Annotated in this window: 67 protein-coding genes, 3 tRNA genes and 2 pseudogenes (1 of these 72 running past the window's edge); 40 read left to right on the forward strand and 32 right to left on the reverse strand. The window is 41.2% G+C overall.

The window, feature by feature from the left end:
• Positions 1-1,527: the 5' portion of a TonB-dependent receptor gene (locus tag HMPREF9455_RS11250; protein WP_148401886.1), read on the reverse strand. Its footprint begins 693 nt before the window's first position; 1,527 of the gene's 2,220 nt are visible here — the first part of the coding sequence; its start codon is at positions 1,525-1,527; the stop codon falls past the left edge of the window.
• Positions 1,528-1,546: 19 nt separating this feature from the next.
• Entirely contained in the window at positions 1,547-3,874 is a 2,328-nt protein-coding gene (locus HMPREF9455_RS11255) for a glycoside hydrolase family 3 protein (RefSeq protein WP_006799820.1), read from the reverse strand.
• A 226-nt stretch (positions 3,875-4,100) separates the two neighbouring features.
• Here HMPREF9455_RS11255 and HMPREF9455_RS11260 point away from each other — a divergent pair, with 226 nt between their 5' ends.
• On the forward strand, positions 4,101-4,868 hold the full coding sequence (locus HMPREF9455_RS11260; RefSeq protein ID WP_006799821.1) for an NUDIX hydrolase: 768 nt from the start codon (positions 4,101-4,103) through the stop codon (positions 4,866-4,868).
• Positions 4,869-4,995: 127 nt separating this feature from the next.
• Here the strand turns inward: HMPREF9455_RS11260 and HMPREF9455_RS11265 are convergent.
• Both HMPREF9455_RS11265 and HMPREF9455_RS11270 read right to left on the reverse strand, forming a co-directional pair.
• A tRNA-Asn gene (locus HMPREF9455_RS11265) sits at positions 4,996-5,069 on the reverse strand.
• 35 nt (positions 5,070-5,104) lie between these two features.
• A tRNA-Asn gene (locus HMPREF9455_RS11270) sits at positions 5,105-5,178 on the reverse strand.
• Positions 5,179-5,259: 81 nt separating this feature from the next.
• On the opposite strand from HMPREF9455_RS11270, the gene HMPREF9455_RS11275 reads away from it, so the two are divergent.
• The gene (locus HMPREF9455_RS11275) at positions 5,260-6,237 is read left to right on the forward strand and encodes an adenosine kinase (protein ID WP_006799822.1); all 978 of its coding nucleotides are present in this window, start codon (positions 5,260-5,262) and stop codon (positions 6,235-6,237) included.
• A 12-nt stretch (positions 6,238-6,249) separates the two neighbouring features.
• The gene (locus HMPREF9455_RS11280) at positions 6,250-7,008 is read left to right on the forward strand and encodes an SDR family NAD(P)-dependent oxidoreductase (protein WP_006799823.1); all 759 of its coding nucleotides are present in this window, start codon (positions 6,250-6,252) and stop codon (positions 7,006-7,008) included.
• A 24-nt stretch (positions 7,009-7,032) separates the two neighbouring features.
• On the opposite strand, the gene HMPREF9455_RS11285 is transcribed toward HMPREF9455_RS11280, so the two are convergent.
• Positions 7,033-7,593 (reverse strand): MATE family efflux transporter, encoded by a 561-nt coding sequence (locus HMPREF9455_RS11285; RefSeq protein WP_006799824.1) that lies wholly within the window; start codon positions 7,591-7,593, stop codon positions 7,033-7,035.
• 356 nt (positions 7,594-7,949) lie between these two features.
• On the opposite strand from HMPREF9455_RS11285, the gene HMPREF9455_RS11290 reads away from it, so the two are divergent.
• The 4 genes from HMPREF9455_RS11290 to HMPREF9455_RS11305 all read left to right on the forward strand — a co-directional run bounded on the left by HMPREF9455_RS11290 (position 7,950) and on the right by HMPREF9455_RS11305 (position 12,427).
• Positions 7,950-8,675 (forward strand): helix-turn-helix domain-containing protein, encoded by a 726-nt coding sequence (locus tag HMPREF9455_RS11290; RefSeq protein ID WP_006799825.1) that lies wholly within the window; start codon positions 7,950-7,952, stop codon positions 8,673-8,675.
• Between the two features lie 505 nt (positions 8,676-9,180).
• Positions 9,181-10,398 (forward strand): carcinine hydrolase/isopenicillin-N N-acyltransferase family protein, encoded by a 1,218-nt coding sequence (locus tag HMPREF9455_RS11295; RefSeq protein ID WP_006799826.1) that lies wholly within the window; start codon positions 9,181-9,183, stop codon positions 10,396-10,398.
• A 42-nt stretch (positions 10,399-10,440) separates the two neighbouring features.
• Positions 10,441-11,793, forward strand: coding sequence for a dihydrolipoyl dehydrogenase (gene lpdA / locus HMPREF9455_RS11300; protein WP_006799827.1), 1,353 nt, complete (start codon positions 10,441-10,443; stop codon positions 11,791-11,793).
• Positions 11,794-11,890: 97 nt separating this feature from the next.
• Positions 11,891-12,427: a DUF4251 domain-containing protein gene (locus HMPREF9455_RS11305; protein WP_006799828.1), complete on the forward strand. Its 537-nt coding sequence runs from the start codon at positions 11,891-11,893 to the stop codon at positions 12,425-12,427.
• A gap of 248 nt (positions 12,428-12,675) precedes the next feature.
• On the opposite strand, the gene HMPREF9455_RS11310 is transcribed toward HMPREF9455_RS11305, so the two are convergent.
• Positions 12,676-13,545, reverse strand: coding sequence for an NAD kinase (locus tag HMPREF9455_RS11310; protein WP_006799829.1), 870 nt, complete (start codon positions 13,543-13,545; stop codon positions 12,676-12,678).
• A gap of 376 nt (positions 13,546-13,921) precedes the next feature.
• Between HMPREF9455_RS11310 and HMPREF9455_RS11315 the strand changes: the two genes are divergently transcribed.
• From HMPREF9455_RS11315 to HMPREF9455_RS11410, 20 genes and pseudogenes are all read left to right on the forward strand, one after another.
• Positions 13,922-14,656 carry a pyridoxine 5'-phosphate synthase gene (locus HMPREF9455_RS11315; protein WP_044216017.1) on the forward strand — a complete coding sequence of 245 codons (735 nt, stop codon included), beginning with the start codon at positions 13,922-13,924 and terminating at the stop codon, positions 14,654-14,656.
• A 3-nt stretch (positions 14,657-14,659) separates the two neighbouring features.
• Entirely contained in the window at positions 14,660-15,523 is an 864-nt protein-coding gene (locus HMPREF9455_RS11320) for an energy transducer TonB family protein (RefSeq protein ID WP_006799831.1), read from the forward strand.
• Between the two features lie 6 nt (positions 15,524-15,529).
• Complete coding sequence (locus tag HMPREF9455_RS11325; protein WP_006799832.1) at positions 15,530-16,072, forward strand: DJ-1 family glyoxalase III; 543 nt, start codon at positions 15,530-15,532, stop codon at positions 16,070-16,072.
• Positions 16,073-16,139: 67 nt separating this feature from the next.
• A complete protein-coding gene (locus HMPREF9455_RS11330; RefSeq protein WP_006799833.1) occupies positions 16,140-16,820 on the forward strand; it encodes a DedA family protein in 681 nt (226 codons plus the stop codon).
• 105 nt (positions 16,821-16,925) lie between these two features.
• Complete coding sequence (locus HMPREF9455_RS11335; protein ID WP_006799834.1) at positions 16,926-18,227, forward strand: NAD(P)/FAD-dependent oxidoreductase; 1,302 nt, start codon at positions 16,926-16,928, stop codon at positions 18,225-18,227.
• 306 nt (positions 18,228-18,533) lie between these two features.
• The gene (locus tag HMPREF9455_RS11340) at positions 18,534-19,379 is read left to right on the forward strand and encodes a hypothetical protein (protein ID WP_006799835.1); all 846 of its coding nucleotides are present in this window, start codon (positions 18,534-18,536) and stop codon (positions 19,377-19,379) included.
• Between the two features lie 387 nt (positions 19,380-19,766).
• The gene (locus HMPREF9455_RS11345; protein ID WP_006799836.1) at positions 19,767-23,108 is read left to right on the forward strand and encodes a SusC/RagA family TonB-linked outer membrane protein; all 3,342 of its coding nucleotides are present in this window, start codon (positions 19,767-19,769) and stop codon (positions 23,106-23,108) included.
• Between the two features lie 113 nt (positions 23,109-23,221).
• Entirely contained in the window at positions 23,222-25,096 is a 1,875-nt protein-coding gene (locus HMPREF9455_RS11350; protein ID WP_044216020.1) for a RagB/SusD family nutrient uptake outer membrane protein, read from the forward strand.
• A gap of 638 nt (positions 25,097-25,734) precedes the next feature.
• The gene (locus tag HMPREF9455_RS11355) at positions 25,735-28,971 is read left to right on the forward strand and encodes a SusC/RagA family TonB-linked outer membrane protein (protein WP_006799838.1); all 3,237 of its coding nucleotides are present in this window, start codon (positions 25,735-25,737) and stop codon (positions 28,969-28,971) included.
• Positions 28,972-29,017: 46 nt separating this feature from the next.
• Positions 29,018-30,841, forward strand: a complete 1,824-nt coding sequence (locus HMPREF9455_RS11360; RefSeq protein ID WP_006799839.1) for a SusD/RagB family nutrient-binding outer membrane lipoprotein — start codon at positions 29,018-29,020, stop codon at positions 30,839-30,841.
• Positions 30,842-30,978: 137 nt separating this feature from the next.
• Positions 30,979-32,145, forward strand: coding sequence for an exo-beta-N-acetylmuramidase NamZ family protein (locus HMPREF9455_RS11365; protein WP_006799840.1), 1,167 nt, complete (start codon positions 30,979-30,981; stop codon positions 32,143-32,145).
• Positions 32,146-32,190: 45 nt separating this feature from the next.
• On the forward strand, positions 32,191-33,663 hold the full coding sequence (locus HMPREF9455_RS11370; protein WP_006799841.1) for a sodium:solute symporter: 1,473 nt from the start codon (positions 32,191-32,193) through the stop codon (positions 33,661-33,663).
• A 28-nt stretch (positions 33,664-33,691) separates the two neighbouring features.
• Positions 33,692-34,555: a hypothetical protein gene (locus tag HMPREF9455_RS11375; protein WP_006799842.1), complete on the forward strand. Its 864-nt coding sequence runs from the start codon at positions 33,692-33,694 to the stop codon at positions 34,553-34,555.
• Between the two features lie 20 nt (positions 34,556-34,575).
• Positions 34,576-35,397, forward strand: a complete 822-nt coding sequence (gene murQ, locus HMPREF9455_RS11380) for an N-acetylmuramic acid 6-phosphate etherase (protein WP_006799843.1) — start codon at positions 34,576-34,578, stop codon at positions 35,395-35,397.
• Between the two features lie 99 nt (positions 35,398-35,496).
• Positions 35,497-36,681 (forward strand): annotated as a pseudogene (locus HMPREF9455_RS11385) (serine hydrolase domain-containing protein); the annotation flags it as partial.
• A 15-nt stretch (positions 36,682-36,696) separates the two neighbouring features.
• Positions 36,697-38,568: an outer membrane protein assembly factor BamB family protein gene (locus HMPREF9455_RS11390; protein WP_006799845.1), complete on the forward strand. Its 1,872-nt coding sequence runs from the start codon at positions 36,697-36,699 to the stop codon at positions 38,566-38,568.
• Positions 38,569-38,590: 22 nt separating this feature from the next.
• On the forward strand, positions 38,591-41,596 hold the full coding sequence (locus tag HMPREF9455_RS11395; RefSeq protein WP_006799846.1) for a golvesin C-terminal-like domain-containing protein: 3,006 nt from the start codon (positions 38,591-38,593) through the stop codon (positions 41,594-41,596).
• Positions 41,597-41,716: 120 nt separating this feature from the next.
• On the forward strand, positions 41,717-42,922 hold the full coding sequence (locus HMPREF9455_RS11400) for a C40 family peptidase (protein ID WP_006799847.1): 1,206 nt from the start codon (positions 41,717-41,719) through the stop codon (positions 42,920-42,922).
• 86 nt (positions 42,923-43,008) lie between these two features.
• A complete protein-coding gene (locus HMPREF9455_RS11405; RefSeq protein WP_006799848.1) occupies positions 43,009-44,154 on the forward strand; it encodes a dipeptide epimerase in 1,146 nt (381 codons plus the stop codon).
• Between the two features lie 800 nt (positions 44,155-44,954).
• On the forward strand, positions 44,955-46,397 hold the full coding sequence (locus tag HMPREF9455_RS11410; protein WP_006799850.1) for a transglutaminase-like domain-containing protein: 1,443 nt from the start codon (positions 44,955-44,957) through the stop codon (positions 46,395-46,397).
• Positions 46,398-46,639: 242 nt separating this feature from the next.
• Here the strand turns inward: HMPREF9455_RS11410 and HMPREF9455_RS11415 are convergent, their stop codons facing one another.
• From HMPREF9455_RS11415 to HMPREF9455_RS11450, 8 genes are all read right to left on the reverse strand, one after another.
• Positions 46,640-47,137 (reverse strand): hypothetical protein, encoded by a 498-nt coding sequence (locus tag HMPREF9455_RS11415; protein WP_006799851.1) that lies wholly within the window; start codon positions 47,135-47,137, stop codon positions 46,640-46,642.
• Between the two features lie 29 nt (positions 47,138-47,166).
• On the reverse strand, positions 47,167-48,618 hold the full coding sequence (locus HMPREF9455_RS11420) for a SusD/RagB family nutrient-binding outer membrane lipoprotein (RefSeq protein WP_006799852.1): 1,452 nt from the start codon (positions 48,616-48,618) through the stop codon (positions 47,167-47,169).
• An 18-nt stretch (positions 48,619-48,636) separates the two neighbouring features.
• Complete coding sequence (locus tag HMPREF9455_RS11425) at positions 48,637-51,834, reverse strand: SusC/RagA family TonB-linked outer membrane protein (protein ID WP_006799853.1); 3,198 nt, start codon at positions 51,832-51,834, stop codon at positions 48,637-48,639.
• Between the two features lie 173 nt (positions 51,835-52,007).
• Complete coding sequence (locus HMPREF9455_RS11430; RefSeq protein ID WP_006799854.1) at positions 52,008-53,495, reverse strand: UxaA family hydrolase; 1,488 nt, start codon at positions 53,493-53,495, stop codon at positions 52,008-52,010.
• Between the two features lie 237 nt (positions 53,496-53,732).
• Positions 53,733-54,152 (reverse strand): HIT family protein, encoded by a 420-nt coding sequence (locus tag HMPREF9455_RS11435; RefSeq protein WP_006799855.1) that lies wholly within the window; start codon positions 54,150-54,152, stop codon positions 53,733-53,735.
• A 62-nt stretch (positions 54,153-54,214) separates the two neighbouring features.
• Positions 54,215-55,657, reverse strand: coding sequence for a tagaturonate reductase (locus tag HMPREF9455_RS11440; protein WP_006799856.1), 1,443 nt, complete (start codon positions 55,655-55,657; stop codon positions 54,215-54,217).
• A gap of 26 nt (positions 55,658-55,683) precedes the next feature.
• Entirely contained in the window at positions 55,684-56,811 is a 1,128-nt protein-coding gene (locus HMPREF9455_RS11445; RefSeq protein WP_157256597.1) for a DUF4861 family protein, read from the reverse strand.
• A gap of 238 nt (positions 56,812-57,049) precedes the next feature.
• Positions 57,050-61,471, reverse strand: a complete 4,422-nt coding sequence (locus HMPREF9455_RS11450) for a hybrid sensor histidine kinase/response regulator transcription factor (RefSeq protein WP_006799858.1) — start codon at positions 61,469-61,471, stop codon at positions 57,050-57,052.
• 389 nt (positions 61,472-61,860) lie between these two features.
• On the opposite strand from HMPREF9455_RS11450, the gene HMPREF9455_RS11455 reads away from it, so the two are divergent.
• The 10 genes from HMPREF9455_RS11455 to HMPREF9455_RS11500 all read left to right on the forward strand — a co-directional run bounded on the left by HMPREF9455_RS11455 (position 61,861) and on the right by HMPREF9455_RS11500 (position 77,706).
• Positions 61,861-65,109, forward strand: coding sequence for a SusC/RagA family TonB-linked outer membrane protein (locus tag HMPREF9455_RS11455; RefSeq protein WP_006799859.1), 3,249 nt, complete (start codon positions 61,861-61,863; stop codon positions 65,107-65,109).
• Between the two features lie 22 nt (positions 65,110-65,131).
• Complete coding sequence (locus HMPREF9455_RS11460) at positions 65,132-67,060, forward strand: RagB/SusD family nutrient uptake outer membrane protein (RefSeq protein WP_006799860.1); 1,929 nt, start codon at positions 65,132-65,134, stop codon at positions 67,058-67,060.
• Positions 67,061-67,088: 28 nt separating this feature from the next.
• Positions 67,089-68,699, forward strand: coding sequence for a DUF5123 domain-containing protein (locus HMPREF9455_RS11465; protein WP_044216095.1), 1,611 nt, complete (start codon positions 67,089-67,091; stop codon positions 68,697-68,699).
• A 66-nt stretch (positions 68,700-68,765) separates the two neighbouring features.
• Positions 68,766-70,403, forward strand: coding sequence for a glycoside hydrolase family 28 protein (locus HMPREF9455_RS11470; RefSeq protein ID WP_006799862.1), 1,638 nt, complete (start codon positions 68,766-68,768; stop codon positions 70,401-70,403).
• Between the two features lie 9 nt (positions 70,404-70,412).
• Complete coding sequence (locus tag HMPREF9455_RS11475; RefSeq protein ID WP_006799863.1) at positions 70,413-71,579, forward strand: glycoside hydrolase family 88/105 protein; 1,167 nt, start codon at positions 70,413-70,415, stop codon at positions 71,577-71,579.
• Between the two features lie 7 nt (positions 71,580-71,586).
• Positions 71,587-72,960: a pectate lyase family protein gene (locus HMPREF9455_RS11480; protein ID WP_006799864.1), complete on the forward strand. Its 1,374-nt coding sequence runs from the start codon at positions 71,587-71,589 to the stop codon at positions 72,958-72,960.
• Between the two features lie 9 nt (positions 72,961-72,969).
• Positions 72,970-73,929 (forward strand): pectinesterase family protein, encoded by a 960-nt coding sequence (locus HMPREF9455_RS11485; protein ID WP_006799865.1) that lies wholly within the window; start codon positions 72,970-72,972, stop codon positions 73,927-73,929.
• A 274-nt stretch (positions 73,930-74,203) separates the two neighbouring features.
• Positions 74,204-74,983, forward strand: a complete 780-nt coding sequence (locus HMPREF9455_RS11490) for a rhamnogalacturonan acetylesterase (RefSeq protein WP_006799866.1) — start codon at positions 74,204-74,206, stop codon at positions 74,981-74,983.
• Positions 74,983-76,614, forward strand: a complete 1,632-nt coding sequence (locus tag HMPREF9455_RS11495) for a glycoside hydrolase family 43 protein (protein ID WP_006799867.1) — start codon at positions 74,983-74,985, stop codon at positions 76,612-76,614. Before HMPREF9455_RS11490 ends, HMPREF9455_RS11495 begins: the two co-directional genes overlap by 1 nt.
• A 90-nt stretch (positions 76,615-76,704) precedes the next feature.
• Positions 76,705-77,706 (forward strand): alpha/beta hydrolase, encoded by a 1,002-nt coding sequence (locus tag HMPREF9455_RS11500; protein ID WP_006799868.1) that lies wholly within the window; start codon positions 76,705-76,707, stop codon positions 77,704-77,706.
• Here the strand turns inward: HMPREF9455_RS11500 and HMPREF9455_RS11505 are convergent.
• The 12 genes and pseudogenes from HMPREF9455_RS11505 to HMPREF9455_RS11555 form a co-directional block, all read right to left on the reverse strand.
• A complete protein-coding gene (locus HMPREF9455_RS11505) occupies positions 77,703-79,184 on the reverse strand; it encodes a rhamnogalacturonidase (RefSeq protein ID WP_044216097.1) in 1,482 nt (493 codons plus the stop codon). The genes HMPREF9455_RS11500 and HMPREF9455_RS11505 overlap by 4 nt on opposite strands.
• Before the next feature lie 5 nt (positions 79,185-79,189).
• Entirely contained in the window at positions 79,190-80,014 is an 825-nt protein-coding gene (locus HMPREF9455_RS11510) for a hypothetical protein (protein WP_006799870.1), read from the reverse strand.
• Position 80,015: 1 nt separating this feature from the next.
• Entirely contained in the window at positions 80,016-82,115 is a 2,100-nt protein-coding gene (locus HMPREF9455_RS11515) for a DUF4450 domain-containing protein (RefSeq protein WP_221408048.1), read from the reverse strand.
• 491 nt (positions 82,116-82,606) lie between these two features.
• On the reverse strand, positions 82,607-83,854 hold the full coding sequence (locus HMPREF9455_RS11520) for a glycoside hydrolase family 88/105 protein (protein ID WP_006799872.1): 1,248 nt from the start codon (positions 83,852-83,854) through the stop codon (positions 82,607-82,609).
• A gap of 61 nt (positions 83,855-83,915) precedes the next feature.
• Positions 83,916-85,184: a rhamnogalacturonan acetylesterase gene (locus HMPREF9455_RS11525; RefSeq protein ID WP_006799873.1), complete on the reverse strand. Its 1,269-nt coding sequence runs from the start codon at positions 85,182-85,184 to the stop codon at positions 83,916-83,918.
• A 12-nt stretch (positions 85,185-85,196) separates the two neighbouring features.
• Positions 85,197-85,511: an L-rhamnose mutarotase gene (gene rhaM, locus HMPREF9455_RS11530; protein WP_006799874.1), complete on the reverse strand. Its 315-nt coding sequence runs from the start codon at positions 85,509-85,511 to the stop codon at positions 85,197-85,199.
• A 9-nt stretch (positions 85,512-85,520) separates the two neighbouring features.
• Positions 85,521-86,216, reverse strand: a complete 696-nt coding sequence (locus tag HMPREF9455_RS21800) for a rhamnogalacturonan acetylesterase (RefSeq protein ID WP_395858105.1) — start codon at positions 86,214-86,216, stop codon at positions 85,521-85,523.
• 57 nt (positions 86,217-86,273) lie between these two features.
• Positions 86,274-87,671 (reverse strand): annotated as a pseudogene (locus tag HMPREF9455_RS21805) (glycoside hydrolase family 88/105 protein); the annotation flags it as partial.
• Between the two features lie 88 nt (positions 87,672-87,759).
• Positions 87,760-88,992 (reverse strand): oligogalacturonate lyase family protein, encoded by a 1,233-nt coding sequence (locus HMPREF9455_RS11540; protein ID WP_245532184.1) that lies wholly within the window; start codon positions 88,990-88,992, stop codon positions 87,760-87,762.
• Positions 88,989-91,019, reverse strand: a complete 2,031-nt coding sequence (locus HMPREF9455_RS11545) for a rhamnogalacturonan lyase (protein ID WP_006799877.1) — start codon at positions 91,017-91,019, stop codon at positions 88,989-88,991. Before HMPREF9455_RS11545 ends, HMPREF9455_RS11540 begins: the two co-directional genes overlap by 4 nt.
• 91 nt (positions 91,020-91,110) lie before the next feature.
• On the reverse strand, positions 91,111-93,177 hold the full coding sequence (locus tag HMPREF9455_RS11550) for a RagB/SusD family nutrient uptake outer membrane protein (RefSeq protein WP_006799878.1): 2,067 nt from the start codon (positions 93,175-93,177) through the stop codon (positions 91,111-91,113).
• Positions 93,178-93,195: 18 nt separating this feature from the next.
• Positions 93,196-96,360, reverse strand: a complete 3,165-nt coding sequence (locus HMPREF9455_RS11555) for a SusC/RagA family TonB-linked outer membrane protein (RefSeq protein WP_395858106.1) — start codon at positions 96,358-96,360, stop codon at positions 93,196-93,198.
• A gap of 326 nt (positions 96,361-96,686) precedes the next feature.
• Between HMPREF9455_RS11555 and HMPREF9455_RS11560 the strand changes: the two genes are divergently transcribed.
• Positions 96,687-101,015 carry a hybrid sensor histidine kinase/response regulator transcription factor gene (locus HMPREF9455_RS11560; protein WP_006799880.1) on the forward strand — a complete coding sequence of 1,443 codons (4,329 nt, stop codon included), beginning with the start codon at positions 96,687-96,689 and terminating at the stop codon, positions 101,013-101,015.
• Between the two features lie 443 nt (positions 101,016-101,458).
• Here the strand turns inward: HMPREF9455_RS11560 and HMPREF9455_RS11565 are convergent, their stop codons facing one another.
• From HMPREF9455_RS11565 to HMPREF9455_RS11585, 5 genes are all read right to left on the reverse strand, one after another.
• Positions 101,459-102,409 (reverse strand): glycoside hydrolase family 43 protein, encoded by a 951-nt coding sequence (locus tag HMPREF9455_RS11565; protein ID WP_006799881.1) that lies wholly within the window; start codon positions 102,407-102,409, stop codon positions 101,459-101,461.
• A gap of 457 nt (positions 102,410-102,866) precedes the next feature.
• Positions 102,867-103,619 carry a rhamnogalacturonan acetylesterase gene (locus HMPREF9455_RS11570; protein WP_006799882.1) on the reverse strand — a complete coding sequence of 251 codons (753 nt, stop codon included), beginning with the start codon at positions 103,617-103,619 and terminating at the stop codon, positions 102,867-102,869.
• Positions 103,620-103,652: 33 nt separating this feature from the next.
• Positions 103,653-105,725: a beta-galactosidase gene (locus tag HMPREF9455_RS11575; RefSeq protein WP_006799883.1), complete on the reverse strand. Its 2,073-nt coding sequence runs from the start codon at positions 105,723-105,725 to the stop codon at positions 103,653-103,655.
• On the reverse strand, positions 105,722-108,508 hold the full coding sequence (locus tag HMPREF9455_RS11580; RefSeq protein WP_006799884.1) for an alpha-L-rhamnosidase: 2,787 nt from the start codon (positions 108,506-108,508) through the stop codon (positions 105,722-105,724). Before HMPREF9455_RS11580 ends, HMPREF9455_RS11575 begins: the two co-directional genes overlap by 4 nt.
• Before the next feature lie 4 nt (positions 108,509-108,512).
• On the reverse strand, positions 108,513-111,383 hold the full coding sequence (locus tag HMPREF9455_RS11585; RefSeq protein WP_006799885.1) for an exo-beta-1,4-galactosidase: 2,871 nt from the start codon (positions 111,381-111,383) through the stop codon (positions 108,513-108,515).
• 208 nt (positions 111,384-111,591) lie between these two features.
• Between HMPREF9455_RS11585 and HMPREF9455_RS11590 the strand changes: the two genes are divergently transcribed.
• Positions 111,592-111,664, forward strand: a tRNA-Lys gene (locus HMPREF9455_RS11590).
• Here the strand turns inward: HMPREF9455_RS11590 and HMPREF9455_RS21075 are convergent.
• Positions 111,630-112,649 (reverse strand): recombinase family protein, encoded by a 1,020-nt coding sequence (locus HMPREF9455_RS21075; RefSeq protein ID WP_083820964.1) that lies wholly within the window; start codon positions 112,647-112,649, stop codon positions 111,630-111,632. The two genes, HMPREF9455_RS11590 and HMPREF9455_RS21075, sit on opposite strands and share 35 nt — an antisense overlap.
• Positions 112,650-112,864: 215 nt before the next feature.
• Here HMPREF9455_RS21075 and HMPREF9455_RS11595 point away from each other — a divergent pair, with 215 nt between their 5' ends.
• The gene (locus tag HMPREF9455_RS11595) at positions 112,865-113,233 is read left to right on the forward strand and encodes a helix-turn-helix domain-containing protein (protein ID WP_006799887.1); all 369 of its coding nucleotides are present in this window, start codon (positions 112,865-112,867) and stop codon (positions 113,231-113,233) included.
• Positions 113,234-113,251: the final 18 nt, after the last annotated feature.

Here is a 113,251-nt window from a genome sequence, read left to right on the forward strand (position 1 = left end):
CCCTGCCGAGTAGTTCTCGAGGTGGCCGGCTTGTTCGTTGTAAGTAGCTTCACCCAGTAACCCGAAGTTCCGTGTCATTTTATATACAGCATTCAGCATAAAAGCCTTATTGAACCAGTCCTTATCGATATCGGTTTTTTTGTTTGACAGATAAGGTATGTCTGCTACCACATCGTTGTTGTCGATAAAATCCCCTCTCAGATTCTGGTACTCGAAGCGGGCACCCAGATTCAGCGTCAGCACATTTGCTATATCCCACTTATCGGTAAGGAAAAGAGCTGTCTTGTTTTCAGTACCATTGTGATATTCGGCAATGCCATATATGTTGTCGCCTACACGTTGGGGATTAGCCTCTACTGTCTGGTTATAAATAACACCTTCGGTGGTAAATTTATCTATGTCGTACATCCATTGATTTACACCGATTTTCCAATCGTGATTTCCTGATTTCTTCCCAATTTCGAAGAGGCTGGTAAGAGATTTGACAGGTGTCTTTCTCGATGCTAAAGCCATTACTCCTTGCAGGTTGCCGGTCTTCTGGTTACCGGTTGCATCGGTATATGTTTGTTCCGATATACCCGTCATAATAGGGAGATACATCCCCGACCTGGCAGTATGGTATCTGACGATAAAGTTCAGGTTCAGTCCGTTATCCAGCTTGTTTTTGCCAATCAGATCGAAGGTATGGCTTTCCGTGCCGTAATCGTTCAGGGCATCGCGTTCTGCGATACTACCTGTTTCGGCATCTTTGACTTTAAACTTCTGTCCGGACAGATAGTTATCACTACCGATCTTGAAACCGTCTATTTCATCTACCGACCCATCCAGATTGTACCTGTACGGAGCATATTGCTGCATAGTCATCGATTTGGAATTAGAATATTTATAGAAAGCGGAAATAGATCCCTCCCCACCCTGAAATTTATAATCCTGAGTCAATGCTGCTTTATATAACTGGGTTTGATCATTATAGTAACGGTCTATATCAGTCTTATTCACCTTATATGTTCCGGGATCGTAATTTACGAATGCTCCCAATGAAAACTTAAGACCTTTTTTTGTCAATGGCCCGCTAAAGTTGACCGTACCGTTAAGTAAGCCAAAGTGATTGGAGTTCAAGCCTACGTTTCCACCAAACCTGTCCGTACCCATATTGTTGTACGTGCCTACGGAGAACCCCACATCACCGATATTGATGGCAGTCTGTCCCAAGTCCAGAAGACTGACTCCGTTTGTCATGGCATCCATACGCCACGACTTAAATGGCATTTCAGGCCAGAAGAAATATACTACCGGCAGGTCATTTTCGAGAACCGTTGTTCCTCCCACACTGGCCGGAAGCCCGATATTTACATTGCGGGGGCCTGAATTTGCCGATGCTGCGTTCAACATGACATTACGATCGCTCTTTTGTTCGGCAGTCGTTACTTTAAGCGAATCTTTTCCGGCAGGTTCCTGAGCACCGGCATTACCTGTATACGCTGCAAGTGCGACTAACATACTTATATTTATAATTATCCTTTTCATAATTCTTAGATAAGATTGGTTATTTTATTCCGTATTTAGCAGTGCGTGCATCATTGATTACACCTTTCCAGTTTAGCCCGTAAGCAAAGTCATATACATTTCCTTCAGTATCTTTGTGACATTCCATATCGAAAGGTACATCTTCATGTTGTTTTTCTACTGTCGACATATTTGCAGGCATCTGCATAGGAAGCAATCCCGACGGTTCGTATTTTCCGGAAATTATATCCAGAACAGGTTGTTCTCCCACCGAGAAACGTGCAAGGATTCCATCCACCTTATTTTCAAATTCATTGAATACCATTCCGCGTGAAAGGTTTACTACTACAATTACCGGCTTGTCACACATTATTTCTTTGGTGGTTAGCACTGTCCTCAGATCCATTGTGTTAGATGCGGTCACAGTTTTTCCCTTATATGAACGGTTGGCGATAGTAGGATCTATTACAGGGTCTCCGGCTGCAATACTATGTTCGCGGGCATCACTGGCTGTGTATGTTCCGTACTGGAGGGTAATAGGTACATATCCGTTTCCTCCTTCTTTACGGTCATTCTTGTCATATCCGCCACCATCATTGTTTGAGTACGGGCCTGAGATAAATACGATGGCAAAGTCTGCTTTAGCCGGATCATTTGTCACATCATAGTATTTCTTCACCATCTCGATATCGGCAGGGACCTGAAGTGATGGTTTAGACCAGTTACCCCACCAGTCTTTTACCGACGGCGTGTAGATTTCAGGAATGTAAACAGTCTTTCTTTCCCTTATAGGTAATATATTGTTCTTGTTTTTCAGCATGACAATTGATTTCAACTGAGTATTATAGCCTTCTTGCATAAAATCGGGATTACCTACTATCTTAGCGCTCTCCTGAGCATCCAGATATGGATTTTCGAATAAACCAAGGTGGAATATATTTCTCAACAAACGGACGGCCGATTGCTCGAAACGGTTTCTCATAAAGTTTTTACCATGTTCTTTCACCCCCATATTGTATGCTTCGATTACAGGCCCCATTTCATTATTACCACCAAATTGATCCATTCCTGCCATCAGGGCTATATAGTGTCTTTCGGCAATAGTTTTGGCTTCTACACCCCAAGGTTTGCCGGCAAAATCACCGGGAGTCTGACCTTCATCAGCGGTAATTAGCCAGTCGGTGCATACAACACCATCGTAGTTGTATTTTTCTCTCAACAGGTCTTTGATTATATATTTGCTGAACCCGTTGGCCAGATTAGTTCCGTCTTTTGCCTGATTGTAAGAGATCGTATAGTATGGCATAACAGCTGAAGCCATAGATGTTTTACCATCCAATTTAAAAGCACCGTCTGTAAATGGTTTCAGATGTGTTTCAAAATTATTACCCGGATAAACCGCGAATTTACCGAATGCCCAGTGGCCATCACGTCCGGCTTCTTCCGGTCCTCCGCTAGGCCAGTGTTTAGCCATGGCGTTTACACTTTTATATCCCCATCCGTCAGCTATTTCGTCTTTTCCGGTTGATGTCTGGAATCCGTCTATATAGGCACGGGCCATATCTGTAGACAAAGCCGGACTCTCACCGAAGGTCATACTGGCACGGTACCAACGGGGTTCGCTGGCAAGGTCTATCTGTGGAGATAATGCGGTTCCGATACCTAAAGCACGGTATTCCTGAGCAGCAATATGCCCGAATTTTTTTACCAGTTCAGGCTCAAAAGTCGCCGCCATACCTAAACCGTCAGGCCAAACAGATATTTCACCTCCCGCTCCCGCATTAAATTCGGCTACGGTAGAGCCTGCTACCTGCCCCGAATGACGAGGATCGGAACTGTTATTTGCAGGAATCCCCAAACCAATACCTTCTACATAAGCCTGCATCTCATTGCTCCACTTTGCTGCAACTTCAGGACTTTGCACACCTACTAAGAGAACATGACGAAGATTGTCATCTTTCAAAAATTTCCTTTGAGCATCCGACAGCTCCCACGGATTGGCTCCACTCTGCGAAAAAGGCTTGCCATTATACGTTCCGGCACCGAAACCAAAATCGGCTGAAGGAATTGACTGGTGTCCGCTGTAAAGCATTAGTCCTGCAATCTGTTCTACGCTCATTTTCTTAGCCAGGTCTTTGGCTCTTTCATCTATGGGTAGACGCCAGTCTTCGTATTTGTCTAATTTTCCATTTCTATTCAGGTCTTTAAAATTAAGGCCGTCTACAGTAAGTATTTTTACACCCGACTGTGGTGAATATCCCAATCTGGGGCCATTATTGTTCTCCACAAACCGATAGTTATCCGAAGTTTGTGAATAACTACTCATTGTCAGAAAAGCTAATCCAATGGATAGAAATAATTTTTTCATGGTTTCATATTTTGATTAATACCTGCGTTCTTATGACGCAAATCTAAGTCAACTTTTCAATTAATCAACATATTTCTGCGTTAAAAATACGCACTTGTGTTTTAAAACATAAATATGCGTTAAATAAACGCAGAAATTAAGGCTATTATTGGTGTTTTATTATCTTTGTTGTCACTTGTCAGGTAAGGAGTTAGGAAAATGATATATTTGTAATTGAATGAATGCTATGAGTAAAAGAAGTTTATTTTATCCATATACAATTGAGAATGTCCATCCGGGCTTCTCAATCGATTGTGTAATTTTGGGTTTTCACAAAAAGAAACTGTGGGTCTTGTTAAATAAGTTTGACATCAGTAAATACTGGCAGCTGCCCGGAGGATTTATGTTTAAGAATGAGAGTTCCGACGAGGCTGTGAAAAGAATTTTAGAACAGCGTACAGGATTGAAAGATATTTACCTGAAGCAATTTCATTTGTTTACCGACCCGGCGAGAACAGTTATGGAGCAAAATATCGAATATGTAAAAGGCAATGCTGATAGAAGCACTCCTTCAAGTGCAGAGGAACAATGGTTTTTACAACGATTTATAAGTTTGGGCTATTACGCTTTCGTTAAATATGATGATATACATTTGTCTAAAGTAGAAGAGGATATGACTAAATGGTTCGATATCGATCACCTTCCTTCGCTCTATTCCGACCATGAGAATATTATAAAAACATCACTGGAAACCATACGATCTTTGCTCCCGGTTATTCCGGTAGGATATGAACTTCTGCCCGAAAAATTCGCAATGAGTGAGTTGAGGAGGATATATGAGATTATCCTGAATAAAACTTTAGACCGGCGTAATTTCCAGCGCAAAGTGCTTTCTACCGGTGTAATCATTCAGTTGGATGAAATAAAGAGTACCAGCGCTTACAATCCGTCGATACTATATACTTTTGACAAGGATAAGAAGGATACAATAGATCATACTCTTTTTTTAATGTAACTTTATTGATACCCACAACCGGATTATATATTTGTGAGAATATACTGAGGATGAAGTTAAATGGTAATTTTGCAGGGCAATAAATAAAAAAGCAGTTAGCCTAATTGGTAACTGCTTGATTTTCTTGCTCTTCCTCTTGGACTTGAACCAAGGACCCTCTGATTAACAGTCAGATGCTCTAACCGACTGAGCTAAGGAAGAATATACTTTTGAGAGAAGAAATCCTTTCAGATTTGCTCTTCCTCTTGGACTTGAACCAAGGACCCTCTGATTAACAGTCAGATGCTCTAACCGACTGAGCTAAGGAAGAGTGTTTTTCTCTCAAAAGTGACGCAAAAATAGGCCTTATTTCTGAATTATGCAATATCTTTACACAAAAAATTAAAGAAGAATGACAAAAGTATTAGGAATGGGCAACGCCCTTGTAGATGTTCTTGCAGTAATAGAAAACGATAAGATACTGGAACTCCTCCAATTACCAAAAGGGAGTATGCAACTTATCGACGAAACGAAGCTGGAAATAATTTCTGAAGAAATTAATAAACTTAACAAAAGTATTGTTTCCGGCGGGTCTGCTTCCAATACAATCGTAGGGCTTGCCAACCTGGATGTTGAAACGGGTTTTCTCGGCCGCATAGGTACAGACTTCTATGGCACATACTATAAAGAAGACCTGAAGAAGCATCGTGTAGCTTCACATCTGACCGAAGTGAATGAAGCATCGGGCGTGGCATCTACATTCATCTCCAAAGACGGGGAACGTACTTTCGGCACATATCTGGGAGCGGCGGCATTACTCCATGCAGATGAATTGGACGCAAATGATTTCAAAGGATATGATTATTTCTACATCGAAGGGTATCTGGTACAAAGCCACGACCTGATAAAAAAAGCCATTGTACTGGCAAAAGAAGCCGGAGCAAAAATCATTCTGGATATGGCCAGTTATAATGTTGTGGAAGCCAATCGTGATTTCCTGCTCGAAATTATCCCTCTATATGTAGACATCGTTTTTGCAAACGAAGAAGAGGCCAAAGCCCTGTTCGATCTGGAACCTGAAGAAGCTGTCTCTGAAATAGCGAAGCAGGTAGGTATAGCAATCGTGAAAACAGGAGAGAAAGGCTCATGGATTCAGCGGGGAAATGAAAAAGTATTCGTTCCTGCGCTTAAAGTAAATTGTGTGGACACAACAGGGGCAGGCGACCTGTATGCGGCAGGTTTTATCTACGGCCTGATAAACAACTGCCCGCTTTCCGCTTGCGGACGGATAGGGACACTACTCGCCGGAAATGTAATAGAAGCTATCGGAGCTAAGATAGAAGAAAATAAATGGAGCCAATTACATCAGGAAATTAAGAAATTAATATAAAATAACAGCATTATGAAGGATACACTGGAAAACAAAGTCACCTTCGTTACCGGAGGCGCACTGGGAATCGGCAAGGCTATAGTAACCGCTTTCTGTAAGGCCGGCGCAGATGTATTCTTTTGCGATATAAACGAAAAAGAGGGGAAACAACTCTGCGAAGATTTGAATGACTATAAATGTACATTTGCGAAAGCCGACATATCGGATAAAGGGGCTTTAGCAAATGTCATAACCTCGATCCTCAGTCAAAAGGGTGACATAGATATCATCATTAACAATGCGGGCGTAAGCCAGTTCGGCTCCATTCTGGATATGTCGGTCAATGGGTTCGACAAAGTTTTGAAGACAAACCTACGGCCAGTATTCATTACCGCTAAATTATTAGCCAAACAACGGTCAAAAAGCAGATCGAAAAATAATTACGGACGCATCATCAATATGGCGTCTACCCGCTACCTGATGAGTGAACCCGATTCGGAGGCATACGCGGCATCGAAAGGCGGCATCGTATCCCTCACCCACGCGTTAGCCATTTCCCTGAGTAAATATAATATAACGGTGAACTGTATCAGTCCGGGATGGATAGACACGGGGCACTATGGAGAATTGCGCCCGATAGACCACGAACAGCATCCATCCAACAGGGTGGGCACCCCTGAAGATATTGCACGTATGTGCATCTACCTCTGCCAGCCTGAAAATAATTTTATCAACGGGCAAAATATTATTATAGACGGAGGTATGACTAAGAAGATGATTTATGAAGAATAAAATTGTTTGCTCAGATAATTTACATCAATAACTAGTATAGTCCTGACCGCTATCTTTGCCTTTAAAATATTTCTCTCCTACAGGGCCGCTACCTGTTTGTTTCAGTTCCTCTTTTTTTCCATTACCCGTACTTGCATAGTGTTTGGTTTCGGGTTCATCTTCCCCCAGACCAATACCGAAGAATCTGCCAACTAATGCAAATATAAAGAACAGGACTATAAGAGCAACTATTACATAAAGTACAATTTTCAGAAATATACCTGCGCCAATAAGAAAAGAACCTAATGTGTACATAAAATAAAGTGCCTTGCCTTTTGAAGTCAAAATCGTCTTACTTGACCGATATACCTTATAGACAATTAATACTAATGCAGTCAACAAGGTTACTCTGAATAAAATTGATGATTTTTCATATGATATACCAAACATTCCCGTCACAAAGGACATAGCGATTATAGAGAATCCTAGAATCAAAATCACTTTTACCACATAGGCGGTCACGGGTATATGATCGGCGGTTGTATATTTTTGGAATAAATAATTTTCAAAACGATTTAAGAAATTCTGAGATTCTTTAGGTTCCATATTTTATTAGATTAGAAGATTATAGTTAATACAAATATAATATTTATTTTAGACACGAGGCTAAAAATCAACAAAACATCTATATTACAAATACTTGAACAGCCACTAATATCTTCTATCAAAAGCTATAAGATTTATTTCATGAGTAATACACTGACTGCAAGTCTGCGCGAGCTTTAGCGGCATATATCTTACCCGCTGGCGCGGACTTCCAGTCCGTGTCTTGTTTGATAAATCAAAAATGTTTACTACGCAACACACAGACGAAACATCTGCGCGATCCTCAATTTTATCAAAACCAAATATCTTTATCTATATAAGAAACTAATTATTAAACATTAATATTTAAGTATCTTATGAAGTATAAAGAAAAAACAGCCTCGGAGATTATCCGGATGACAGAACAGGACTTGTGCAGCATCTCCGAAATATGCAAATCATTTAAAATCAGCCGTAAGACTTTTTATGAATGGAAGAAAATGAAGCCGGAGTTTAAAGAAGCGGTGGAAGAAGCCATCGACCACCGGGAAGATGTGATGATAGCTTCGGCACGCATAGGGTTGAAGCAATTGTTGGAGGGTTATGTGCAGAAAAAAGAGAAGATCACTTATGTTCCCGACAAAAACGACCCGGTGAACGATGTGGAGAAATGCCGTGTAGTGGAAAAGAAATTCTGCCCGCCAAGTATCCGTGCTATAAAGTATGTCCTCGACCGTGAGGAAAGGAAAAAAGACAAAGACCGCTTACTGGCATCGGAGCGCCGTCCGCTGGTTATCGAAGTACAGGATGAGGAAACTAAGCGTCAACTGATGATCTTACAGGAGAACGGCTTCCGTTCGGGTGGTTCGCTCAATCCAGAGGTAGTGGCGGCCGTGGATAGGAAACTGGAAGAAGAACGAACCAACGGTCACAGGAGCGAAGCGTATGTAAAAGTGAAAAGTGAAGAACTAAAAGTGGAAAATGGGCAAGAGCAAACTGAACAAGGGCAAGTTATGGAACAGACGCCTGTTGCTCCGGTAGAGAAGCCTAAGGTGAATCTTTATCCGTTTCTGCCTCCGGGATATACATCGAGAACGGATTGAGGAAGGGGAAAGTAGTAAGTAATGAGTAAAGAGATGCGAGTAGACGAGATACAAGTTATTAACTGCTTATTGTTTGCTGATACATGTGTTACCTTTGTTACTTTTTGGGAAAACTGTAGGGGCGGAATATCTTCCGCCCGAAATAGAAAAAGGTCTGCGGGCGGAAAATATTCCGCCCCTACAAAAGAATACAAGAACTGTTACCTTTGTTACCTTTTCAATCAGTTGAAAGTTGACAATGGACAGTTGACAGTGGTCGATAAAATAAAGAGTTTCTAATTATTAATTCTTCATTCTTAATTGTTTTCTGTGTTACCTTTGTTACCTTTTCAAAGTCGTAAGTATTGAGTAATAAGTATAAAGGAGTTCTAATTGTTGACTGTTTACTGCTAACTGTTTACTGCTAACTGTTTACTGATACATGTGTTACCTTTGTTACTTTTTAACAATACATAATTAATAAGCATAAAATAAAGCCTATCTTTAAAGGATAAAATTTGAAACTATGAAGCGGACTCTGTTTATATTCCTCTTATCCTTGATCGTATCTTTACCTGTACTGGCCTGTACCACTGCTATTATTTCGGGTAAATACACTGCCGATGGCCGACCGTTACTCTATAAGCACAGGGATACAGGCAGCCTGCAAAACAAACTGATGTACTTTACCGATGGCAAGTACAGCTACACAGGCATTGTAAACAGTTCGGACAAGGCAGGCAAAGAAGTATGGGGAGGCTATAACTCCACCGGATTCGCCATAATGAATTCGGCTTCTTACAACCTCAACCCCGATGCAGCCGGTAAAGACGAACTCGAAGGCATGGTTATGAAACTGGCATTGCAACGCTGTGCTACCCTGGCCGACTTTGAACGCCTGCTCGATTCATTGCCGAAGCCGATGTATGTGAGCGCCAATTTCGGAGTGATAGACGCGCAGGGTGGCGCAGCTTATTATGAAACAGGAGATTATACTTATAAAAAGTTCGACGCCAACGATACCAATACCGCCCCCCTTGGATATATTGTCCGCACAAACTACTCTTTTTCCGGCGATAGGGAACGCGATAAAGGCATAAGCCGCTATCAGGCTGCCGAACCGCTGTTTTACAAGGCGTCATTATCAAATTCTCTCTCTTACAGATTCCTCCTGCAAGATGTATCCCGCCATCTTACACACGGATTGACAGGAGTAAACCTATATGACCAAATACCGGAGAATACTAGCAAACAGATATTCGTACCCTTCAGGGATTTTATCCCCCGCTATAGTACATCATCTGTCATGGTTGTACAGGGTGTAAAGGAAAAAGAATCGCCCGCCCTTACTACAATGTGGACAATACTGGGTTCACCGCTTACAGCCGTTGCAGTACCGGTATGGCTAAATAAAGAGAATATCTATCCGTCCGTACTTCTGGCTGACGAAACAGGCAATGCAAAACTTTGCAACTGGTCGCTCCAACTGAAAAAACAGCTTTTCCCGATCACACGCGGAGAGGGTACGGATTATATAAATCTTGCAGCACTAATTTCTGCTGATGGGAATGGCATTATGCAAAAAGTTCAATCTCATGAAAACAGAATACTGAATGATGCCGATGCGCTACTTAGCAAATGGAGAACTAATGGATATGACCCGAAAGATTTGAAATATTTCTGCCATCAAACAGATATATATGTTTCAGACCTGTACTTTATGACATTCGCCATCCGTAAATAAAAGAAACATAATAAAAATAAACCTTTAACTCCCTGAATCACTATGCTGTACGACATTGCCATTATCGGTGGAGGCCCTGCCGGATATACTGCCGCTGAAAGAGCCGCCGCAAACGGTTTAAAAACTATTCTATTTGAGAAAAATGCATTAGGCGGTGTTTGCCTGAATGAAGGATGTATCCCGACCAAAACCCTGCTGTATTCAGCTAAGACATTAGACAATGTAAAAAATTCGGCAAAGTATGGTGTGTCGGTCGAAGGGCAGCCGGGTTTTGATTTAAGCAAAATAATCGCCCGCAAACAAAAGACCGTTCGCAAACTGGTAGCAGGTATTAAACAGAAAATGACTGCCCACGAAGTGGAAATTATCAATGCGGAAGTACATCTTATAGAAGAAGACAACAGTGGGAATATACTGTTGGGCAATGATGACGAAACATACACAGCTAAATATATTCTGCTCTGCACAGGTTCCGAAACAATAGTGCCGCCCATCAAAGGACTGGACACCAGTGGCTACTGGACATCGAAAGAAGCGCTGGACAACAAAGAAGTACCCCAATCGCTGGCAATCATAGGCGGAGGTGTTATCGGCGTGGAATTTGCCTCATTCTTTAACAGCCTCGGTGTAAAGGTCAGCGTCATAGAAATGTTGCCCGAAATACTCGGTGCTATGGATAAGGAATTGTCCGCCATGCTCCGTACCGAGTACGCAAAAAAAGGCATCGACTTCTATCTCGGTACAAAAGTAGTGGAGGTAAAAGATGGTCAGGTGATTATAGAAAAAGACGGAGAGCAATCATCAGTCGAAGCAGCACAAATACTGTTAAGCACGGGCAGACGTCCGGTTACAGCAAACTTGAATCCGGAAAACCTGAATATTGAGATGTATCGCAACGGAGTAAAAGTCGACGAATTTATGAGGACATCGCATCCCCGCATATATGCCTGCGGAGACATTACAGGTTACTCACTGCTTGCACACACCGCTGTGCGCGAGGGGGAAGTAGCCGCAAACCATATTCTCGGCAAAGCGGACAAAATGAGTTATAAAGCTATTCCCGGCGTAGTATACACCAATCCGGAAATAGCCGGAGTAGGACAAACCGAAGAAGAACTTACAGCAAAAGGTATAAAACATACCGTACTGAAACTTCCTATGGCATATTCAGGCCGTTTTGTGGCAGAGAACGAATTAGTCAATGGAATGTGCAAATTAATAATCGGTGAAGATGAAAAGATCATAGGTTGCCATATGCTGGGCAATCCGGCTTCGGAGCTGATTGTTATCGCAGGCATAGCCATAGAGAAAGAGTTTACGGTTGAAGAGTTCCGTAAAATTGTATTTCCTCATCCTACCGTGGGAGAAATCATTCACGAAACTTTATTTGTATAAACTGGGTATCAACACTTTACATAAATAGTTAAAATTTCGTTAAATAAACAAACTATTCTCCTGTAGGCTTTGTTATATTCTAAAAATAGGAAAGATTATGAAAGCAATTGTATTTTTATTAACATCAATTATGCTAATCTTTGCAGGATGCAAAACTCAGCAGGATCCGCTCAAAGCCGCAGCCGAAGAAGCGGAACAGAGAATGTGGTATGAAAAGGCAGTTCAGGCGCTCGATGACAGGGAATTTGTATTGGAAGCAGAGCGTATCGATTTCAAAAACGGACGTTTTGCTTATGTTACGGCCAATACGAATTTCATCTCTATGCATGGGGATAAGGCAACGATCCAGATGGCTTTCAATTCCCCTTATGCCGGCCCTAATGGAATAGGCGGTATAACAGTAGACGGCAGAGCATCGAACGTAAAAATGCAAACAGATAAGAACGGAAATGTAATCTTTAGCATGACAGTACAGGGAGCCGCTGTATCAGCCACTGTTACCTTGCGTCTCACCAATGGCACCAATCAATGCAATGCTACAATAAACCCCAACTTTAACAGTAATACAATAAATTTCAGGGGAGAATTGTATCAGGAAGCCGATTCGAATGTATATAAGGGAAGATCGTTATAAGGATAACAGGTGGAATTTATTCAGATAGTGTTTATAAAAAAGAAGGGATATAGAATATCCCTTCTTTTTTATCACATAAAATGTCATTATTATCAAATAGGTTTATCTATATAGAAAAGCTACCGGTCAATAGCTTTATGCAATTAAATCGTTTATAAAAAATGACAAATAAAAACACGAACAAGTGTTATTTTATTTACTTTATATATAGTTCTTTGACAATCTGAATATCGAATAAATGAGAAATCCTAACTTTGTCGCGGATCAACACCCCACATCAGCTTATTACGTAATGTGTTATAAAAAGTATTCTCTTTGCGCTTTATAACCCTCAATGTAAAGTCAGCTTTCTTTATAATCAACTTAGTCCCCGTAGTAAATATGTTGGAACGCCCATCCAGTGATATCAGGAAGTTCTTGTTGCGGCTTTCGACTTCCAGCGTAAGAACACAATCGTCTGTCACCACCAATGGTCTGTTACTAAGACTGTGGGGAGCAACGGCAGCAATCACAATATTAGCTGCTGTCGGAGTCATCACCGGACCACCTACACTCAATGAATAAGCTGTGGAGCCGGTCGGTGTCGCGACAATCAACCCATCCGCTTCGTATGAAGTCAGGTACTCGTCGTTGATATAAGCATGTACTGTGATCATCGATGCCGTATCCTGCTTCAATATCGCGATTTCATTCAAAGCATAATTGAAGCCAAGATAATCCCTGTGCTCGGTAGATAGTTGCAACTGGCTGCGGTGTTCTATCCTGTAATTCCCTGAGAAAACATCGGTAAAAGTAGCTTCCAGATCTTTTTCTCCCACATCGGCAAGGAAACCAAGCCGTCCTGCATTAATACCTAATATCGGAATATTTTTCTTTCCAATAATGGAGGCTGTACGGAGAAATGTACCGTCACCGCCGATACTGATAACCAGATCGGCATCGAACTCATCATTCGTAATAATACCGGCAATGTCGTATTGTAAAAAGAGTACATCTTTAAGATAATTGTAAAATTTCTCCTGAAGATGTATTTCAGTCTTATTATCCAATAGAATTTTGAACAATTTTTCTATCTGCTCTTTCTTCTGATGCTTACTTCCGAATATGGCAATCTTCATTATCTTATAAATTTCAAGGTCAAGTACCTATTTATTATTTTTATATCTATAATAACAGTAGCCGATTATTATTAGATGAAATTGTATAATATACTTTCTTTTTCGTTCTCTATACCAACTAAATAAACGGTCAAGCTGTTAATAAAATGGAACTGATACATACTATTTCATCAATTCGTATTACATTTGCATGATATATCATTGTGCAAAGTTGCTAAAAAGTTTTAACTTAATAATGATAGATTTTAGTATTTGATGTTTGAGAGATCGTATTTTAAGTAAAAGAAAGTATTTAATGATATAATTTAAAATTATAACTTACTGTTATTGTTTTACTTAAAGAATAATAAATAGGTCTGTGACCTTAATAGTTTTTATGACTAAGCTAAGTGTAAATATAAATAAAATAGCGACTTTACGTAATGCGCGTGGTGGTAATATTCCTGATGTAGTGAAAGTAGCCCTCGATTGTGAAAAATTCGGAGCGCAAGGAATCACTGTACACCCCCGTCCTGATGAAAGGCACATCCGATTTAAAGATGTATATGACCTGAAAGCCAAAATAAAAACCGAACTGAATATAGAAGGCTATCCCTCTCAAAAGTTCGTAGACCTGATTACAACGATCAGACCCACACAAGTAACACTTGTTCCCGACAAACCGGATGCCATAACATCCAACGCGGGATGGGACACCATCGAAAATCAGCAATTACTATCCGACCTGGTCGATGAATTTAAGGCTGTTGGTGTACGGACCTCCATCTTCACAGGAACGGATCTGAAGATTATAGAATTTGCCGCTAAAACAGGAACAGACCGTATCGAGTTATACACAGAGCCTTATGCAAGTGACTATAGTAAAGATAAAGAAGCTGCAATTGCTTCTTTTATAGAAGCTGCTAAATATGCAAAGAAATTAGGTCTTGGCGTAAATGCCGGACACGATCTGAGCCTGGAAAACCTGCACTTTTTATACAAGAACATTCCCTGGCTCGACGAAGTATCTATAGGGCATGCGCTTATCAGTGATGCTCTATATCTGGGATTGGAAAAGACAATAAAGGCTTATAAAAACTGTTTAAAAGAAACTCCCGAATTATTGGATTAAAATATGGAGGCACAAAAAGATAAAATGATAAGTATAATAGGAACGGCAGGTTTTCATCTGTTGATCATCCTGTTCCTATTGTTTTACTATTTGAAACCATCGCCGGTCGTTCGTCATTCCGACGAATTGGGTGGAGTGCCCGTTATGTTCGGTAATGTAGCCGATGCAGGTGGTGACGATGAACCTTTTGGCAGGGGCAATGGAAATCAGGGTGCAGCAGAAGCAACCTCTCCGAATGTAGTGGAGGATCCCATCCCCATGGTAGAGAATACCACTGTCAAAGCAAAGCCAACTGTAACCAATACAGAGAAGACGGCCGTCACTCAGGACTTTGAAGAAACAGTAGCTATAAAAGAAACCAAACGGAAAGCCGAAGAAAAGAAACAACAGGAGGCTGCCGAACAACATAGAAAGGCCGAGGCCGAACGTGCCGCCCAACAAGAAGCTGCTAAAAAAGGCCAGATAAACAACCAAATGGCAGGCCTGTTTGGTAATGGAACAGGCAGTGGCAGCCGTGGAGAAGGAACCGGTGAAGGTACGCAAGGCGTACCCACAGGAAATGCCAGCTATGGCAAAACATCCGGCGTGGGAGGCTGGGGTTCTTTCGATCTGGGAGGACGCAGTCTTGGCAGCGGAGGTCTTGTTAAGCCCAACTATTCCGTCGACGACTATGGAACTGTAGTTGTCGATATACTTGTTAATGCCAAAGGCGATGTGGTAGAAGCAAATATAGGGAAAGGAACCAATACGCCGAATACCAACTTGCACAGCGAAGCATTAAGGGCGGCGAGAAGGACAAAGTTTAACCCTGTATCTTCCGTCACCAATCAGAAAGGAACAATCACATATAAGTTTAATCTAAATTAAATTGGGATGAAGACTATATTTATATTTCTCACAACCGGATTTGAAGATATTGAAGCTATTGCTACAATCGATATCCTACGCCGGGCTGAATTGAATGTGAAATCGGTATCTCTGACCGACAGTAAGCAAGTGATGACCAGCCATCAGGTACTGGTTACAGCGGACTTAATGTTCGACCAGGTAAATTTCTCCGAAGCAGAGCTACTGATATTACCGGGTGGAACTGTAAAGTTTAACGAGCATGAGAATATGAAAAAAGAACTGTTGGCTTTTGCCAATAAAGGCGAAAAAGTTGCAGCTATATGCGCCTCTCCAATGGTATTAGGCGGCTTGGGATTACTTGATGGCAAAAATGCAACCTGTTATCCGGGCTTCGAACAATACCTGAAAGGTGCCTCCCTGCAAACGGATAAAGCCGTGGTTGTAGACGGAAATATCACAACAGGCCGAGGTCCCGGACTTACAATCGACTTTGCCCTGAATCTGGTAGAACAACTGGCCGGGAAGGAAAAGCGTGATGCCGTAGCTGCCGGGCTATTAGTAAAATAAAAACAGGAAATGATGGGATGCATATTCCATCATTTTCATTATTTCAAATATAACTCAAACTTAGAAAATGGAATTTTTACATGAAGTATGGAACTTCTTCCTCAATCTGTTAAGAGACACCGGCGGAACACTTGATATGCTGGTAACCGACTATGGAGTATGGGTCTACGCCATATTATTTTTGATTATTTTCTGTGAAACAGGATTAGTTGTCACACCTTTTCTTCCGGGCGATTCTTTATTATTCCTGGCAGGAGCGATAGCTGTACGCCCCGATAATCCTCTTCACATTTATTTTCTCATAGCTATACTTATAGTGGCTGCAATCATTGGCGATGCAGTTAATTATACCATAGGACGTTTCTTCGGGCAAAAGCTTTTCAGTAATCCGAAATCCAAAATATTCAAACAAGAGTATCTGGAAAAAACAAACCAATTTTATGCAAAGCATGGAGGAAAAACCATTATACTAGCACGTTTTGTACCGATAGTGCGCACATTTGCGCCTTTTGTTGCAGGTATGGGCAGGATGAGTTATAAACATTTCTTCTCCTACAATGTTATAGGAGGTATAGCATGGGTTGTTATATTCTGCACCCTGGGAGCCCTTATCGGACGCTTAGAATGGGTTGAAAAGAATCTCGACAAAGTAGTTATTCTTATCGTGATCGTATCTATTCTACCGGCAATATATGAGGTAATAAAAGCTAAATTAGAAGCAAGAAAGGCGGCAAAAGCCAAAGGATAAAAAGATAATAATATCTTAAACTATTACCACTGACACTGATAGGAACTTAAATACTCCTATCGTGATAGTGGTTTTTTATTTAATTAAACCATAAACTAGCATTGTATGAACAATATAGCAAACATACCCGACAGGGGGACAAAAAAGAGACTGGTTATTATCGGCGGTGGATTTGCAGGTCTGGAGCTAGCTAAAAAGATAGACAAGAAACTGTATCAGGTTGTTTTAATCGATAAAAACAACTATTACCAATTCCAACCCCTATTCTATCAGGTAGCTACCGGAGGATTAGAACCCAGTTCTATCTCCTACCCTCACCGTAAGAACTTCCAGAAGAACAAAAACTTCCACTTCCGCATGTGTGAAGCGCAGAATGTGGACCCTGAAAAGAAAGTAGTACAAACAAATATAGGAGATATTACATACGACTATCTGGTTATATCGACAGGATGCGACACCAATTACTTCGGAAACGACAGTCTCAAAGAAAGTACCTTTGCCCTGAAATCTGTTTCGGAATCCTTGTTACTGAGAAACAGGATACTGCTTAGCTTCGAAGAGGCTTTGAGTACCGATAACGAAGAAGAGTTGAAAGAAATACTATCGTTTACCATCGTCGGGGGAGGTGCTACCGGCGTGGAGCTTGCCGGAGCCTTGGCGGATATGAAGAAATCTATCTTACCTAAGGATTACCCCGAAATAGATTTCACAAAGATGGAAATCCATCTGGTAGACGCCTCTCCCCGATTGCTCTTTGCCATGTCGGAACAAGCATCAGAGAAAGCTGCTGAGACCTTAAAGAACCGAGGTGTAATCATTCATCAGGATATATCAGTGAAGTCTTATGATAAGCCATTTGTGGAGCTCAGCGACGGCACCAACATTCGTACGCGCAACGTACTCTGGGTTGCGGGCGTAAAACCAAATAGCCTGAAAGGACTGGCTGAAACAGCATACAATCGTGGCCGGCTTGTCGTTAACGAATACAATCAGGTGCAAGGCTATGACAACATATTTGCTATAGGCGACACGTCCCTTCTTATATCGGACAAAAGCCCCAAAGGTCATCCGCAGGTAGCACAAGTGGCCTTGCAGATGGCAAAACGCCTCGCAAAAAACCTCAACAACACAACGAACAGCAATAATTGGGAAAAATTCACCTACGTAGATAAAGGATCATTGGCTACCATTGGGCGCAACGCCGCAGTTGCTGATTTAGGAAAATTCCGCTTCGGAGGATGGTTTGCCTGGTGGCTATGGCTGTGGGTACATATCCTGTCGATTGTAGGTATGAGAAATAAAGTCTCTGTTTTTATAGACTGGGTATGGAGCTACCTTAACTACGATGTGTCTTTACGCCTGTTTATCAAACCAAAATTTAATAAGATGTACAAAGAAGAACTATAACTCTGAGAAGAATTGCAGTTCTTCTATAGATCTCATATTTATTATTAAAAGTGACAGAGACTAATAAAGGATTCTTTATTAGTCTCTGTCACTTTTCTTTCTGTCCGGACAATTTTATCAAACATGTCAAAGAACGCTAAAGCATGGCTTTACTATATAGATAAAGTTTCTTCAAAATATACATAGATATTACCATATCCCGGCGATTAAATTTCTTTATATTATTTATATATTTGCATATAAGAAGATTTCGATTATTGATTTCAAAATACAGGTTTCCATTTTTCACATAAACACTATACGACGATGATACTTTTAGCTGAAAGCGGATCCACTAAAACCGAATGGTGTTTAGTTAGTAAAACGACTGTTTCCGAGCATTCCTTCACTGACGGGATAAACCCATATTTCGAATCGAGAAAAGAAATCAGCCATACTATCAGGCTACAGTTACCCGAAATATTTTTCAAAACAAAAATCAAATCCATATACTTTTATGGAGCCGGATGCTCATCCGTTGAGAAAAAGAGTGTGGTAAAGGCATCACTCGAATCCCAATTCCGCACCCCTGCATTCGTCGAAAGCGATTTACTGGGTGCCGCACGCTCTTTGTTTAATGATCAAGCCGGAATAGCCTGCATTCTGGGAACCGGTTCAAACTCGTGCTTCTACGACGGAGAAGAAATCACCAAAAACGTCCGTCCTTTAGGTTTTATACTGGGGGATGAAGGCAGCGGAGCTTTTCTTGGAAAATCATTTCTTTCAGATTGCCTGAAAGGATTAGCGCCGGATGAATTAGTTACCCCCTTCTACAAAAAATACGGGATAGATCCTGAACAAATCCTGGATTATGTCTATAGCAAGCCTTTCCCGAACAGACTTTTGGCTGTACTTTCTTTCTATCTTTCCGAAAACCTCGGCCATCCCTATGTTTATGATTTGGTTTACAACAGTTTCAAAACTTTCTTCGAAAGAAATGTTTTGCAGTATGATTGCCCGAATTATCCGGTACGTTTCTGCGGATCTGTCGCAAAAAAATATTCAAGTATGCTGAAGCAAGTCTCAACCGATCTGGGCATAGTCATTGACAGCATCACAGAAAATCCTGTCGAAGGATTAATCCAATATCATAGAAATAGCCTTAAATTCTAATTTATGTATATAACAATTAATAAAAGTTAAATACCCATAGGTTTTTCATTTTCCTATAATTTATTCAAATATATTAATTTATATTTGTTAGCGTAATATTATTTAGTAGTGTTGAGATAAAAAACAAAGAAAGTATTAGTGCTCAGTTACTTCACAAACAGGATCATAGATCACTGAAGTAAATCCTCTTTATTTACATATGTGAAATTATACTAATTTAAGTATCTAAATATTAATAAAAAACTCCCTTGCGGATACTACCGCAACAACATATTGATTCGATATCACGACCCTTATTTATAGGCAATATGCTATAAATACACTATTTAGATCACTATAGTCCAGTAATTCTCTTTCAATTATTACTTAAATTAAACCTATGTTACTATGACCGCATTAAAACAAGCAAAAAAAAGTTTTATAAAAAAACTTTTATGTATCCTCTTTGCAGGATTAATACTATCCACCGCGGGGAGTATGAATGTGCAAGCAAGCCCTGATAAGTCAAACGGGCCTTCAGATTTACAGCAAACTGCAAGAACCGTAAAAGGTACAGTTAAGGATCATACAGGAAATCCTTTAATAGGGGTAAGCGTCGCCATCAAAGGCACAACCAACGGTACAATAACAGATATCGATGGTAAATATTCGATCAATGCAGCAGCCAATCAAACCCTTAGTTTCTCCTATGTAGGATTTAAACCTGTATCTATCCTTGCCGATCAAACCAACATCGATGTAATTATGGAAGAGGATTCTCAAATAATAAACGAGATCGTCGTTGTCGGATATGGAGTTCAGAAAAAAGAGAACCTGACCGGAGCTGTAGCTTCCGTTGATTTAGGAAAAACAGTAGAAAGCCGTCCGATAGCTGATATAGGCCGGGCATTGCAAGGAGCTGTACCGGGCCTGACTGTATCTACAAAATCGGGTGAGATAGGAGCTGCTCCCACAATTAAAATAAGGGGAGGCGTAGGCTCTCCTAACGGAAGCGCAAACCCACTGATTTTGGTAGACAATGTGGAGATTTCAGACATAACCCTAATAAACCCTGATGATATCGAAGCCATCTCTGTATTGAAAGACGCAGCATCAACCTCTATATACGGAGCCAGGGCCGCCTTTGGCGTTATACTTATCACAACGAAGGCGAAACAGCAAAACGACAAACTATCAATAAGCTACTCCAACAACTTTGCATGGAGAACGCCTACAAAGAAACCCGAACAACTACCGGGTTGGCAACAAGCCGAAATCAACCTGGCCGGTATGAAGGTAGCCCCTTCCCCTGCAAATTCATACAATGTGGTCGCCAATATGATAGTAGACCAGAAAACAGTAGACGGAATGAAAGCCTGGGCGGAACAATACGGCGATGGCAAAGGACTGGGATTAGAGATGGTTTACGGCCGCGACTTTGAGATAGATGCCGCCGGAGCACATTATTACAGAACATGGGATTGGTACGATATGTACATCAAAGACTGGATGCCACAACAATCTCACAACCTCTCTATAAGTGGAGGCAATGGAAAAACAAGCTATGGATTAACGCTGGGGTATATCCATCAGGAAGGACTCACCAAAGTGAATCCAGACATGTACGACAGATACAATACAAACATCACACTAAACACCGAACTTAGTAAACACATGACAGTCAGGGCAAATGCAATGTACACAAAAACCGATCTTGACAAACCGTTTATGTATGCCTCGGATTTATACGACCACATGTACTATCTGTACAGATGGCAACCAATGTATCCATATGGCACATTGGATGGGAAACCGTTCCGAAGCGCCTTAACCGAGCTGCAACAAGCCCCGATGACCCGGCGTAAGAAAGACTATATGCGCCTGGGCGCAGGGTTTACATTAAAACCAATAGATGGACTGACTGTTGACTTCGATTTTGTATACTCCACCATCGAATCACGTTACAAGAAATTTGGAGATAAAGTATATGCATACGATATCTTCACTGCGCATAATTCTCTGGAGAAATTAATGAATTCATATGGTAACTATATCTCTTCAAGTTACGATTATGTGTACGAAGAAAGAGGCCGCACTCAGACTCTTACAAACAATGTTGTAGCAACCTATTCCAAGAAAATAAAAGATCATGATTTTAAAGTAATCGCCGGATCTAATATCGAACAAAGCCAATACCGCTACATCTGGGCACAGAAGAAAGGCTTACTTAGTGCTTCCAAACCCGAACTCAATCTGGCTGTCGGGGATCCGACTACCAGTTCCGAACACACCCATTGGGCAGTTGCAGGTTTCTTCGGGCGAATCAATTACGCCTTCAAAGACCGCTACCTCTTGGAACTAAATGGACGTTATGACGGATCATCAAAATTCCCAAAAGACGACAGGTTCGCATTTTTCCCTTCATTTTCTGCCGGATACAGGATATCGGAAGAAGATTTTATGAAGAAACTCTACCCGGCACTTTCATCATTAAAAATAAGAGCATCGTATGGCACTATAGGCAATCAGGATGTAGGATTATACCGATTCATATCTACACTCGACGGACAATTGGATAGCTGGGTGATAAACGGCGTAAGACAAACATCAGTAAGTGCACCGACAGTCGTATCCAAGTCCCTGACGTGGGAAAAGGTGAAAACCGTAGATGTGGGCTTCGATTCCAGATTCATAGACGACAAACTAGGGATTACATTCGATTGGTACAAAAGAACAACCAGTGATGTCCTTGCCGCCCAAGCCCTTCCTGCTACATTAGGTGCAACAAGCCCATATCAGAATATGGGAGAACTCGAAACCCCGGGCTGGGAATTAGCCGCCGATTTTCACCACAAATTTTCCAGTGGCCTGACAATTACATTGGGAGGGCAGATTACAGACTATAAGACCAAAGTAAAAAAATGGTCGAACAACTCAACCATACCAAGCTACGGAGGCAACGGAAACGGATGGTCTACAGATGTAACAGTTTACAGAGAAGGCATGATCTTGGGAGATATATGGGGATTACAGGTAGACAGATTGCTTCAGGAAAGTGATTTTGACTCAAACGGAAATCTTGTGGCAGGAATCCCAAATCAGGCAGAAGTATTTCCGGCAAATTATAAATTTGCACCGGGAGACGTATTATACAAGGATTTGGATGGCGACGGATACATCAGAAAAGGTGTAAGAGTGGATGAGGCTAAAGATATGTCCGTTATAGGAAATGCAATGCCTCGCTTCGAATACGGATTTAGCATAGGAGCTGATTATAAAGGATTCGATTTCAGCATGTTCTTCCAAGGCGTTGGAAGGCGCAAACTGTGGGCAATGGGTAATCAGGTATTACCGGGCTATACTGCCGGCGAACCTTATTATAAAGGAGCAGAAGATTACTGGAGTCCCGAAAATACGAATGCGTTCTACCCTCGTCCGATGAACTATTCTCAGGTAGCCTCAGGTAATTATCAGGTAAATGACAGATACCTGCTCAATATGGCTTACTTACGATGCAAAACCCTGACTGTAGGTTATACGCTCCCCAGAACTCTAACAAAAAAAGCTTATATTAACAACCTCAGAGTTTATTTTACGGCAGAAAATCTATTCGAATTTGATAATGTAAAACCGGATATCGATCCCGAGATAGATGTCCGCTATGTAGGAACAGCAGCCGACTCCCGAAATTTCGGCCGCAGCTACCCTTATCAGAGAACCCTTTCCTTCGGATTACAACTTACATTATAATTGATTGCTTAAAATTAGAGATTATGAAAACGAGCATGAACAACAATTCACCAAAGCACATGGTAACTTTGTTATGCGAGTTTCCATACATCCGTCAAAAACAAAATTATCGTATGAAAAAATATTTATTATATATAGGATGTTTATTAGCTCTCGCAACTAACTCCGGCTGTGACGACTTTCTCGACAAAGCGCCTCTGGACAAGCTGGTAAATGATTCGTACTGGGTAGACGAAGTAAGCTTAAGAGCCTATTCTCAAGATTTCTATTCAACTTATTTTGTTGGATATGCTCAAGACTACAGGGCCTTTGGCGGCTATTTTTCAGGGGACTCATACAATGATGATTTCCTTCTTACAAGTGATAATGTGAGTGATACAAACCAACGCTTATTTTTCCCTACTACTAATACAACCGGGATCAACAGTGTTACCACCTTGTGGACAGACCAATACAAGATCGTTCGCAAAGCCAATGTCATGCTCGAAAAAATCCCGGGTATGACCATCTCTGATGAAGCAAAAAATCACTGGATGGCTATTGCACGTTTCTTTAGGGCAACAGCCTACAGCACCTTAGTTAAGACATACGGAGATGTACCATATATAGAGTTAGCAGTTGTAGATGCCAAAGATTACGATATTCTGTATAAAGACCGCGACCCTCAGGTTACAGTTGTAAATAAGATATTGGAAGATTACAACTATGCCTTGCAATACATCAGAGCAAACGATGGAATACGCCAGGTCAATAAATCCGTTGTGGGGGCATTCATGTCTCGCAATATGCTTTATCATGCTACATGGCTGAAATATCATGGTACAACTGTTGGCCCGACATCCCAGCCGGTAAGCAATACCGAGCTTTCAAAATTCTTTAAAGGAGCTATCGATGGAGCAGAGAGTGTTATGGAATCGCACAATTATTCGATAGGCAATACATACAATGCATTATTTACAAGTGAAAGTCTGGCCGATAATCCTGAAATAATATTCTACAGGGAATACACCACAGGTATAGCCTGCAATGCACTAATGGCCTATAATGCTAAAGAAGACCAGAAATTAGGTGGAGCAACCATTGATGCTATCGACAGCTACCTATGCCTTGATGGCCTTCCGATAAGACAATCTCCATCCTATCAGGGACAATCAGATCCTAGTATCAAAAACTCTTTCAAAGACCGTGACCCAAGAATATACGATACATTCGTAGACACACTCCGCATCCTAAACTCCGGCCTGTTCAGCGCCGCCTCTCCCACCGGATTCGCTTCGAAGAAATTCCTTAATGAAGACTGGCTCCTGGGAGGCTCACCATACGTTACAGGAATCCTCAGCCCGGCAGATGCGCCTATAATACGCTACGCCGAAGTGCTACTCAACTACGTTGAAGCCCGGTACGAAATAAGTAAAATAGGTGGAGAAGCATTTAGTCAGGCCGATCTTGACAAGTCCATCAATGAAATAAGAAAAAGAACCTTGACCAAATGGGGAGAAACACCTGCGGTAAGCAGAAAAATGCCAAATATAACTCTTAGCGGAAATAATATAGCCGTTAACAACACCGTTATAAACGACCCCGACCGTGATCCTTCAGTAGATCCTGTACTATGGGAAATACGAAGAGAGCGCCGCACCGAACTCATAATGGAAGGCAGACGAAGCGACGACCTCAACAGATGGGCAAAGTTTGAATACTTAAACACAGGCACTTCGAACAATCCAAACAAAACAGTACTTGGTGCATGGATCGACAAAGCAGATTATCCAGGGATAGCCGCAGCCGTAAAACTATTTGATCCTGAGAATCCGGTGGCAACCCCAACCAAGGGATACATAAGTTATTTCAGCATTAGTTCTCCATTAAGATCTTTTACAAAAGGAGACATTAAGTCTGAAAGAAATTATTTACGTTCCATACCGGCCGCTCAGATAACGATCTATAAAGATAAAGGATATACTTTAACCCAAAATCCAGGCTGGTAAATACCCTTATTAAATTAAAAAAGCACGTTCTATCACAGGACGTGCTTTTTCTATTTAATGAAATATCTACTAACAACCTATTACGAGAACATACAGAATGAATAACCATACATATCGTCTGGCAACCTATCACCCTAAATCTTAGAACAAAACAAAAAACTACCGGCAACACAATGGCCGACAGATTTTATCCAGAAAGACAATCTCTCAGCTATAATTTAAGAACAAATCAAGCCCACATTATATAACCTAATTTTTGTATAAGACAATTAATAATAGTTAAAATACAAATTCTTTTTATACAATCTGCATTTTATTTAAATATATTAATTTATATTTGTTAGTACAACATTCTATAGTAATTGTAATATAAAAATAAAGAAAATACTTAGTCCTAAATTACTTCAATTGATAAGGCAATTACCAATGAAGTTAAAACATTCTTTATTCTTAAATGTGAAAATATACTAATTTAAGTATCTAAATATTAATAATTCTATTAGCGGACACACCGCAACAACGTATAACATTGATATCACGAACCTTGTTTTATTGGCAATTCTGCTATAAAAAACACTATTTAGTCAAACTAATTAAGTAAGCCTTACAATTATTATTTAAATTAAACCTATGTTACTATGACCGCATTAAAACAAGCCAGGAAAAGTTTCATAAAAAAACTTTTATGTATCCTCTTTGCAGGGTTAGTATTATCTACCGCAGGGAGTATAGATGTGCAGGCAAACACGGGGAAATCGGAAGATCCTACAGATTTGCAACAAACGGTAAAAACCATAACAGGAACTGTTATAGATAGAAATGGAGAACCCCTGGCTGGCGTAAGTGTCACAATACGGGGTACAGTTACAGGAACAATGACCGATGGATCAGGTAAATATGCAATAACAGTACGGGATAACAATCAGGTATTGAATTTTTCATATATAGGATTCAAACCCCTTTCCGTTCCAGCCAAAAACAATGTGATTGATGTCACTATGGAAGAGGATGCACAAATGATGGATGAAGTTGTTGTAACAGCGATGGGGATAAAGAAAGAGAGAAAGGCATTAGGATATTCTGTTCAGGATATTAATGCCGATGAACTAATGAAAAACAAGAGTACAAATGTCCTTAATTCACTAAGCGGTAAAATAGCCGGATTGAATGTTACACAAAGTAGTGGAGCTGCAGGAGCCGGAGCCAGTATAATCATCCGTGGGGGAACATCACTCGAACGTGACAACCAACCACTTTTCGTTGTCGACGGAATGATATACGACAACTCTACCGATGCCGGTGGTAATAGTGCTTTTGACGGCGCTACACGTGTCAACTCTACCAACAGTAACCGTATAATGGATATAAACCCCGAAGATATCGAGAATGTATCGGTATTGAAAGGGCCTGCAGCATCGGCTCTGTACGGCTCACGCGCAGCAGCCGGAGTTATCGTGATCACAACAAAAAAAGGACAGGAAGGACAAGTAAAGGTGAATGTAAATTCAAAGTTCAGTACTTCATGGGTGAATCGTTACCCGGAACAACAAGACCGTTACAAAAGAGGATACTATAACCAATCGGGAACTTTGGACGACTATACCATGAATTCATGGGGAGCTCCATTCAAAGAAGGAGAACAAGTTTATAATAATATGGAAGATTTCTTTCAGAACGGTAGCACATGGGACAATAATGTAAGCATATCAGGAGGTAGCAAAAATAGTAATTATTTCCTTTCCGCTTCCCGTTACGACCAAACAGGTATTATTCCTGAAACCGGATTTGAAAAAACTACTTTCCGTTTCAATGGGGAACAAAAATATGGCATACTCACTACAGGCGCAAATGTAGCCTATTCAATAGGATCGGCAGATAAGGCTCTGACCAGTACAGGTCTGACAGGTTCGGGCGGAACGGGTGCTATATCCTCTGTTTACAGATGGGCAAGAAATGATGATATGAAACACTGGCTTAACGAGGATGGTAGCAGATACCGTATGTTCGAAGGGCTTCAACTTCCGGCAGCGGACGTAGATAATCCATATTGGATTATAAACAGAAATCCTATCACGGAAAAAACAACCCGCTTTACAGGTACAATAAATGCCAAATTGAACATTGCCGAATGGTTCAACATTGCATATATAGCAGGTACAGACCGCTATACCACCAATACAAAAAGGATAATCGGTGCAAATGGCGGCGTAGACCTTATATATCAGAAAGGGATGCTATCTGAAAACAACAGGACATACGAGTATTTATCATCAAACTTCATGATGAATTTCACAAAGAAATTCGGAGATTTTGACCTCAACTTATTACTGGGACAGTCCGTTGAAGACACCAAAATAAAAACGGATAGGTTTCGGGTTTGGAATTTTGTTACTGATAACTTTTATAGTGTAAGCAACACGCCAAATGAAGACCGCCGTATGGATCAGTCAAACATCAGGAAAAGACTAGTAGGTGCATACGGTGAATTCAGAGCAGGATATAAAAACATGCTTTATGCCACTGTCACAGGACGTAACGACTGGACATCTACCCTACCCATCGATAATAGATCCTATTATTACCCTTCAGTAAGCGGAAGTTTTCTTTTCACTGAAGTAATGCCAAAGAATGATATCCTGTCTTATGGAAAGATAAGGGCATCATGGGCCGAAGTAGGTAAAGATGCCGATCCTTATGTAACAAATACATATATAGATTCTCCATTCCCTACGACTGGCGGTACTGGTATACAAGACGCATGGACAAGTGGTAACAATATACTTATTCCAGAAAAAACAAGATCTACAGAAATTGGTCTCGAATTAGGTTTCCTTAATGGCAGATTAGGTTTCGATATGGCATATTATGCAAACAAGAGTATAAATCAGCTACTAAGTCCGAGAGTTTCTCAAACAATAGGTTATATATTTAAGACTACAAATGCAGGCGATATTACAAATAAAGGTTTTGAAATATCCATTAAGGCCGAACCTATAAAGACCAGGGGTTTTTCATGGAACACAATGCTCAACTTAGCCAAGAACAAAGGAAAAGTGAATAACTTATTACCGGGGATAGATGTACTTTATGTAACTGACGTACAGGTGGGAAGCGCAAAAGCTGCTTCATTCAACGGTGGTAACTTTATGGGAATATCCGGTTCTAAATACAACAGGGACGAGGCCGGAAACATGATTCTCGATTGGGAAAGCGGTATGCCGACATCAGACGGAAAAGAAATATACGATATCGGTAACCGTGAACCTAAACTGACAGGTGGTTTTACCAATACATTCCGGTATAAGGACTTCGAACTGTCTTTCCTTCTCGATTTCAGAATCGGTGGAGATATCTACAACGGAACAGATTATTTCATGACAGGTATAGGTATGAGCAAAAGAAGCATGGATCGCGAGTCGCTCACATTATCAGGTGTGGCAAAAAATCCGGATACACAACAACTGGAATCTAAAACATACACCTTCCAGGCAAACAAATTCTATCTGAAAGGACAGGAAGTTGCCAGCGGAACAGCTAAAGCTGAGAGTGGATACCAGATTATACAGAAATATTGGGATACATATTACAACTATGAATCGGCAAACTACATGACCAACACCAACTGGTTACGTTTGAGATCATTATCTCTGTCATACTACATGCCTAGTAAGATACTCAACAAGACTAAGTTCATTAAAGCGATGTCCGTCAATGTGACAGGAACAAACCTCTTGCTATTTACCAATTATAAAGGTATGGACCCAGAAACAAGTGCCGCAGGCTCCGGAGCTGTCGGTTCCAGCAGTGTCGGTATAGACTACAATGGTGTACCTGCAACGGCAGGAATGTCTTTCGGTATTAACTTAACATTCTGATTTTATATCCGAATACATCTTATTATATACTTTAATAATACATACAATGAAAAAAATAATATATATCTGTTTAGGCTTATTATTGATAGGTATGAGTGCCTGCAATGATTATCTGGATATAAACGATAATCCTGATAACCCCAACAATACCGTACCTACCCCCGATCTTCGGTTAAGAGGTATTTTGCAAAACTTTGTAGACAGCTATGAATCATCGGGAACCAGAGGTTGCTGGTTTACAGGAAATATCGGAAAATCTTACGGGACCGCAGCTAATGATTATCTTATCAAATGGGACCCGCAATCAGCCTCTACCACATGGCCATATCAGGCATGGTTTATATATACAGCTGCCAATCTGAAACCATTGATTGAGAAAGCTTCTGCCGAAGGAGCGTGGTCTTATGTTGGCGCAGCTAAACTGATACACGCATGGGGATTTATGACAATGACTGATGTATATGGTGAAATGCCCTATACCGAGGCACTCACCAATGTAATCACTCCGAAATACGACAATGGGGAAACTATATTCTACGGATGTCTGGCTATGCTGGACGAGGCAATAGCCGAATTTCAGAAAGATCAGCCTGCAACTGCAACATCTTTTGCCAGTGGAGACCTGTGGAACGGAGGAGATAAGGATAAGTGGTTGAAACTCGCCTACGGTCTCAAAGCCCGCTGGCTGAACAACTTATCAAAGAAAAGCATATACGATCCTGATGCAATATTGGCTGCTCTGGACAAAGCTCCTAAAAACAACAGTGAAAGTACAATCATGCGCTATGCAAACTCGGCAAATGAGGATGAATCCGCTATACGGGCTTTACAACATCAGAATTTATCAAATACGACTTCACGTATTACAAAATGGTATCTCGATCTGCTGACAAATACTTACACCGGAGGTAGTGGTATAGTTGATCCTCGTACCGACTTACTTGTACCAAGCGGACAATATCTGATAAATAACGAATTGAAATATGTACGTGCCGTTGGTGTAGATTTTATAAAAAGCGACATTCGGACTAAATCAGGCCCTGTAGCTTTCGATATCTACTCCAGAACAGAGGATATTAATGGGAAACCATTAGGTAGTACAAAAGACATATGGTACAATGCCACTCAGTTGGTCGACAGAAAAGGTGACTCTATATACACACCAATCTATTCCGAATTATTATCATGGATCAAGGCGTCTCCGGGCGATGCAAAAGATGACCGTTATATAGCTAACCGCTATAACGGAAAAACAGCCCAAATCATCTCAACAGGTACATTTTATACCCGTGCCGATGCTCCCGGCCATCTGCTGGCATATCCCGAAATGTGCTTTATCAAAGCTGAAGTCCTTTTCCGAAAGGGAGACAAAGGTGGAGCTTTAACCGCATACAAAGACGGCATCAGAGCGCATATGGAATTAATGAATGATAAATTGAAAGATTATGATCAGACGGTATTCGGCAAGCAAGTGATACCAGCCACAGCCATCGATGACTTCCTAAAAAGTGCAGCTGTTGCGCAAAGCGCAGGCGAACTGACTATGGCTAAGATTATGCAGCAAAAGTTCATAGCCTGCTCATATTCGCTACAAAACTGGAATGACATGCGCCGCTTCAATTACAGTGCAGGAAACATTAAGGACTTTGGAGTTGTTTATATCGATTTCGATCGTCCTTATGAGTTCAACAGTTCGAGCAAAACCCATTTCCCTACAGACGATCCGAAGAATGAGCGTTACTGGATACGAAGATTCCAACATTGTACAATAGAAACAGGTTATAACTCTGAAAACCATGCCGCTTCAAATCCTGAGGCCAAGTTACCTACAGTAAATTCGCTTCCGGTATGGTGGGATACTGCCGATTAAGATTTGTTTAGCATACGATCCCGTTACTAAATTTAGTAATGATACATCAAAACAAGGGGTGAACAACCTGTGTTTACCTCTTGTTTTTCTTCAACACTTGATTATTTTTGATTATAAATCCGAATATCAAATAAAAAATGAAAGTATTCAAATTATTAATTCTTCTGCTGGTTCTTTCTTTTGCTGGTTTTGCCCAAAGCAACAAGGTTATAGTAGGTGCAGAATCTACAAATGAATATTTCCCTATCCTGAAAAACAAACGTGTAGCGATAATGTCCAATCACACAGGCATGGTCGGGAAAGAACATGTAGTAGACATATTGGTAAAAAATAAGATTAATATGATATGTATCCTGTCTCCCGAACACGGATTCAGGGGAAACGCCGATGCCGGAGAACATGTTTCGAGTTCTGTCGATGAAAAGACGGGAATACCGATCCGTTCATTGTATGATGGAAAAGATCAAAAACCAAGTACGGAGACAATGGACTCATTTGACGTCCTTATTATTGACATACAGGATGTAGGCCTGAGATTCTACACGTACTATATCACTATGGCACGGCTAATGGATGCATGTGCCGAATATAACAAGAAAGTAATTGTGTTGGATCGTCCTAACCCGAACGGACATTATATAGATGGCCCTATTCTGGATATGAAACATAAATCCGGCGTGGGATGGCTCCCTATACCTGTAGTACACGGCATGACATTAGGCGAATTGGCCCTGATGATAAACGGAGAAAGATGGCTACCTGAATCGCGTGTTTGCGATCTGACTGTTATTAAATGTAAGAACTATACACATCAGACGTTGTATCAATTACCGGTGCCGCCATCTCCCAATTTACCGAATATGAAGTCGATATATCTTTATCCATCCACATGCCTTTTCGAAGCCACACCAGTGAGTTTGGGAAGAGGTACTGAGTTCCCGTTTCAGGTGTACGGGCATCCTAATATGAAAGGATATTCATTTTCATTCACACCCCGAAGTATTCCGGGTGCAAAAAATCCGCCTCAACTCGACCGTGAATGTTTCGGCGTAGACCTGAGAAATATACCGGATGAAGAAATATTTAAGAAAGGTTTTGACCTGTCATACATCATAGATGCTTATAAAAACTTAAATTTGGACGACCATTTCTTTCGCCCGTTTTTCGAAAAGCTTGTAGGAGTATCTTACATACGGAAAATGATAATGGAAGGACGATCGTCCGATGAAATAAAAGCAATGTGGAAAGATGATGTCGAAAAATTCAGGGAACAACGCAGACCATACCTTTTGTATGCCGAATAATTAATGTAGAATAATCTTCGACCAAGAATAAATACTTATACCTGTATGGATCCAATATTAATACTTATTACCATTGTCGCCTACTTTGTCGTTCTGTTCGGCATATCATATATAACGAGCCGTAAGGCCGATAACGAAAGTTTCTTTGTCGGCAACAGGAAATCATCGTGGTACATCGTCGCTTTTGCCATGATCGGATCGGCTATATCGGGCGTTACATTTGTATCTGTACCCGGTATGGTAGCCGTAAACAATTTTGCTTATTTGCAAATGGTTATAGGTTTCGCAGTAGGGCAATTCATAATAGCATTCGTACTGATTCCTCTATTCTATAAGATGAACCTGACTTCTATTTATGAGTACCTCGAAAACCGTTTTGGGATATCCTCATATAAAACAGGGGCATGGTTCTTCTTCATCTCCAAAACGCTTGGAGCAGCAGTGCGTTTATTCTTAGTGTGTGCCGTACTTCAGTTTCTCGTATTCGAACCATTCGGTTTACCATTTATTCTTAATGTGGCCGTGTCTATTGCGCTGGTTTGGTTATATACATACAAGGGTGGTGTAAAAACACTGATCTGGACCGATTCTTTCAAAACATTATGTCTCATCGTTTCGGTGATTATGTGTATCTATTACATCGCTTCCGATATGGGTTTCGGCTTTGGCAGTATGTTGTCGGCTATCAATGACAATAATTATTCGCAAATATTTTTCTTTGACGATATAAATGACAAAAGATATTTCTTCAAACAGTTTCTCGCGGGAGTGTTTACGGTGATTGCAATGACCGGACTAGATCAAGACTTTATGCAAAAAAACCTTAGTTGCAAGAATCCGAAAGACTCCCAAAAGAATCTTATCGTAAGTGGTGTTCTTCAGATTGTCATTATTTTACTATTTTTAATGCTTGGAGTACTTTTGTATATGTTTGTAGCGAGCAATAACATATCTATTCCGGAAAAAAGTGATGAACTATTCCCCATGCTGGCCACAGGCGGATATTTCCCTGTCATAGTAGGAATATTATTTATCATCGGACTTATTTCGGCGGCCTACGCAGCTGCCGGCTCAGCATTGACTTCCCTGACCACATCTTTTACAGTCGATATACTAGGCAGTTCAAAGAAAGGGTCGGATAGCACAACCGCCAACAAAAGAAAAAAAGTACATATGGCGATGGCTATTGTTATGGGAATAGTTATTATTGTTATTAATTTATTAAATAATACGTCGGTAATAAATGCAGTCTATGTTTTAGCCAGCTACACTTACGGACCGATATTGGGGATGTTTGCTTTTGGTATATTTACCAAACTGACAGTGAAAGATAAATACATACCACTTGTAGCAATCCTCTCACCACTACTTTGTCTTATAATAGACCTGAATTCGGAGAAATGGCTCAACGGTTATTCCTTCAGTTATGAATTACTGATAATGAATGCGGCATTTACATTCATAGGTTTGTTATTATTAACAAAGAAGACAAAGGTTGAAAAAGAATTAGAGCATTAAGATAACGATAACGTAAAGAACGATAGATATGATTTTATTAGCAGATGGCGGTTCGACCAAGGTTGACTGGTGTTTAATAAACAAAGGTCAACTGGTAAAACAAATTTTCACAAAAGGAGCAAATCCATTCTTCTGCACCCGCGAAGAAATCAGCGAAGAACTAAGACTCTCGCTTGTTCCTGATATGTCCGGCTATAAAATAGAAGCCATATACTTTTACGGAGCGGGCTGTGCCTTCCCTGAAAAGAATGAAATAGTAAGGGCTGCTATTGCCGATAATTTCAATGTGGAAAATATAGAAGTAGGAAGTGACTTACTTGCCGCAGCAAGAGGATTATGTGGTCACAGCAGCGGCATAGCCTGCATTATCGGAACAGGATCGAATTCTTGTTTCTATGACGGTGAAAACATTATTTCGAATGTTTCTCCATTGGGTTATATCCTTGGTGATGAAGGGAGTGGAGCTGTACTAGGCCGTTTGTTTGTAGGCGCATGTCTTAAAAATCAATTGACACCAGGAATAAAAGAAAACTTTCTGAGCCAATACAATCTGACTCCGGCCGTTATTCTCGAAAAGGTATACCGCCAACCCACACCAAACAGATTTCTGGCCAGTTTGTCTCCGTTTATTCTCGGGAATATCAATGACAATACGATATATAATCTGGTATATAATGCATTTAAAGACTTCTTCATCAAAAATGTAATGCAGTATGAATATAAAGATTATGATGTACACCTTACTGGTTCAGTCGCTTTTCACTATCAACAAATATTGAGAAAGGCTGGTGAAGATTTGGGATTGAAAATCAGTAAAATTACACAGTCCCCTATGGAAGGCCTCATCACATATTATAGCAGCCAACAGGCCGTAGGTGCATTTAATTCTTAACTCTTAATTCTCAATTAAAAATGTCCTTTATAAAAATAACAGAACAACCATCATTATACGACAACCTGGAAAACAAATCTGTCCACGAACTTCTCACGGATATAAACAAGGAAGACCAGAAAGTTGCCTTAGCTGTAGAAAAAGCCATACCGCAGATAGAAAAACTCGTATCGCAGATCATACCCCGTATGCAACAGGGTGGCCGTATCTTTTACATGGGAGCAGGTACAAGCGGAAGATTGGGTGTATTGGATGCATCTGAGATACCGCCTACATTCGGTATGCCGAATACACTTGTGATAGGTCTCATCGCAGGAGGAGATACAGCTTTGCGGAATCCGGTAGAAAAAGCAGAAGATAATCTGGAAGCCGGATGGCGCGACTTACAGGCATATAACATTAACGAAAAGGATACGGTAATAGGCATTGCGGCATCGGGAACAACCCCTTATGTTATAGGTGCTTTGCGCGAAGCCCGGAAACATGGAATCCTTACAGGCTCCATTTCCAGCAACCCCGATTCACCTCTGTCACAGGAGGCTGATGTTCCGATAGAAATGATTGTAGGCCCCGAATTTGTAACGGGTAGTTCGCGTATGAAATCCGGTACAGGCCAAAAGATGATATTGAATATGATTACTACCTCTACCATGATTAAGATGGGACGGGTAAAAGGAAACCGCATGGTAAACATGCAACTATCCAACGACAAACTTGTAGACAGAGGAACCCGTATGATTATAGACGAATTGGGACTGGACTACGAGCAGGCACAACGGCTCTTGTTATTGCACGGGTCAGTAAAAAAGGCAGTGGATGCTTACAAAGCCGATCATCTATGATTGACTTTTAGACATCTGTATTACAATAGACTACCTCGTGGCAGAACTGGCGAGGTATCAATCTTCATAACCCAAATTAAGTAAAGGAGGTCTGACATAATGAAAAGAATAATAATTCTCCCTATATTATTAACCTTGGCATACAGCACACTTTTCGCCCAGTCTCTGCCATTGGTTAACCCTAAAAAAGCAGGTATGGATAAGTCCAGGCTGATATATACAGACAATGCCATCAACCAGTCAGTTCAGGATGGAGATATACCCGGAGCTGTATTAGCTGTGGTAAGACATAAAAAACTGACCTATCTGAAAGCCTATGGCAATAAACAAATCTATCCTGAAACGATAGCGATGACTACAAACACTGTTTTTGACCTCGCATCGTTAAGCAAATCCGTATCTACGGCAATATCAACAATGATACTGCTGGAACGGGGACAATTAAGGCTAAGGGACCAAGTGGCTATGTACATTCCCGGATTCCAGCCATGGACAGATAGTATAACAGGACGAAAAAGGAATATAAGGATCGTCGATTTATTGACGCATACATCAGGGCTACCACCTTATGCTCCTGTAGAAGAATTAAAGAAACAATATACTGTTCCGAATCCCGATGGATTAATTACCTATATATCGAATGTAAAACGCAATAATGAGCCAACTAAGGTATTTGATTACAGTTGCCTCAACTTTATAACCCTCCAGCGTATCATCGAAAATATATCCGGCATGAGCCTGCAAAACTTCGCCAGACAAAATATATTCAGTCCGCTGGGCATGAAGCATACCGATTACAATCCTACGGGCGAAACACTCGAATGGACGGCTCCGACCGAAAAGCAGGCTGACGGTTCAGTGCTGAAAGGTAGAGTACACGACCCGCTGGCCAATATAATGAATGGTGGGGTTTCGGGTAATGCAGGCGTATTCTCGAATGCGGAAGATATTGCCGTACTTGCCGCAATGCTGTTGAATGACGGAGAGATCAACGGTGTGCGCATACTCAGTCCTTTAACTGTCCGTGCCATGCGTTCCGTTCCGAAAGGGTTTGAGGAGTTCGGCCGTTCACTGGGATGGGATGTATATTCGGGCTATGCCAGCGACGGAGATTTATTCGATGTATCCGCATACGGGCATACAGGCTATACGGGAACATCTATTACTATAGACCCCGACTCCGGCACCGCAGTTATACTGCTTACCAACAGGGTACATCCCGATGATAAAGGCGCGGTGTCACGCCTACGCGAAATAGTGGCGAATGTTGTAGCTGCATCCATTATAAAGGTTAAGTAAATGAATGTTTCAGGACACATAATAAGAAAGTATGTCATTCTTTCTCTCTTACTGCTAATATCCATAGCTTTCAGGGGACAGGACTTTCGTTTTGCCGTAGTGACCGATATTCATCTCAACCGCAACAACCCGCTCCCGGAAGAAGACCTGATAAATACGGTCAACGATATTAATACAAACAAGGATATAAAGTTTGTACTCGTAACGGGAGACATCAGCGAATCGGGAGATTACGAATCTTTGCGAAAAGCAAAAGATATACTGGACCGGTTAAACGCAAAATACTACCCCATATCCGGCAACCACGAAACTAAATGGAGCGAATCGGGTGCTACCGATTTCGGACATATATTCGGCTCCGAGCGCTTCGATTTTGAGTATGGAGGTATCCGCTTTTTCGGGTTCAATACAGGCCCCGTTATCCGCATGATGGACGGGCACATAGCCCCGCAGGACATTAGCTGGCTGAAACAGGAACTGGCAGCCATGCCATCCGGACAGCCTGTGGTTCTGGTCACCCACTATCCTTTGCTCGACAGCGATGTAGATAACTGGTGCGACCTGACCAACGCTGTCCGCAGCTATAACATCAAATCCTTTATCGGCGGGCATTACCATAGCAACAGGCTATTTTCATACGACGGAATCCCTGCTTTTATCTGTCGCTCCAATTTGCGGGATAAACAAGATAATATCGGAGGATATTCCATATTCAATGTCACCTCTGATTCCCTCATCGTATATGAACGAAAGATAAAGCAAGAGCCTGTAAGATGGGGTGCTTATTCTCTAACAAAGGAATATTATACGGCGGATAATAAAACCTGTTCAGGTTATGACATTTCCGTTAATAATGAATATCCACAGGTAAAAGAAGTTTGGACAACATTGAATGAGTCCGCATTCTATACATCTCCTGTAATATCGGGAGACAAAGTGTATGCCGGCGATGATTCCGGCGTATTCTCCTGCTATTCCGTAAAGGATGGTACAAAAGACTGGAGTTTCACTTCCGGAAACCGTATCGTGGGTACTGCGACAGTCTACAAGGATGCTGTTGTATTAGGCTCTGCCGATAAGAACATATATTGCCTCGATGCTAAAAAAGGAATCCTGCGGTGGAAGTATAGCGTAGATAAAGCTGTATTAGGCTCTGCCGCCAGCGACAATGGTATTGTTTACATCGGAGCCAGCGATAATACATTCAGGGCCATCGATATCAAAACAGGGAAACTGGTATGGGAATTCCCTGAAGTAAAAGGATATATTGAAACACGCCCGTTGATCTACAAAGACAAAATCTTTTTCGGCGCATGGGATGAAACTATGTACGCTTTGGACAAACATACAGGCCGGTTGCTTTGGAAATGGGTAGAAGGCAGGAAAGGAATCCTTTATTCTCCGGCTGCAGTATGGCCTGTCGCTGCGCATGACAGAGTATTCTTCACAGCTCCCGACCGGGTGATGACCGCTGTTGATGCCAATACCGGAGAAACTATATGGAGGATGTCCGACTGGAAAGTCAGGGAAACCATCGGCTTATCAGAAGATAAAGAGCGGTTATACAGCAAAACAATGCAGGACAGCGTTGTCTGTTACTCCGCTACAAGTGCTAAACCGCAACAAATTTGGGCGGCAAATGTAGGTTATGGATACGATCATGCACCGTCTATGCCTGTCGAAAAAGATAGTGTAGTATTTGGTAGTACCAAAAACGGAATCATCTTCGCCATTGAAGGAAAAACGGGCAAACTGCTCTGGAAACACAAAGTTGGAAATTCTATAATCAACACCGTCTATCCGTTAAACGGTAAAGAATGTATTTATACAAGTGGCGAAGGGTTGATAGGACTGCTTCGTTATGAAAAATAGATAATATATAAAACTCAAAATTATGGGAAGCCGTAAGATAACATTCTTATTTATATTTTTCTCCTTTATCCTGTCTCTTACATCCACCGGGATAAGGGCGCAGGAAATAACAAAAGATATGACTGATAAGATCGGTGAATATCTCACCAAGACCATTAATCAGCAAACGCGCATACGCCCTGTAACAATTGACTCTGTCGATATACAAAGAAAGAAGATCCAGCTGTTTGCCAATGTCAATTTGTCCTTCGGAGGCTTCGACAAACAACTGGTAGATGACATATATGCTGGGGTGAAAGAATATCTGCCGGATAATATGAAAAATTATCAGGTCGAACTTTTTTCCGACAAGTATAAAATAGAAGACTATATTCCGCTGATCAGGAAAGAAAAATTTACCAACAAAGTTGATAAACCCTTAATAACACGCCTGTCTCATCCTGTAAAGAGCAACAAAGGTCTTCAGAACCGCCATATCGCCATGTGGCAAAGTCACGGCTGGTACTACGAGCAAAAGCTATCCCGCTGGGAATGGCAGCGTGCCCGTGTCTTCCAGACAGTAGAAGATCTATACACGCAAAGCTATGTTTTGCCATACCTTGTCCCTATGCTCGAGAATGCGGGAGCGAATGTTTTCCTGCCACGCGAACGGGATACGCAAAAACATGAAATAATTGTAGATAACGATAAATCCTTAAACAACTCTGTTTATAGAGAAACAGCAGGAAAAGAAGCATGGGCAAAGGGAGACAGCACCGGATTCGCCCATCTGAAAGAAGTTTATCTGGACTTGGAAAATCCATTCCGGGACGGTACATACCGGCAGGTGAAAACGATAAATAAAGGAGATGAAAGCCTTTGCGAATGGTTGCCCGACATCCCGGAAAAAGGAAAATACGGAGTGTATATATCCTATGCCAGCTTGAAAAACAGCAGCGAGGACGCCCGTTATACCGTGTATCACACCGGAGGAAAAACGGAGTTCAGTATCAATCAGACTATGGGGGGCGGCACATGGATATTTCTCGGATTCTTCTCCTTTGACAAAGGTAAAAATGAGAATTGTAAGATCACCTTATCCAACAAAAGCACAAAAAGCGGGCGGATAATTACCGCCGATGCTGTAAAGATCGGGGGAGGTATGGGAAATATCGCACGTACCACCGATCCCGAAAATCTGAAGCAACCCGATGATACGACTGTATCTAAATTCCCGCCGATAAAGTATGAATTGGAAACCAGCAATCATCCCCGCTATACGGAAGGGGCGCGTTACTGGCTGCAATGGGCGGGTGTTCCCGACAGTGTATACAGATGGACTAAAGGAAAAAGCGACTATACGGACGATTATCAGAGCCGTGGGTTATGGGTAAATTATATGGCGGGAGGATCTCCTGTTATCCCGAAGGGGAAAGGATTGAATATTCCTCTGGATATGGCAATGGCTTTCCATAGCGATGCGGGCACAACCTATAATGATTCTATTATAGGCACGCTGACCATCTGCATGACGCATATAAACGATGAGATATTCGCGAACGGCACTCCACGCATTGCTTCCCGCGACCTTACATCCCTCATCATGGACGAAATAGTGAAAGACATACGCGCCGGATATGAGCCAGACTGGACACGACGTCATATATGGAACCGCAATTACAGCGAAGCCCGCATGCCGGAAGTGCCGACCATGTTGCTGGAGCTGCTCTCCCATCAGAATTTTGCGGACATGCGCTACGGACTCGACCCGGCCTTCCAATTTACGGCAAGCAGGGCTATTTATAAGGGAATACTTAAATTTATTGCTTATCAGTACAACTTCGATTATGTAGTGGCACCATTGCCGATAAAATCGTTCAGCACCGAATTTTCGGGAGATACGCAGGTGAAACTGCAATGGCTGCCGGTAAACGACCCGTCGGAACCGACCGCAACGCCAAACAGCTATATCGTTTATACCCGTACGGATAACAACGATTTCGATAATGGTATATTGGTAAAGAGCAATCAGACAACTATCGATATAGAGAAGAATAAGATATACAGTTTCAAGGTAACGGCAGTAAACGAAGGCGGTGAAAGTTTTCCTTCCGAAATATTATCCGTTTGCAGGAAATCGAATGAGAAAGGGACTGTCTTTGTTGTCAACGGGTTTCAACGTGTATCTGCTCCCGACAGCTTTGCCAGCAGTGACAGCATTGCCGGATTTTTAAGCTATAAAGACCACGGAGTGCCCGATAAGAACCAGTATAACCTTATAGGCAGCCAGTATGAGTTTCGCCGTAAAATACCGTGGATGGACGATGACGCAGCAGGATTCGGAGCAAGTAATTCCAATTATGAAACGACTGTGATTGCAGGTAACACATTCGATTATCCGTTTGTACACGGTACATCCATCGTAAATGCAGGCTACTCCTTCGTGTCTGCCAATACAGAAGCCGTAATGAATGGTCTGGCTGATATGAACAATTATAAACTGACAGACCTTATATTAGGGAAGCAGAAACAAGCAAAAATAGGGCGTGGCGCATTTCCCCCACGGTTTAAAACATTCCCTGACGAATTACAGTCGAAAATAACAGATTATTGCAACAGGGGAGGAAATATATTTATCAGCGGCGCCTATGTGGGCACAGACCTCTGGGACAACGAATTTGTAAAAAAAGAAGACAAGGAATTCGTGCAAAAGGTATTGAAATATAAATGGCGGACAGGGCAGGCAGCGGTAACAGGAAATGTCAAAAGCGTGGCTTCACCTTTCACACAACTCACAGGAACTTACAGCTTCTACAATCAACTGAATTCAGATTGTTACGCGGTAGAATCGCCTGACGCCATAGAGCCTGCGGATGCCAACAGCTTCACCGTATTCAGGTATAGCGAAAATAACCTGAGCGCGGGAGTAGCTTCTGATGATAATTATAAGACCTGCGTTTTGGGTTTTCCTTTCGAGACAATCAGGGAAACACCTTTGCGTGACCAATTGATGAGAAACATTCTGGATTTTATGTTTAATAAGAAATGATTATGTCTATAATAATATAAACGGATAAGTAGGGGCGAATAAACATTCGCCCGTTAATTACTGCGGGCGAATGTTTATTCGCCCCTACATTCAAAATATATTAATAAATACTTTTAAAATATGAGAATCAACAATATAACAAAACTAGTTGCAGCAACATTAATTCTCTTATCTGCCTGTCAGAATAAAGAGGAAAAGACGCCTTATCCCGAGCTTAATGCTCTCGTAGACAGTGCCAGAATGAAGCATGTACCGGACAGGCGGGATAATGTATATGACATCAAAATTGTGGAGAATGAAGGCAAGCCTGTCATAAAAGGGGTGACTTCTCTGGAAGAAGCCAAAGCCGATCTACTGGAACTGATCCGGAAAAGTAATCCGGCGGCAATAGACAGTATCAGCGTATTACCTGATGAAACGGTCGGAGAAAAAACATATGGTGTGATTAACGTTTCGGTAGCGGATGTACGCATGGGTGCAAGTTATGCCGCAGAAATGGGAACCCAGCTACTACTGGGAGCGCCTGTACAGGTTTTGCAACACGACGACTGGTGGCGGATAAAGACTGCGGAAGGCTATGTGGCATGGACTACCGGCGGTTCATTTGTAAGAATGACAAAAGATGATTTCAACAAATGGATAACTGCAAAGAAAATTATTTTCACAGATGATTACGGCTTCGGATATGAAAATCCTGATGAAAAGAAGCAAAGGGTATCCGATCTTGCATTCGGCAATATGCTGAAACTGGAAGCCGACAACGGGCGTTTCTATAAGGTGTCTTATCCTGACGGCCGCATCGCTTATGTATTGAAAAGCCAGAGCAAACCCTATGAAGAATGGCTGACATCAATAAAGCTGACAGAGGAGAGCATTCTGGAAAAGGCTCTTACCCTGAAAGGCATCCCGTACACGTGGGGCGGCACATCCGTCAAAGGCATGGATTGCAGCGGATTTACCAAAACGGTGATGCTGATGCATGGAATCATTCTTATGCGGGATGCTTCCCAGCAGGTAAAGACCGGCATTTCTGTGGATATAAGCAATGGTTACGAAAACCTGCGTCCGGGTGACCTGATGTTCTTCGGAAAAAAAGCGCAGGACGGAAAAAAAGAACGGATACGCCATGTTGCCTTCTACAAAGGTGATAAGGAGTTTATCCACGCTTCGGGGTATATACGAATAAACAGTCTGGATTCGACGAAAGCAAATTACGACGAACTCAATACCCGTGAGTTTGTACGGGCGTCTCGGGTTATCGGGGCTGTGGATACAAAAGGAATCTGGAGTATAAATAATAGTCCGTTGTATAAGGAGCAAAAATAGTTAGGTAGTTATAAGTTTTCTAGCATGCTAGTATACTAGAAACTAGTACACCCATAGTTTTTCATTTTTAATTTAAACAATATACTATGGCACAATCAAGACGTGATTTTCTGAGAAAGACAGCATTGGCCTCTCTTGGTGCCGGTCTGGCTGCCGGCTCACCATTGAGCATATTCGCACAGAAGAGTAAAGATAAGGTGACAGGCAATAAAGGGAAGATGAAATTCAGTTTCAGGCCTTTCGACCTGCAATTGAGACATGTATTTACTATCGCTAATTTTTCACGTACAACAACCCCTGTTGTATTGACGGAGATCGAATTTGACGGTATTACCGGATACGGAGAAGCCTCTCTCCCGCCCTATCTGGGAGAAACACAGGCATCTGTTATGGAATTCCTAAAAAAAATAGACCTGAGCCAGTTTTCCAGTCCGTTCGAACTCGATGATATACTCACCTATGTGGATAAAATAGCGGAAAACAACACAGCGGCAAAAGCATCTGTGGATATAGCCCTGCACGACCTTGTAGGCAAAATAATGGGGCAACCGTGGTATAAAATATGGGGGCTGGATAAGTCGAAAGCACCGTCCACGACTTTCACTATCGGAATAGACACCGCCGATGTGGTGAAAGAGAAGACCAGGGAAGCCGCGCCGCTTTACAATATTCTGAAAGTGAAGCTGGGACGCGACAATGACAAGGAGATGATAGAAGCTATCCGCACAGTGACCGACAAGCCTATTGCCATAGACGCCAATCAGGGCTGGAAAGACAAGCATCATGCACTGGACATGATATACTGGCTGAAAGAAAAAGGGATAGTAATGATAGAACAGCCGATGCCGAAATACAACCTTGATGATTCGGCCTGGGTAACAGAAAGGAGTCCCCTACCCGTTTTTGCGGATGAATCTTTCCAACGGTTGAATGATGTATTGCGGCTCAAAGGCGCTTTTACGGGTGTAAATATCAAACTGATGAAATGTACGGGAATGCGGGAAGCATGGAAGATACTGACGGTAGCCCGCGCAGCCAATATGCAGGTAATGATAGGTTGTATGACGGAAACTTCCTGTGCTATTTCGGCAGCATCCCAATTATCGCCTGCCGTGGATTGGGCTGACCTGGATGGAAACCTGCTGATAAGTAACGATATTTATAAAGGGACGACTGTTGTTGACGGGAAATTGATATTGAATGATTTGCCGGGAATAGGGATAGAGAAATAGTAAGTAATAAGTTTTAAGTAATGAGTAATGAAAATAATTTATTTGAGAAAAATTTATCTATGTTATTAGCCGATAGCCTTTAGCTGTTAGCTTATAGTTCTTTGATAAAATGAATCAGCAGATTTGTAAATTAGCAGATTAGCAAATGAATGAAAAAGTGTAACCTTTGTTACCTTTTATTTTTAACCACAGAGTAAACGGAGTAGCACGGAGTTTTTAAAAGAAAAAGTGACAATAAAAATTGTGTAAAAAGTCGTCAGGTTTGTCAGGTTTTGTACATAAGCTATCGACTAACAGCTATCAGCTAATAGCTGAAAAATGTGTTACTTTTGTTACCTTTTTTATTTAAACACAGAGTAAAAAGAGTAATAGGAGCTTTAGTAAAAAGTAACAATGAAAAACAATACAAAAGTGTCAGATGTGTCAGGTTTTAACAAAGTCCTCAATGTAATGAAAAGGGCTTTACCGCAAAGGAAAAGAGTTACGCAAAGAACACAAGTAAAAAGCATTGAGCAAGGTGTTACTTTTATTACCCTCTAACAAGTAATAAGTTTTGAGTAATGAGTTTTAAGTTGAAGAACTGTTTTCTCTTAAGAAACACTTTTTTATTTTGCTGATATTTAATGCTTTGCATTTGCTCCAAAATATATCCAAATCAAACGTGTTTCTTTCATTATCTTAATCCGGCGCCCCGGATTTAGGTGCTGTTAACTGATTACTGTTGACTGTTAACTGAAAAAGCTGTTACTTCTGTTACTTTTTAACTATAAATAGTTAACGAAACAAAAAAAACAAGATCTATGAAACACTTATATCTTATAATAATCACACTGGCAATATGGGGATGCAATAGCCAACAACCCAAATCTGTGAGTCTGGAGCAAATAGATACGGAAGAAAAGGCCGGAAATTTCACGAAAGCTTCTTACCTGATAGACTTATATATTGCTGAGAATAGACCTTCTGCCGATACAATCTATGACCTCAACTGGAGAAAGGATAAGATGCATCGCATAGCTCTGGACTTCAACAAGGACAAAGAACCGGTAATGGAATACATCAAAAAATACTATCCTGATGTAAATGATGATATGTTAGCCAAATGGGAAGCAGATAAATCTCTGGAATATATGGTTATAGACGGTCAGAAGAGATATTTCAGCCGTGGAGCGGGCAACCTGTTCCGGCTGGATAAAGATGCTATCGCAAAGAAAAAGGAAATAGATAAACCGGGGACAGACGCAAAGGAAGAAACCCTGAAAGTACATCTGCCGGAAATAGTATCAGTATTGGGAAAAACAGGAAAAACCCAAATGTCTCCCGTGGCAATGAGAGTAAAATATGAAGTGACGCTGAAACCGAATGCAGTACCCGAAGGAGAAGTTGTAAGATGCTGGCTTCCGTACCCGAGAGAGGATGAGCGCAGACAATCGGAAATAAAGTTGTTGTCGGTAAATGACGATAATTATATTATATCCCCGTCTGAATATGCACACCGCACATTATATATGGAGAAAGTTGCAAAGAAAAACGAGCCTCTGAAGTTTGAGATAGAATTCTCATATAAATCGGCGGCAGAATGGTTCAATCTTGAGGGCAAAGAGATCAAGCCATATGACAAAAACAGCGATCTGTATAAGACATATACTTCCGAACGGGCTCCCCATATCGTTTTCAGTGATTCTATCAAAGCCATATCGGAACGTATCATCGGTAACGAAACAGATCCTTATCAGAAGATGAAAAAGATATTCACTTGGGTGGATGAAAATTTCCCTTGGGCAGGCGCACGGGAATACTCGACAATAGACAATATCCCGGCCTATGTACTGGCAAATAATCATGGCGACTGCGGACAGGTAACATTGTTGTTTATAACGCTGGCACGCTACAATGGCATTCCTGCACGCTGGCAAAGCGGATTTATGATGCATCCGGACGGACTGAACCTGCACGACTGGAGCGAATTCTATATAGAAGGTACCGGCTGGATACCGATGGACCAGTCATTCGGTATCAACAGGTTTACAGATGATGAGAAAGTCAGGTACATATATTCTAACGGGATGGACGCGTACCGCTGGATAGTCAATAACGATTATTCCCGGCCTCTATTCCCCGAAAAGATTTACCCACGAAGCGAAACTGTGGATTTTCAGCGTGGCGAGTTGGAATGGAAAGGAGGAAACTTATACTTTGATAAATGGAACTGGGACTTTGACGTCACATATACTAATAACTAACCGGAAGGTTATTCACTGAAACTAACATTTTTTTAGGGTTCTCACAGAAAAGGCTTTAGCCATATACCCGTACAGGTCAGACTAAAGCCTTTATCTATTCGTTCTTTGATGTCTTGTTTACTATCCGCACACAGATTATTCTTTCATAATCTTATATTCACCTTTCTGCGTGTATGTACGGCCAAATATATAAGCTTCCAAAATCTCTATCTGACGAATATCTACAGATAAATTCCGTATGATCAGTTCCTTGCCTCCATCTTGGCATTGTAATTAAGCAGATTTACCTGCTCAAAAATAATTATAATATCTTCTGTCTTTTTGGCTTTACTTAAAGCACTCTCAAATGCAGCACTGTCTTCATAAAAAACGAAGTAGGCAATGTCCAGATATTTCGAAAACCTGCTCACAGCCTCGTCTCTCGATAATAATTGTTTCTTAACGGCTTTCTTATAATACTTATCCATTTTCTCTACAGACTGCAGAATGTCGGGTTTCTGTACTTCAATCTCAGAGTTATTAAGGCCTACCCTTGTTTCGTAACGCAGCAGATATATATTCTCCACAGCCTGTAGTTTACGGGCTATGAGATCTCCGAGTTCATGCGAAGAATAATCTTTTATATCTTCGACTTTTATGCCATCCCCATAAACATCGTATTCGAAATTTGTTGCTTTCTGTGCCTGCAATGACAATACTGTGTATATAAATACAAATGATAAGCAAACAATCTTTTTCATATCTATTTTATTTTATAAGTTAGTATCCTTTATTTTTCCCACCACGATTTTATGTTGATGTTATCACCACCCATATTCTCTACGGCTTTTTGGTAATTAGTACTATTCATCCGCTTTATTTTAGGTGGGTATTGGTAGCGTATGGGCATCTTGCCATTATTGAGTAATCCTCCATTATCCGGAAGTACAGGCAGCCCTGTTCTTTTGTATTCGAACCATTGCTGATAGTCATTGAAGAACAAAGCTAAATACTTCTGAAGCATTATTCTTTCGAAAGTATTATTGTACGCAGCATTTACATTACTGAAATAGTTAGCCGGAACTACTCCACCCCATTGTTCGATAGCCGCTTTAGTACCTTCTTCATAATAGGTTTTTGCATCTCCCGATATTATATTCTTATATGCCAGTTCTGCCATTATAAACTTAACTTCGGCATAAGTCATCAAGACAATATTCAGAGGAGCCTTTGCCAAGGTCTGATTCAGGTTAGACGGAGTATAATTGAATGTCTGAGTAATAGGACTACCACTGGGGATTCCTTTATATCCGATATTCTTTCCATCCAGGTCCTTCGCTTTCGAAGCCCAGATAGGCAATCTCGGATCGTCTATAGCCACAAGGTTATCTATAAAAAATTCTCCTGCAGCCCGTCCTGTAGTAAAATCCTGTGGTCTGGAAATAGGAGGTAACTGTGGGGCCAACCCTGACAGAGCTAAGATAGCCCCATCTGCATTCTTCTCAAAAACAGGGTATTTAACAGGATCATTCACCATCTTCTTCAATTCAGCATATACATTCATTTCCGAGTCCCTCTTGGATATTCGCAATAAACAGCGCATACGTAAAGAGTTACAAAACTTTTTCCACTTTAGTACGCCTTCTGCCTCAGTATTGGCATTATAGAGAAGATCTCCTATATAGGTTAATTTCTGTGATGTAATGAACATGTCATTTGCCGTCTCGAGATCTGATATAATACGGGTATAAATTTCCTTCTGTGTATCAAACACGGGTTTTAATATCCCTTCTTCAGCTCGTGAAGCCTCTTTCATAGGCACGTCACCAAATGCATCGGTCAAATTTGCGTACAACCAGCTGTTTAGGGTCAGAGCGATTGCCTGTGAATTCGGATCTTTAAACTTTACGGAAGCCTCATACATCTCTTTTACAGACGTTAGCCAGTTATAATAAGTACTCCATACACCTTCACCCGATGTTTCCGTCATATAGTAATGTGCCCTGTCTGTTCCACTACTCGGATGACTTAGAGAGACTTGCATAAAATCGAAAGTCACATCATCGGCTCTCAGGTAATTGTAACTGGCCATTTCATATAAAATAGGACTTAACAGTGAACTTTGTGATATTTCATCTATTCTGTTCGGGTCTTTGTTCAGTTCCTCAAATCCACTGTCGCAAGCTGTAAAGCTGGTGGCGAGGATACATAATACTATCGATATTTTGTCTAGTAATCTCATTTCTTAATCTTTTACATATTAAAATTTAACATTCAGGTTTATCCCCATAGTACGTGAAGAGGGCATTTGACCCATTTCAGTTCCGGGAACAATTGTAGAACTATTTAAGGCTGCCGCTTCCGGATCGAACAGAGGGTATTCCTTTGTCCACATCCACAGATTACGACCAAACAAGGCTACAGCAAGGGAATTCAGTTTCAGCTTCTTTGTTATCGACGATGGGAAGTTATATTCTACCCTTGCTTCCCGAAGTTTTATGAATGTAGCGTCAAATGAGTTTGTCTCCACATTTGCCCGGCGATAATAGTCTGAATAATATTGGCTTACCAGCGCTCTGGTTGTATTTGGAGAATAAGTTCCGTCTCCGTTAGCAATAACACCATCTCCTACCAATTTACCATCTTCTGAGTCACGGCCGTAAAGGGTGTGTTTCAATTTACCTTGTTCTGTCATTTTATGATGCGACTGAGAATAAACCAAACCGCCGTATTGTCCATCTATGGATAAAGACACCCGTACATTCTTGATCGTAAATTCATTTTGAAGGCCGGCTTTCCATCCCGGATATGCATTACCAACATACTCGACATTTTCGGGTTTTGCTGTCAATCCCGTAGCAGCGTCGTATATGACTTTACCTTCCGGATTGCGGAGCAACTTATAACCGTACATATCTCCCATAGAACCGCCTACTTTCGCATAATAATATACAGTTCCGGCTTGCGCTATCATCTGATCCTCATCATTATCCAGATCTTCAGAAAGTTCCATTATCCTATTCCAGTTCTTCGCCCAATTAAAGGAAGCTTTCCATTTGAAGCTACGTTGTTCCATCAATACCCCGTTCAGGACTACTTCCAGCCCTTGGTTTCTTACTTTTCCGGCATTGATTGTGGCTTTGCCATACCCTGCTGTCGGATCGATAGGTACATCTATAATCTGGTTCTTTGTATAATTCTGATATCCTGTAATATCTATACCTAGCCTGTTTTTAAACATCCGGAAATCTATTCCAGCCTCATAGTTAGTCGATATCTCAGGCTTTAGGTTCGCATTATATAATGTTCCCGGTCTTTCAGCGGCACCCGAAAATTCGCTTACCGAGTAATACTTAGCTGTTTTGTACGGGTCTGTATCATTACCTACCTGTGCCCAGGATAATCTCAATTTAGTAAAAGATATCTGAGACGGCATTTTAACGACATCCGACAGGACGAAACTACCGCTGACAGAAGGATAGAAGAATGAATTGTTCTCGATAGGCAACGTACTCGACCAGTCGTTACGTCCGGTCACATCCAAATACAAGAACTTCTTATAATTAATTGTAGCTGTTCCGTACAAGCTGTTAACCTGCTTATCCCGGTTTGTGGACCTCATAGTTGCACTTGTGAAACCATTGGACAATTTATACACACCCGGAGTCACCAATCCTGTGATATATCCCGCCTTGTAACGATATTCACTCTTTCTCATATTGCCTCCGGCAGAAACTCTCAGTCCTAAATCCCGGTTAAACTGCTCTCTGTAAGAGAAAAGAAAGTCTGTATTTATCTCAAAGTAATTGATATCCTCCTCTTTGTAGTAACCTGTAGCAAAGTTGGCCGTATTGTAGGGACGATGCTGTTCTCTCGCCTCATGCGACATTTCTATACCTGTCCTCACCAGTAAGTCGAACTTCCTTGAGAACTGATACGTCGCACTCGCTGTACCTAATACTGAATTCTTATCCGTAGGATTTTCCATCTCATAGGCTATCAGATAAGGATTGTCTATATAGCTGCTGAAAGGATGTATCTGCTCTACCTGATCCTTATCTTTTTTCCATATCGGACGGTACCAGGCCAAGTCGACGTTAGGATTCTGGAAGATCATAAAATAGGAAATAGACTGGTTGTTATAGCCCGTTCCCGGAAGGTTATCACTATTTCTGTTGGTAAAGCTCACCTTGGAAGAAAAGCGAAGCTTGTTTGTCACTTTATAGTCAAACGAAGTAGAGACTGATGTCCTTTTGAAGCCGGTATTAGGCATCATCCATTCATTGTTCTGATGTGTAAGTGATGCCCTGAAACTCGCCTTATCCGAAGAACCTTCAATGGATATGCTATTGGTGAAGTTGGTACCGGTTCGCCAAAAGTCCTTTATATTATTTTTGTATGGCTGCCATAACTGCCGTTCCAGACTCTGTCCTTCAACGTTCGGGTCATACTGGAAATACATTTGTCCATCAAATTTAGGACCGAATGCACTACTAGTAGAGCCGGTGTTCGTTCCATCCGCCGATGCCCCATATGAATAATACCAATTGCCGTTCTTATCCTTAGCTTGTGTTCCTTGCCCATATTCATACTGATAATCAGGCCATTTTAAAACATTATCCAGACTAAAGCTGGAACTGAATGTCACTCCTATCCCTTTCTGCTTCGAACCTGATTTTGTAGTTATTATCAAAGCTCCGTTTGCAGCACGACTACCATACAAAGCAGCAGCGGAAGCACCTTTCAGGACTGTTATAGACTCAATATCCTCTGGATTCAGATCATTCACAGCATCGCCATAGTCGACAGGAATATCACTTCCCGAACCCGCACCGTATGAGTCGGCTCCTGTACCTGTAGCTGAACCTCCAATCGGGACACCATCAATCACAATAAGAGCATTGTTACCATCCATGTTCATGGAGTTATCTCCACGTAATGAAATACGGGATGTTCCTAATGGCCCTCCGCCGGGACTGATTATACTCAACCCAGCGACTTTACCGGAGAGGGCTGTTGCCCAGTTATTAGACTTAGAGTCATTTAAGGCCTGTCCTTCAATATTCTCTGTAGCAAATCCAAGACCTTTTTCTTCCCGCTTGATCCCCAGTGCCGTAACAACAACTTCATCCAGTTGCTTCTGGTCTTCTTTTAATGTAATCGTGTAGTGTTTATTGCTCTCTATCTCCATTTCAACCAGCTGATAGCCTATGTATGAAATGCTCAGGATTCCTGTAGCCGGAGTTTCCAGAGAGAACTTACCATCCATATCCGTTACCGTACCGACAGAAGTTCCTTTAACTTTTATTGTGGCCCCAATTACAGTTTCGCCACTCTCATCCTTAACCACACCGGTTATTGAGGTTGCCTTATTCTGGGCATTCAGCATAGAAATACCAAGCAGGAAAAAGAGTATAAGAATGGCTCTCCTGTTTGGTTTCGTCAGATTTACTTTCATCCGTTTATTTTTATTAATGATTAAAAACTCACGGGCAAAAGTATCCCTCTATGATTACAGATTCGTTAACACAAAGTTGTTATATGATTAAATTTTGGTAAAAGCTGACCAGGGTAATAATAGACTCCAGCCAGCTCTTCAAATATATACATTAATAAAATATTGCCTCTTAATTATAGTGTCACTCCCGACTTAAATATGGCTATTTCCTTAAAGCCTGTCTCTTCATGTTTCAGATGCTTACCATCACAAACTTCGACCGTAAAGTTGATAAAATCATTCAGCACGATTTCCATGCTGTGCCCTTCGAGCAAGGCTCCGGCATTAAAGTCTATCCAGTTCTGCTTGAAATTATACAGTTTACTATTAGTCGATATTTTCATTGTAGGAACAAAAGCTCCGAATGGAGTACCACGACCTGTTGTAAACAGCACTATCTGACAACCCGACATAGCCAGAGCCGATGCGGCTACAAGGTCGTTACCCGGTGCATTCAGCAGGTTAAGTCCATGCTTTACTACCGGCTGGCCATAATCCAACACATCCACGACTTCCGAGTTACCACCCTTTTGGGTACAGCCCAGCGATTTATCTTCAAGGGTAGTAATGCCCCCGGCTTTATTCCCCGGTGAAGGATTTTCATATATCGGCTGGTCGAACTTGCGGAAGTAATGCTTGAAGTTATTGATTAACAACACTGTATCATCAAAAACTTTTTTTGTCTCGGCACGGTTCATCAGGATAGTTTCGGCTCCGAACATTTCGGGCACTTCGGTAAGGATGCTTGTTCCCCCCTGTGCTATCAGCCAGTCGGAGAACTGCCCTACCAACGGATTGGCTGTAATACCGGAAAAGCCGTCGCTACCACCACACTTCAGTCCTACTTTCAGTTTCGATAATGGAAGTGGTTCGCGTTTGTCGTTACGCATATTCTCTACCAGTTCCTTCATCAGCTGAAAACCTGTTTCTATTTCATCCTGTACTTCCTGTGCAATAAGAAATTTAACCCGCTTATCGTCCCATTCGCCCATTACTTTTTTGAAGTCCTTCTGCTGATTGTTTTCACAACCGAGGCTCATTACCAATACGCCGCCTGCATTAGGATGTTTGGCCAGTGCCGCCAATGCCTTCTGGGTATTGACATGATCGTCACCAAGTTGGGAACAGCCATAGTTATGAGTATAGACACGTATATCGTCTATATGGGAAACATCAAGTTCGTTTTTTATACGGTTGATAATAGCCTGTGCCTGTCCGTTTACACAGCCTACGGTAGGAACAATCCACAGTTCATTGCGGATACCCATTTCGCCATTGTAACGCAGATAACCGTTTATAGTAAGGTTACTCTTTTTTATATCCAGTTTCGGATGAACCGGAACATAAGCGTATTGGAGATCGTCATGCAAATTGGTCTTCACATTCTGCGTATGTACGTGCTCACCGATATGAATATCAGTTGTAGCATGTCCTATAGGGTAACCGTATTTGATAACGTCTTCGTTTGCTTTTATCTCGTCTATTGCAAACTTATGGCCTGTAGGGATCGTATTCCTGATAGTGACTTTTTTGCCGTCTATATCCAGAATATCACCTTCACCCAGATCATCTATTGCCACACAGACATTATCTGTAGGGGCTATTTTAAGATATTTATTCATTTCTGTTTTCTCCTTTTTTTCTATTGATCGTAGAAAAAGTTGACAAACTTGACACTTTTTCATTTTTTTTAGCTGTCACATTTTTTTGTATAAAAAGTAACAAAAGTAACACTCTTTGCATACTTTCTTTTTTGTCACTGTTTCAGTAAACACCGGGGTTACCGAACATTGTATCAAAGAACTATAAACCGGCTATTACAAACCGGTAACTTCATCATATAGATAAAGTTTTCAGATTTACATCAACCTGCTCCTGATAGATGCCAGTACGTCCATATACTCTTCATCGGATAAATAAACCTTCTGCGGATTCATCGTAAAAGTAGAACCAAAATCCGGGCCATCCGTATATTTAGGGACTAAGTGCATATGCAGGTGCGGCAATTTGTCAGAGTAAGCACCGTAATTAATTTTAGGGGCGGCGAATATATCTTTCAATGCCTTAGCTACCTTATTTACGTCCTGCATATATGATAAAAGTGTATTATTGTCCAATTCGTATAGCTCTTTTGCATGACCTTCGTAAGCAACAATACACCGTCCCAGATAGGTTTGCTCCCTGAAAAGATATACAGTAGACACATTCAGTTTGCAAATTTCAATCATCAGATCGTGCTGTGTCTGATTTTTATTGCAATATAAACAATCGTTATTCATAATCGTTCATGTGTATATTGACAGTGGACAATGTTTCAGTTCCATTGTCCATCATCAATTAATTAATTTATTAAAGATTGCAATGCGCTCTGCATTCCATGGTTCAATATCAACTCTACATCCTTAGATACTTCATCGATAAACTGAGGTACCGCAGAGAAATTTTCTTTCCACATCTCCTTATTGTTAACAATACCTGCTACCCATCCTTTGATATTGTTTTTATCGTATGTTTTTTGAATAAACTCGATAAATTCAGGGGTATCATTCGGTGTGAAATTCTTCGCAGCCGACTGACCTGTATAAAGCACCAGTAGTGCAGCAAAAGAAAATGTGGTCAGTTTTGCATTCTTATCCAGCTTCTTACTGCAGTCATATACCGTAGGATAATCCCGTGTCTCCCATTTAGAGATGGAATTTAAAGAAATATCTTTCAGATAATGTTTCAGATACGGGTTGTAGAAACGTTCTAGTATTTTAGCAGCAAAGGCGTTCAGGTCTTCCGGATCTTCGTCAATACACGGTAATACTTCTTCGGCTACCATCTTATTGATATACTTTTCTACTTCGGGTGTATTGAAAGCATCCATCACCGTTTCGCAACCAAGCTGGAGAGCCACAGGCACCATAGCTGTATGCGAGCCGTTAAGGATACGTACTTTCTTGGCGCGGAAAGCTTTGATATCGTCCATAAACAAAACATTCAATCCGGCTTTATCCAATGGGAATTTTTCTTTGATGATACTGTCGCCGCCGATAGCCCATACATGGAAATATTCACCTTTGACTACGAGATTATCATCAAACCCAATCTCAGTTTTAATTTCATCGATATTCTCGCGTGGAAAGCCCGGCACAATACGGTCTACCAAAGTATCATAGAAATGACAAGATGTATTTACCCAGTCAATAAAGCCTTCTCCCAAATTGTTATGTCTGGCATGTTTTAGTACATAATTGTGAAGTGTGGAGCCATTATCTTCAATAAGTTCACAGCAGATAATAAGCAATCCTTTATCTTTAGCTCCATTGAATTTCTGATAGCGCTTGTGTAATAATGCTGTCATCTTTGCAGGGAACGATTTTGGTGGCTGGGCATTCAGGTCGTCACCTTCTTCGTAGCGGATACCGGCTTCTGTGGTATTGGAAATTATCATCTCAAGCCCTTCGCTCAGAAATAGTTTTTCGTATTCCGCATACTGACTGTAAGGATTCATGATATCCATGATACTTTTTACCAAAGCGACTTCTTTCACAGGTTTCTTGTCCTTTATACCTTCGAGGTAAACATGGTACATACTGTCCTGATCCTTGAACATCTTTACCATATTCTCACCACCGCCTATCGGCTGTACAGCAATGATGCCGTGGTTCATTACACCTGCATTATTCGCTTTATCTATCATCCAGTCTACAAAAGCGCGAAGAAAATTTCCTTCGCCGAATTGAAGTATTTTTACTGGTAAATCTTTTTTCTCTACTGTTGTTTTATTAAGTGGCTTCATGATATAAGTTTTTATTATAGTTGACTTTAATTCTTAATAGTATATGTTATCGGATTATTCAAGCGGGCCAGTACTTCATCTATACATTTCATAAAATCGTCTTTGGTCACAACCGGTTCTTTATCCAGTTCCCATGTAGGCATAAAATAATATTCGACATAACCATTCTCAGGTTCAAGCACCAATATATGATTCAGATCATCGCTTGTTATCTCTTTAACCTGCCGTGTGTGCGCAAACACAACAAGACCCTGCATATCGTTATTCAGGCTTTGCTTACCAAAAGTAGCTATGTAAGACCATTTACTGTCCTTACTATTGCTAACGATAAGTTCCGCTTCTTTCATTGTTATAATCCCTGTAGCAATATTAATCTTTTTATCCACAAGCAACTCCATACGTGAAGCACGGCTACCTGCATCAATGGATATCAGCGAAGTAAGATCGCATTTTACACCATTCGCATCCCATCCGTAATAAATTGTTTTCACCTGCGACCGTATTTTACCATCGGCAGGAATATAGCAAGTCATACTGTCTTTCTTTTCCACTCGGACAGCTTTTTGTCCGTTCCATACAGCGATAGTCCCGATTCCCAAAGCAGTTCCGACTTTCATATTATCCATTCCCCAGTCTGCCATATTATGATAGTTATCAAAACCATCAACCCCTACAGCAGGAAGGACGATATCGGAAGTCTTTTTACCAAATACGTCTATTGCATTACGATTATCCAGATAGAAACGGAAAGCAACTTTATCGCTCTCCCAACCAGGACCTTCATATTTGATATAATAAGAATGATCTCTGAATGTTCCGGGCAGACTTATATAATTGGGCTTCACCCATGAGTAACCGCCTACATATTTATGTCCTTCGAAGTCCCCGCCTATTTTGTGAGATAGTTCAGCATAGCTACGCTTGGGATAAGCATTGGCTGTACCCGGCCTTAATGAAATCAGAATTTCACTATTAGCATCTATTTTATCAACAGGCAGTATTGCCAGTTGTCTTCCTTTTGCATCCGTAATTATTTCAACGGGAACATCTGTATTATTTATGGTCGCCAAGTAATTACCTAAAGAAAGATTCAGTTCATCAACAGGTATCTCCAAGGTATAATCAACAACTGCCTGCCCCGAATTATTCTTCACTGAGATGTTTTGCGCCGACAAGAAAACGTTTATCTGTAAAAACAAAAACAGACAAATAAAAAATAACTTTTTATACATTATAGAATAATTGTTCATTGGTCTTTTTTTAAGGTTAGAAATTCTTATAAACGGTGTAAAAGTAAACATTATTCTGCTCCTATAGCAAATATAGGAGTAACGAATCAAATACAAAGGGGTGTTTTTGACTTAATTAGTTTCACCCCGTATATTTACATTATTATGAACGATTTTTCAGGTTCTTATACTCACTTGGGGTCATTCCATAAACGTTTTTGAAACATTGCGAAAAGTATTTCGTGTCTGATATGCCTATCATAAACGAAACTTCTTTTATTGTATATTGCTGCGTTTCTATCAACTTAGCGGCATGTTTTATTTTTATATCACGGATAAACTCGATAGGAGAAAGCCCTGTAAGGCTTTTCAATTTCTTAAAGAATACCGTCCTGCTCATGGCAATGGCATTTGCAAGATCATCCACCACAAAATCACTATTATCGATATTCTCTTCCACCACCTCTTTTATCTTCCTGATAAAAGATTCGTCGTGAGGAGTAATCTTGTGTCCGGGTTCTTCTTTTTTCTCCGGTTCGGCAACATCCAAAGGCCTGCCCGCAGAATAAACATCGTAAAGCCGCTTACGCTGGCGAATGATATTTTCGATTCTGGCGCGCAGATACTTCACACTGAAAGGCTTGGTTATATAATCGTCAGCACCGTAATCCAAGCTATCCAGTTTACTTTCCATATCGGTCTTTGCAGTAAGCAGGATAACAGGTATATGACTGATTTCGGTAGTAGACCGTATCTTTTGTAATAGTTCGGTACCATCCATCTCCGGCATCATAATATCACTTACTATAAAATCCGGGACATTTGCCACAGCCTTATCATAACCTTCTTTTCCATCAGCAGCATCCAATACATTATAATAAGGTTCCAGTATATTAACAATAAAGCGTCTCAAATCAGAATCATCTTCTACTACCAGTATAGTCTCTTTCGGATTTTCTTTTTCCATAGCTTCGTCCGGATTTTCCTGCATAGTTTCTCCTGCTACTTTTTCTTTAGCAACATCGGATTCCGTCTTTTCTGCAACGGCATCTTTTGCAACAAATGTAAAAGAAACATTTGCATCATCTTTCAGATGCTCAATCCCTGTAGGAAAGAAAACGGTAAAGACGGAGCCTTCATTTTCTTCGCTGTCTACCACTATTTTAGCATGGTGCTTGTCTGCCACTTCTTTAACGATAGACAGGCCGATACCTGTACTCGGTTTGTTCTTATCTTTATTAAATGATGCGAAACGGGTAAACAATTTATTCAGTACATCTTTAGTCATGCCACCGCCCTCATCTTTCACCTGAATGGCAACAGTGTTATCTTTTTTATTGCTAAAAACACTGACTTCTATCGTTTTATCATCAGATGTATATTTAAAGGCATTGGATAACAGATTAAATATTAGTTTTTCTACATTATCACGGTCTATCCAGATTTTTTCATCTCCGGCCCGGTTATTAAATTCCAGCCTTATATTCTGGTATTCGGCCGTCTTGGAGAAATTATTGCAAATATCAGACACATAATCCCCAAACTGTGTCTCCTGAATATTGAGCTTCATTTTCTGTATTTTCCTGAAATCCAATATCTGATTCACCATACGCAGCATCCTGTTGGAGTTCTTCAACACCAGTTGCAATTGTGATTTTATATCGCCCGGTGTGCCTTCATTCTCTATTATATTCTCCACAGGTGAAACAATCATAGTCAGCGGAGTGCGTATCTCATGTGAAATATCCGTAAAGAAGCGGGTTTTCATCTCGGTTTCTTCGTGCTCCAGCTTCACTTTATCCCGCAAACGGTAAAATACAAACAGAGTACGCAATATAGTGTACAGAACAGCAATAATGAGAATAACATACAGGAGATACGCCCAGCCTGTCTGCCAGAAAGACGGCGTTATTTCTATATTTAATATATGCTCGTTGTCCATCCATATACCGTCGCTATTTGTAGATCTCACCCGGAAAGTGTAATTTCCCGGCGATAAATTCGTATAATTGGCAATTCGTTGTTTGGAAGTAATGATCCAATCCTGATCAAAGCCTTCCAGTTTGTAAGCATAATTAATTCTTCTGGGTTCTATATAGTCGAGGGCGACAAACTCAATATTGATAAAATTTTGTTTGTGGTTGAGTTTTATATAATCCAGATCATCGATATTCGCTTTCAGTGGAGAATCTTCTCCGATAGGAACATCTTTATTGGCAATCTGGAATTTAGTTAACGCAACATACGGCGTAAATGTACTCTTATTAATATTCTCCGGATCGACAGATAATACCCCCTTCGAATAGCCGACATATACGATTCCCGACTGAGCTGTATACCTGGCTCCTTCCGAAAAGTTCTGACCTTCTATCTGCCTGTTTATCTCACTATAGGTCTCGAATGATTTTCTTACAGGATCGAACTTGGTGAGATTACCTTCCGATGTTACCCACAGATTCCCTTTCTTATCTTCAGTAAGAGTCAATACGACATCTGAGGGAAGCCCGTCTTTGGTCGTATATGATAAAAACTCGGAAGGAAAGCCTTTTTCATCTACAGCTTTAATCTCATTTACCCCGCCACCGAAAGTTGCAATATAAGTTTCCCCTCTCCGTGTTGTATAAATATCGTAGACGTCGTTTTCGCTAATGCTTTCATTATCCTCCGGTATCCGTGTATAGAACTTATAATCGATAGTATTTACCGATCCGAAATCAGATGAAAACATGATAAGGCCCAATGTTGTGCCCACACATATATTACCGTATTTATCGGCACTCATTGCCCTGACCTGTGAACCATACTGAAACGGATAATCCTTAAGGTCGTTCCTATGATTCAGGAAGTGATTTTTTCCTTCATCCAATAAGTTAAGTCCGCCACCGTACGTTCCAACCCAGATTCGCATCTTATTATCCTGAAATATAGCATATACACTGTTGTTGCTCAGGCTGTATATATTATCATCGGAATGTTTGTATTGCGTTATTTTGTATGTATTATTTACCGGGGTAAGTTTGTATATTCCTTCGCCCTTTGTTCCTATCCAGATATTTTTAGCAGCATCTTCCATCATACAATATGCGACACCTTCTAAGGGCTTACCATATTCTATCTTTCCGTTGCTGCATATATATCCCTGCTGTGTTAATGACTGGTCGTAGACAAATATTTTCCCTCCTTTTGTAGATACCCACAAATTTCGTTTACTATCCTCAAAAATACTGCGAATGTCATTATTTATCATGGAATGAATATTCGGATCAACTACAATTGTCTTAAATACTTCATCATTAAATATTACTTTATCCAACCCATGAGAACGCGTACTCAGCCAAAGGTTTCCCTGCTTGTCGGAGAAAGCCGTATGCATCATATTCGAAAATCTCCAGGTTGGCGAATATGGTTCGTTAAAAAACGGGATCAGGCTATCTTTTTGAGGATCATAGCTAGAAAAGCCTCCTCCCCGTGGATGTACCCATAAGCGGTTTTCTATATCCTCGAAAATAAAAAAATTAGACGGAAATACATTCGACACAACGCTTTCTATTTTCATACGAAAGTGCTTCATAATCCCCGTTTCCGGGTTAAATTTAGAAACCCCCGCCTGGTCTGATTCAAACCATATATTCTTCGATCTGTCAACGTAGCAGGATATAATGTGATTGGTAGACATCCCGGATAAAGTTGATACATCATATTTCTTCAAGTTCTTAGAATTACGGTTATAAATAAAGAAACCATCACTTCTGGTAGCAATCAGTATCTGATTATTATCTATATTCCGGATATAGCTAATATATGAATCGGTGCCGGTCTGCAATAAATCGGATTGCCCATTTCCTTTATTGTAAATCCATATTTTCCCGTTATCAGAGCCGAACCATATTCTGCCCTCCTGTTCCATCACAGAATAAAAACTCTGAGCGGATTTGGATTCTATATAGGCCTTATCCGAGAAAAAACTGGTTATCTTATTATTTTTAGACAAGAGATAGAGCCCATTATCGGTAAGTATCCAGCTATTCAGGTCTTTATCTTCATATACTTCATATATTTTATTGCTGTTCAATTTACCATTTTCCTTATTAAAAGTCTCTATAGCAAATGTTGAATCGGTAACACAAACACAGCCCATATTATCAGACGACAGCCATACCTTACCCGATTGCATTGTCTCTATCCTGGTAGCGATAAAAGTAAGATTTTCATATCCTTTGACCGACCTTATTCCCATAAAAGTTTCGGTATGGGGGTCAAATCGGTGAGGTTCCCGGTCGTAAGGGAGGGTCCATATATACCCGTATTTGTCTTCGTATATATTATCTATACGATTACTGCGCATATGATATTTATCCCCCTGTTGAATCCTGTATGTATAGAAATTGTACCCATCAAAACGGCAAAGCCCGTTCCATGTAGAAAACCACATAAAACCTTTTTTATCCTGCACAATACTCATTATGGTATGCTGTGGCAATCCATCTTCAGGCCCGTAATGTTCAAAAAAACATTTTTGCTGCCCGGAAACAGATATACAAACAACGAGAATAAACAAAAAACAATAGAAACGATTAAAAATCATGGTACCAAAAGGTTTTGTACAAATATAGTAAAAACTGAGGAGGGATTCGAATAAATTCGAATCTACCCGAGATATATCCTGTATTGTGTATATATAATCAGGCTTAAATAAAATGCTGTATGATACGGGGTCTAGTCAATTCATCCCCCTTAAAAAAATATTTTAACACCCCTCTGTACCAAAAATGATACATACATTGCATTCGAAATCTAATAACATTTTTTAAACAAAATCCAAAACATTTATTAATGGCTAAAAACATATAAACTATCTATTACCATAAGAAAAGTATAACTAAATTTAAAAAGAAAAGTCTAAACTGGCAAAACGAACCTCGTCCTTTAGGATAAATTTATTAAAAGAAATACAAATCATAAATCTAAACAACCATGCGAAAGACAATCAAAAGAATTTTGTCTCTTATTTGTATCTCAATGTTTCTGGTATGCGGACAAAACGTATACGCCCAGCAACGGGAGATAAAAGGTACTGTTACCGATACTCAGGGTGAACCTCTGGTGGGTGTTACCGTTTCAATCAAAGGTACAACCAAAGGTACAATGACTGATATCGATGGCAAGTACACTCTTTCTGTCAACAATGCTGACAAAACCCTTTCGGCATCATATATTGGTATGAAACCAAATGAAAAGCCGATCTCCGGAAATATAATCGACTTTGTTATGGAAGACCTTAGTTCCGAACTGGATGAGGTGGTAGTAATCGGTTACGGAACGGTTGCAAAAAAAGACCTGACAGGCTCCGTAGCTTCCATTGGGTCTAAAGATATCGGCTCTATCCCTGTATCCAGTGCTGTTGAGGCTATGACCGGCAGACTGGCGGGAGTAAACATCACTACCACTGAAGGTTCTCCCGACGCAGATATAAAAATCCGGGTGCGGGGTGGAGGCTCACTGTCTCAGGACAATTCTCCACTATATATTGTAGACGGATTTCAGGTTTCAAGTATCAGCGATATTGCACCCACTGAAATACAGAGCATCGACGTATTGAAAGATGCCTCTTCTACAGCCATATACGGTGCGCGTGGCGCAAATGGTGTAATCATCATTACAACTAAAAGTGGCCATGAAGGAAAAACCAGAGTCGACTTCGGAGCATATTTCGGCATAAGAAAAGTCGCTAAAATGACTAAAGTGATGAGTCCGTATGACTTTGCTTACTACCAGTACGAATTAGGCAATACCGACTATGGAGATTTTCAGGATCTGGATATCTGGAAATCTATAGAAGGAAATGATTTTCAGGACGAAATTTTCGGACGCACCGGCAACCAGACACAATATAATGTAAATGTAAGCGGTGGGACCAAAGATATAAAGTACAGCGTAAGTTATGCCCATAACGAAGAAAAAAGCATCATGTTGGGCTCCGGCTTCAAGAAGGATAATATTAATGCAAAAATCAATACTAACCTGAACCAATGGTTGAGCCTGGACTTCAATGGACGCTTGAGTTATACATCTGTAGATGGCTTGAGTGGAGGTGCTGATACAAATGAATCGAATGCAGCTAATTCTATCGTTGCCAATTCGGCCCGTTTCCGTCCTGTTAATCCAATATCCAGTAATACGGACGATGAAGAAAACAATACTTCATCCCAGAAAAATCCATTGGAACGTTTACTGGCTACATACAAAAGACGCAACACATTCAATCAGAATTATAACGCAGGGTTGAATTGGAAACCGACAAAGGAACTTACTTTCCGTTCCGAATTTGGTTATGGCTGGAAATATGACGATACAGACCAAATCTGGTCTGCCGATGCTGTTCAGAACTCAAAACTGAAATATGACGGGCAACCTCAGGCAATATTGTTAAGAACTACAACCAAGAACTGGCGGAATGCAAATACTGTGACTTACGATAATAAGAAAATGTTTGACGGACGCGACCACCTGAATATATTATTAGGGCATGAAGTCTCCAGCAGCCAGGCAAAATCAGTTGAAAACACATCTGTGGAATTTCCTGCTTCTATGACTATTGCCGAAGTGAAGGCTAACATGTCGGCGGGATCTCCACTACCTACAATTACGACAATAGGAGCAAAAGAGAATATGCTATCTTTCTTTGGCCGTGTAAATTATACAATGCTGGGTAGATATTTATTCACCGCGACAATGCGGGCCGATGGCTCCAGTAAGTTTGCCCAAGGTAACCAATGGGGTGTTTTCCCTTCTGCAGCATTGGCTTGGCGAATGTCTGACGAAGAATTCATGAGTAGTACCAATAGTTGGCTATCAAATATGAAATTCCGTCTGAGCTTTGGTACTGCAGGTAATAACCGTATTAAGTCTGGTTTGACAAATACCACTTATTCTATGGCCAGTAATACATCAAAAGCTCCTTTCTTTAATGATAACCGCACCAGTATGCTGGAGGTAGGTAAAACTTTATACAATCCCGACCTGAAATGGGAAACAACTGTTACCCGTAACTTCGGTATCGATTATGGCTTCCTGAACAATCGTATTTCCGGTACTTTAGACTTATATTGGAATACAACCAGGGATTTGCTAATGCAAACAGTAATCCCGTCAAATACAGGCTATGACAATCAATTCCAGAATTTTGGACAGACATCGAACAAGGGCGTCGAACTAGCAATGAATACCATATTAGTAGATCAAAAGAATTTTAATCTGAACTTTAACTTCAACATATCTTACAACAGGAGTAAAATTGACAAGCTACCTATAGAAAGTTCGTGGCAAAGCAGTAGCTGGGCAGGTAGTACTCTTTACAAATACGAAGATTTCCGTGTGGAAGAAGGCGGACGCCTCGGTGAAATCTGGGGTTATAAGACCAATGGATACTTTACGGCATACGACCCGAATACTAATCCCAACGGCGAATTGGTATTGAATGGTACAAACTGGGTATTGAGAGATGGTATTGTTGACAACAGTAAAACCATTACCGGAGGTAACTACTATCCGGGCGCATTAAAAGTCGAATGTGACGAAAACGGAGAACCTCTCAAACAGAGATTAGGCAACACTATAGCTCCTGTTACAGGTGGTTTTGGGTTCAATGGTAATATAGGTAATTTTGATTTCAATGTATTCTGTAACTATTCCATTGGAAACAAAATCATAAACGGGAATAAACTGGCATTGGCTTTCAACACAGGATCTGCAAAAGGTTATAACCTTAATAACGATTTTGCGATAAGCAACCGTTATACATGGATTGACCCCGCAACAGGAATGAATCTTGGTAAAATAAGCAATTCTACGATATCTTATTATGGAAGTGCCGATGCTGTAGCTGCACGCCTGAATGAAATAAATGCAGGAGCCAATATATACAACCCGGCTGCTGTCAGCAATATGCAATTGATAGATTATGCCGTAGAGAATGCCTCATTCTTGCGTATAAACAATGTGACTATAGGCTATAACTTTCCTAAGACGTGGGTAAGAAAAGCCTTTATACAAGATGTAAGAATCTACTTAACAGGCTACAATCTGCTGTGTATCACAGATTATTCAGGATCTGACCCTGAAGTGGACACAAGTAGCAAGAGAAACCCGATGACTCCGGGTGTTGACTATGCATCATATCCGAAAAGCCGTTCTTTTGTAGCCGGTATAAATGTATCATTCTAATTTCTAAAGAAGAAAAACGATTATGAAAAATATAATTAAAACAATAGCATTGTCTGCCGGTATACTCGGCTTATCTGCCTGCTCCGATTTTTTAGACCAGAGTTCACCGTCAGAACTAACAAAAGACCTTGTTTTTGAATCGACATATTACACCGGGTTAACAATAAACAAACTCTATGGAGAGATGACCCTGGACCAAACTTACTCACAATATATCCCTATCGTATGGGGAACAAACACCGATTGTGAACTGATAGACGGATTGGGCGGGGATGCCACCAATACTGCCAATGAACGTGGTAATATGAATTACAATGCCAGCCCGGGTTGGGGGAATATTGCCAAACTATGGGACGCTATGTATGGTATGATCGAAAATGCCAACCTTACTGTTGAAGGCATCAATAGCAGCACCCTGGCCCAATCGGGAGGCAGTGATGGCACCACAATGCTTCGTTTCAAAGGTGAAGCATTAACCATTCGTGCTATGCTATATTTTGACCTGATTCGTTTCTTTGGAGACGTACCGTTGAAACTTGAATCTTCGAAATCCGATTTAAGTAATGCCTATCTCGAAAAAACAGACCGGGATGAGATTATGGATCGGTTAATTACAGATTTGGAGGAAGCCATCGGGCTTCTCCCCTGGGCCGGAGAGGTTTCTTCTTACACTACTGAACGTGTAACCAAAGGTTATGCGCATACATTATTAGCTAATATCGCCCTGACCCGTGGCGGGTGGGCTATCCGTGAGAAATCGAAAAGTGGTTATATCACCGCCACTGAAAATAGCGATGGGACCTACCCCACTCAGCGCTGCGACGATGCTACCCGTAAATCCATGTATGAGTTGGCTTTGACTCATTTATCTGCTGTTATTACCAATAATACCCATAAATTGAACCCTTCGGTCGAAGACCAATGGTACTTACTCAACCAGAGCCGACTGGACCAGACTTATCGTGAGAATATATTCGAAATTCCAATGGGATTAGGTGTAAGCAGTGAACTTGGCTATACGATAGGGGTGCGTATCAATGGAGCCAGTGCTCAATACGGAGAAAAAGGCAACTCTTCCGGAAAACAAAAAGTTACCGCTCCTTTCTTCTGGTCATTTGACAAAAACGACCTGCGCCGTGATATTACATGTGCCCATGTACAATTGAAAGAAACCAACGGAGTTTTGGAAGAATCTACGATAGGAAATACTCCGTTTGGTATTTACGTCGGGAAGTGGGATATCCGCAAAATGAGCGAAGCATGGCGTAATGTGGCAATCGCGACGGGCAATGCAAAATGGATGAGTGGTATCAATGTAGTAAGGATGCGTTATCCGCAAGTATTGCTGATGTATGCGGAAGTAATGAACGAGCTGGCCGGCCCCGATGGAGGTTATACCAATTCGGCCGGGTTGACAGCCCGTCAGGCATTAAGCGAAGTGCATTCCCGTGCGTTTGATGATACACATAAAAGTGTCGCGGAAGAATATGTTGCAAAAATCCCTGCTGACAAAGATTCTTTCTTCAATGCAATAGTTGATGAAAATGCCTGGGAGCTGGCTGGTGAAGGTTTCCGCAAATTTGATTTGATCCGCTGGAATCTGTTAAGCAAAAAGATTGATAAATTCAAAACTGATTACGAAGAGCAGTTGGCAAATAAATATCCTGAAAAAATTTATTTCAACTATACCGATGCATCAAAAACAGTCATCGACATGTCCAGTGTAACATGGTATGAAACGCCGGCCAACACAAGTAACTATGATGCTAATGCATCATTCTTCGGAGCCGAAAGGACTGCTGCTACCCAAACGCAGTTAAAAACCAATCTGCCGTCTATTTCATCCGGATTGAATTCAACGGTAAGGAACCGTTACTTATTGCCGTTGGCTTCGACAACGATTTCGGCATCTAACGGAAAATTGCAAAATTCATATGGATACAGCAATTAATAGTGTACAAAAAAATAAAATGAGCAAGATGAAAAAAATAAAATATATAATCGGTCGGGGAGCATTCACGCTTCTGACCATATTTGCCACTGTGTCTTGTACAGATGGAAATGACTGGGATGTAGACAACTCATACAATCGTTTGTTCAGCGTCACTTCTTCATCACTGAGCATTTCTCCCGAAGCTACAACAGCAGAATTCAAGTGGACGAAAACTCCGGGCACCGAATATTATATAATAGAAGTCAGCAAGGATACTTTATATAACGAGGTACCCATGAATAACACTAATAGCGTTGTTTTCGGCGAAGACAAAACGATCACTCAATCTCCTTATGTATTGACAGACCTGGATAGTGACAGTAAGTACTTTATCCGTATTAAAGCCATGTCTTCGGTAAAAACCGAATCAAAATGGGCTTATCCTGAGAAATTTTCGTTTAAGACTAAATCGGAGCAGATAATGAACTCTGTATCAAACAGTGACAAGACATCGAGCAGTATAAGGCTATCATGGACTGCCGGAGCAGCCGTTACTAAAATAGAATTGCTGAAAAACAATCTGGTAGTTCAGGAAAAAACTTTGACTGCTGACGAAATCGCCGCCGGAGAAACTACTTTGACCGGTCTTGAACCGAATACTTCTTATCAGGCCAATCTGTATAATAACATTATCAGAAGAGGCTATGCTCTTTTTATTACTTTCCCGGAAGCACCTAACGCCGACATTATACTATATCTGGCCACTGACGATATCATCGACCAGACATATCTGGATGGTCTGGCAACACAGTACCCGGGTAAATCGATAACTCTGGCACTAGCTGCAGACGCAACCTACACCGTAGCTGAAAAAATAACAATACCGGATGGAATGTCAATCAACTTCTTCGGTATTCCCGGGAGTAATAAAACTGCACTAAGAATTCAGGGAACTGTAGATTATGCCGGAAGTCATGATTTCATCACATTCCAGAATTTAAATCTTGATTGCCTGAATAAAGGCTATATAATGAATCAGAGTAGCGCGGGACAGGTAAATAAGATTGAGTTTGATGACTGTCTTATTCAGAATATAGCGACAAGTTTTTTCCGTATGCAGAGTACGCCGATAAAAGTTGTCAACTCACTCATTCTTAACAATTGTATCTTCCGTAATATCGGTAGCGGTTACTTCTTTATTCATATCGATGCTAATTCAGGAAGTGGCGTATTAAAGAATCTGACTATAAGCAATTCTACTTTCGATAAAGTATGTGCATCAGGGAAAGGATTTATTTACAGTAACAAGACTAATATGGAGAGCCTGACTATAAGCAATTGCACCTTGTATAAAGTAGCAGGAGCCAGCCAGCGTTTTATTGATTTTAACACTGGTTATGGAGCTACGGCCTTCAGTATCAGCAATACTATATTAGGTATGACTGGTGATGCGACAACCTTAGGTATCCGTTCCGCATCTGCTCCATCTATAAACTCTACATATGCGACAAGTAATTGGGCTCAAACTAATGACGCCGTTACTTATTCTACATATAGCGGTACTGCAGCCGACTTATTTACAGATCCTGAGAATGGCGATTTCTCAATTAAAGACGGCTCGTTCAACAATAATGTCGGAGATCCCAGATGGCGTTAATAAAGAATTAATATATTAACATAGAGGAGGATATAACATCCTCCTTTATCTAAAAAAAGTAATGATATGAATTTTTTGACAAAAATGTCTTTTGTCCTTCTATATATTTTGCTTTCTGTAAGCACGGCAAAGGCTGAAAACAGATATAACCATCTTTACAAAAACCTGCCATTCGAAATGCCGGCCATTCAACGTCCGGTATTCCCTGACAATAAAGTATCAATTACCGATTTTGGCGGAATACCCGATGGGATTACCCTGAATACAGACGCGTTTGCAAAAGCAATGGACGCCCTGTCTAATAAAGGAGGCGGAACTCTTTTCGTACCTTCCGGAGTATGGTATACAGGTCCCATTGTTTTCAAATCAAATATAAATCTGCATTTAGAAAAAGGCGCTTTAATATTATTTTCCGCCGATTTCAACCTGTATCCGCTTGTCAACACTGTATTTGAAGGACTTGACACACGCCGTTGCCAATCACCTATATCAGGACGTAACCTTGAAAATATAGCTATAACCGGAGAAGGATCCATTAATGGTTCGGGTGAAGCATGGCGACCTCTGAAAAAAAGTAAAGTGACAGAAATCCATTGGAAAAAAGTAATTAACTCCGGAGGTGTAGTCAAAGATGGTAATTACTGGTTCCCATCAAAAGGCTCTCTGAAAGGACTTGAAATAAGTGACATGAACGTCCCCCGTCATGATCTGACCGAAGCCGAATGGATGGAGATCAAAGACTTTCTTCGTCCGGTAATGGTGAGCTTCATCGAGTGCAAAAATGTATTACTGGAAGGTGTTCTGTTCGAAAATTCACCAAGTTGGAACATACACCCTCTAATGTGCGAGAATGTGATCTTAGACAATGTAATGGTACGCAACCCGGGATATGCGCAAAATGGAGATGGCCTGGATCTGGAATCATGTAAGAATTCCATTATAGTAAACAGTATCTTCGATGTTGGTGACGATGCTATCTGCATCAAATCGGGCAAAGATGAAGACGGTCGCCGACGCAATCGTCCTACTGAAAACGTATTGATAGATAATTGTAAAGTTTTTCAGGGACATGGAGGATTTGTTGTAGGTAGTGAGATGTCGGGTAGTGTCAGGAATATATTGGTATCCAACTGCCAGTTTCTGGGTACAGACGTAGGCCTGAGATTTAAAAGTTGCCGTGGCCGTGGCGGTGTGGTGGAAAATATTTATATTAGAGACATAAATATGTTTGACATTGCAACCGAGTCGTTCCTTTTCGACCTTTATTATGGCGGTAAATCGGCGGTAGAATCGCTTGAAGATGGCGATACCATACCTGTAACATCTACTATTCTGGCAGTGGACGAAACAACTCCTGCATTCAAAAATATTTATGTAAAAAACCTTGTGTCGCGAAATGCGCGCCGGGCTATGTTTTTTAACGGCTTGCCGGAAATGAAGATTGAAAATATAAACGTTGAAGATGTTACTATCACTTCAATAATCGGTGCAGAGCTTGTAGAATCGAAAGGTATTCATTTCAAAAATGTAAGGATCAATCCGAAAGAAGGAGCTGCATTGATTCTAAAAAATGTAGAAGATGTATATATATCCGGATTTGAATATCCGTCGACATTGAAAGAGGTAGTAAATATCAGCGGAAGCAATAAAGATATACATTTACCAAAAACGATAGATAAAACTCTTATCAACGAAACAAAATAAAAGGACGGTATGAAGGCTAAACTACTTATTTCTTTATTGTCTATAGCTTCCATCATATCAATGGAAGCCCAGACAAAATATTATGTCCGCCTGACCGATTCGGAAATCAAGCGAAACCCCGAATCGTGGATGCTCGATTTTTCCAAAGCTCCCAAATGGAACTATTGCCACGGACTTGAGTTGCAAGCCATATTTCAAACATGGCAAAAGACTTTCGATCAAACATATTACGACTATGTATATAGTTTTGCCGACCTCATGGTAGAACCTGACGGACAGATAAAAACCTACAAACCTCTGGAATACAATATAGACCGTGTAAACTCCGGTAAATTTCTCTTTCCTATGTATGCGCTTACCAAACAGGAGCGTTTCAAAAAAGCTCTCGACCTGATGCGCGACCAGATGCGGACACATCCGCGTACTGCCGACGGTAGTTTCTGGCATAAGAAGATATACCCCCATCAGGTATGGCTGGATGGGCTATACATGGCAGGACCTTTTCTTGCAGAATATGCTAAGACGTTCAATGAACCCGAGTTATTTGATGATGTTGTTGTTCAAATACTGGATGTACATAAATACATGTATGATGCCAAAACAGGCCTTTACTATCATGGCTGGGACGAAAGCAAGGAGCAACGATGGGCTGACAAAAAAACAGGACTGTCTCCTAATTTCTGGTCGAGAAGTATAGGTTGGTATATGATGGCAATGGTGGATATACTTGATTACCTACCTGAAAACCACGAAAAACGTGGGGATATAATCAAATTACTGCAAAATCTGTCGTCCGCTATCGAAAAATACAGGGATGAAAAAACCGGAATGTGGTATCAGGTAACCGACCAGATGGGGCGCAAAGGTAACTATATAGAATCGAGTGCATCGGCTATGTTTATCTATACATGGGTGAAAGGTGCTCAGAAAGGATATCTGGATAAAAGTTATCTCGAAAAAGGAGGAATAGCTTATGACCAGTTTGTAAAAAGATTTATAAAAGATAACGGAGACGGTACTATATCACTCATTGACGGTTGTAGCGTTGCCGGACTTGGCGGAGATAAAAGCTATCGCGACGGAAGTTACGAATACTATATAAATGAGCCCGTAAGGGATAACGACCCTAAAGCAGTAGGGCCATTTATTATGCTTAGTATCTTACTCAATAAATAAACTTCAAATGAAAATATTATTACTGTATCTAACCGGAATATTATGCACCATATCATTAATTTCTCAAACTCCCGCATTCCCCGGTGCAGAAGGTGGAGGTATGTATACATCAGGAGGCAGGGGTGGAAAAGTATATTACGTTAACTCCCTCGAAGATACAATAACTGGTAATAAAAAAACGCAGGAAGGTACACTTCGCTGGTGCCTGAAAAGGCCGGGGGCAAAAACAATTCTTTTTAAAGTCGCAGGTATTATTCATCTGAAATCGAAACTGCAAATATCCGACAGCACCACTATTGCCGGGCAGAGTGCGCCCGGTGACGGTATCTGCATCGCAGATTACCCGGTAAGAGTAGAAGGCAATAATATTATAATACGCTATATGCGTTTCCGGCTTGGAGATTTACAAAAAGTACAGGATGATGCGCTATATGGTTTCCGCAACAAGGATATTATCATAGACCACTGTTCTATGAGCTGGAGTACGGATGAATGCTCTTCCTTTTATGATAATGAGAATTTCACCATGCAATGGTGTATCATTTCCGAAAGCCTGCGGGGGTCTGTTCATCAGAAAGGAAATCATGGCTATGGAGCAATATGGGGAGGAAAAAAAGCTTCATTCCATCACAATCTTCTGGCTCATCACGACAGCCGCAATCCGCGCATGTGCGGAAGCCGCTACAGCAACCAGTCAGAGTTGGAACTCGTAGATTTCAGGAACAATGTAATATATAACTGGGGAAGTAACAGCGGATATGCAGGAGAAGGCGGCAGGTATAATTTTGTCAACAACTACTACAAACCTTCTCCCACTTCCTCAAACCCCGACAGGATATTTTCACCGAATGCCGATGACGGAACAAACAAACAGGTCAAAGGAATATGGGGTAAATTCTTCTTGGATGGAAATTATTTCCCCGGAAATAAAAAAGTAAACAAAAATAATCTGATAGGTTTACAACCTAACCCTTCATCTAAGGACATTAAGGATATCGTGGTTGACAAACCATTCGATGTACCATATATATCAACGGATGATGCAAAGGATGCTTATAAAAAAGTATTGGCAAATGCCGGAGCCAGTTATAAACGGGATAAAACAGATACAAGAGTAGTGAACGAGACTGTCAGAGGACTAACTCCTGTCAGAGCCTCGGGTAGACTTGGAACCAAGCCGGGCCTGATTGATTCGCAAAATGATGTGGGCGGATGGGAAATATATACCTATGACCCTAAAACCGTACCCGTCGATTCAAATATAGATGGTATTCCGGACGGATGGCTGGAAAAACATTATCCGGGCAAATTGGCAAATGATATAGACAAAGAAGGCTATACCTATCTGGAAGTTTACCTGAATAGCCTTTTAATAAAATAAAGAATAAGAATGAAAAATATAATTTTAACCTGTTTATTATTATTTTCCACCGTCTTTTATGCTCAGGAGAAGACCGAAATGACCGTCGACCGCAACGGAACCGGCGATTTCAGGAACATACAGGAAGCAATTAATTCTGTCCGCACAGCCGATCCCAGAGGGACAATAACCATATTCATAAAGAACGGAGTGTATAAAGAGAAGTTGATCATACCTCCGCATATCACTAATATACGCTTGATCGGAGAAGATAGGAATACAACTATCATCAACTATGATGATCATGCGAATATCAATAAAATGGGTACATTCAAGACATATACTTTCCTTCTGAGCGGGAACGATATTACATTAGAAAACCTCACGATAGAAAACTCTTCCGCAGAACTCGGGCAGGCCGTTGCCCTGCATATCGAAGGTGACCGTGTCATACTCCGCAATTGCCGCCTGCTCGGTCATCAGGATACGCTCTACGCGGGTAGAGACGGAGCAAGGCAATATTTTGAGAATTGCTACATTGAAGGTACTACCGATTTTATTTTCGGCCCGTCTACTGCCTGGTTCGAAAAGTGTACTATTCATTGCAAAAGGAACTCATATATTACAGCAGCCAATACACCGGAAAATATCAGATACGGATATATATTCAACAATTGTACAATCACGATGGCCAACGGCGTTAATGCTGTCTATCTTGGCCGTCCCTGGAGGGCTTATTCCATGACTTTATTTATGAACTGTACCCTCCCAAAAGAAATAAATACGACCGGATGGGACAATTGGCGCAATGCCGACAATGAAAAGACGGTCCGCTATATGGAATATAACAACAAAGGCGAGGGAGCAAATACATCAAGCCGTGTAAAATGGGCTAAAATATTATCTTCCAACGAAGCAAAAGAATACACTATTGAAAATGTACTGAATGGCTGTGACAACTGGAATCCATTAACTAATACGGATCAGTAATTAAAGGATAAGTGTTACTTTATCCATATAACTTTATCTGTATATAAGGATAACAAGCGTGTTATACGACAAAAAGTGACAGAATGAAAAACGTTGAAAAGGTTGTTACCTTTGTTACTTTTTAACAGTTACAGGTTACTTCGCCCTTAGGGCAGTTACGAGGAAAAAAATTTAGCTCCGCTGACCGTTGGTTCTTAATTTTTCATTCTTAATTCTTAATTGTTTTCCGTGTTACCTTTGTTACCTTTTTTGAATTGACATAATTAAAATAACCATGAATAAGACATCTGTACTTCTGATAATTACCCTTTGCCTGTTAAGCCTTTCGGCGATTGCACAAAAACGTATTTTTATGATCGGTGATTCCACCATGGCTGACAAGGTTTTATTCAAAACAGTTACCGACAGTATATCGGGCGATTCCATCTGTGAACCATTTCCCGAAAAGGGATGGGGACAGCTTCTTCCTACTTTCTTCAATGATAATGTTGAAATAAAGAATTATGCAAAGAATGGCCGTAGTTCACGTTCTTTTATTGCAGAAGGTCTTTGGCAGCAAGTAATAGACAACATTAGTAAAGATGATTATCTAATTATACAGTTCGGACATAATGATGCTGCTATAGAGAAAAAAGACCGTTATACGACTCCGGAAGAATATGAAAAAAACTTTACCATGTTTGTAGAGAAAGCCAAGGCCAAAGGAGCAAAGCCCATCATATGTACTTCGGTAGTAAGACGTCGGTTCGATAAGAATGGAGTATTTCAGGACTCGCATGGCAAATATCTCGATTTGGCACGGGGTGTAGCCAAAAAGGAGAAGATACCGATGATAGATATGTATGAAAAGAGTAAAGCATTGATCACCGGACTGGGAGATGAAGATTCCAAGCCACTGTTCCTGCACCTGAAGCCGGGAGAAAACAAAAACTTCCCGAAAGGGAACACAGACAATACGCACTTCAATGAAAAAGGGGCCATAGCAATAGCGACCTTATTTGTGGAAGGGCTTAAAGAACAAAATATAGAGGATTTAGTTAAAGAGTTAAAGTAATGGATATAACAAAAAAAACAATTATAGGCTTTTTGTTTTGTATTATACCTCTCGGTATCTTGGCGCAAGACTATGTGTCTAAGGTATGGGTATCGGACTTAGGAAACGGCAACTACAAGAATCCGGTTTTATATGCCGATTACTCCGACCCTGATGCCTGCCGTGTAGGGGACGATTATTATATGACTGCATCCAGCTTCAACTGTATACCGGGTCTACCGGTTCTGCACTCAAAGGATTTGGTAAACTGGACTATTATAGGCTATGCTATAAATAGGATGCCAAAAGATGCTTCGCTCGGAGAAGGTGTAAATCACGGTGGCAGCGTATGGGCTCCGGCTATCCGTTATCATAAAGGTGAATTTTACATTTACTACGGCGATCCTGATTTAGGGATATTTATGACTAAAGCGAAAGACCCTGCGGGAGAATGGGAGCCTTTAACCCTAGTCAAAAAGGGTAAAGGACTTATAGATTCCTGTCCGCTTTTCGATGATGACGGCAATGTTTATCTGGCTCATGGCTATGCAGGCAGTCGTGCAGGAATAAAAAGTTTGCTGGCTGTTACACGCCTGACTCCCGATGGTAAAAAAGCCGTAGGCGAATCGAAGATAATATACGACGGACACGATATAGACCCTACTATAGAAGGCCCTAAATTCTATAAACGGAATGGTTATTATTATATATTCGCTCCTGCGGGAGGTGTTGCTACCGGATGGCAGGTAGCTATGCGCTCGAAAGATATCTTCGGCCCATATGAACGGAAAGTAGTAATGGAACAGGGAAACACTCTTATAAACGGACCTCATCAGGGTGCATGGGTAGATACACAGACCGGAGAAGACTGGTTCCTGCACTTTCAGGATGTAGGCGCTTTGGGACGTATTATGCACTTACAGCCAATGGTATGGAAAAACGACTGGCCGGTAATTGGCGAAGACAGAGATGGTGACGGTTGTGGCAATCCGGTACTGACATATAAAAAACCAGATGTAGGAAAGACATATCCGATAGTCACTCCTGTAGAAAGCGATGAATTCAATACGAATGAATTGGGTCTGCAATGGCAATGGCATGCCAATCCTCAGTCGTGGTGGTACTTTACCAATCAGGAAAAAGGCTGTCTGAGCCTGTATTCGGTTCCGGTAGTTGATGATTACAAAAGCCTTTGGGATGTGCCGAACCTATTATTACAGAAAACTCCGGCTCCTTCTTTTACAGCAACGATGAAACTTACATTCAGGCCAGATGCGCGCTTCTATGGTGAACGTACAGGGCTCGTAGTGATGGGAATAGACTATGCCCTGCTTTCTTTCGAAAATACAAAAGAAGGGTTTCTATTGTCCCAGAATGAATGCATCAATGCTGAAAAAGGTAATACAGAATCTACAAATGAATCGGTGACTTTGAAAGACGGAACCATCTTCCTTCGGGTTAAACTATCCCGGGACGGAACTTGCTCGTTCAGCTATAGCGCCGATGATAAGAAATATGCCAGATTAGGCAAAGACTTTAAAGCCAAAGAAGGAAAATGGATAGGAGCCAAAATAGGTACATTTTGTACCCGCCCTATCCAGAAAAACGATGGCGGAAGGGTGGATATAGATTGGTTCAGGGTTACTGAGTAATACTTTCAGTTTAGATTGTTTTTAGGTTTTATTGGGAGGTGGGGCAACTACTACTCATTGCCTCTCCCTCCTGATATAAATGAAGTAGTTATGAGATTTTACTGTACACTTATATTCTTTCTGTGTATATCTGCTATTACGCAAGCGCAGACGGTTATGATAGATGGAATCCCCAGAGATACATCGTTCACGCTGCATAGTGCATATACAAAGGCTCTTAAACAATATCCTCAAATAAAAAAAGCCTTGCCCAGTCTACCAGAATCCGTGCAGGTAATAGAACATCTGGTATATTCCAACCCCACAGAAAGCAGGAAGCTACATTTCAACGTATATCGCCCGAAAGGTAACAACAAGTACCCTGCCCTACTTATGGTACATGGTGGCGGATGGAGTTCAGGAGACTTGTCTCTCCAAATACCTATGGCACAACAGATAGCAGCAAAAGGCTATGTAACCATCCCGGTTGAATACAGGTTATCTCCTGAAGCGATCTATCCGGCGGCTCTATTTGACCTGAAAACAGCTATCAGGTGGATACGTGCAAACGCAGACACATACGGCATAGATACTTGCAGGATAGCTATCTCGGGTTGCTCGGCCGGAGGACATCTGGCCATGCTTACAGGAATAACCAATGGGCAGACCGCATTTGAGAATCCGAAGGAATATCCCCAATATTCAAGTAAAGTCCATGCGATCATAAACATAGACGGCATATCCGACTTCTCGGGTGATGAACTGAAAGCATCTCGCATATCCCTGTCTAAAAACAAGATCCCCGCATCGGTCAAATGGCTGGGAAGCACTTATGAGGAAGATAAAGAGGTATGGGAAACGGCCTCTCCTATTCACCATGTAACGGATCAATCTCCTCCTGTATGCTTTATCAACAGCTCCATTCCACGCTTTCATGGCGGCCGGGACGAGATTATAGAGAAGCTGTCTACCTTTAATATTTATACCGAAGTACATACCTTGGAAGATACCCCACACCCTTTCTGGCTGTTTCATCCATGGGTCAACACAACTGTTAGCTATATGGTTAACTTTCTGGATCATACATTCAAGAGTAAAATCAATGACTTTTAAAACTCGGAAATCTCACTCAATTCAACTTTGAATCCCTTTACTTCCGACAATACATAAGGCTCTACGTCCTTTGCCACTTTTGCCCGGTAGTTAATCAAACGACAACCGTCCACATCCTTCAACCAAAGAGAAGGACGATAATCCGGAGTCATAAAATCTACCTGCACATTATTGAGTTCTATATTATGTGCATGGCGGATAAAGAATCCCGATGCGGGTATGGTGCCGAACATCCACGGCTCCGGATATAAGCTCTCATTTTCGGGAGGAGTAAGTTTTGCGTCCTCTGCCGTGCCGCCGCCCTTATATAATATGCGGATATCCGACAGGGTCACATCATCAATATGGTAATCGGGCACACCGCTAATAATAGAAGCATAGCGCGAATCGGCATTATACACATTGACATTACTGATCGTTATCCTCGACATGCGTCCCATCGGCGTGCCTTTAGGACTTCTCATGCGCGAACCCAGACGAAGAAAGATAGGAGCATTTACTATATCCCGCATTGTAATATTGTTGATAACTATATCTTCCAAGAAGCCTCCGTCCACCGTTTCGAGGGCAAGACCACGGCAACGCTCGAATACACAATTAGATATGCTGATATTCCTGAATCCTCCACTCGACTCCGTGCCCAGCTTTATACGTCCGGTTACATAACCCTGATCAGGGGCTTGCGGCTCATTCCGGCGGAATGTACCGTCTATTACCGAGCCTTTGTCGTATCCGCTTACATAGCAGTTCGTTATAGTTATATTCTCCGTATCCCGAAAGAATCCTAAACCATAGCTGCTTTTCAGTACGATAGCATCGTCCCATGGTGAATTTACTGAGCAATCCGATATACGGACATTGCGGCAGCAATCTATATCGAAGCCATCCCTGTTTGTATCTACTTTTACATTGTGGATAGTCATATTATCCACACCTGTAGCCAATAGTGCAAAATGTCCGCAGTTGACCATCGTCACTTCTTTAAGGATTACATTGCGGCATAGTTTCAGGCTCAACGCCTTATTCCCCACTCCGGGCAGCCGGCTTTCTTCGCGGGTAAGTCCGCGACCGTCTATCATACCCTGACCGCAAACCGTTATATTCTCAAGTTCTATCCCCCATATCAGGCTATTCTTCCAGTGGCTATGGCCAAAATCCTGAAAGCGGTTATGTTCATTATCCTCTGCCAGATCATATCCTGATGCTTCTCCGGGATAAGCAGCCAATAATACAGACCCTGCATCCAGATAAAGCGTTATATTGCTTTGCAGACGAACCGAATAGCTCAGGTATGTACCTGCCGGAAAGAATATTGTCCCTCCCCCGTTCTTTGCGGCATCTTCAATAGCCCGGTTTATAGCCGGCGAATCTATTTGTGTGCCATCGCCCTTTGCCCCGTAATCTTTTACATTATAAAAAACGGATGCATTCAAGCTCAAAGAACTGATAACCAACAACATTAAATATATATTTTTCATAACATTCATTCTAACGGCATTAAACGGAATGTCCGCAATTCGGAAGCATTCCCGTACATTGTATGATGTCTCGACAGATTCCAGAATCCGTCTTTCTCTTTTCCCTGACTATTATCATAATCAATAACAGCCCAGCAAAGGCCGATCAGTTTATTCTCCCACAATTCGGAAGCGATTGAATGATCCGCTCCTTTGGGTGAAGCATAATCGAACGGACTTATATAAAACTCAAGTATAAGCTTACCGCTTTCGCCCTCTTTGAAATTATAGTTGTATGCATAATCGGAATATGGTTTCTCTTTGAGCCACTGCTGCGGCCCCCAATACATACACCAATCACCGTTTTTGGCCGGGGTGTATATATGATAATTCTGAGCATGCCGCCCGTGAAACAACTGCCAGGCATCTTCTTTACTTACATCCCTGAACGGATAAAACTTATCTATAAAAGGACCACCCGATCGGTCACCATCAACTACAACTTCGAATATATCTACCATAAGATCGTCACGCGTAAAAGACCAGTAATCGTCATAAGCTTCGTAGAAGAAGTATAATCTGTTCAGCCCTTGTACCCATCCTACTTTCACTTTTATATCCAGATTCGCCTTATCGGGGCGGCGGTGCTTCCCTTCGTCCTCGGTCATAGATTCCATGCCTATAATATAGCTATCGGGCACAATATCCCAGTCATCGGTGTTCCCATCAATTTGGGGGATTTTATCTGAAGGAAAACAAAATACACTGAACACTGTATCAGTCTGCCCCCATAGAGGACCGACAAACATATATTGTAATAAGAGTATAAATATTGTAATACTCTTTTTCATTCTATTTATTTTTAACTATATCGCCCTTCTCTTTTTGAAAGAGCATAGGTAACATATAATGGTTATAATCAGCCTTTTCGTTTTGCCGGTATATACAGAAGTATTCTTTCTGTCCGCTTTTCAGAGGCAAAACAGCCGCTAAAGCCGGAGCATCCGTCTTTTTCCCCGATTCGAAGAAAGAGAGTGGAGACTGTTGCATATAGGCATCCGACAAACGGATTTCGGAAGAAACCGGCATAACAGCATTGATCGTTTTCAGTTTCATACTTTGCCCGTAATACAAAGTAAAGGCTGTCCACTCCACGCTGAACACATTGTATTTACAGTAAACAGGCTTTAAACTACCATTATCTGTCTTTTCCAACACTTTTCCATAAGCTCCTCCGTACGACCAGAACAAGGAAATATCAGCCGGTATTTTTACAGCGGAGACCTCTATAATAAGTCCATCCGAAGAGCTCAACGCAACCGCATTTACAGTAATTTCTCCTCCTTTCAATACCGGATCGGAAAGCCTGTATATCAATTGCCTGCCGGATTGCTTTACATTTTTTACTTTGAAATCCCTCAGCCATTTGCTGCTCTGCCCTTGTATAATCCCGAACTTTAAATTTCCGGCCATTTCAGGTAAAGGGAAGGAAAATTCGGGATGTGCGGCGCCTTTTATTTTCGCCTCTTTACTTACTCCATTTAGGGCATAAGGAAAATCCGTTTCTATAGCCACAACACCTGACGGGAAATGAACATTCTCACTGTTTTCGATTACAACAGGCTCCCGGTTCTTCGCTTTTATATTTATATTGTCAAATTTCCAGTCTCTTGCATATCTGACATCGCCTATCCTGTCTACATTGGCATCTATATCACTGAAGTTGAAATTCTTCATCTGGGAAGTTTCACTCCCTTCCACACTCATAAACGTTTTCGAATTCCGCACCTTAAAACCGGATAAATATATATCATTGAAGTAGGGCATCCCTTTGTCCGGTTCCACTTCTTCAAGCATTTTCCTCCAGTGTTCAGGTATTTCTTTGTTTGCATATTCTTTGGGCAAAGTAGAATAACTATATGATGGGTTCCAGTTCATTGTCGCTTCAAACACTGTTCTCACATTATCCATTTCTACATCCCTGATATAGATATGTTCGGTAGTGCCACCCCTGTTCATCGCTGATTTAAGGCGGATACCTACCGTTGTCCCCTTCGCTTTCAACCCTTCGGCAAGCACATGACGGATACCGCCCGAGGTCTCACTGCCGCATGTGAGTAATCCTCCGCCTGCACGCGATATACAATTACGTATCACGATATATTCGGTAGGACGGTTTACCCGTAAACCATCGGCATCACGCCCCGATTTGAGACAAAAATTATCATCGTTACAATCTATATCGCAGTTTTCTACTAATATATAGGATGATGAATCTATATCCACCCCATCCGTACTCGGCCCATGCCCTCCCACGTTGTTTTGGATAATAACCCCGTCCACAGTGCAATAAGACGAATAGAGAATCTGTATAGTCCAGAATCCCGCCTGACGAAAAGTAAGTCCCTTTACCGTTACATCCGACGATTCGGAAACCAAAAGTGTACGCGGGCGTTTACAATCGTAATCCACAATCCACCTTAACCCTTTAGCTTCGTAATCCTTACGCATTGCCCAGTAGGAATCCCAGAATACTTTACCTTGTGCATGCACCACTCCTTCGCCGCTCACCATCACGTTTTTTTGTCCCAGAACATTGATTAACGCCGATGGCCACTGCATCTCTATCCCTGCAACCCGTGTATTCATCTCGGGGTAATCTTTCAGATCGGTACTGCCGAGCAAAGTGGTGTGCTTAGGAATAATAAAATGAACCCCTTCTTTCAGATAAACGGAGCCTGTAAGGTATTTTCCCGGAGAAAAGGTAACAGTTCCGCCACCATTCCGGGCACATTCGTCGATGGCCTTCTGAATAGCTTTTGTATTCATTGTAACACCATCGGCCACCGCGCCATAGTCCGCTACGTTATACGACCTGTTACTTTTCGGTATATTTCTCGCACCCGTTTTCTCTACCCAGCTCAATTCGGGGATGCGGCTCGCATAAGCCATGCAAGTCACATATAAACAGATTATTAAAATAAAAAAACGGATACTATTTATCATAATTATATTATTTATTAGTCCCCTAAATACAGTGAACAGTTAGCAGTTAACAATAAAATCTTGTTCTTACAACCAGTCATTATTAACTGTCCATTGTCAACTCTCAATTCAAAAAAGGTAACACATGTAACACTTTTTTTATTATTTTTCTACTGTTACCTTTGTTATTCTCGTAGGGTCAGGTCTTGTGCCTGCCCATTATGTAACAGGCGGGCAACCACAAGGGATTGCCCCTACATAAATTCTCAAAAAGTAACAAAAGTAACAGCTTCTTTCAGTTAATAGTAAATACCTCTTTTTACTTTATACTCAATACTTACTACTTTGAAAAAGTAACAAAGGTAACACATATTACATATTTTAAAACCTGCAACCTTTCACTCATTATCAACACTTTGACAACAATATATAGATAAAATTATTACTTTCCGATCACATTATTTCTTCCGGCTCTGAGACTTTGCCAGTTTCATCATTTCTATACCCGTATCAATGATAAGCCCCAACCCGTGCTTTTCATTCTCGCCTACCGGACGGTTGTAATAGAAAGGCAGATCGTCGGTGATTCCTGTTCCTACACATACATTTTTGAAATGTCCGTCTTCTGTTATCTGTGTTTCCTTCAAGGCCTTCCATGCAATCTGGGCCATAGCAGTATAAGCCGGATCTATCCATTTATTGTTCACAGCCTTAGCAATGCCATAGATATACATGGATGTAACAGATGACTCGTCATACGATTCAGGCTTATCCAGTAACTGATTCCACATGCCATTGGCATTCTGGTATCGGGATGCACCGACAATCTGTTTTTCAAGCAGGGCTATAAGTTCCCCACGCCTCGGGTGAGTCTCCGGCATTACATCCAGAAGCATTACTAAAGAGACAGTTATCCAACCGTTCGCCCGTCCCCAGAATGCCACACCATTGCGTTTCATATCAGTATAATAGCAATGGTAAAACAGTTGCTTTTCGGGGCACCACAGGTAACCGGCAATATTGATAATCTGGCGCGCTGCCTCGTCATAGTATTTAGCGTCCCCTGTCATCTTTGCCATTTGCGATAAAAAGGAGACACTCATATAAACGTCGTCGGCCCAGACCGTCATCTTACGGGGAAATGTCCGGCAAAGCGTACCGTCCGATAAGCGTACCTGCCCGTTCATTATATGATTGGCTGCCGTTTCTATATATGTCTTATATTCCGCTCTCTTATCCAGCATATATACATCAATCACTGCCGCTCCCATTGCCCCGCAATCGTCCAGTTCCTTCGTATTCCATAATTGCCCGAAAGGCCAGTGCCAATGTTTGCGGTCGTTACGGAATGTATTTTTGAAATACCCGTAATTGGCAAAGCCAAAAGCGACGTGATTTTTCGCATAGTCCGTATATTTTGGCTCATTGAGGTATTCACCCAGATGCATCATACTCATATCCAGCACTCCATTGGAATAATGCCACTCTGTAAGCGGACTTTTAAACCTGACGTCTTCACCTTTTAGTATTTCCTTTGTGCTGTTGTATGTAGCTCCGGTAGTGACTCCTACAAACTGTGTCACGGGTTGTTTCAATATATTGTCGGCTACAGCCCTTATACATTCTTCATCGGTACGCTGTTGTCCGAATACCGAAATGGATAATAAAGAGAATACTCCGAGAATGATTGATGCAGTTCGTTTCATATAATTATAAAAGTTTTTATTTCAAGATTTTATGTATCTGTCAATTTTAGTCTATTCCATATCAGTTACCGTCCGGTTTTACCATCGAGGAGAATGGAGTGGCCGGAATATCGAATTTATCAGGGTCATCGGGATGAGCCGGATCGAAAGGCCTGACATCTTTTCTGATGTATTTTTTTACAGGCAGGTTATTATCGATCATGCCTTTTAGTATGCACCTGGCTATTTCGGTTCCTCCATAAGGATTGAAATGTGTATTATCAGCCAGCGGTTCTTTCTGATTCGGGAAAGTACCTGCGGGATAATAGACAAAAGCTCGTTTTGAACCTTCCACACCCCAAGCTTCATATAATGTCGCACTCATATTATTGAGGTCGATGAGTGTAATATTTTCTTCTTTTGCCAATTGCCTTACAGCGTCGGGATAATCGCCATGCGTGTTTTTCACTTTCCCGTTATCATCAAAGAAGCGACGGTGCATAGATGTTACCAGTACCGGAATCGCTCCTTTTTCTCGAGTTTTATCGGCCAGATATTTCAAATCGCTTTTATAGCTTGTATAGGGACCTTTCCCCTCTCCTTTCTGTTTCTGGTCGTTATGTCCGAACTCGATGAACAGGTAATCGCCTTTTCTCATTTTAGAAAGGAGTTTGGCAAATCTTTTTGAGGCAACGAATGTATTGGCCGCTTCACCCGATTCCGCATAATTGGCTATCGCAATATCAGAGGTAAAGAATCTCGGAAAAATCTGTCCCCAGCCGCACCACGGCTCTTCAGCTTCATCCACCACTGTAGAATTTCCCGCAAGGAATATGGTCGGAATATTATCGGCCTTTTCTATTTCTATCTTTGCTACCACCGGATTCTTCCCGTTAAACTCCAACGTAAGTTTATCGTCCCAAATAAGTTTTCCTGTTTCGCGCTTCTTTATCCGTACCGAATCCGTATCTCCGATTTTTGTATTACGAATATTCACGGCAAAAGTATGAGTCGAATATTTACCCTTTGAGGTTTTGATATTGGCAAGCATGAGCCTGCGCGATTCGGCTTTCACGGTTGTGTTGCTTTCACCTTTATCACTGCCCAGTACAACCGTCACTTTATAATTGCCTTCGGGTACATCTACAGAAAAGAAAAAGGAATTTCCATTTGTCGGATTTGTATTCAAATCGTATCCGTATACCGAATTTTCGCCATAGATAGTATTCGACGGCACAGAAACGTAACCTTTTACAGGTTTATCCGTAAAGTTGAATTTATAAATCGTCTGCTGTCCGAGAACAGTTATCGAGCTTAAAAGAAACAGAAAGATGTAACAGGTTTTTCTCATTTGATATACTGTTTAATCCATATGAAAAACTTCCTGCAATGGAATGGATACGGGCGAGTTATCCGGATTCGTATCCATAATATCAGCCATATAAGCCCACCATTTCTGCACAATCGGATTACCGCCTAAGTCCTGAGAGGAACTATCGCCATCAATAACCTGATAACCAAACAATAGATTCGTTTCCTTATCCCAGAAAATCGTATAATCGGATACGCTTGTATCTTTGAGTAATTGCTTCAATTCCGGCCAGATAGCGTTGTGTCTTTTCTCATACTCTGCTTCGAATCCCGGTTTCAAATACATTTTAAAAGCTTGTCTTTTCATGATATGTTATTATTTCAATATATACTGGTTCAAAGAAAAACCATTCAGACTTTGTAAGCCTTCTATTACCGACTGCCCGTTTATGATAGCCCCGTCGTATGTTGTATGCACACTGTCAACGAACAGCTGCTTTCCTTTTTCTTCACCCATTGTATCGCATTTATCAGCCGTGCGGTCATTAAGATCGATAAATTCTACGCCTTCTTGTTGAGCCACTTCTTTTGCCCATCTGGTATATGTTTCGGTCATACGGTTCATTTTTCCGTTTGTCCATCTGTTGCCGGGTGTAGGGGACAGCACAACCGGTATGGCTCCGACCGCTTTCGCCTGACGGATATAGATACGCAGATAGTGACCAAAAGTGAACACTTCTTCGGGGCCGCCGTTACGTTCCATTATTACCACCTGAGACTCATCCCCCGTACCATTGAGTGAAGCACGCGCACGCCCTGTATTCAGAGGGCCGCCATCGTTATGTCCGAACTGTATAAACAGATAGTCGCCTTTGCGGATACCCGGCAATACCTTATTCCAGAGATCTTCGGTAAAGAATGTCCGGCTACTGCGTCCGCCTAATGCATGGTTTTCCACTGATATACGTGTGGTATCGAAAAATTGCTGAAAGAAGCTTCCCCAGCCCCACTGACCGCCGTCACCTTTCCCCCGGCCGTTCTTCACGGTAGAGTCGCCGATAAGGAATATCACAGGAGCTTTATCGTTTACCCGTGAACTGCCTGAGGCTATCGCATCGGGGCGCGTAGAGTCTTCAATACCGAATATAGGAGATTTGGTTGTCTGCGGAGATGTGTAATATTGTATGGCACTGTCATTCATACGCGGATAGAATTTTTTCAACAGATTTATCATTTCCGCTCCTGCCAGTAATACCGGCCCGTAACCATGCGCCGCATATACATTCACCGGACGGTAGTAATAGAATGCCGGATCAAATGCCATGCCTGTACCTACACAAGTACCTTCTACCTCTCCGGCACTGTTTATCTTGGTAGAAACCGCGTTCCAGCCCAATTGCGCTACCGGACCGTAAGCCAGGGGATCTATCCAGCCTTTGTTTATAGCACGGGCGATACAATATACATATATCGCTGTAGCCGACGTTTCCAGATACGAATCGTTTCTGTCCAGCAACTGATGCCAGAATCCTTCTCCCGACTGATACGAAACTATTCCTTTGATATGTGCACGCAGCTGTTCCAGTATGCGTTGCCGTTCAGGGTGGTTTTCGGGTAATACATCCAGTACTTCGGTCATAGTCAGCACTGCCCATCCGTTGGCACGTCCCCAGAAAAACGCAGGATGCTCTGTCATAGACTCTACCCAGCCATGCATATACAATCCTTTTTCTTTCACAAACATACGTTCCGAGAATTGTTTGATTTGCTTCGCCGCTTCATTATAATATTTGGCGTCTCCTGTCAGTTTTCCCATTTGTACTATCGCAGGGATACTCATATACATGTCGTCGAGCCAGAGCGTGTTCATTTGCGGGCGCTTACGGGCAAACGTACCGTCGCTCAGGCGATATTCCTTATACATGATGTAGTTCATATAATTGTCTATAATACTTCTCAGCTCATAGTCAGGTTTATCCTGCTGCAGCTTTATCATCGCGGCACACATAGCGCCTGCGTCATCGAGCGCATGAGGGGTCAGCATCTGTTTCATCTGCGGGTCGATAACCCCGTAATCGTTCATCAGTCTTTTGAAATGAGGGGCGGCATCCGACAGGAATCTGAATCTGTCGTCCACATATTTATAATACGCTTTATCGCCGGTAGCCTTCGCCACTTCAAGCATTCCGGAATAGGTTACCCCCCATTCATAACTTGCAAGGCGGAAATTGCCACGTTCCAGAATCGCATTTTTATCCACTTTGGATAAGTCGGTAATTGCCTTATGGCTATCTTTATCTACAACCCGTGCCGGAGTAGCTTCATCCAGATATTTCAGGACCCTGTCCAAGGATGCTTTTATATCCTTTTCGGTCAGTTCCCTGTATGGAGTATTATAATCGGGAGTCAAAAGATGTAATGGCGTATTGAAATCATTTACTTTTTCCTGCTTCTTTTGAGCGAAGAGATTAAAATTATTGATTAAAAAGATTAAACTTAAAGTGAGTAGAATTCCCTGTTTCTTCATGGTATTTTTTTATTACAAATAAAGGTTTTCTTATGGGATTAATATATGTAAAATCATTCAAATAGATAGAAATTTAGGTCTAAGTTCCCTATTTCATGGCTTGTGCTATATTAATCACCATCAGGCTTAATTTATTGCCATCAGACAAATATCCCGACTGTATAAGTACGCGCGTATTGTCCGGACTGAACGAAGGATGTGTATGATCCGGCTTCATCCGGTGATTTGCCGTTAACAACTTCCGTTCTCCGGTCATACTGTTTATAAGATAAACTTCCCCTTCGAAATTATCCGATGCTCCCCACTTTCCATCCGAAGTGCCTCCGCAATGCCAGAACCCTGAACCATAATCCAATTGTCCGAGTAGTTGTACTTCATCAGTTCTCACATTAATGCGGAATAAGCCGGTCGGTCTCTTTCGCAAACGGGGTAGATGCCCCATCACATTGAAATATACATGATCTCTGTCTACCCATGTTTCGTGAGTTACCCAATCATTGGCGTCTTCTGCAAATAAGGGACGGTTATCCGAGCCATCCGCTTTTGTTATCCACATGCGTTGCGGGGCATCACCTCCTGTTTCCTGACAATACAGGATTTCTCCTGCAAAAAAAGGATTTGCCTGTACATGTCCCATTGTAAAAGGTACATCTACGACAGTAGATATATCTCCTGTTCTGAGGTCAATAGCCCTTATGCCTGAAGGTACCTGCGCTATACGGAATTCATTATCACCTTCTGTTTTTTCTACTTTTGCCCCAACAAGCCGTACACCAACATATGCTTTCGATTCATCGGCGTCGAGAGTAAAACCACCCGACTCTGCCAGGTGGGAAGGTAATATTGTAATAGCTCGCTCGTATGCTTCTTTTTGCTTTATGGTATTTCTGTAACTATCATTAAGTAATGAATCGAGATTTAGCTCTATCAGTGTTTTTACATTATTCTCCGTTCTGAAATAATATAATTTATTGGAAAGGCGCGCCACATTCAGACTGCCTGTACCAGTACCCTCACCGTCTGTCAATTGTATAATCTCCCCGGTCGCCTCCGACACGGCAAATGCCTGTGAATGCTTATCTGCCGAACGGTCGGAAGACCTGAAAACGATATACCTCCCATCCGAAGTCCATTGCGGATGCGTCGGATATAATTTGGCATCGCTATACGTGCCGTTTGTAAGTGCCGTTATCGTATATCCGGTACGGGTATCTACCATCACAAATTTCTCAGAAGGAAAACGCTTGCCGATATCCGAAGCCCGGGTAAAAAGGGACAGGCAAAGGAGTACTATTAAGATTACAGTATATCTATTCATCATTTAAATGTTATATAAACATAGTCCTTAAACTCGTATCCACGGTAAGTCACAGTCAGTTCAACTTTTGTTTTCTTACCTACGGGAATATCTTTCGTTGTTATTTTTCTTATTCTTTCATTTCCTCCTACCGACCAGCTATATGTGTCATAATCCATTCCGGCATTGAGTTCTATATAATCCTTATCTACAATAATATCCTTTACGGGAAAACATTTACCCAGATCGGCCCCGAAATAAAATCCGGGTTGGGTAGGCTGATTATAAGCTACATTCTGAGTGGCGATACTAATCCTGTAAACAGGGTCTTCGAGAAACGTATGAAATCGGTAATCGGTATCATGTGTAGATACATATAATCTCAGGTTCCGATTGTCTTTTGTCCTGAAAAGCACCTCTTCGCGCCAATCGCCGATAATATCGCCTTGCAGGCACGGAGTAGCCTTTGTTCCACTGATGGAAAGACATTCATCGGCAGAAAATAAAACATTCGATGTCTTATTCTTATAATCATATTTTGTAATACTTACTTTATCCAACAACTCTCTCAGCAAGTCGCCATCCCACCAGCAAGCCATATTTACCGATACATTTTCTATAGAAGGATTAATACACTGCCCATCCACATTGTAAATACCATTGCTGAAATGCGACCACATCTCCACTCCGGTATGCTCAGGGTCAATATCGGCAGCCATACAACGTCCGACATCTTCGGTTGATTTTATCTGAAAAAGGACTTCCCCTGTCGCGGCATCACGGTAACTGGAGCCATCGCGCCTGTTTTCGTGACAATCCCAGACCTGCATTCCTTTTTTGCGAGGATCGAACACTGTCATATGCATCGCATCGCCATGCCCCATCTGTGTGCTGTACAGACCTGTTCCATCGTGATCTATTGCACACGAACCGTATATAATCTCATCGCATCCGTCCCCGTCCACATCTCCTACCCTGAGGTTGTGATTGCCTTGCCCGGCATATTTCCCGTTTCCGGGCTGATCGGAATCAAATATCCAGCGGTTCGTAAGTTTACCGTTCCGCCAATCGAAGGCAGCGAGAACAGTGCGTGTATAATATCCGCGACACATAACCACACTCGGGTACTCTCCGTCGAGATAAGCGACACAAGCAAGAAAACGGTCTACCCTATTGCCTCTGGCATCGCCCCATGCGCTAACATCGCCGCGTTGCGGTATATAGTCGATTGTAGACATTGCTTCGCCGGTTTGCCCGTTGAAGACTGTAAGATATTCAGGTCCTTCTATTATAAACCCATATTTATTTCGGTAGTCGGCATCAGCCTCACCTATGATATTTCCTTTTCCGTCGGTAGTCCCGTCTGCTGTTTTCATAACAATCTCGGCTTTGCCGTCATTGTCCAGATCGTAGACCATAAATTGTGTATAATGCGCGCCTGCACGGATATTCCGTCCGAGGTCTATACGCCATAATTTTTCACCGCTCAATTTGTAGCAGTCTATATATACATTTCCGGTATAACCGTTATGTGAGTTGTCATGGGCATTTGAAGGGTCCCACTTCAATATTATTTCATATTCTCCGTCACCATCGACATCTCCTACCGAAGCGTCGTTGGGTGCATAGGTATATGTTTGTCCGTCGGGAGTTATACCTGACGAAGGTATGTCTAATGGAATATTTAAGTTGCCAATAGGTGCATCGGCGGGTAATACGTAAGATTGTTCATCAACCTCTTTCCCTTTTCGTATTTGTTTTAACTGGTAGATAACGGCTGCATCTGATTGTATTTTGTCTTCAAAGTACGTTTTCCCTGAAACAGGTTCTGCATTTATCTTTTCCCCGTTTCTGTATATATTAAAAGATGCATCTAAAGCATCAGATGAAAGATAACGCCAGCTTATAGAATTTGTGCTGTTATTCTTCTTTACCGCAACGAGTCCTCGTCCTAGCTTTTCCCTTTTGAGCTTAGAGTAGTCATAATTGGGTTGGGAGACAAGATGTGTTGTAATAAGTAACAACAAGGTAAGTAATATATAATATTTCATAAACAGCAATTATTTACAGGATGGCTAAATAAGTCCGGCTAATAAAGCTATTAACCGGACTTGGCTTTTCATTATTGAATCTATGCTATAATTAATAGCCCGGATTTTGTATTTGTTGTTTCTCTTCTGATGTTAAAGCTGCTCCGCTCTCATTTGTTATACCGTCCAGAAAAGATTGAGGTATCGGGCGGTAATAGTGTGTCGTAGCTTTAAAGGCAGTATTACCTCTGACATATCCGTCATTAAATGCTTTCCAGCGGGCCTCCAGAGTCTTGGTGCGGGCAAGATCCTCCCATCTGTATGTTTCGCCACAAAGTTCACGAGTACGTTCATTCAATAAGAAACACATCATCTTATCCGCATTGGAAGTACAACCCAATTTTTCATAAATAGGAGTGTCTACTGTCGAATTATATACATCGCTGACAGAGTTTATAAGCATGGATGTTTTTGTTTCCGCTGTAGTTGACGCAATATTGTTAGATTCGTAATATGTATTTTTATCCCAATAAATTGCGCCATCGGCAGAATAACCTCCACCTTTACCATTACAATAAGAGTTATTTTTATAAGATTGACCACCATCAACATGTTTTGTACGGTCTTCCCCATTCTTATATGCTGCACGGTCGCGTAGTTTATTTATCCAGGTTATTGCATTCGAATAATTTGATTCACCCTTACGGATATATGCTTCTGCTATCATTAGTACATCTTCTGCCGAACGAGCCATAATGGCATCGCGTGTTCCAAACTGTGATGCAATGCTGATGCGGTATCCGTCACGATATTTAGACAAGGCCACCGATCGTTTTTGCACTCCATAATAGCCATTATTACCATGAATTCCAACCCATTGCTGAGGCTCCCCTTTAAAGTAACGAACAAAAGTATGTGTATTTTCCATTACTCCATTTTTCAATACCCCTGTTGCATCGTTAGCTACCGCTTGGTAACGGGTATCACCGGCATTATTTACAATATATTTAATTGCTAATTCGCCTCCTACAAAACGTTTAGCACCGGCTACTGTACCGGCGGGACCCAGTTTAGCATTTTCTTCAGTCCATGTTGGCGCTGCTGCTGTAGTGTTACAGCCATAATTAGTGATAAAAGATTTCCAGAAACGGGAATCGTTTACTCGGTCAAATACATCCAATGCATAGTTTGTTGCCCGCGCATACGAGAATTCACGTCCTCCGGAAATATCACGTGCAGTACCTGCAATATCCTGATACACCGATGGATAATACAGATGCATCTGATTTCCATAACGTCCCCATGTAGCCTGATCATCAGAGAACTGTGCAGCCAGGACTACCTCTGTAGCTTTCTCGTTTGCACTGTTTGCTTTCTGATAATCCCACAATTCGACAAAATCATTACACAAAGGATGAGCAGCTACTACTTCGCCTCCATATTTTATTACAGCGTCGAGATCCGCAGAGACCAAAGAAGAATTCCATGAAGAATACAATTCACTGGCACGTGTCAGGTGAGCTTTTGCCAGATAGTGCGCAGCAGCCCATTTTGTAATGCGTCCTGTTTCTGACGGGGTTGTAGGTAATATATCATACGCAGCTTTAAGATCGGAAATAACCTGAGCAAAACAATCTGCTTCAGAGGCACGAGTAAAATAAGTCTCAACAGATGTAGACGGAGCCAACTTCAGTGGCACGCCTCCAAACTGAACTACTAATTGTAAATAAAAATAACCCCGCATAAAATATCCTTCGCCCAGACGGGTATTGTAAGTTGCGCTGCTCTGATTGTAATAAAGAGGCATATTCTGTATAATCGTATTGGCTGATTCTATGCCACCATACATATTATCCCATAATGGGGAAAGAGATTCACCTTCCGAGGAACTCAGGTCTAAACTATAACAATTGTAACTAGGAATAGAGTTATTCGCATCTGTAAATTCGTCCACACCTAAATTGAACATGTTAATTCCCCAAACGTAATTGAATTTGAATTTCAACTTAGAATAAGCGCCGGTAACCAATGCATCAAGTCCTTCCTGTGTCTTGAAATAGTCGGTACTATACTGCGTCGTTAATTCTTCATCCAAAAAACTTTCACTACATGAAGGCAGGCTTGACAGGCCTAATGTACCTACTATAGCTGAAGCCATTAATATCTTATTTATTTTCATTTTATTCTTCTTTTTTTATTAAAAACCAATATTAACACCGAATACAAGCCCTTTTATCGTCGTTGCCGAACCTGTAGAAGTCGTATTATTGTCATAGCTGGAAAGGTCTGTATCCAGATAATCGCATTTAGAATATATCGTAAATGGATTCATGAGTTGTCCATAAACTTTCAGATTATTTATTCCCAGCTTCTTCAGATGTTTTGGAGCAAAGTTGTATCCGAAACTTATATTTCTCATTTTTATAAATGAACCATCTTCATAATTCATTGAAGAATTATAAACATCAGCGGCTTCACCATTTGATCCCGGAGAGTAATACCTTGCATTCTCATTTGTATCTTTCACCCAATAATCTATTTTACGCATCTGGTAACGGCCATCAAGAGTTACGGCTCCGCTTCTGAATGTAAAACCCCAACGTGAATAAATGAAGAAAGACAATTCGAAGTTTTTATAATTAAATGTATTCATTATACCTCCCGACCATTCCGGACGTGTAGTACCTACAATCTGCCTGTCGTTATTAGCATCGATAGCACCATCGTCATTCAGATCCTTCACCTTTATTTGCCCGGGTTTGCGACCATATTTAGCAGCTTCCTCGGCTTCCGATGTTTTCCATATACCATCATATACGTAGTCATAATAGACTCCGATTTCTTCTCCTACAAACCATGCATTGCTCAAATCCTGAATTCTACCGTTTGCAAGCGCTTTAATCTTACTTTTGTCTTTCGACCATGTAATATTAGTCGCCCATGTAAAATCCTTAGTCTGAACATTTATAGTATTCAATTGAAGATCAATACCCCATCCTTCAGTTTCTCCTACATTTGCATAAGTTGATGTATAACCGGTAAGAGAAGGGATAGACATCGCCATCAACAAGTCTTTTGTCTTTGTAGAGTAAATATCAATACTACCATTAATCCTGCTATTCAGGAAACTATAATCCAACCCCCAGTTGTACTGAGTAGTTCTTTCCCAGCCCAGTTCTGAATTGGCCATTTTTGATGGATCTTTGAGAGATGGGTCTGACGCCACATAGCCCGGAGAAGAAGTAGTAGTACCCCAATTATAATATAACTGATTTATAGCTCCTTTGGTAGCATAAGCTCCTATTGCCGAGTTACCGGTAGTTCCTACACCAAAACGAAGTTTCAATGCATTGATAAAATCCAGATTCTGCATAAACTTCTCTTGTTCCATACGCCAGCCTAAAGCCATAGAAGGGAAAGAGGCCCACTTATGTCCTTCTGCTAATTGAGATGCACCGTCCCAACGGACAGAAGCTGTCAGCAAATATTTATCTTTAAGGCTATAATTTCCACGCACCATATAAGAAGTCATCTGAGTCTCAGTAAGACCTGTGCCAAAAGAGCTTAATGCACCACCAGAATAAAGATTGTACCATAGTTCGGAAGAGGATGCTACATCTGTAGCTTTCATTGTACCATATTCGTAATGATAGGCAGATGCCGATTGCATCAATGTAAGTCCCAATTTATGATCTATACCGATATTGCGATCATAATAAACAAGATTATCAAGTGTCCATGCACGTGTCTGATAGTTATTGTATGAGGCTGTATTGTTTCCATCACCATTTATACCTTCTGCATCATAAAAAGAGCCTGTACGATAGTACTTAAATTCAGGTCCAAATTGAATGCGATATTTTAAACCTTTCAATGGGTCGAACATTTCGCCAAAGTCAAGTTGTCCGTAAAAACTTCCGTTTGCAATAAAGGTTTGTCTATTATTTACTGTATATTTTAGCTCATTTATCGGATTAATAATATTCACATCACCTGCAGCAGGATTTCGTATATAGCTGCCATTCTCGTCGTAAGGTGTTGTCCATGCCAACATACCGCGTAATGCCGAATAAAAATCTCCGGCTCCGGTTACTGATTTTGCGAAATTATAGCCATAATCCTGATCACCCCATGAAGCGTTAATTGATGTCCCCATTTTAAACCATTTTGTAGGTGAAGCGTCAAAATTTACTTTTGCTGTGAAGCGTTCATATTTTTGCCCCGGCTGAGTCCCTTCCTGGCCCAAATAACCAAAAGATCCATAACCCTGCGACTTCTCACCACCACCGGATATACTGATTGTATGTTCTGTAGAAACAGCATTTTGTTTGCCATGGCTAGCCCAGTCGTAACTACCGACTTTACTTCCATCCCAAACGGTATTATTGTTTGTCCAACCGGCAGCAATATTAGCCCATGAAGCAGCAACCGAACCCCATGTTGCATAATCGGCTTCATAAGATGGTGTAGCCGACTTATATGTACCCATATTGTATTTTGCCAGACGGGCATAATCGAGCCATTCTGATGCACTCATATTTTCTGTTACATCATACATTTTCTCAAATGTTACAGAACCCGAATAGTTTACAGATAGAGACCCACTCTTTCCTCGTTTAGTAGAAACCAATATCACCCCGTTTGCTCCACGAGAACCATAAATAGCCGTAGCTGAAGCATCTTTCAATATATCAATAGCCTCAATATCACTTGGATTTATATTATCTATTCCTCCGGATTGAATGACCATACCATCTACTACATATAAAGGACCCTGATCTGCATTCAAAGAACGAACTCCCCGCACCCTGATACTTCCTGTTTGTCCGGGACGCTGATTTGATGTAATATCCACACCGGCTGTCTTTCCCTGCATAGCCTGTAGTGCATCTTTGACAGGCATCGCTTTCATTTCCTTTTCTCCTACACGGGCCATTGCTCCGGTCACATCACTTTTTTTCATTGTGCCATATCCGACTACAACTACTTCATCCAGCATTTGTGTATCTTCCTGAAGTACAATTTTAATGTGAGTTTGTGATCCTACCGTAATATTCTGCTCAATATAGCCGATGAGCTTTACATTGAGTACGTCCTGAGCACCTGCCACAACAGTAAAATTCCCATCATGATCAGTTACAGTTCCTTTTGTTGATCCTTTTACTGTTATTACAGCACCGATTACACCGTCTCCCAGATCATCGATAACTGTACCGGTCACTGTCTTCGTCTGTGCAAAAACTAATGTTGACATAAAAACGAGAATCAATGTCAACATACCTCTGGCTCTTAAGAGCCGTTTTCCATGGTAATTCCTCATAAATATTAATTTAAAATGGTAATTGAGTTTCGTGTGTTTAATTCTTCTACTTTAATTTCCAGAACTAATGTTTTTCATATTCGATTTATCAACGGCAAAACTAAGATTAACATATTTTCAGGAAAATGTATTTTTGTTCATAGTTATGGAAATTCATTTTTGCTGCAATAAAACAAGAAATAATACGACAAAAACGGACTTCACAAACTGGCTACAGAAAACGATTTAACAGAAGAAATCCTCATTACGCAGAACAAGCAGATGCAACGACTGTAAAATCGTTCAATCTTATAGATTATTAGTCACCCGATTTCGAATAAACATTAGTTTTCGTACTTTTGAAAAGAGTTTCAAATATTGTTAGCCATATGAATCTATTGAAATCCATAACCTTTATTATTCTCCTCGTTATTTTACCGGTAAAATTGTTCCCGGTAAAAGACAACAACTTGCAGTTTACACAAATCAGCACAAAAGACGGACTGTCGCAAAATACTGTCCGGGCAATTCTTGAAGATAAAAAAGGTTTTATTTGGGCAGGAACTTTAGATGGTCTGAATAGATATGATGGCTATAACCTTATTGCTTATAAACCTCAGCTAGACAATCCTAATTCACTGATCGATCATCGTATAAAAGATGTCTTCCAGGACAAAGACGGATACCTATGGATCAAGACATATAAGAACGAGTTTAGCTGTTATAATCCTGTCTCCGACTCCTTCATAAATTACCATTCGGAGCAAAACCACACCCATGAAAACAACGCATATTATATAAACTACTATGAAGCTACGGATGGCACTATCTGGCTATGGGGTAATACTAATGGTTGCTTGCGAATACGCAAAACTGGAAGCAGATTCTCAACAAAACCATTTCTTACCGAGAAAAGTGCAGAAAATAAGAAAGACTGCAAGTTCCTCTTCGAAGACTCCAAAGCCACCATATGGGTTGGCGGAGAGTCCGGCCTGTTCATGATATCGAGAGATAGGACTGATGTTCTCTTTTCCAACAAACATTCTTTTACTAAAGCAATAGAACTTAATAATAAAATATACTTCATATCTGAAAAGTCGGGTATCATCGAATATGATATTAAACGAAAGTCTTTTCAGGAAACGACCAATTCAACACTTAATGACGTTTATTCCGATGTGACCAGACTCTCCGATAATGAACTATTAATATCAACAAAATCCTCGGGTCTTATTTCATATAACATAAGTACCAACCTATTTGACAAGCCTGCGTGGGCAAAAGACCCGCAACTTGCAGGTAACATCGAGTTTATAATCGATAAGAATCAGGGTATCTGGATGTATAATCATTCAGGTATAGTCTGGTATTATAATCAAAATAGCCGAAAAGTAAAAAAGATGGAACTAATACCGCCGGCTATTGCTCAAATCATCGACTTGGAAAGATATAATGTATTCATAGATTCTAAAGGTTTTATCTGGATTACGACATACGGGAATGGACTATTTTACTATAATCCTGAAACTGACTCTCTACACAACTATAAGTATAGCGCCGACAAGAACAGTCCGGCATCTGATTATCTCCTTTCCATCACAGAAGACAGGTATGGTAATATATGGATTGGAAGTGAATATGCCGGTATCATTAAGGTTACCAAACCCAATTACGATATACAGGTTGTCCGTCCTGAGATAGAGACTTCGATTGGTAAAAACAACAATGTGCGCACAATATATGCAGATGCATTCGACAAAACATGGGTAGGAACTAAGAATGGCAGCTTATATGTATATGAAGACATCCTGGAAGCCGGAAGATGTATATATAAAGATATGAATCCTTATACTTTGACCGAAGACTCCAAGAAAAGAATGTGGGTAGGGACTAAAGGAAAAGGCTTATACATCATAGACCTGGCTACATACAAAGAAATAGCTCACTACACGAATATAGAAACAGATACCAATTCGCTAAGCTACAATACCATTTTCAATATTTGCAAAGACAATAAAAACCGTATGTGGATAGGTACTTTCGGAGGAGGAATAAACCTCGCAGAAGATACACCCGCCGGTATTAAATTCAAACGCTTCTTCTTCGACGATGGCAACCGTAGTTATATACGATATATATATCAGGATAGTAAAGACCGTATATGGGCGGGAAGTAGTGACGGCATCATTTTATTCAATCCGGAAGAGTTGATAAAGAATCCCAAAGCCTATAAAACGTACCGTATGAATCTGAATAAGAAAAACGGTATTAACTGCAATGATATAAAGACGATATTTGAAGACGGAGAGGGCATCATCTGGATAGGTACTGCCGGAGGCGGACTAAATAAGTTTGTTCCAGCTACCGCAGAATATGATGAACATTTTATAGCCTATACTACTGCAAACGGTTTGTCCGGAGATTTCGTATCAGGTATACAAGAAGACAAAGAGCATAATCTGTGGATCAGCACAGAAAGTGGGATAACCAAGTTTAATAAGCATACAAACACATTCATAATCTATCAGTTTTCTGAGAAAACATACGGCAATCATTTCAATGAGAATGCAAATATCCACTATAAAAACGGTAATATGCTATGGGGTAGCCTCGATGGACTAATCGTTTTCAATCCCGAATCGTTCGTGCCCGACCAAAATACCCCGCCTGTTACGTTGACGGACTTTTTTATTTATGATGTCAAAGTTGAGGCCGGAAAGAAAGGCTCCCCCCTGAAACAATCGATAAGCTATTCCGATGAAATAAACCTAAACTATAAGCAGAATACATTCACCATCGAATTTGCCTCCTTAGTATTAAAAGACCCGGCAAAGAATAGGTACGTCTATATGCTGGAAAACTATGATAAGCAATGGAGCGCAATAAGCCATTATAATACAGCTACCTACAAGAACCTTTCACCGGGAAAATATATATTCAAAGTAAGAGGGACAAACAGTGACGGAATCTGGAATGAAGAAGTCACCCGGCTTGAAATCATTATTGCACCTCCTTTCTGGAAATCGTGGTACGCCTATATTATTTATGGCCTGTTAGTAATGCTCCTCTTATACATCGCGTTCAAGCTTATCTATAAATTTAATATGCTTAATAATAACGTAAAGTTAGAAAAAGAGCTGACAAACCATAAACTACGTTTCTTTACCAACATATCCCACGAGTTCAGAACCCCGCTGACGCTGATCAGGGGGGCTGTAGAAAATCTGAATGAACAAACAGGTGTATCTCCGCATGCGATGAAACAGATAAACATTCTGGGTAGAAACTCCGTCATACTCACCCGGCTTATTGATCAGCTATTAGAATTCCGAAAACTTCAGAACAATGTATTGACACTCGATTTGGAGGATACCGATATCATTGAGTTCTCCAAAGACATATATTTCAATTTTCAGGAAGCCGCCAATCAGAAGAAAATAGAATACTCATTTATCAGTGATACCCACTCATATCAGATGTTTATCGACCGCCGCAAGGTAGATAAGATCTTGTATAACCTGCTATCCAACGCATTCAAGTTTACTCCTAACGGGGGACAAATAGACCTTATAATTTCTATCGACCGGCAAAAGCAAGTATGTCTTTTCAAGGTGAAAGATAACGGTATAGGTGTAGACAAAGACAAACAGCATATGCTCTTCAGCCGTTTTATGCAAATCAACTTTTCATCATCCGGAACGGGTGTAGGCCTGTCTCTGGTAAAAGAGTTTGTCGATGTGCATAAGGGCAAAATCTGGTACGAGAATAATGAAGAGCAAGGCTCCATATTCAATGTCGAGATATCTGCAAACAAGGATACTTACAAAGGCGAGAATTTCATCACACCAACTCATTCCGGTATTCTCCCTACAGATAGTAACAGCAAGATTCTATATCCATCAGACAATACCGAAAACATCCAGTTACCGGATATAGACGATTCCACACTCTCCAATTATAAGATGCTGATAATTGACGACAACGATGATATCCGCAATTTCCTGATCGATGAATTCAGCAAATACTTTATGGTAGAAGTTGCCGAAGACGGACAAAAAGGTTTACAGAAAGCAATCGAAATAAACCCTGACCTTATTATCTGCGATGTAATGATGCCCGCCATGGATGGATTTGAAGTGACACGAAGACTGAAAGAGGATTTCCAGACCTGCCATATTCCTATCATTCTGTTAACGGCGCATTCGTCGATAGAACATCAACTGGAAGGTATCCAGAGCGGGGCCGATGCATATATAATGAAGCCATTCAGTCTGAAATATCTTGTAACCAGAGTGTTTAAACTCATTGAACAACGGGAACAACTGAAAAAACGTTTTTCGAATGAGTATGTTCTCGATGGTAACCTGATTACATCTACAGACAAGGATAAAGAATTCTTCAACCTGATAGATAAAATACTGGAAGAACATCTTGCCGACACAGAGTTTTCTGTAGATAAGTTCGCCGAATTAGCGAAACAAAGACGTACCATTTTCTATAAAAAGGTGAAAGGCATAACCGGACTTTCGCCCAACGAACTCATAAAGATAAAGCGGTTGAAACGGGCTGCCGAACTCCTCTTACAGGGAGACCTTACTGTATCCGAAATATCTTACAAGGTAGGCTTTGATGATCCGTTCTATTTCAGCAAATGTTTCAAAGCCCAGTATAAATGTTCTCCATCGAAATATGGTCAACCGATAAATCAGAAAGAGTAAATCTACGAATGCTAAAAGGTAACAAAAGTAACACTTTTTATACTATATTACCTCTGTCACTTCCAGCACAAAAAGTAACAAAGGTAACACATTTATGTGCTTTTGTAGGGGTGAATTGAAAATCGGCGGAGCCAAACATCTTTCGCCCGTTATGTGACAAATGGGCAACCACAAGGGATTACCCCTACAACTTTTCGTAAAAGGTAACAAAGGTTACACATATTTCAGCTTTTAGCTGATAGCCGCTAGCTTAAGTTATCACATAAGTGACTTTACCGTAAACAGAAATACAGTTCTTTCAACTTAGTACTTAAAACTCATTACTTGTTAAAAGGTAACAAAGGTTACACCTTTCCTCTCATTTGCTAATTAATTTTTTCAAAGAACTAATAGCTATTAGCTAACGGCTAAAAGCTATATATAGATAAAGTTTTATAATATAATTACTCTAATAAGCCACTCAATATGTCTTCAGAAACGGTAAAAGCTGTACCATGCCGTACTCCTGCAGGAAAAACAATCGAATCGGAAACATCCGCCCATACTTTCATATCTTTCGACCTTACCGCCCCATATTTATGATCCCTGTATTTATCAAAATACACATACACATATTCTCCAACTTGTAGCGGCGCAGGCCCTTCCGCCCAATAATCGCCTGTAATAGGTTCCGACACCGTAGCAGGAAAACCGAAAGGTTCATCATTGGATACTACACGGATATTCTTTTCTGCCGGACTTGAATTTTCATTCTTTACAAAAAGATAATAAATCCCGTCCTTATCCAGTATCGCTCCGTCAATTACACTGAACCTGGGTTCAAAAAACAGCTTGGTATCACTGAACGTTTTGAAATCCTTAGTGGTTACATAATATTGCCTGTGATTCAATCCCTTCTCGCTTTCGGAAGTAGGCAGATCCGGAAACGCACCGGGTATAGTCGAGGCCCAAAAGATATAGAAAGTCTTGTCTTTCTTATCATAGAATAGTTCCGGTGCCCATGTATTCTTCGTTCCTTCAAACTTTTCCATAACCGGAATATTCATTTGTCGCGACCATGTTTTCAAATCTTTGGACGATGCATAACCGATACCCTGATCCCACCAGCCCGATGTCCATACCATATGGAAGGTACCTTCTTCATCCTCAACTATACTTGGGTCACGCATCAGCTTGTCTTTCCCAATTTCAGGTTTCAGGTAAATGGAGTCGTTATTCAATATTTCCCACTTCATCCCGTCTTTGCTATATGCCAGATGCAAGCCGTCTCCATTTCCTTTGAAATAAGAGAATAAATATACAGGTTTTGCGACTTCGACTTCTATCGTTTGTTGCTTTCCTACACAGGAGAAAAGAAGTAGTGGTAATAGAATAAGGTTAATTAATTTCTTCATTTTTCTCTGTTCTTTTTAGTTCTATAATAGAGTTATTATTGTATAAAAATGTTCTATTTTTAGTTACAAGTTACTACGCCCCGTGGGCAGTTACGAGTTACGAGTCGGCTGACGCACGTGGGGCTAAAGCCTGAAGAGACTCTGTCCTGTCGCCGCATCGCGATTCCGGCCTCGTCCCTCAGGCGGGGTACCCAATCCGCAAAGCGGAGGTGTAGGGCAAAATACGGTAGTTGCTATACACGGCTGATAATCCGGCTATAAATGATTCCGTATTATTTTGCCCCACCGAAACTGCGGTTTTGGGTCGCCGAGGGGATGCAGCCTTGATTTTTTGTTTCGTTTTGCATCAAGGCAAAATGAATTGGAGCGAAGCGGAATTGAAAATCGGCGTTAGCCAAATCGGCGGAGCCAAATACAAGCCGGCTGGCGCGTTAGAAAAAATAGAACATTAAATATATCAATCATTATTTAATCTCACATATTCACTCAATCCCTGCAAATTCAATTCCTTTATACCCTCTGCCACAAAACAGGCAATCTGCTTCGCTCCCTTTTCCATCATATGCGTATCATCTTTCAACCCTTCAGGCTTCGCATGATCTATTCCAGGCTCCACCCAACGATAATAAGGTTTGGAGTCCTCATCTCCCAGCATCGTAACAAAATCACGTGTCTTGAGATTTATATCTATCATCGGCACATCATATTCTTTAGCTATCCGGCGAGTGATTACAGGATATCCTTTCAAACGGTCATCGATAAGCGAGCCATCCCTAAAAGTGCGCATTACAACGGATGTCAGCAATACAGGATTACCACCCTTAGCTTTTACATCCTCAACCATCCTAACGAGATTCTTCCGATAGTCATCATACGATGCATGCCGGTCCGGACGGGTAGATGCATCATTATGTCCAAACTGGATAAAAACGTAATCCCCGGCTTTTACCTCCGACAATAACCTGTCCCAGCGGCCTTCACTTATAAATGTCTTGGTGCTGCGGCCTCCCATAGCATGATTTACAACCTTTACATTGTCAGAGAAAAGCAAAGGTAACATCTGCCCCCATCCTTTTATCAGGCCATCTTTCTCTTCATTATAAGTCTGTGCAGTAGAATCTCCCGCTATAAATATAGTTATTGGTCTGTCCACAGTTTTAAAACCTAAAACTGAAACTATGATGAAGAAGACTAATAGATATTTTTTCATATTTCCGTTTTATATTCTGAGTAGATTATTGTATCATTTCTTCCATACTGATACTCCCGCCGTAGGAATATCCTTACTGCCAATCACATATTTTGTGTTTGCAGGCAAAGGCAGCGAGTATGTCTTGTCCGCATAGTTCACTGCAATTCCAAAACCGTCACGATATTCGATATGCAATCCCTCAGGCAAATCCGCTAATGTAATATTTAAAATGCCATACAGTTTTTTCAAAACAGCTTTTTCCATCTGCTCATTTTGAGAATCCACACCTACATAAGTGACTGTGCCTTTACCCAAACGATGAAAGATGATTGCAGGACTTCCTTCATAAAAATCGCCCTCATATGTAGCCCATGTTTCTGTATTTACTTCGGGAACCAATATTTCGCCCCAACTTGTCCAGTCATATTTCCGGCCGTCGAATGCTATCTGGTCGGGAGTGCGGGGTTGCAGCAAATCATAAAAGTCTATCTTTGCTCCTATCAAAGAATAGATAGGTTCACCAAAAGGAGCCTCAAACAATTGTCCGTTGCGTGATTTATGACCAGTGCGACTCGTTAAGACCAGATTTCCACCTTGCTCCACATAGTTCCGCCAACGTAGCACCAGTTCCCGGTCCACCATCTCATATGCGGGAGCGATCATTACATTATATTCTGAAAAGTCATTTCGTTCATCTATAAAATCCACAGGTGCCCCGAAATTCTTCAATGCATTGTAATACTTGTCTATATGCTTTTCAGTGTCCCATTCGGTTGTCTGTCTGTTTCGCTGCATCTCCCATGCATTCTCATGGTTATAAAGAATAGCGGTACGGCGTTTTTCATAACTATCAGGATTTTTCGTATCTCCTTTATATTCTTTGCGCAACTGTGCGATCTCTTTTATAAACCGGGAATATTCCAATCCGCTTTTGGTAGGTGTCACGCCATCCGGGCCCACAATACCATAGTGGTAAAGTTCTGTCCCGTATATCGGCTGACGGTAACGGTAAGTACATGTAAACTTGCTTCCCCCTGCGAATACATGCCACAGCCACAGCCTGATAGCACCGGGTAATGGTTGCGAGTTTATCTTGCCCCAGTTCACCTGTCCGGGTTGCAGTTCCATCACGCCATACACCTCGTCTATAGTGCGGAAAAAGTCATTAGCCTTTGCTATTCTTTCCACCGGCCCTAAACGATAACCTTTGCGCCCGATACCATAATCTTCACCGAATACCATATAGCGGGTATAGGAGTGGAAGTCCAGCCCATTGCTTTTCCTCAAATGTCCATCACTATATTCGGGGATGTAATTAGTAGTAATCCATTGTTGGGGACTCGCATATTTACGTATAAGTACCGCCTGCTCATCCAGAAAACCAGCCATTTCGTCTGTTGTAAAACGATGGTAGTCGAGTATTTGATGAGAATTCATAAACATCTGTGATAAACGGGGAATATTTATCTCCGAAAAACCGGAATATACCTGACTCCAGAATGCGGTACCCCAAGCCTTATTTACGGCTTCTATAGTCTGATATTTAGCCTTCACATAATCACGAAACCGTTGCTGTGCATCTTTTCCGTAATCCTGTGCCGGACGTGGTTCGTTGTCGAGTTGCCAACCCATTATACGTTTGTCATTCCCGTAATGCTGCGCCAGTTTCTCTATCATCTTCATTGAATATTCCCGATAGAAATTATTGGAAACCGAGGGGTGCTGACGTGCACCGTGATCCATCTTCGTACCGTCTTCATGTTCTATCAGCACATCGGGATGCTGGCGTACAAGCCATACGGGAGGGGTAGCCGTGGATGTACACATAATCACTTTCAATCCGTTTTTATCGGCAATATCTACAGCCTTGTCGAGCCATGCAAAATCATATACACCTTCTTCCGGTTCGAGCTGCGCCCATGCAAATTCGGCATAATGCACAAAATCGAAGCCGAGCTCCTTTATTTGTTTCAGGTCACGCTCCCATTGCGATTCGTCCCAATGTTCGGGATAATAATAAGTCCCCACTATCGTAAGGTCTTTCGGATTAAACCTATCCGGATTTTGGGCTGTGAGGCCAAGCCTTAAAAGCAAAAGGAAGGTCAATAAAAACGTCTTCTTCATGGTTGTATTTTTCTTAATTCTTTTATTACTACCGGACCTAATAATCCTGACGGAACAGGATTCCACGTATCGAAACGCACATCTTTATAAGTGATGCTTACAAAGTTTATTTCCTGAAATATGCGCCATTCAACACCCCGCTTATCATAGTCGGAAATACGGTTGGCAGGCAGGTTGGTAACTTCAATCTCCAAAGTATTCTCCCCGTTGATAAGCAATTGCCCGATATTTGTTTCGAATGGTACGGCGAACAGCGTGCCTGCATCTTTCCCATTCACGCATACCCTTGCACTTTCACGGACATCGCCCAAACACAAACGGTAATCTTGGTTTATAGATTTCTTAAAATTGAATTTTATTGTGTATCGGGCAGTCCCCATATTCTTTTTAAGTTCGTCATTATCCAGTTCTGTCCATGAGCCTAATGTTTGTAATTTGAAGGTTTCATCAATGGCAGGCTCACTTTCTACGAAGTTCATCTCCCATCCGTCTTTCAGTTCCGTTTGATTCCCTGTCTGTTGGTAATAATCCCAATTATCCGTTGTTATTTTGGCGTTAGTAAATGTTTTCAGGATAATGGATTCCCCGGGTTGCAACTGCATGTAAACTTCTGTTTTTCCATTCCGCTTTCTTATAGCCGCCTTGCCCCTTTGGCCTGTCATCGGATCAAAGAACATAGCACTTTCTGCATCTACACCCAAAGTTACCCAGTCGTCTACACGTTTATTTTTCAGCATAGTAAAGAAATAGTGATATCCGGTAACGTTCTTGCGGCGAATAAGTTGCCCGCCAAGTTCAGACACAAACATTTCTTTGTTGATATGGCATTCCAATAATATTTTCCCATAATCATTTCCTGTAATGATTTTTCCTTTCCCTAAGGCATTCACAGAAACTTTATCGAATGAACTTATAACCGGGAACGACTTCAATACCGAAGAGAACTTTGCTCTCCTTTCTTCCAGATTGGATAATCCCGGAACATCGGAAGGATATTGTTCGGCAAAAATTACCGTAGCGCCTTGTTCCGCCAGTTTCTGAATCCGGGTCAGTGTTTCAAGCGGGATCAGTTTTGCTGCCGGAAGTATTAGGGCTTTATATGTTGCCCCACCCACAGTCTTCAGCAATCCGTTTTCTATGGTGGTTGTTTGTATAAAACGATCCGAAATATAGTCCAGATCATAGCCATTAGCCATTATTTGTTCCACAGCCCCGCAAAAATCAGGAAGACGGTCGCGCATTCCATGTATGGCAAAGGTGGTAAAATAATTTCCGCGTTGCCCTTTCCAAATATCATACATTGGCAAATACAATAAGAAGTCGTTATCCGGAGTCCCTTCCTGTAAGAACGACTGTATCCTTGTTATATAGCTGAAAAACGCAGGAGCATCGCACCAGATAGAATTCGTCGGAGACATATCCACCGAAGCGTAAAATTTCCAGCCCGGCCATGCCGCATCTTTCGGCGAATAGGTAGAGCCATGAAAGTATACATGGTTTACACCTGATGTAAACATCTGGTCGATCTCCGGCTTACACTGCGATAAGGATGTGCGAAAATGCTCTGTCAGCCAGGTAAATGTTTCGGAAGAAGTGTATTTCTTTCCTGTTATATGAGCAGCCGAAGACGCGTACTTCAGTGTGGTAGGATCTCCATCGTTCTGTTTACGTATGGAATCTTTTCGCAGATAAGGAATATCAAAATCGGTGATACCGAAAGATTCACATTCGGGAATATCCACCGCGGCATACAAATCCAGCAAGTTCGCAGGTGACCCGTGAGCCTGATTCTTAGTAGTCGTATTGCGTGAATGTGCCCAGGTAGTCCATGCCTGAGTAAAGTTTTCCCGCAACATGTCGCCTACAGTTTCACGGTAATCGCAAATGACACGTGCAGAGATATCTGTCGCTCCATCTGCCAGCAATTCGGGAAAATAATCCTGTAGTTTATATCCACGCCTTCGCTCGAACTGATCAAGTAGATCCGGTGTCCAATCCCCGCCATATACTTCATACGAATCGTTGAAAAAGCTATGCGGAAATGATACCTTATTATCAGTAAAAGCCTTGTCAAACTTACCTAAATAGCGTTGTACCGCATCTGCATCAAAGTGGTTAAGAACGTATCCCTGTCCGCCGGGGGCAGCACGTTTTACCTGCTGGAATGTTTTCCCTATAAACAAAGCAACCAGTTTGCAATTATCACCTGCAGGTGCTATCCACATCAGTTTTCCGTCAGAGCCTACTTTGTCGGTTATATCCAGTTTTTCTCCTTTTGAAGAATAAGCGATCAGTTTGCTCAGATAAGCAACTTCCTTTTGCTTATCATCCTTTATCTGAACAGATTTTTTCAGTTCCTGTCCTCCTTTCAGCTCATATTGCTGAAAGATTGCTTTGGTAGCAGCATCCTCCATTGTAATATCAGGCCCTCCGAACGGCCATCCCGTGCCCATATTCATATCTGCCGCCATCCCCAAACGGTTGGCTTCCGATTCGGTAAAAGCTAACATTTGCATCCATTTTGGAGTCAGATAATCGATGTAATGGCTTTCACGGGCTTTGACTCCATAGATAGGGGTAATTTCCACACCCCCGATTCCGGCCCTACCCATCTCCTCTAGATTGTAAGTTAGATTCACAGAATCTACATCGCTCCCCATCCACCACCAACGGGTCCACGGCTTTGCTTCTTTTGTTACTTCGGGCCAGTCGGTTATGACTTTATCCTGAGTACAATTTATGAATGTTGTCAACAGTAAAACGACTGCTAATATTTTCTTCATGCTATTATCTTATAATATTTTTCAACTCATCCGGAGCATCTGTTGTATGTGTATTGATACGCTCGCCTTCATTCCTCAACAAGTCCTCTATAATTGACAGTTGTACTGAATTTTCGGGTACAAAATGAATTGTATTCATATAGTTTATTATCGAATAATACAACTGCCTTGCTACAATACGCTTATCCGGTTCGGTCGTAATATCGGCACTGCATACCATTATTTTACCATTACCTACGTTGGCTTCAAACAATGTACCTAATTTACGGTTGACAAACCAGGTATCGATCGGCTGAATGATCGGCTGGAAACCGGCAGGGAAATTATTCATCTCCATTACCTGCCCTTTTTGCACCAGCTCCCACCACTGCAATCCGGTATAGAAGTCTGTAGGAAAATCTTTAAATACAGGATGATAATTATTTATCAATGAACCCTCTGTATGCGGCGGGCGCATTTTGAACCATGAAGTATTCCAGAACGAAGGGGTCATATATTGTACGACGTCTTTGCCCTGTTCTACTTTTCCGGCTAAAAGCAGGAGGACTTTACCTCCTTTATCCAATACGCTTTTTGTTTGTCCGTCTATCAGGTTGGTTATGTATATATCCGAAGTATCCGCTTCCGGTAACTGTGCCGGATATACCCAGAAATCCCAATTATTGGAAACATCCGTACAATCGAACGATATCTCAAGATTTAGTTTCTGTGCTTTATCGATTGATTGAAGTGCAAAAGAGACTGTGCCCAACTGCTGACAGTTGCCTATCTGAACATCTTTGGGCGGAAGTTTCCCTTTCGCCAGTGTTTTCCCGTAAGTATCCGTTATACGCCATTTGACCGATTGTTGTCTCAATACATTTTCTCCAAAATGAGCGACCTCGATACGGGCGGTCATTGTCTCGTCATTTTTAAATGTAAATTTATCCATGCGGGACAATAAGACGGTAGGCGCACAAAACTTACGGAATTCGCCGGCATCGATATATCCTTTTTCTTCCCAGAAAGCATTTAATACACCAACCAGAGCGGTACCCTGCCCCGAGTAATCATTCAGGCTTAATAACTGAAATCCTGCATATTCGGGAGTACGCAATGTCTTTTCTATTTCGTGTTTATAACATAATGCCTGTAATTTACCCGAAGCCATCAGGAAATCATGGGCTAAATCTCCCATGTGCCTGTCGGACAAATCTTCACGGAACAGTTCAAAGTTACGGGCACGCATTACCCCTGTATATTTCTTTATCTCCGAAAAGTCGGGAAATACGCACCATTGCCCTGTTTCATGCGACACATAGGGCTGTTTTACAGTGTCTATACGCGATAAGTAATCCGAATTCGATTCCGGTTGATTATCCCATGCAAGCCCTCTGGCCCCTGCTTTCACATGAAACTGATTGCGAGGCTGCCATGCCCAGCTATTCCCCACCGAAGCACCTGTGTAAACACGTCTCGTATCCGTTTCTTTCCAATAATCGACAAACTTACTTACCCATGGCACCCAACGCCCTCGGGGTTCATTGCCTATAGCAAACATGCAGAATGAAGGGTAATTGCCATATTGTTTCACTATACGCTCGGCCTCTTTCCACAGATAATCATCTACTGGACGACCGTCGCCTAAAGACGAGCCATGATTAGGCCAGCTAGGGCCTTCGGGTTGCAAATAAAAGCCGGTTAAATCGGCAGCTTCCATTGCTGCTTCGGGGGGACAGAATGAATGGAAACGCATATGATTAAGCCCGAAACTACGGCAAATACGGAAAACCCTTTCCCAAGACTCCACATCCATAGGAGCATAGCCTGTAAGGGGAAAAACACAATTTTCGACAGTCCCGCGAAGCATGGTCTTCCGGCCATTTACATAGAAATATTTCCCTTCTACCGTAAACTCACGCATACCAAAGCGGACTTCTTTTGTATCTGTTCCTTTCGACGTTTTTAACGAAACGGATAATTTATACAAATTGGGATGAAACTCGTTCCAGCTAAGCATATCATCGCCCATCGACAGTTCAAGTTCCATCTTTGTAGATTTACTTCTAGCTGTATAATTTTGTAAAACCGGCTCTACCGTATGTACTTTCTCTCCGTTGTAACTTTGCGCTTTAAGTGTTATCTGACCTGATGACTGACCTATGATGGTGAGTTTTACCAATACTTTCTTATTTTTCAGGTCGGGATATATTTGTATATCGTCTATATAAGTCACAGGTGTGGATTGCAGTTCCAGTTTGCCTACTATTCCGTTCCAATTTCCTTGTGTCTGGTCGGTTATACTGTGTGAATCTTTGCCGACATCTATATCTTTTGTACGATTGTCGATGCGTAAAGTAATAGTATTACTTCCTGTTTTAAGAAATTTGCTGATATCAAAAATATGAGGAACGGAAAGAGAGTTATCCATACCGACTTCTTTTTCATTGATCCATAGGCGGGATTCCGTATGTGGACGCTCCAAAAACAAAGTAATCCGTTCTCCCTTCCAATCTGCCGGAATAATCATATCTTTCTGATACCATGCCGCACCCACATAATATTTTACAGGAGTAAGCCAAAACGGAAGTTTAAGGTTGTCCGGTTTACGGAATTTTTCCAACCGCGGATTGAAGAAAAACGAACTGTCGTATATACTGGCTGTCCATTGCGTTGTGAGCGTGACATCGTCTCCTTTGTGATTTTCGGTCATGGAGCCCGGCAAATAGATATTATCGTTTAGTTTTTTACTAAACCATTTCTCTTTCTCCCCTATATCAGACCTGTCTATCTGAAACCGCCACTGCCCTTTTAAATCTATCGTTTTATTTTGCGCGTGAGATATCTGGCAAATTAATAAAAATAGCGTGCTGAGTAATATGGAAACGTATTTCATGGTTTTTCCCCTGTTTTATATTTTAAGGTAAATTCAGACTATTACATGATACAAAAATACCGTTTAAGGGCATAAACAGGTATGTAATTTCATTCAAATACCTATATATTTTGACAAAACCGGGATAAAATAATCCATATGAAGAATATTTTTTAGAGATTAATTTCCTTAAAAAGAATAATTATTATACTTTTGCACCTACCAAAAAGACTCCGTAGCTCAGTTGGTAGAGCAATTGACTCTTAATCAATGGGTCGAGGGTTCGAGCCCCTCCGGGGTCACCTGTAGGGACAAGTCTAAAAAAGAAAGACTTGTCCCATTTTTTTTGCTCTGTAACTTGCTGTTATTCTGATAGATAAGAGCAATCGCAGAATTTAGTCTCGGAGTTCGATGTTGTGTTCCGTCAAATTCCAAAAAATCGGGGAACATCGAACTCACTATAAGCCTTTTTTCTTCAATATCGCCGTTTTCATAGCGTCTATCAATGTTTGCGACCTTTTTTAAGGCAGAAGCTACCAAGTCTTTTATCTCCGTTCCCACTACTGCCAAGTTGTTCAATCTCTTTTCTAAAACCTCAATCTTTCCTTTGGTCAATTTCTTTACTTCTTGGAAATCATCGTCTGCCATTTCTCCATCGGCATTCTTTAAAAGTGCGTTTTGATAGCGTTTGTTCAAAGCATCAATCTCACCTATGATATTTGCCCGTTCCGTGTTTTGGGCTTTGGTTTTATTATTGAAGTCTTTTATAAAGGCTTCGATAAAAACCTCGACCATGCCCTCTTTTGGCGACATATACCGTAATTGCTTTAGGAAAGCCTCATTGGCGGTTTCGGCTTTGAACCGTACTCCGCAGGCGGAAGTGCAATGATAGTAATTGTAGTAGACCCCCATCTTGCCCTTTGATGCACTCCCTGTAAGCATCCTATTACAATTAGGGTTAGGACATTTAATAAACCCTCTAAGCGGTAGGTTTTCCATAGCCACTATTTTAGGCTTTATTTCCCTTTTTCTACCATCGAGAATTTCCTGTATATCGTCAAACAGCTTTTCACTGATTAACGGCTCGTGTTGCCCTTGCACTAAATATCCCTTTTCCTCTTTGTAGGGAGGAATGACTATTTTACCACAGTACAACGGGTTTCGTACAGCTATCCAAAAACTGTTTTTGTTGAACCGACCTTTGCCATTGGCTTTTTCCCGTACCATCTTCCAAATCTGTTCGGTATTGAAATTACTGGATGCGATTTGTTCAAATGCCCATTTCAAAAGCGGTGCTTCAAATTCGTGTGGGGCTATATATTTCTTTTTGTTCTCGCCTGTATAATATAATTGAAAAGTAGTCCACTAAAATAATTTAAAAGTATACCACCAGTTAAGTAAAATGTGTGAGAGCATCTAATAAAGCTCTACATTTTACTAACAAATATTAACATTATAAATTCCTTTGTGTATTAACCAACACAGAGGCTAAAATGATAACAATGGTGGAAAAACAAACAATTATTCACATGTACCGCACGGTTGGGTACAGTAAACGGGCTATAGCCAGGGAGTTGGATGTCAGCCGTAAGACCGTTCATAAAGTCATAGCCGAGTATGAAGCCGCATTAAACTGTGATGATCCTGAATCCTCTCTGGAATCGGTATTAACAATCCCCCCCCATTATAACAGTTCCCGGCGAGGCCGCCGTGTTATTGTCGGTAGCCTGAAAGATTTAATAGACGACTGTTTAGAGAAGAACGCTCGTAAACGTGCTATGGGCCTGAAGAAGCAGTGTATGCGGGGTAAGGATATCTACGAACTGTTAATAGATAAAGGCTTCCAGGTCAGCTATACGGGTAGTTTGTAAATACATCGCTTCTGTTAC

Origin of the sequence: Dysgonomonas gadei ATCC BAA-286 (genome assembly GCF_000213555.1) — a bacterium.
GTDB lineage: Bacteria > Bacteroidota > Bacteroidia > Bacteroidales > Dysgonomonadaceae > Dysgonomonas > Dysgonomonas gadei.

What these genes read in the sequence shown, in the direction of transcription:
- HMPREF9455_RS11395 (WP_006799846.1), top strand. Translation starts at nt 38,591, where the DNA reads ATGGGAAGCCGTAAGATAACATTCTTATTTATATTTTTCTCCTTTATC.
- HMPREF9455_RS11525 (WP_006799873.1), bottom strand. Translation starts at nt 85,184, where the DNA reads ATGAGAAAAACCTGTTACATCTTTCTGTTTCTTTTAAGCTCGATAACT.
- HMPREF9455_RS11570 (WP_006799882.1), bottom strand. Translation starts at nt 103,619, where the DNA reads ATGAAAAAATATCTATTAGTCTTCTTCATCATAGTTTCAGTTTTAGGT.
- rhaM (WP_006799874.1), bottom strand. Translation starts at nt 85,511, where the DNA reads ATGAAAAGACAAGCTTTTAAAATGTATTTGAAACCGGGATTCGAAGCA.
- HMPREF9455_RS11575 (WP_006799883.1), bottom strand. Translation starts at nt 105,725, where the DNA reads ATGAAGAAGACGTTTTTATTGACCTTCCTTTTGCTTTTAAGGCTTGGC.
- HMPREF9455_RS11330 (WP_006799833.1), top strand. Translation starts at nt 16,140, where the DNA reads ATGGAATTTTTACATGAAGTATGGAACTTCTTCCTCAATCTGTTAAGA.
- HMPREF9455_RS11425 (WP_006799853.1), bottom strand. Translation starts at nt 51,834, where the DNA reads ATGAAAGTAAATCTGACGAAACCAAACAGGAGAGCCATTCTTATACTC.
- HMPREF9455_RS11355 (WP_006799838.1), top strand. Translation starts at nt 25,735, where the DNA reads ATGACCGCATTAAAACAAGCCAGGAAAAGTTTCATAAAAAAACTTTTA.
- HMPREF9455_RS11370 (WP_006799841.1), top strand. Translation starts at nt 32,191, where the DNA reads ATGGATCCAATATTAATACTTATTACCATTGTCGCCTACTTTGTCGTT.
- HMPREF9455_RS11540 (WP_245532184.1), bottom strand. Translation starts at nt 88,992, where the DNA reads ATGATGAATAGATATACTGTAATCTTAATAGTACTCCTTTGCCTGTCC.
- HMPREF9455_RS11495 (WP_006799867.1), top strand. Translation starts at nt 74,983, where the DNA reads ATGGATATAACAAAAAAAACAATTATAGGCTTTTTGTTTTGTATTATA.
- HMPREF9455_RS11320 (WP_006799831.1), top strand. Translation starts at nt 14,660, where the DNA reads ATGGAGGCACAAAAAGATAAAATGATAAGTATAATAGGAACGGCAGGT.
- HMPREF9455_RS11500 (WP_006799868.1), top strand. Translation starts at nt 76,705, where the DNA reads ATGAGATTTTACTGTACACTTATATTCTTTCTGTGTATATCTGCTATT.
- HMPREF9455_RS11350 (WP_044216020.1), top strand. Translation starts at nt 23,222, where the DNA reads ATGAAAAAATATTTATTATATATAGGATGTTTATTAGCTCTCGCAACT.
- HMPREF9455_RS11340 (WP_006799835.1), top strand. Translation starts at nt 18,534, where the DNA reads ATGATACTTTTAGCTGAAAGCGGATCCACTAAAACCGAATGGTGTTTA.
- HMPREF9455_RS11430 (WP_006799854.1), bottom strand. Translation starts at nt 53,495, where the DNA reads ATGAATAAATATCTTAAAATAGCCCCTACAGATAATGTCTGTGTGGCA.
- HMPREF9455_RS11390 (WP_006799845.1), top strand. Translation starts at nt 36,697, where the DNA reads ATGAATGTTTCAGGACACATAATAAGAAAGTATGTCATTCTTTCTCTC.
- HMPREF9455_RS11260 (WP_006799821.1), top strand. Translation starts at nt 4,101, where the DNA reads ATGAGTAAAAGAAGTTTATTTTATCCATATACAATTGAGAATGTCCAT.
- HMPREF9455_RS11505 (WP_044216097.1), bottom strand. Translation starts at nt 79,184, where the DNA reads ATGAAAAATATATATTTAATGTTGTTGGTTATCAGTTCTTTGAGCTTG.
- HMPREF9455_RS11255 (WP_006799820.1), bottom strand. Translation starts at nt 3,874, where the DNA reads ATGAAAAAATTATTTCTATCCATTGGATTAGCTTTTCTGACAATGAGT.
- HMPREF9455_RS11450 (WP_006799858.1), bottom strand. Translation starts at nt 61,471, where the DNA reads ATGATTTTTAATCGTTTCTATTGTTTTTTGTTTATTCTCGTTGTTTGT.
- HMPREF9455_RS11545 (WP_006799877.1), bottom strand. Translation starts at nt 91,019, where the DNA reads ATGAAATATTATATATTACTTACCTTGTTGTTACTTATTACAACACAT.
- HMPREF9455_RS11360 (WP_006799839.1), top strand. Translation starts at nt 29,018, where the DNA reads ATGAAAAAAATAATATATATCTGTTTAGGCTTATTATTGATAGGTATG.
- HMPREF9455_RS11405 (WP_006799848.1), top strand. Translation starts at nt 43,009, where the DNA reads ATGGCACAATCAAGACGTGATTTTCTGAGAAAGACAGCATTGGCCTCT.
- HMPREF9455_RS11580 (WP_006799884.1), bottom strand. Translation starts at nt 108,508, where the DNA reads ATGAAGAAAATATTAGCAGTCGTTTTACTGTTGACAACATTCATAAAT.
- HMPREF9455_RS11440 (WP_006799856.1), bottom strand. Translation starts at nt 55,657, where the DNA reads ATGAAGCCACTTAATAAAACAACAGTAGAGAAAAAAGATTTACCAGTA.
- HMPREF9455_RS11295 (WP_006799826.1), top strand. Translation starts at nt 9,181, where the DNA reads ATGAAGCGGACTCTGTTTATATTCCTCTTATCCTTGATCGTATCTTTA.
- HMPREF9455_RS11365 (WP_006799840.1), top strand. Translation starts at nt 30,979, where the DNA reads ATGAAAGTATTCAAATTATTAATTCTTCTGCTGGTTCTTTCTTTTGCT.
- HMPREF9455_RS11515 (WP_221408048.1), bottom strand. Translation starts at nt 82,115, where the DNA reads ATGGCTTATGCGAGCCGCATCCCCGAATTGAGCTGGGTAGAGAAAACG.
- HMPREF9455_RS11290 (WP_006799825.1), top strand. Translation starts at nt 7,950, where the DNA reads ATGAAGTATAAAGAAAAAACAGCCTCGGAGATTATCCGGATGACAGAA.
- HMPREF9455_RS11435 (WP_006799855.1), bottom strand. Translation starts at nt 54,152, where the DNA reads ATGAATAACGATTGTTTATATTGCAATAAAAATCAGACACAGCACGAT.
- HMPREF9455_RS11565 (WP_006799881.1), bottom strand. Translation starts at nt 102,409, where the DNA reads ATGAAGAAATTAATTAACCTTATTCTATTACCACTACTTCTTTTCTCC.
- HMPREF9455_RS11305 (WP_006799828.1), top strand. Translation starts at nt 11,891, where the DNA reads ATGAAAGCAATTGTATTTTTATTAACATCAATTATGCTAATCTTTGCA.
- HMPREF9455_RS11415 (WP_006799851.1), bottom strand. Translation starts at nt 47,137, where the DNA reads ATGAAAAAGATTGTTTGCTTATCATTTGTATTTATATACACAGTATTG.
- murQ (WP_006799843.1), top strand. Translation starts at nt 34,576, where the DNA reads ATGTCCTTTATAAAAATAACAGAACAACCATCATTATACGACAACCTG.
- HMPREF9455_RS11480 (WP_006799864.1), top strand. Translation starts at nt 71,587, where the DNA reads ATGAAAATATTATTACTGTATCTAACCGGAATATTATGCACCATATCA.
- HMPREF9455_RS11455 (WP_006799859.1), top strand. Translation starts at nt 61,861, where the DNA reads ATGCGAAAGACAATCAAAAGAATTTTGTCTCTTATTTGTATCTCAATG.
- HMPREF9455_RS11285 (WP_006799824.1), bottom strand. Translation starts at nt 7,593, where the DNA reads ATGGAACCTAAAGAATCTCAGAATTTCTTAAATCGTTTTGAAAATTAT.
- HMPREF9455_RS11595 (WP_006799887.1), top strand. Translation starts at nt 112,865, where the DNA reads ATGGTGGAAAAACAAACAATTATTCACATGTACCGCACGGTTGGGTAC.
- HMPREF9455_RS11310 (WP_006799829.1), bottom strand. Translation starts at nt 13,545, where the DNA reads ATGAAGATTGCCATATTCGGAAGTAAGCATCAGAAGAAAGAGCAGATA.
- HMPREF9455_RS11275 (WP_006799822.1), top strand. Translation starts at nt 5,260, where the DNA reads ATGACAAAAGTATTAGGAATGGGCAACGCCCTTGTAGATGTTCTTGCA.
- HMPREF9455_RS11315 (WP_044216017.1), top strand. Translation starts at nt 13,922, where the DNA reads ATGACTAAGCTAAGTGTAAATATAAATAAAATAGCGACTTTACGTAAT.
- HMPREF9455_RS11345 (WP_006799836.1), top strand. Translation starts at nt 19,767, where the DNA reads ATGACCGCATTAAAACAAGCAAAAAAAAGTTTTATAAAAAAACTTTTA.
- HMPREF9455_RS11280 (WP_006799823.1), top strand. Translation starts at nt 6,250, where the DNA reads ATGAAGGATACACTGGAAAACAAAGTCACCTTCGTTACCGGAGGCGCA.
- HMPREF9455_RS11520 (WP_006799872.1), bottom strand. Translation starts at nt 83,854, where the DNA reads ATGAAACGAACTGCATCAATCATTCTCGGAGTATTCTCTTTATTATCC.
- lpdA (WP_006799827.1), top strand. Translation starts at nt 10,441, where the DNA reads ATGCTGTACGACATTGCCATTATCGGTGGAGGCCCTGCCGGATATACT.
- HMPREF9455_RS11550 (WP_006799878.1), bottom strand. Translation starts at nt 93,177, where the DNA reads ATGAAAATAAATAAGATATTAATGGCTTCAGCTATAGTAGGTACATTA.
- HMPREF9455_RS11585 (WP_006799885.1), bottom strand. Translation starts at nt 111,383, where the DNA reads ATGAAATACGTTTCCATATTACTCAGCACGCTATTTTTATTAATTTGC.
- HMPREF9455_RS11410 (WP_006799850.1), top strand. Translation starts at nt 44,955, where the DNA reads ATGAAACACTTATATCTTATAATAATCACACTGGCAATATGGGGATGC.
- HMPREF9455_RS11460 (WP_006799860.1), top strand. Translation starts at nt 65,132, where the DNA reads ATGAAAAATATAATTAAAACAATAGCATTGTCTGCCGGTATACTCGGC.
- HMPREF9455_RS11490 (WP_006799866.1), top strand. Translation starts at nt 74,204, where the DNA reads ATGAATAAGACATCTGTACTTCTGATAATTACCCTTTGCCTGTTAAGC.
- HMPREF9455_RS11560 (WP_006799880.1), top strand. Translation starts at nt 96,687, where the DNA reads ATGAATCTATTGAAATCCATAACCTTTATTATTCTCCTCGTTATTTTA.
- HMPREF9455_RS11470 (WP_006799862.1), top strand. Translation starts at nt 68,766, where the DNA reads ATGAATTTTTTGACAAAAATGTCTTTTGTCCTTCTATATATTTTGCTT.
- HMPREF9455_RS11485 (WP_006799865.1), top strand. Translation starts at nt 72,970, where the DNA reads ATGAAAAATATAATTTTAACCTGTTTATTATTATTTTCCACCGTCTTT.
- HMPREF9455_RS11335 (WP_006799834.1), top strand. Translation starts at nt 16,926, where the DNA reads ATGAACAATATAGCAAACATACCCGACAGGGGGACAAAAAAGAGACTG.
- HMPREF9455_RS11510 (WP_006799870.1), bottom strand. Translation starts at nt 80,014, where the DNA reads ATGAAAAAGAGTATTACAATATTTATACTCTTATTACAATATATGTTT.
- HMPREF9455_RS11400 (WP_006799847.1), top strand. Translation starts at nt 41,717, where the DNA reads ATGAGAATCAACAATATAACAAAACTAGTTGCAGCAACATTAATTCTC.
- HMPREF9455_RS11465 (WP_044216095.1), top strand. Translation starts at nt 67,089, where the DNA reads ATGAAAAAAATAAAATATATAATCGGTCGGGGAGCATTCACGCTTCTG.
- HMPREF9455_RS11420 (WP_006799852.1), bottom strand. Translation starts at nt 48,618, where the DNA reads ATGAGATTACTAGACAAAATATCGATAGTATTATGTATCCTCGCCACC.
- HMPREF9455_RS11475 (WP_006799863.1), top strand. Translation starts at nt 70,413, where the DNA reads ATGAAGGCTAAACTACTTATTTCTTTATTGTCTATAGCTTCCATCATA.
- HMPREF9455_RS11325 (WP_006799832.1), top strand. Translation starts at nt 15,530, where the DNA reads ATGAAGACTATATTTATATTTCTCACAACCGGATTTGAAGATATTGAA.
- HMPREF9455_RS11375 (WP_006799842.1), top strand. Translation starts at nt 33,692, where the DNA reads ATGATTTTATTAGCAGATGGCGGTTCGACCAAGGTTGACTGGTGTTTA.